The following is a 115343-nucleotide window of genomic DNA, read 5'->3' as shown; positions in this document are numbered from 1 at the left end:
TGCAGAACAGGGCCAACCCTATCCGTGTCCAATACCGGGTTTTCCGGCGGCCCGCCCGCTCGGGGAAGGACGCCGAATGCAGGCCGGGACCGCTTTTCAGCCTGGCGATTCACAGGGGCGGGCGTTTGTCAAGCCATAAGACGCCGCTTTGACCTGCAGTTATGGTGATTTCACTGTTCCGGGAGGCTGTGGATACGTGGTACTCTTGAGTACAGCGGAAGGGGTACTTGTCACATGACTTTCCAGGTCGGCGACACTGTCGTCTACCCCCACCACGGGGCTGCTCGGATCGAAGCAATCACGACCCGGACCATCAAGGGTGAGGAAAGGTCCTACCTGGTTCTCAAGGTCGACAAGGGCGACCTTACCGTCCAGGTGCCGGCAGACAACGCCGAACTCGTCGGTGTTCGCGATGTCGTCGGGCAAGAGGGTCTTGAGCGCGTTTTCGACGTGCTTCGCATGCCTCACACCGAAGAGCCCACGAACTGGTCCCGCCGCTACAAGGCCAACTTGGAGAAGCTGGCGTCCGGTGACGTCAACAAGGTGGCCGAGGTCGTTCGCGACCTGTGGCGACGAGACAAGGAGCGCGGGCTCTCCGCGGGAGAGAAGCGTATGCTGGCCAAGGCCCGGCAGATCCTGGTCAGCGAGCTCGCGCTCGCGGAGAAGACCAATGAGGACAAGGCCGAGGCACTTCTGGACGAGGTTCTCAACTCCTGAACACGATATTTCCACGGGTGGGCGTCGGAGTCGACGTCCACCCGTTCGCATCCGGCCGCGAACTGCACCTCGCGGGGCTCCACTGGCCCGGCGAGACCGGCCTCGCCGGGCACTCCGACGGCGACGCGGCGGCCCACGCCGCCTGTGACGCCCTGTTGTCCGCGGCGGGCCTGGGCGACCTCGGCGGGCTGTTCGGCACCGCCGATCCCCGCTGGGCGGGCGCTTCCGGTGTCACCCTGCTGGGTGAGGCGGCCCGTACGGTGCGCGCGGCCGGCTTCGAGATCGGCAACGTGGCCGTCCAGGTGGTCGGCAACCGGCCCAAGCTCGCGCCGCGCCGGGCCGAGGCGGAGAGGGTGCTCTCCGCCGCCGTGGGCGCGCCGGTGAGCGTCAGCGCCACCACGACCGACGGTCTGGGGCTCACCGGGCGCGGCGAGGGCGTGGCGGCCGTCGCGACCGCGATCGTGATGAACCGGGCTCCCTCGTAGGGAGGATCTCCCCCGGCGGGTGAACCCGAGCGGGGAGACGGACGTCTTCTGTACGAACGCGAAAGCGTTCCGGCGGGCGGCGCGGAATGCCCGCCGAGACATCCGGGGCGGTGGCCCGTCAACTGGCGCGGTGCGGGCCACCACCTTTCCTGAGTGACCGGTGAACGTCCTGGGTAATCCCCTGATGACATGTTCCGTACCGGGGGGAGAGCCGGACATGATCGGATCCATCATCGCCGCGATCATCATCGGTGCCGTCATCGGGGCGCTGGCGCGCCTCATCCTTCCAGGCAGGCAGAACATCTCCGTCGGCTTGACGGTCATCGTCGGCATCGTCGCCGCGCTCATCGGCACCGCCATCGCGGCCGCCCTCGGGCTCGCCCGGACGCCGGGGATCAACTGGTGGGAGCACATCATCCAGCTCGCCCTCGCGGTCATCGGGGTGCTGGCCGTGGCCCAGCTGCGACAGAAGAAAACTCTGTGACCTCGAATTCCCAGCCGTCACGCATAACTCCGGCCCGGAGGGTAGCCAACCTCCCGTGAGGTGAAGATCTCATCCCATTGAGGAGGTTCATATGACCATCGCGTCCATCCTCGGGGCCATCGTCATCGGTGCCGTCGTCGGCGCCCTCGGTCGTCTCGTGCTTCCCGGCCGGCAGCCGATCGGCTGGTTCCTGACCATCGCCGTCGGCATCGTCGCCGCGCTCATCGGCACCGCGATCGCCCAGTCCCTCGGCGTGGCCACCACGGACGGAATCGACTGGATCGAGCTCGTCATGCAGGTCGTCCTCGCCGCCGTCGGTGTCGGCCTGGTCGCCGCTCTGAAGCGGCCGCACTCCAGGGTGTGAGTCACCGGCCCGACGGCCCGCGAAGCGAGCCGCCGCCGGGCCCTGTCCCGCGGATCGTCCCGTCTGCTTCGGGGGGATCCACGGAACAGGACCCGGGGGCGGTCGGAGAACAACCGGTACGGCGGGGCACCCGACCCCGGTGGTCTCGCCGTGACCCGGACGAACGCCCTCCCGCCCGGAGGTGAGGGCAGCGGCCCGCACGATGTCGCCGCCCTCGCGGGTGACCCGCTCGGCATGCCCCAGGAGAGTGGGTCACCACCGTTTCCCCCATTTCTAGACATTTCATGAAATGGCTGGCCCTGGTCCATCCGGGGACGGGCGCGGAGGTGAGCAGGGCGCCGGCCCGCAGCGGGGCGCCGCTCACCGAGTGTGAGCGAATAGCTGCGGGCCGGTCCGGCATCGGAGAAGAGGGCGGCGGCCGCGTCGTTACGCGGCCACCGCCCTCTTCTCATGCGGTGACATCCGGGCCCTACGGCCGCCCCGTTCTCTCCACCCTGTTCTCTCCACCCGGTGCTCCGGCCCCACCGCATGCCCCGGCGTCCCCGGTTCCCGTCACGCGCCGGTACGGGCGCCCACCCGCGTCGGTACGCCCACACGCGGCGGCTCCGGATCCCATCGAGTGGTACGGCTCCCGCGGTGCGGCTCCTATGGTGCGGCTTCCATCGTCCGGCGGCGCGGGGACGGCCGGTCAGGACCTCACTCGTCCGGCGGGGTGGGAGTGCTCCGCATGCGCCCCGAGGGCGGCGGGGCCGCGGCCGTGCCGCCGTCCGCGGGCTCCTCATCGGGGTCGGCGGTCTCGGCGCCGTGTGCCGGATCGGGATCCGGAACGAGGCCCGGCGCGCCGGGCCTCCCCGCCGGGTCCCGCCCCTCGTCCCCGCTCCCGCTCCCGTCCCCGTCCTCGTTCTCGTCGGAGATCGCGAGCATCGGCTGGGTGTCGGCCCCTCGCTCGTCGGCCTCCTGCTCTTCGGCCACGGTCTCCGGTACGGCAGGGCGGAGCGGATGGACCAGCACGTCCCCCTTCGAGGGCCGGAGCAGATCCCCCCAGCGCACCGGCCTGCCGGGCGCGGGGACCGCGGCCGGCCCGGCGGCCGGTGGGACCGCGGAACCGGAGCCGGTACGGTCCTCGGAACCGGAGGGCTCGGAGCCGGCGGAGGGTCCGGAGCCGGTGGGCGCTTCGGGGGCCGTGGGCGGCGCCGGGGCGGGGTCCGGGTCCGCGTCCCCGTCCGGGGCGGGGTCCGGGTCCGGGGCGTCGATGGGCGGCAGCTCGTCGACCTCGGGGGTCACCGGAGCCGGGGTGGGGCCGACCAGCGGAACCGCGGGTGGAAGGTCGTGGTGCGGCGCCGACTCCAGCGGCGGGGCGGCCTGCGGATCCAGCGGGGTCTCCACCGGAGCGTGGTGGACCGGTTCCCCCGGAGGTGTGTGCGGGGCCCGCTCCACGGGGCGGGCGGGCCGCGGACGATCGCCGTCGGCCGCGCCGTCCTTCGTGTCGGTTGCGCCGGTCGCGTTGCCGGTCGGGGCGGCGTATGGGACGGCGCCCGGTGAAGACGTCCTCGCGACGGCGGAGGGAGCATCCGCGACGGAGTCCGGGGCGGAGTCCGGGGAGGGCGTGCCCGCGACGGGGGAGGAGCCGCGCGAGGCGGAACCGGAATCGGTGTCCGCGGAAGGCCTGCCTGCGATCGCGGAGGACCCGCCCGCGCCGGAGTCCGAGGCGGCGTCCGGGAACGGCACGATGTCACCGCGGTCCCGCCGCCCGGCCACGTTCCCGGCGGCCCCGGCGCCTCCCGCGTCCCCGCCGTGGCCGTCCCGGCTCGCCGTACCCGGGCCGGAGGCGGCGGCCCGCCGGCCGGCGCCGTGCTTGATTAGCAGGAACCAGAGCCACAGTGCCAGCAGCACCATCACCCACGGCGAGACGGCCACCCCGACGGCCGCCTGCCGTACGTCCAGCGAGGCCCGCACGGCCGTGGTCACCTCGGCGGCGGCCGCGGCGACGAGCAGCAGCGCCAGAACCAGGCCCGCCTGCAGGCGGGCCGGCCAGCGGCCTTTCCGCAGCAGCAGCACGGTGGTCATCGCGATGACGAGCAGCGCGTCGAAGGCCGCGGGATAGAGGTAGGCCAGCCCGGGATCCGCCTCGCCGGTCACGGCGAGGGCGCGCAGATCCTTGAAGGAGAGCACGCACGCGGCGGCGGTGAGGGCGGCCACGCAGAGGCCGGCGAGGGCGATTCCGACGCGTCGTAACGCGGCCGCCGCCCTGCTCGGCCGGGCGGGTGCGGGCAGGGGCGCAGACGGGCGGGAGACAGGGTCCGCCGCCGCGGGGGGTTTCACGTCCATGGCCCTTCGAGCCTACAGAATCGGGCACGGAATGATCGGTCCGGCAAACCGTGTGATCGACCGGCGCGGACGTCCGGTACGGCGGGCCCGCCGTACCCCGGTCGGCCCGGCGGCGACCATGCCGACCGGCAGGCAGGGTGGCACGGCCGGCAGGGAGACCAGGAGGCAGGCCGGCCGGCCGGGAGACAGGCAGGCCGGGCGGCCGGGACCGGCAGGGAAGCAGGGGAGACTGGGCGCGGTCGTGTCATCGGCGGGGCGCTCATCACGAAGCACGCGTAAATGGGCATTGATGCCATTGGCCGTCAATGGTCGCAAAAGACTCGCCTGAGCGACGTCAACGTCGCGTAACCCGGCCTGTGAGGTGAGGTGAGGCGTTAGCCTTTCCTTCGTGAGCACCCTGCACCTATACGACACCAGCGTACGTACGGTCCGCGAATTCGTTCCGGTCGAACCCGGCCGGGCGTCGATCTACCTGTGTGGCGCCACCGTGCAGGCTCCTCCCCACATCGGGCACATCCGCTCCGGAGTCAACTTCGACGTGCTCCGCCGCTGGATGACCCGGTCGGGCTATGACGTCACCTTCTGCCGGAACGTCACCGACATCGACGACAAGATCATCCGAGTCGCGGCGGCCGAGGGCGTGCCGTGGTTCGTCGTCGCCGAGCGCAACCAGCGCGCCTTCACCTGGGCCTACCAGATCCTCGGCTGCCTGCCGCCGACCGTCGAGCCGCGGGCCACCGGCCACGTGCCCGAGATGGTCGAGCTCATGGAGCGGCTGATCGAGCGCGGCCACGCCTACGCCTCCGGCGGCGACGTCTATTTCGACGTGGTCTCCTACGCCGACCGGTACGGCTCGCTGTCCAACCAGAAACTCGAGAACCTCCGCGCTGCGGCGGACACCGACACCGACACCGCCAAGCGCGACCCCCGCGACTTCGCGCTGTGGAAGGGCGAGAAGCCCGGCGAGCCGAGCTGGCCGGCCCCGTGGGGCCGCGGCCGCCCCGGCTGGCACCTGGAGTGCTCGGCCATGGCCACCAAGTACCTCGGGCCGACCTTCGACATCCACGGCGGCGGCGTCGACCTGGTCTTCCCGCACCACGAGAACGAGCTGACGCAGTCGCAGGCGGCCGGGGACGGCTTCGCCCGCTACTGGATGCACAACGGCATGCTCAAGATCGGCGCGGAGAAGATGAGCAAGTCGCTCGGCAACTCCCTGCTGGTGCCCGAGGTGACCAAGAAGATCCGCCCGGTCGAGCTGCGCTACTACCTCGCCGCCCCGCACTACCGCTCCGCGATCGAGTACTCCGAGGAGGCGCTGTTCGAGGCCGCCGCGGCCTACCAGCGCATCGAGGGCTTCGTCACCCGTGCCGCCGAGGTCATCCACGACGTCGACGCGCACGCGCCGCTGCCCGAGTCGTTCGTGGACGCCCTCAACGACGACCTGAACACCTCCCAGGCGCTCGCGGTCGTCCACGAGGTGGTCCGCGAGGGCAACGTGGCGCTGGCCCAGGGCAACAAGGAGCAGGTCGCCAGGCTTCTCGCCGAGACGCAGAACATGCTCGACGTCTTCGGTCTCGACCCGCGCTCCGAGCAGTGGCGCTCCTCCGGAGGCGACACCGGGCTGCGCGCCGTCGTCGACGCGCTGGTCGGTGTGGCCCTGGAACAGCGCCAGGCGGCCCGTGCCCGCAAGGACTTCTCGGCGGCCGACGGCATTCGCGACCAGCTCTCCCAGGCCGGTATCACCGTGGAGGACACCCCCCAGGGCCCCCGCTGGGAACTGTCCCGGTAAAAGCAGGCCGTACCCTATACAGCATGGCTGGTGGGGGTAGAGGGTCCGGGCGGCCCGCGAAGAAGAAGAGTCCGACCAAGGGCACGGGCGGCAACGTCCGCCGTGGCCTCGAGGGCAAGGGGGCGACCCCGCCGGCGCACATGCGGCACTGGTTCAAGGACAAGGCGCGCACGGAGCGGATCGAGCGCGAGGATCGGACCGGCAGGTCCTCCTCCTCGCGCACCCCGGCCCGTGCCAAGCGCGGCGACGACGCCCCCGAGTACATCGGCGGGCGCAACCCCGTCGTGGAGGCGCTGCGGGCCGGGGTGCCCGCCAGCACCCTCTACGTCGCCACGCGCATCGACAACGACGACCGGGTCAAGGAGTCGATGCGGATCGCCGCCGGCCGCGGCATCGCGATGCTCGAGGTCGGCAGGGAGAAGCTCGACCGCCTCACCGAGGGCGGGATCCACCAGGGCCTGGCCCTGCAGATCCCGCCCTACGACTACGCACACCCCGACGACCTGGTCGCCATCGCCCAGGACGCCGCCGAGGTGCCGCTGATCGTGGCGCTCGACGGCGTCACCGACCCGCGCAACCTCGGCGCCATCGCCCGCTCGGCCACCGCGTTCGGCGCCCACGGCCTTCTCGTCCCCTCCCGCCGCTCGGCCGGGGTGACGGGCGGAGCCTGGAAGACCTCCGCGGGCACGCTGGCCACCCTGAAGGTCGCCCGGGCGGCCAACCTGACCGCCGCGCTGCGCGAGTACCGCGAGGCCGGGCTCTTCGTCGTCGGCCTGGACGGCGAGGGCACCGTCGAGCTCGCCGACGCCAACCTCCTCGACGGCCCGCTGGTCGTGGTCGTCGGCTCGGAGGGCAAGGGCCTGTCCCGCCTGGTCCGCGAGGCGTGCGACCTGGTGGTCCGCATCCCGATGAACGCCGCGGCCGAGTCCCTCAACGCGGGCGTCGCCGCGGGCATCGCCCTCTACGAGGTCTCCCGCCACCGCAAGCGCTGACGCACCGGCCCTCCGCCTCCGCGCCTTCGTGCCTCCGGGTACGGAGGCGGGCCTCCGGATCCGGCGTGCGACCGTGTCCAGGCGCCGGACGCGCGGCCATGCCGTACGGCCGACCGGACGCGGCGCGGCCGGCCGGGCGCGGGGTGGTGCCGCACGGCCGACCGGCCGGGTACGGCGCGGCCGGTCGGCGGCTCCCTGAAGGAGTCTTCCCTGGTCAGGTAGGGATTCGGCGTCCCGGGTAGGTAGGGGGCGGGAAACCCGTCCGACGGCGACCGCCCGCGGAAGCCGTACGGCCCGCCGGGCGGGAGATCTCCCAGAGAGGTGGGAGCGCCGCCTCCGGCGGACCCGCGGGGTCCGGGAGAGGAGACGCTCTCTCGCGGCGCCCGCCCGGCCGGCGGCGGGCCGAGCCCCGGAGGACAGAAGTTGATCTTCTTGATCGCTCTCGTCTCGGCGTGCCTGCTCGGCCTCGGGTTCGTCGCCCAGCAGCACGCCGCGTACCGTGAGCCGCTGGGGGAGATCCTCCACCCGCGTCTGCTGATGCACCTCATCCGCTCCCGCCTCTGGCTGACCGGGATCGGCCTGATGTTCGCCGGCCAGGTCGTCACCGCGGTGGCGCTGTACCAGGCCGACCTGACCAAGGTGGGACCACTCCTGGCGACGAGCCTCCTGTTCGCCCTGGCCGCCGCCCACGTGGTCTACCAGGAGCACCTGAGCCGGATGGAATGGCTGGGCGCGGCGCTGGTCAGCGGAGGGGTGGCGCTCTTCCTGGTCTTCGGGCAGCCACAGGGAGGCAGCTCACCCGGCCCGGACTCCGCGCGCTGGCTCGCACTGCTCCTCGTGGTCGCGATCGCCGCCGTCCTCGTCGCCGTCGGGCTCCGCCGCCCCCTGCAGGTGGAGGCGTCCCTGCTGGCGGGCGCCGCCGGAATGCTGTACGGCGTGCAGGACGTGCTGACCCGCGGTTCTCTGCTCAGGCTGCGGGAGGGCGCGGACGTGTTCGCCGCGAGCTGGCAGCCGTACGTCCTGGTCGGCGTCGCCCTGGTCGGCCTGCTGCTCGGCCAGAGCGCCTTCGACGCCGCGCCGCTCCGGATCTCGCTGCCCGCCGCCACCGCCACCGAGCCGATCGTCGGGATCGTGCTGGGCATCGTGATCTTCTCCGAGCAGGTGCGGGTCACGTCCGGGGCGCTGGCGGGAGAGGTCATCGGTCTGATCGCGATGGTGGCCGGGATCTTCATCCTCGGCCGCTCACCGTTCCTGGCCAAGTCGGAGCAGGCCGCGCCCCCGCGCTCGGAGCCGCATCCGGGAACCCGGTGATGCGCTCATCTCCCTCGTCGCTTCGTTGTTCCTCCGGAGCGGTGATCTCCAGGTTCCCAGGTCCCCGGGCCGGTGACGTCCGGGTGGTCGGCCCGGCGACGTCCGCGCCTTCAGGTCGACGGCGTCCGGGCCGTCAGGTTGGTGACGTCCAGGCCGGGAGCCGACTAAACTCAGGAGGCGACCATGCCGACGTAGCTCAATCGGCAGAGCATCTGTCTTGTAAACAGAAGGTCAGGGGTTCGATTCCCCTCGTCGGCTCGCAAAGAGAAAGGCCCCTGAACAGGCGATATGCCGTCAGGGGCCTTCCTGTATCCGGTGCTCAGCCGGTGTTCTCGGCGTCTTTGGGAGCCACCGGTCTTTGTCCGCCCAGCAGAGCCCCGGAGATCGCCGTCGCCGCGCGCTTCTCGCCTTCCACGAGATGGCCGTAGACGTCCTTGGTGATCGAGATGCTCGCGTGCCCGAGGATCTCGGCGGCGACGTGCAGGGGAGTGCCCTGGGCGAGCATGAGCGAGGCGCCCGGATGCCACAGCTTGTGCGGGTGCCAATGCCCCAGGCCGGCCTTGCGCGTCGGCCTGGCGAACAGGTGCGTGAAGGTGCCCGGGGCCGAGGGGTTGCCGAACGCGGTCCGGAAGATCGGACCGTGCTCGGTCCAGGACTCGTCCGCTTGGAACCGCTAGGCGTTGTGTGCCGTCTGGATGCCGCTCTCAAAGAAGCCGGCCAGCGTCTTTGACAGCGATCAAGAAGATTTCTGAGACTCATTCAGCGGGAATGCCAGTAGACATGTAGCCGCTACGGCGAGACCGGCTGATAGTACGAGTACCGCAGTGCCGGCTGTGGATCCTGGCTCTGTCAGGTCATGGGCGGCGAGAGAAAAGGCGGCGGCCCGAGCCGCAGTCGTACCGCGCGCCCGCCGTACCCGGCTGACCTGCCGGCCACCGGCCCACCGCCGCTACGCGTCATCGCCTTCTCCCGCCTCACGTCGTCGAGCCGCTCGCTCCTCCGCCTCCCGCTTCTGCGCTGCTCTCTCCGCCGCCACACGCTCCCGCGACTCCGCGTCCGCCGCATCGCGCTGACGTGAAAGCTGTCCTCGGCGATCATGCGTGAGCGCCAGCCTTATCGCCACGTAGATCACCAAGAACAGCACCACCATTGAGAACAACCACGAAAGCACTCCCCACAGCCATACGAACAGCTCTCTCAACTCGTTCACCCGGCCCTGGTTTCAGCATCCGATCATTTCGATCAAGCCTGCCCGATCCATCCCATGCCGTCTATTGCCTTCGGTGAGGGTCTCTGGCCTCGGCCTGCTCCCCGGAGGGCAGGGCGACGGCGATGGAAAGATCCGGCAGGCGAGATCTGCGGACGGCGTTTCCGCGCTCTTTCGCTGTGACCTGCCATCATGGGATGATCTTCGCTGTGCACGAGCCGGAGAAGGTCCCTCCGAGCGAGAAAAAGAGCGACTTGGAGACCGTGAGAGCCTATGGGAATGCGGCCTTCGCTCTCGGGGCGGCACTGGCTCTCCTGCCCCTCATCGCCAATGACGGCGAACTGCCGGACCAGGCTCTCATGGGAACGCTGATCTTCGCTGTCGTCGGCGTCGGCCTACGGATCGAGGCGGCGATTCGGGAGCATGGACGCTAGCTTGACGGCAACCACGGGACACTCCGAATGAGCTCGTGGGCGCATGCTCCTCGAAGCGCAGTCCTCCGGAACCCCGCCGACACTCCGATTCTGGGAGCCGGCTTGGGAGCCACCCATTCTTGGTCTTTCTAACGCTCTGCTGACAGCGGGAGGAACGGCGGCCTTGAAGAGGCATCCCGGCATGTGGACCTACGATCCGGAAGCCGAAGGCACCTACGTCTATCTGCACGGCCCGATCTCTCCGGGCGCCGCGGTGAGGACGGTCACGGTGGACGACGCGATGGTGAACTTCGACCTCGACGAGGACGGCAAGGTGATCGGCATCGAGATCCTCGCCGCCTGGCCGGGAGAGCACGACGCTGAAAATGGGAAGGGGCTCTCCGACGGGGAAGAGCCCTTGAGGGAAAACGAGGCCTCAGGTTGAGCCCTCGACCGCCTGAGCGAAGACGCCGGTGACTGCCGGGCGGCCCGAAGCCGCCCAGCGAGGACAAGGGGGCCGAGGACTCATTCGATGTCCGCCTCCGGCCAGGGAAGGTGCGTTCGCCTCTGCCGGCGGAGCAGTGGGCGGCCATCGAGGAGTTCTCCCGCTTCACCGATGATGACGACGGGTACATGCTGTCGCTCACCAAGGATCTCGTCGGTCTGGCACGTCGCGCGAGGGATGACGATCAGCTGCTCTACTGCTGAATGTCCTTGTGACGAGCCTGTCGGCCGTACCCGATGGGTGGGGAACAACAGGGAACTTCGTCGCTCCTGGAATTCGGGCTGTCTCCCCGAAGTGATTCCGACTCCCGGCTCCTTCCGCGAGGGGATGCGCCGGCCGGCGGGCCCGTTCCTTACGGCTACAGGCAGTTGACCGACGCGGCTCGGGAGTTGTTGTACGAGCAGGAGTCGATGAGCTTTCCGGACGGGTTGCGCACGTAGCCCGTGTCCGAGGTCTGGTTCCAGATGTAGGCGAACGTCCCCCCGGACCGGCCCCAGTAGCGGACGGTCGAGGTGTTCCTGCCCTTGCCGGTCCGGACCGTGACCGTCTTCCCGGCGCCGAGGGTGAACGCGTCGAACGTGTAGACGTGGTCCGGCGCGGACGTCTTGTCGCGAAGGGTCCACCCCTTGAGGTTGATCGTCTTCCGGGTGGTGTTCTTGAGTTGCGCCCATTCGCCGTTCAGGCTGGTGTTCGCCCCGTTGTCCGGTGACCCGGGGGAGTTGTAGTAGATCTTCACGAACTGGACCACGGGGAGCGTGGCGGCCTGTGCCGGTGCGACGGACACGAACGGCAAGGTCAGAGCGGCGGCGAACAGGGCGAGAGGGAGGGGGCGCACCGTGAGTCCTTCGGCATGTGAGGTATGAGGCAAATGTGAGACGGTTGCCCCGCGGTGCAGGTTGGCATGTGAATTCGGTTTTCTCCGCATCTCGCAGGATCGACCGGATTTCGTCCGGCGCAGCGGGAGTCGGCGGGCCGCCGGTCGGCGTACGCGGGGGCGCGGTTCTCTTTCATCGGCATCGGTTCAAGCCCGCAGGTCTCTTTCATCGGCATCGATGCAGGCCCGCAGGAGGAAGTCGATGACGGGAGCCGTGCCGTCAGGGACCCGTCGTTTCGAAAGGCCTGAGCCGGGCTGTTCGTCTCTCCCGCCATTTGGAATGCGCAAGAGCCTATGGCACCGAGCTTGAAAGGTCAGCGTCACCAGAAGAGAGTGGTCGTTCACCGGTCGATGCGGGATCGTCCGGCCCGCCGTGCCGTCATGGGGTACGGATGACATGTGCGCCCTTTTCTCTGCTCGGTCGTTCTGGTCCTTCTGATGTCGGGGTGCGGCACCACCGGTGACGCCGCTGAGGAGAATGCCCGGGCACAGGCGGAAAGCCTGGCCGAGGCGCTCGGGAACGTCATGTCCTGGAAGACGGAGGACTTCGGGTTCTTCGTCTCCCGGCGAGAGGGTGTGGACCTTCTGGCCATCGGCGGTGACAAGCGGAACAGGGCCGATCCGCTGAGGCTGGTGGTGCGGGTCGTGGGCACGGCCACGGGTGCGGCGGGCGGAGCCCGTCCTGGGGCGTCCACCCCGCCGCCGGATGCCGTCAGGTGCTTCGAGATCGACGTCTACCGATCCGACGTCGCCGTCGACGACGTCGACTGCCCCCGGCGAACGCCCCTGCGTTTCCCCGGCCCGCCCAGGTTTCCCGCCCGGATCATCGAACGGTTGCGGGACACCCTGCCCCGCCGGGCGGATCCGGCGAAGGTCCGGCAGGCCGTGTCACGACTGGACCTGGACCGGAGGATCACGCAGGAGATCACCGTCAGGGACGGGACGATCGGTGTCGCCCTCAGGGAAGGGGCCGACGGCACCTGCCTGTACGCGCGGGTCGGGGCCGGTCGGGTAGAGGTCTGGCATCCGTACCGCATCGTTCCGGGCGGCGACGACGTCGAGTCCTGCAGGGCGGTCGGCGCGGCCCTCGGGTATTTCGAGCGGGCGAACCACTGAGATCCGCCACGGAGGCCCCGCCGCGGGCGGGCGTCCCCGCAGGACCACCGGAGCGGTCTCGCCCGGCGCCCGGCGCGATCATCCACACCCCGCCGGAGCGGCTGTCGGACCCGGCCGCCTGCTGTTCCGCGAACCGGCCGGTTCCGAGGTCACAGCGGGGTGACCGGCGAGGCGTGAGGTGCGTAGACCAGGGCGTCGTACGCCTTGGCGGGGACCGTTTTCACGGTGTAGGCCGCGAGCACGCCGCTGTAGGCCGACTGGAAGGCGTCGCCGACGCTGCCCATCGGGATCTCCGTGTTGAGCAGCTTCCGGTTGGCGGGCTGCGCCGAGGCCCGCCTGATGTCCACGTAGCCCAGCGGTTCGCGGCCGAACAGCTTGGCCAGGGGGGAGGGGTTGGTCACGCTGAATCGTCTGCGTTCCCCGGAGGCCTCGTCCTTGCTGATGAAGGTGCTCTCGCCGAAGTCCGTGCCGATCGTGAAGTAGTCGCCGCCGTACGCGGCGGCCAGCCGCCGGCCCATCGACTCGTAGGAGAACGCCGCACCGCTCTTGTCGATGTGGCCGTTGTGACCGGCCAGCACGAGCTGCTTCCGCCCCTGGCCGGCCTCGACGTCGGTGATCCACGTGACGTTCTCGGCCATCCAGGCGTCACGTTCGGCGGCGTACCGGTCGCCGGAGGTCTGCAGCCGCGCGCCGCGCAGGATGGTCTCGGCGTGGTGCTCGGCGAGGACGAACGCCTCCGGAGAGGAGGCCTTCACGTACCTCTCCCGGCCGGTTCTCATCTGGGCGACGATCCGCTCGGCGGCCGTGGCGGCGGCGGCCGTCTTCTTCTCGTCCTGCGTGGCCCGGCCGGCGTCGGTGAGGCCGGCCAGTGACGTCTCCGCCTGCCGGCCCAGCGCCGGATCCACCTGGGCGAGGTAGCTCAGCAGCCGCTTCTTGTTGAGGTCGTAGCGCTGCATGTCGAAGCCGTACAGGCGCACCTTGTCCGCGTCGGAGACGGTGGCGTTGTGGTCGTGGATCCAGGTGAGGAGGTCCGCGGTCTCCCTGGTCCGGTAGATGTCGAAGCCGAGCGCGGTGGCGGCCTCCTCCGCGCTGCCCCGGTTCTCCCTGACGTAGTCGTCGGCGGCGGCGGTGCCGCCGAAGTCGGCCTCCAGGGCGATGGCGCGGAAACCGTGCTCGCGCACCAGGGTACGGATGATCGACAGGCGGACCTGGGCGAACTCCCTGTTGCCATGGGTGGCCTCACCGATCCCGACCAGGCGTCTGGCCGCGGCGGCGTCGAGCGGTGCTTCGCCGACGGCGACCACGGCGTCGGACGTCACGTGGGAGGTGTCCACCTTCGTGGCCGCGCAGCCGGTCGCGGCCAGCGCGGCCAGTGCGGCCAGTGCGGCCAGTGCGGCGGTGAGCGGCGTGCGGGTGCGGGCGTCTCCCATCTCAGCCGATCTCCTTGCGGATCACGCGCGCCGTACCGGCCGCCAGCGGGACGACGATCCAGAAGGACACCGAGGCGGCCAGCCGGGCGACGTCGCCGCCGGTCATGTGCCCCTCCACCAGGGGGCCGGCCGTGGTGTTCAGGTCGAGCCAGCCGGCCAGGGTCTCGCCGACGGAGCCGATCCTGGCGACCGCGCTCCACAGCGCGGGAGCGGACAGGCAGATCACGATCGCGGCGGGGGCGTTCAGCAGCAGCATGCCCAGGGCGAGGCCCATCGCGACCACGAGGACGTTCACGGCGGTCCAGCCCAGCAGCGCCACGGGCGCGACGTCCCAGTCGGCCGGGACGTGCCGGACGGCGGAGACGGCGGCCGTCACCGGCACCGCGACCAGGATCGCGAACACGGAGGCCGCCACGGCGGCGATCAGCGGCGGCAGGCACTTGGCCGCCAGCACCCGCCCGCGCCGGGGTTCGAGGGTGAAGGTGGTCAGGGCGGTGCGGTGGCTCCACTCGCCGGTCACCGTGAGGATGCCGAGCACCGGCAGCAGGGTGCCGAGGCTGAGCCCGGCGGTGCCGATCAGGACCTCCAGCCGCGGGCCGGCGTAGAGGCCACGTCCGGCGATGGCGCCCACGGTCAGCACGATCATGACCGCGGTCATGATCTTTCCGCTGCGGGTGTCGAAGAGCTTGCGGGTCTCGACGGCCAGCAGCCGCCGGAACGGGGTCGGTGTCCGGGTCCGGTCGATGCCGGCGGTGTCCGGGCCGACGGTCGTGGTGTCGCTCATGATGCTCCTGGACGCGAGGGTGTCGGGGGTGGTCATGCCGGGTGCCGGCCGGTGCCCGCGGTCAGTTCGAGGAAGGCCTCCTCAAGGCTCCGGCCCCGGCCGAGCTCCTCGACGGGGCCCTGGACGAGGACGCGGCCGTGGCCGATCATCACGATGCGGTCGGCGATCCGCTCCACCTCGTGCAGCAGGTGCGAGCTGAGCAGCACCGCGCACCCCGACTCGGCCAGTCCGCGCAGCAGCCCGCGCATCCAGTGGAGTCCCTGGGGATCGAGGCCGTTGGCGGGCTCGTCCAGGACGAGCGCCCGAGGACGGCCGAGGAGGGCGTGGCCGATGCCGAGCCGCTGCCGCATCCCGAGCGAGTAGCCCCGGACGGTCCGGCCGCCTTCGCGGGCGCTCAGCCCGACCATGTCGAGGACCTCGTCGACCCGCGATCTCGGCAGGCCGAGGGTCATCGCGCCCAGGGTCAGGATCTCCCGGCCGGTGCGGCCGGGGTGCTGGGCGCCGGCGTCGAGCAGCGCGCCGACCTGGTAGGCCGGGCTGTCCAGTTCGGCGTACGGCCGGCCCAGCACGGTGGCCGAGCCGGAGGTGGCGCGGGAGAGGCCGAGGAGGACGCGCAGGGCCGTCGACTTCCCGGCGCCGTTGGGGCCGAGGAACCCGGTGACGCTCCCCGCCTCGACGGTGAAGGACACGTCGTCGAGTGCCCTCACCTCTCCGTAGACCTTGCTGACGTGGCTGAACTCGATCATTGGTCCAGTTCACCGCAGGCGGGGCCGCCGGTCATCGGTCCTGGGGCGAGGGCCGCCGTACCCGGGTCCAGGCTCGTCGCCCGGGATCTCGACCCGGGTCGATCCGGCCCTGGACCCGGGTCGGCAGGGGGCGTCAGGACAGGGCGGCGCGCAGTGCCGGAAGGACCTCGTGGGCGAGGCGTTCGGTCTGCGTGTGCGGTTCGGGACCGGCCGGCATGAAGTTGAACGAGGTGAACCCCAGCTTCGCGAAGCCGGTCAGCCGTTCGACCACCGCCTGCGCGGGGCCGCCGAGGACGGCCGCGTCGTCCTCGGGACCGTCGATCCACACCGGGACGTTGTAGACGCAGGCGATCTCCGCCGGATCCCGGCCGGCCTCGGCGGCGGCGGCCAGGACACGCTCGCGCATGGCCGTCGCCTGCTCGGGCGGGGCGAAGCCGAGCGACGGGATCCAGCCGTCGGCCAGTCGTCCCGTGGCCGCGAGCGCCCGGGGACCGTAGGTGCCGAGCCAGATGGGGATGGGGGTGTCCGGCTTCGGCTCCAGTTCGGCGGCCTGGGTGTGGTAGCGGTCGCCCCGGTAGGTGAACCGCTGCTGCGACCACAGGCCGCGCAGGATGTGGACGGCGTCGGTCATCCCGTCGACCTTCTCGCGGGGTGAGGGCACGTCCAGGCCGAAGGCGCGGAACTCGTCGTCGGAGTGGCCGCCGCCGAGCCCGAGGATCAGGCGGCCGCCGGACAGCCGGTGCAGCGTCTCGGCCATCTTGGCGACCATCGCGGGCGGACGGTAGGGCACGCCCAGCACGCGGGTCGCGATGTGGATCCGGGAGGTGGCTGCGGCGACCCAGGTCAGCATCGTCCAGGTCTCATGGGTCGGCGAGTCGCCGCACGGGTGATCGGACGTGGAGACGAAGTCGAAGCCCAGTTCCTCAGCCGCCACGGCGTCGCGAACCGGGTCCGTTCCCGGGCCGGCCGCGGGGGAGAGACCCACCCCGAACAGTGATCCACCCATGATGTGACCGCCTTTCACCGGGGGAAGCGCCCGGTGTCCCGTACTGCCGGGACCGAAGGCGTCACACCGGATCATTTTTGTTTACATGTAACCGAAAAGCTAGGCCGCTGATCGGTTACATGTCAACCAACGCTCCAGGCCGGGACGTGCGGACGCGCCGCCGCGCTGGCTGAGCGACCGGGAGCAACGAGCGTGGACGGGCTACCGCGGGATGCGCCCGCTGCTGGACGCGCAGATCGTCCGCGACCTCCGGCGCGACTCCGGCTTGTCGGCTCCGGACTACGACGTGCTCTCCGACCTGACCGAGAGCGAGGGGAACCGCCGGCGGCTCAGCGGAGTCTCCCGTGCGATGCGCGACAGCTTCTCCGGGTTGCGTACGGCGTAGAGCCCGGTGACGAGGCCGTCGTCGACGCGGACCGCCATGACGGTGTCGATCCGTCCGTCGAGCCGGACGAGCAACGCCGGGCCACCGTTGACCTGCACCGGTTCGAGCGATATCGCGGCGCCGGCCTTGCCCAGCCCGACGGCCAGCAGACGGGCCACCTTGCCGGCCCCCACGACGGGCCGCGGCACGGCCTGCACGACTCCGCCGCCGTCGCCCAGGAGGACGGCGTCCGGCGCGAGGATGTCGAGCAGGCTCTGCAGGTCACCGGTCTCGACGGCCCGCCGGAACGCCGCCAGGACGTCGCGGGTCTGGGCCGGGGAGGCGGTGCCGCGCGGCCGGCGGGCGGCGACGTGCGTCCGGGCCCGGTGGGCGACCTGCCGTACGGCGGCCGGGCTCTTTCCGACGGCCTCGGCGATCTCGTCGTAGCCGAGGCCGAACACCTCGCGCAGCACGAACACCGCCCGCTCGGTCGGCTGAAGCGTTTCCAGCACCAGCAGCATCGCCATCGAGACGCTCTCGGCCAGCTCGACGTCCTCGGCCACGTCGGGCGTGGTCAGCAGCGGCTCGGGCAGCCAGGGGCCGACATAGGACTCCCTGCGCCGGCCGAGCGCGCGCAGCCGCATGAGCGCCTGACGGGTGGCGACCTTGACCAGGTACGCACGCTGATCCAGCACGGTGTCCAGGTCGACGCCCGACCATCGCAGCCAGGTCTCCTGCAGGACGTCCTCGGCGTCGGCGGCCGAGCCGAGCATCTCGTAGGCGACCGTGAACAGCAGGTTGCGATGCGCGAGGAACACCTCCGTGGCGGGGTCCACGCGGTCGCCACGGGCGGACGGTCCGGCCGTGTCCGCCGCGTGTTCGCCGTACTCGCTCATGACCGGCTCCTGCCTGTTCGCCCTCGGATCACGCCGTACACGAGATGCCGGTCCCCGCCGTTCTGTGACACCCGGGATCGATGGCGTATGTCACATGACCACGCTGTCACAGGGTTCGGGTCGCCGGCATCTTCTGACCGGAGAACGGAAACCGTCGACGACCTCGTATGGAGATCCTCATGAACCTCGCGCTGTGGATCGTCACCGGCGTGCTGGCCGCCGTCCTGCTGGTCAGCACGTCGAAGATGTTCGTGCCCAGGGAGAAGATCGCCTCCGTGGGCCACGCCGGGGAATGGGTCCTGGACTTCAGCCCCGGCGCTCTCCGCGGCATCGGAGCCCTCGAGATCCTGGCCGCGGCGGGTCTGATCCTGCCCGCCGTACTCGGCGTCGCGCCGGTCATGGTGCCCGTGACCGCCGTCTGCGTGGCGTTGCTGTTCGCCGGCGCGGCGACCATGCGTCTCCGCCGTGGGGAGAGGGCGACGATCGTGCCCGACCTGGTCTATCTCGCCATGGCCGTGTTCGTGGCGTGGGGCCGCTTCGGTCCGGAGTCCTTCACCGGCTGACCCGCCCCCGGCCCCGGCCGCCGCTGTACACCGTAGCCACGGAACGGCGCCGCGTGGGGAATCACCGTCCTTGACCCGCCGACGCCTTCCGAAGGCCGGCGGTCATGAGGACGAGGGGCCGTACCGGCGAGGGTGTCGACGGTAGTACTCGGTCATACGGGCCTGTGCCACCCTCACCGTCTGATCACCGAACAGGTGGTGGTACGGCCTGCCCTCGTCGAGCACGAAGCTCTCGAGCATGAGGTCGTCGCGACCGGCCGCCTCAAGGTGCCCGAACCCCTGGGTGCGGCTCTCGACCGTCTGCGCCACGGCATCGATCAGCCGTCCTTCCTCGTGGGCTCGTTTCATCTGCTGCATGAAGCGAACCGCCGCGTACTTCTGCCGGGTTCCGTCGCTGCGGGGGATCGTCACTTCCTGCCGGGCGGTCTCATAGATGTAACGGCAGTCCTCGTACAGGGCTTCGGCAGCCGCCGCCCTGTCAGCCGCCGATACGGATTCATCCATGTCCTTCTCCGCCTCGAATCGCAGGAACTGGAAGACCAGGCCCTCTCCGCCCGAGCCTGTGATCTTGCGGGTCTGCACCTTGCAGGCCAGCTGCTTCGCCTTCATGTGGAGGTTGACCCGCATGTTCTCTGTCGCCACGTCGTAGTCCTCGCCCCGCCGGATCTCCCACGGGCTCCCATCCGCCCATTCCTGCCAGGGGTATTTACGTGCCGAGTCCCCGATTTGGTCCCCGAAAGACGTCACTCTCCGTGCCATGTCCTCACCTTGGGCCACCAGGGACCATCATGTCCATCCCCGATCGGCCACGGTGATCTGCCCCTGCGTGTGAAGGCGGTGGCCTGTCGCGGCCATCCGGAAAAGCCGTTGCCGGTGCTCACGTGCCACGTAGGCTCTGGCCGTTTCACATGACGGTCTTCGCGGAATGATCCTGGGACTCGAAGCGCGGCGGCCGGGTCAGGGGAGGGCGGCGACGATGCGCTCGCGGAGCAGGGGCTTCTTCGCGGGGTCGGTGTGGAGCACCGTGGTGAGCCCGGCCTCGGCGGCGCCGGCCAGTACGGCGAGCAGGACGGCGAACTGCTCCGGCGGCTCGGCGCCCAGCAGTTCCTCCGCGTGCTCCACGATCAGCCGGACCTCTCCCACGTCCCGCAGGCAGTCGGTGAGGGCGTCCCAGTTGCGGCCGAAGTGGTCCGGCAGGCGCAGGGCCCGCGCCGCCTCCTCGAAGAAGGCCGCGCGGGTCCGGCAGGCCCGCCCGTCGACCACCGCCGGGGCCGGGGCGGTGGTCACCGTCAGCCACGGCGGCAGCGGACGTGCGGTGGAGGTCATGAGAGGTCCCAAGGGGTTCTGAGAGGTCCGCGGATCCTCGCCACGGCGAGGATCCGTGAAACGGAGCCTAGAGGCGGTAGAAGTCGGTGTAGTGGTTCGGCGAGAACCAGGTCACGCCGGTGCTGCGGTTGACGACGATCCGGTACGCGTCGCGCGCGGCGCCGTACGCCCGGGAGTACACGTCGTACTCGTAGTACGTGGCGCCGCTGGGCAGCTGGCCCTCCCGGTTGTAGAAGCGCCCGCCGGTGTAGTTGTACCTGCCGTCGGACCAGGAGTACCAGCCGGCGGTGGTGGGATATCCCTTTCCTGCCCAGATCGAGTCGGCCGAGCGCGCGTCGGCGCAGCGGGTCATCGTGCAGGAGGCGTAGACCGACGCGTGGGCGGGGACGGCGGTGGTCACTCCGGTCAGGGACACGACGGCGGCGATCACGACCATGAGTCGCTTCGCCCAGGACGGCCGGAAGCGGTGCGTGGGGGGCACGGGGTCCTCCTTGCTGGGGGGAGAGGGCACCGTCAGCATCTCTTACGGGGTGAGTCAGAACAAAGGGTCAGAGCGCTACGAACCCATGAATTTCACACGACACCTGCCGAGGTGTTCACCCGGGGCCTTCGAATGGGCCTGCGAAATGGCGAGGCGGAGAACGTCACACCTTTTTCAGGACGATCGAATCGGGGACCAGCTTCTCCAGATCTTCCATATCCGAGGTGAAAAGGGTCACCTGTCCCTTCTGCTGTCGCGCGATGACCGCCAGCACCGCGTCGATGGCGTACTTGTGGCCGTGCAGTTCGGCGTCCGCCAGAAGCCGGCGGGCCTGACGAGCCTCGTCCTTCCCGATGTCGGCGACGTTGATCCGGGAAAGGACCCAGTCCCAGCGTTGCTCGGTGATCCTGCCGTCGTACGCCTCGATCACGGTCATCGGAGACGTCACCACCTCCGCCTGTCCCCGGGCCGCGAGATCGAGCCAGGCGATCATTTTTCTGTCACCCCGAACGGCCAGAGACAAGGCTTGGCGGTCGAATACGAAGATCCGTAACGGCTGCTCACGCTCGCCGCTTCGTTTCCTCACGCAGCCTCTCCCGCGTTCCGCTTCCCTCCGGCGCGGCGGCGCTCGTGCTCGGCATCAAGGTCTTCCAGTTCGTGCAGCGCCGTTGCGCGTTCGTCCTCGGTGACCGGCCCGTACTCCTCCTCCAGCCAGTTCACCACCTCCAGAAGCCGATCCCGGTCACGCTTGAAGCGCAACGCCTCGGCGACGTACGCCGACAATCCCCGCTCGGCCGCATCCGTGCGGATCTCATCAAGGAGTTCTTCGGGAATCGTCACCGTTATCTTCTTGGTCGCCATATCAGTGACCATATTCCCGGTATCGATGTCCTTACCAGCGCTTCGGCGTGCTTTCGCCGTGCCTTCCTCTCACCGATGACGGCATGCGGGCGAGCCGAACCGCGGGCGTTCGGCCGAGTCGTCGCGGGAGGTCCGGGCCTCACCGGAGGAACGGCAGGATCCGTTCGGCCACCGCCGGGGCCGGCTTCCGTTCCGACGGGCCCATGTGGTTGAGGCCGTCCAGGGTTTCGAGCACGGCGGTGGGAAGGGTGTCGCGGAGCATGACGAACTCCTCCCGGTGCCTCTGCGGGGTGCGGCCGCCCACCAGCAGCAGAACCGGGGCGGTGACGTCCGCGAATTCGGCGAGCCGGCCGTACTGGGCGGCGATCTGCTCGTGCTCGCGCGCGCAGGACTCCAGAAGAGGACGCATCCGCTGCCAGGCCGGTCCGCGGAACGCCGCGCGGAACACCATCCGCAGGTACCAGTGCGGCAGCTTGGTCATGAAGGCCGGCGCGCCGCCCGACCCCTGGACGAAGTGGATGAACGCCCCGTAGGGGTCTCCGGCGGCCAGCCGCTCCCGGAAGGGGGCCATCCAGGCGGTGGGGACGGGGGCGCACGCCACCCCGGGCTCGTAGACCGCGATGCGGTCGAACAGGGAGCGCGACCGCGCGGTCTCGAGGACGACGAGGCCGCCGTAGCTGTGCCCGAACGCCAGTCGCGCCCCGGTGTCCGCCTGGACGGCGATGAGGTCCTCCACCTCCTTCTCCAGGGAGTAGCCGGGCCCCTGGGGGCCGCTGGCGCCGCGGCCTCGCCGGTCGACGACGTGCACCGTGAAGGACCGGGCCAGCGGGGCGGCCAGCGGCAGGTAGTCCTCCGCGGTCTTCAGTGTTCCGCCGAGCACGATGAGGTCGGGCCCGGAGCCCATGGTCCGGTAGCCGATCGCCGTGCCGTCGGCCGAGACGGCCGTGCGCAGGCTGGAGAGCGGGGTCTGAAGGTTCTCACTCATTTTCCGGTCTCCCTCTCCAATCCCTCGAACGTCGCCAGCAGTCGCGCGGTGTGCTCGGCGTACTCGTCGTACGGCACGCCGCTGCGCGCGACGATCCCGGCCAGCTTGCCCTCCAAGTCCTGCTGGATGGAGGTGACCAGCCGCTTCCCCTCGTCGGTGAGGCTGAGCCGCCGGCGGTTCCCTCCGGCGGGGTCGGGCTGGACGTCGAGGAGCCCGTCGGCGGCGAGGACCGAGGTCATGCGGCTCACCGACGGCTCGGTCACGCCGAGGTACTCGGCGAGGGTCCGCTGCGTCGAGGCTCCCAGTTCCCCCACGAGGGTGAGCGCCACGAAGCGGCTGTAGGAGACGTTGTACTCCGCCCGCAGGATCCGGTCGGCCGCCCGGTCCAGCCGGGCGGTGAGTACGTGGAGGTTCAGGCTCAGGCTGCGTTCCATGCCTTTAAGTTAGCAAGCTAACTTAGTCGAAGCAAGTTACTTTCCGGCGGTCCGCGCGGCGGTATGGTCCGTGGCATGTCACAGCCCCGCGAAACCGCGCCGCCCCGATCCCCCGTCACCGCCGACGACGTCGACGAGGCCGTACGGCTCGCCGTGGAGGTCGTCCGCCGCGTGCCCGCGACCGCGTGGGACGACATGGCGGGCTCGCTGGAGTGGACCCGCTGGGAGACCGTCGAGCACCTGAGCGACGACCTCTTCGCCTACGCCGTACAGCTCGGCCTCCGCACACCGCCCGGCGACCGCGAGGTGCCCTTCCGCCTGGAGCGGCTCAGGCCCGGTGGCCCGCGGAACGCGATCCACGCCGACCGCGCGGCGGGGCCCGAAGGGCTGCCGCAGGTGCTGGAGACGAGCGGTGCGCTGCTGTCGGCCATGGTGCGCACGACGCCGCCCGCGGTCCGCGCCCATCACATCTTCGGGGCCTCCGACCCCGAGGGCTTCGCCGCGATGGGGATGGTGGAGACCCTGGTGCACATCCACGACGTGGCCGGGGGGCTCGGGCTCGGCTGGTCGCCGCCCGCCGGCCTGTGCGAGCGGGTGCTCGCCCGCCTGTTCCCCGACGCCCCGCGGGACGCCGGCCCCTGGGCCACCCTGCTGTGGGCCACCGGGCGCGGGGAACTCCCCGGCCGCCCCCGCCTGACCTCCTGGCGCTGGTACGGCGAGCCGCGGCCGTAGCCGCGGGCGGGTGCTCAGGCGGGAGCGGTGCTGTGCCGTACGACGATGCCGGTGGGCAGCTCCGCCCGGACCGGCGGATCTCCCGACAGCAGGGCGGCCAGCGCGGCGGCTCCCAGCTCGGGCCAGGGCTGGCGGACGGTGGTCAGCGCGGGGGTGACGTGGACCGCCGCCACCGAGTCGTCGAAACCGATCACGCTCACGTCGCCGGGTACGCGCAGACCGAGTTCGGCGAGGGCCTGGAAGACCCCGACGGCCATCGCGTCGGAGCAGGCGAAGACGGCGGTCGGCGGGACCGGCAGGGCGCCGAACATCGCGACGGTGGCCTGCCGGGCGGGCTCGCTCTGGAAGGAACCGCACGTCTCCCAGCCCGGATCGACCGGTAGTCCGGCCGTGGCCATGGCCTCGCGGTAGCCGTCCAGCCGTTCGACGGCGCACGGCACGCCCGGCCGGCCGGTGACGATCGCGATCCGTTCGTGTCCCAGTCCGATGAGGTGCGCGGTGGCGGCCCGGCCCGCGGCCCGGTTGGCCGAGGCGACGACGGGGACGCCGGGCGGGGCGTCGCGCCGCGGATCGATGATCACCGCCGGGATCCCGTGGTCGGCCAGCCACGCCCGCTGCGCGGCGGTCGGCGAGGTGCGTACGAGGAGGACCCCCGCGCTGTCGCGGGCGCCGATCCGGTCCAGCCAGGCGGGTGGCGGCCGGCCGTTCCTGGTGCGGTCCGCCACGGCCGAGACCACCAGGTCCACGCCGAGCCCCCAGGCGGCGTCCTCCACGCCACCGAGGACGGCCATGGCGTACGGCGAGCCCATACCCGGCACGACGACGTCGACCATGGTCCCCCGGCGGGGACGGGGCCGTGGCCGGTGGCCCCGCCGTTCCAGCACCTCGTTGATGAGACGGCGGGTGCGCGAGGAGACGTCGGACCGGCCGTTGAGCGCCTTGGATACGGTGGCGACGGACACGCCGGCCTCTCGGGCGATCACCGTCAGCTTCGGCAACGGGGCGGACCCGTCCTCGGGGGGCATGCCCACCACTTTCCCGCCCCGCACGAGGCGAGGGCCAGCCCGACGAATCGGAAAATTTCGGGATTCCGGCATTCGCGCAGGTGGCGCGGGTGCGGCGGGCGGCGAGCCGTTGACCCCGGAGTCCCGTTGCCGCAGGGTTTCCAGCAGACCGGCCGCGTGGCGCGCGGCCGGCGCCCGTGGAGCCCACGAAGGAGTGTCCGGCCATGCCCACCGCCCCGACGGACAGAAGGACCAGCCCCCGGACCGGAAGGACCGGCCCCCGGACCGCCGACCTCGGAGACGGCACCTACCGCAACCCCGTGCTCGACGCCGACTGGTCGGACCCCGACGCGATCCGCGTCGGTGAGGACTTCTACCTGACGGCCTCCAGCTTCTCCAAGGTGCCCGGCCTGCCCGTCCTGCACTCGCGTGACCTGGTCAGCTGGACCCTCATCGGGCACGCCCTGCCCACGCTCGCCGGGCTGACCAGGCCGGAGCCGGGCCGCCGGGTCTGGGCGCCCTCGCTGCGCCACCACGACGGCCGGTTCTGGATCTTCTACGGTGACCCCGACCGCGGCGTCCACGTGCTCACCGCCGCCGATCCGCGCGGCCCGTGGAGCGAACCCCGCCTGCTCAAGGCCGGGCTCGGCCTCATCGACCCGTGTCCGTTCTGGGACGACGACGGCGGCGCCTACCTCGTGCACGGCTGGGCCCGCAGCCGCGCCGGGGTGAACAACCGGCTGACCCTGCACCGGATGACGCCGGACGCCACGCGGCTGCTGGACGAGGGCCGGATCGTCGTCGACGGCGACCGGCTGCCCGGCTACCGGACGCTGGAGGGGCCCAAGCTCTACCGGCGCGACGGTCACTACTGGATCTTCGCGCCCGCCGGGGGAGTGGCAGACGGCTGGCAGTCGGTCTTCCGCGCCCGCGACATCAACGGGCCGTACGAGGACCGGATCGTGCTGCGGCAGGGGGACACCGACGTCAACGGCCCGCACCAGGGCGCGTGGGTGGACGCCCCCGACGGCTCGCACTGGTTCCTGCACTTCCAGGACCGCGGGCCCTTCGGCCGGATCGTCCACCTGCAGCCGCTGCGCTGGGACGCCGACGGCTGGCCGGTCGTCGGCGACGGCGGGCGTCCCGTGCCGGGCGGGCGCAAGCCCGTCGCCGGATGCGAGCCCGCCGCCCCGCCGGTCAGCGACGACTTCGCAGGCCCGGAACCCGGCCCGCAGTGGCACCGGCCGGTCAACCCGCGCCCGGGACAGTGTTCGTCCGGCGATGGGATGTTAACGATCATCTGTCTTCCCGGTCCCGGTGACCTGCGCGAACACGGTGGGGTCCTGGCGCAGCGGCTGCCCGCCGGGCCGTTCGCCGCCGTCACGCGGCTGACGCTCGACGCCGGGCCGGGCGCCCGTGCCGGGCTGGTGGTCCTCGGCCGGGCCTACGCCTGGCTCGGGGTGGAGCTCACCGCCGCCGGCCCGGTGCTGGCCTGCCGTACGGCGGGCGAGGGGGAGGCGGAGCGGGACCTGGCGCCGCCGGTGCCGCTGGAACGGCCGGAGGCCGAGCTCCGCGTCGAGGTGGACGCCCGCGGCAGATGCGTCTTCCGCGCCGGCGGGGGCGCCGGCGGGGACATCGGCGCGGGTGGGGTCTTCGACGCGGTGGCGGGCGTGTGGGTGGGCGCGGTCCTCGGGCTCTTCGCGGCGGGAGAGGCGGGAGGGGCGGGAGAGGCGGGCCGCGCCTCCTTCCGGCGGTTCGACGTCTCGTTCGAGATCGCGGCCGGCACCTCCTGAGAGCCGGCACTTCGTGGGAGGGGCGCGTCCGAGTCGCCGGATGGTGGACAGCGTCCTGCCCGCCTGGTCTCTTTCGGCCGAGGAGCGCGTCCGAGCCGGCCGGTGGTGGACGGCGCCCTGCCCGTCCGGTCCCTCCCGGCCGTCGCGGGGAGAGACCGGCCGCCCGGGTCGCCGCCCGTGACACCGGCCGCTCATCGTGCGGCCGGTGTCACGTCCTGGGCCCGGTGCCGGGGACGGGCGCGGCTCAGCCGTACTCCGGGGACATGGCGGCGGCCATGTTCAGGTGCGCCGCGGCCTCCTCCGCGAGGCCCTGCCGCCGCAGGGTGCGGCCGAGCAGGAGCCGGGCGTAGGAGTCGTCCGGTGCGGCGGCGACCAGCCGCTCCAGCGTGGCGCGGGCCCGGCCGAGCTGCGCCGAGGCGAAGTAGGCGCGGGCGGCCGGCATCAGCACGTTGCGGTCGTCGCCGTGCGCGCCGAGCAGGGGCCGCAGCAGGACCAGCGCCCCGAGCGGGTCGCGCCGGTCGAGGAGGGCCTCGGCGTGGCGCAGCCGCTCCACCTCCTCGGGCAGCTCACGGCGGTCTCCGCCCCGGGCGGCGAAGTCGCGGATCACCTCGGCCGGCTGAGCGCCGGCCAGCGCGCGGTCGCCGACGACGATCGTCGGCGAGGTCGTCACGCCGCGCGCCCTGCCGATGAGGAGCAGCTCCCGCACCTCGTCCTCACCCGCTCCGGTCTCCAGCAGCGCGCCGCCGTCGGCGAAGCCGGCCTCGGCCGCGACGGCGGCGAGGGTCCGGCGGTCGGCGATGTCGGCGCCGTCGACGAAGTGGGCCCGCATCACCCGCTCGGCCACGGCGTTCTGCAGCTCCGCGCCGCCGTGCTCGTGGGCGAGGAACAGCAGGCGGTGCGCGTCGTGGCTGCTCGCCCGCCAGGCCGCGCCCCAGCGCGGGCCGATCCCCTCCGCGGCGGCGATGTCCGAGACCCGCGTCCGGCTCTCCTCCGGGGACAGGCCGGGCGCGCAGACGCGCAGCGCGGTGTCCACCGCGGGGTCGGCGAGCGCCTCCTCAAGGGGGACGGACCGCGCCGGCGCGGTGGGATCGATCCGGAACGGCCGCCACACGACCTCGACGGGGACGCCGTCGAAGGCCGGGCCGGCCAGTGCCGCCTCCAGTCGCCGCTTGCCGATGTACGCCCATCCGCAGACCACGTCCGCCCAGATCTCGATTCGCATGACGGGCAACTTATACGACATGTGTCGATTATGCAACACCTGTTGTATAGTCCCGGCATGAAGGCGGACGACCCCCGAGTACGGCGCACCCGCGCGCGGCTGCGCACAGCGGTTCTCACCCTGGCCGCGGAGAAGGACGTGGGCGCCATCACGGTGTCGGAGGTCGCCAGGTGCGCCGGGGTGAACCGGGCGACGGTCTACCTGCACTTCCCCGACGTCGACGCGCTCGTGACCGACGCCATGGAGGAGGCGGTGACCCAGGTGGCCCGGGCCGCCGCGCTGTGCCCGCGCGACGCGCCCCGCGACCGGACCCCCGAGCCGCTGACCGTCCTGTTCGGTCACGTGGCCGCCGCGGCCCCGCTGTACCGGCGGATGCTGGGGCCCCAGGGCAGCGCGCTGTTCGTCACGCGCATGCGCGAACGGCTCACCGCCGAGCTGGCCGGACGCCTCGCCGGCGGGTCCCGCGCCGGAGGGCCCGGCGACGTCCCCGCGGAGACGCACGCCGCCTACCTGGCCGGCGCCCTCACCGGTGTGATCGCGCACTGGGTCGCGGGCGACCCCCCGGCGCCCGCCGAGGAGGTCGCACTGGCGTTCTGGCGCCTCTTCCGCGCCTGACGTCCCGCCCGTCGCCCGGGACGGGCCCGGTCAGAAAGACGCGGGGAACCCGGGGAAGCGGTACGCGCCGGAGGGGTGCAACTCGGTCATGACCGGAGGCTCGTCGCACCGCTCGTCGAGCGCCGCGCGGAAGCGTCTGAAGGTCTCCAGCCGGCCCAGTACCTCCGGGCCGTGTTCGACCTCCACGAGGTGCACGAAGCCCACCTCATCGGTGAGCCGGAAGACCGCCTCGCGCACGCCCTCCGGGCGGAGCGCCGCCATCTCCTCCTGTACGGCGCGCAACGATTCGAGGTGCTCCTCCAGCCGGTCCGGCCGGATCCGGTAACGGATCATCACCCACATGGCCGGTTTCCTCCGCGTCGTGGGCCGTCGCAGATCACTGTGCCGAACCGCCCGGTCGCGCCGCGCTGAGGGAGACCGGCGGGAGACCGTCCCCCGTCCCGGCGGGCTCGCGCAGCGGCCGCAGGGCACGGGACCACGCGACCACCTCGTCCAGCATGGCCGTCATGGCCTTCTGCTGGCGCTCCGTCGGGGAGAGCACGCCGGGGTCGGCGGGATCGGTGACGACGATGTCGGTGAACATCGACAGCGCCACCTGGGTGCCCACGACCGCGACCTTCGTCTCGGCCAGGACCAGCCGCAGGTGCTCCGCGGCGCGGATCCCGCCCTCGACGCCGTACCCGACGATCCCGGCCGCCTTGTCGTGCCACTCGGCGTACAGGTAGTCGATCGCGTTCTTCAACGCGGCGGGGACGGAGTGGTTGTACTCCGGGGTGACGAACACGAACGCGTCGAACGAGCGGATCGTCTCGGCCCACCGCACGGTGTGGGGGTTGCGGTAGTCGCCGAAGATCGCCGGAAGGGGCTCGTCCAGCAGGGGCAGGCCGTACTCGGCGATGTCGACCAGCTCGACGGCCGCCTCGCCGGCCTTGGCGGCGGCGTGCCGTCCGGCGGCCTCCTCGACCCAGCGGGCCACGCCCGCGCCCCGGCGTCCGGGACGGGTGCTGCCGACGACGACGGCTATGCGGATCATCTGGGGTGTCTCCTCGTGCTGGCGGTTCCGGGGCGTCGGCGAGGACGCACCGGTGGACGACCACCAACCTGCCGGGCCGTACGCGGCGGAGGGAGACCGGCGTGAGACTGGCCCTCGCGGGGCCACCCTCATCGGCGGCGCGGACGGTACATTCCGGCTGTGAGTGACAACGAACTGGGCATGTTCCTGCGCGCCCGCCGCGAGGCCGTCACGCCCGCCGAGGTCGGGCTCCCCGAAGGGGTACGGCGGCGTACCCCCGGGCTGCGCCGGGCCGAGCTGGCCACGCTCGCCGGGGTCAGCGTCGAGTACCTCACGCGGCTGGAGCAGGGGCGCGACCGGCATCCGTCCCCGCAGGTGCTCACCGCGCTCGCCGACGCGCTGCGCCTCTCCTCCGATGAGCGTTTCCATCTCCTGCGCGCCGCCAAGATGAGCGGTGGTCTCCTGTCCTGCCCGGGGGTCGCGCCGCCGGCCCGGTCGGTCCGCCCCACCGTGCGGGCGCTGCTGGACCGGCTCGACCCCGCGCCCGCCGTGGTGCTCAACCGGCTGGGGGACGTGCTGGCATTCACCCGGGGCTACGAGCGGCTCGCCGGCCCGATCGGGCTCCTCGACGGCCGGTCGCCCAACGTCGTCCGCCACCTGTTCACCGACGCCCGGGCCCGGACCGCCTACCCGGACTGGGATCGGGTCGCCGACGAGCAGATCGCCGTCCTGCGGGCCGCGTGCTTCCCGGCGGACCCGCACTTCGCCGGGTTCGCCGAGGAGCTGACGGTCGTCGCCGGCGCGCCGTTCGCCGCCCGGATGGCGGCGCCGGCCGCCCCTCCCGGGGTCGCCGGGAGCATGGGAGCCGAGCGGCTGGTCCACCCGGAGGCCGGTGAGCTGCGGCTGGTGCGCGAGACCCTCGAACCGTCCGGCGCGGACGGCCAGCGCCTGGTCGTGTACCTCCCCGCCGACGCCGCCACGTCCGCCGCCCTCGACCGCCTCGCCGGCCGCGCGCCCGGCGCGTTGCGCGCGGTGGCCGGCTGACGCGGCCCGGCGACCGTACGGCGCCGCGCCCCCGGCCCGGTCCGGCGGCCGTCCGGCGTCGGGTGGCCACCGGCCGGCTCGTGGTCACCCCGCGCGGGATCCGCCCGGCCGGTCCGGCGACCCGCGTCAGCGGGCGGGCGCGGGGGTGATCTGGAAGAGGGCCGCCCTCCAGGCCCCGTCCGCGCTCCGAGTCAGCGCGGTGGTGGCGAAGACCGTCATGGTCTGCGGGTCGGTGCCGTTCACCAGCATGTCGATCTCGACCCTGCTGGTGTGCACGGCGCTGCCGGGGCCCAGCGTGATCACCCGGTGGTCCGACTGTTCGGTGCGGGTGTAGGGGTTCCGGTTCTCGGCGAACCCCTTCAGGATCGCGTCCCGGTCGGTCACCACGCCCCACGGTGAGACGCTGACCGGCTCGTCGGTGAGGAAGCCGTCGTAGAAGGCGGCGTCGCCGTTCCGGTTGGCCTCCCACGCCCGGTCCATCAGATCGATGATCTCCCGCATGACCCCGCCTCTCGTTCGCACCGGATGGTGACACCGGTTTAACTGGTGTCAGAGGCTAGACTGGCGGGGTGAACAACGCAAGCGGCATCCTCCTGACACCCGGGGACGGTCAGACCTTCCGCTTCGACGCGGGGACGCTGTGCCTGGAGTTCCTGCTCACCGGCTCGCTCCCGCAGTGGGAGCGGTTGCACACGCCGGAGGACCTGGCGGCCTGGATCCCTCGGTCCAGGCTCGGCCTGCCGGACCGGATCGTGGTCGGCGAGGCCGACCTGGCCGGGGCCAAACGGCTGCGCGCCGCGATCCAGGCCCTGGCCGAGCGCGCGACGGGGACGGAGGGTGCGGCGGAGGCGCAGGGCGCGCCCGCCGTCGATCCGCGGGGCGCGCCCGCCGTGCTCAACGAGTTCGCCGCCGCCCCGCCTCCCGCACCCCTGATCACGCCGTCCTTCCGGCTGGGCTGGGCGACGCCGGTGACCGGCGCGCAGTTCCTGTCCGCGGTCGCCAGGGACGCCGTCGAGCTGTTCGGCGGGCCGATGGCCTCCCGGGTGCGCGTGTGCGGCGGGGAGCGCTGCCTCCTCGTCTTCCTGGACACCTCCCGTCCCGGCGCCCGCCGCTGGTGCTCGATGGACCGCTGCGGCAACCGGCACAAGCTCCGCACCCGCCGCGACCGCGCCCCGCGGTCCGCGACGGAGGAGCCGTAGGGCCGAAGAGCCCTGAGGTTCCAGGTCGGCGGGACACGCCGGATATGAGGGACAATCGGCACGTGCGGTTCGGCGTTCTGGGGCCACTGGAGGTGCGGTCCGCCTCCGGTGAGGAGATCCCGGTGGGCGGTCCCCGGCCGCGCGCCCTGCTGGTGATGCTGCTGCTGAACGCCGGCCGGGTGGTCGGCGTGACGGAGCTGATCGACGGCCAGTACGGCGACGACCCCCCGGCCGGCGCCGCGAACGCGCTGCAGGCCCAGGTGTCCCGGCTGCGCCGGAGCCTGCCCGCCGGAACCGTGGAGTTCCACGGGACCGGGTACCGCCTCGCGGCCGATCCCGGCGACGTCGACGTCCACCGCTTCGAACGGCTCGCCCGCGAGGGGCGTCGGCTGCTGGCCGAGGGCCGCCACGAGGCCGCGGCGGGCACGCTGCGCGAGGCGCTCGGCCTGTGGCGGGGGCCCGCCCTGGCCGACCTGCCGCCCGGATCGTTCCGCCGGGCCCGGGAGACGCACCTGGAGGAGCTGCGGCTCGTCGCCGCGGAGGATCTCGCCGAGGCCGAGCTCGCCCTCCCCGAGGGGACCTCGGTGGCCGGGCTGCGGCGGCTGGCGGACGCGCACCCCCTGCGGGAACGGCTCAGGGGCCAGCTCATGCGGGCCCTGCACGCGGCCGGACGGCAGGCCGAGGCGCTTGAGGTCTTCGAGGAGACCCGGCGGACCCTCGCCGAGGAGCTCGGCGCCGACCCCTCCCCGGAACTGGCGGCCGTCCACCTGGCCGTGCTGCGCGCCGCCGAGCCCGCGCCGCCGCCGAGGCGGCGGCTCGCGGCCCAGCTCACCAGCTTCGTGGGACGCGAGCCGGAACTGGAGCGGCTCGGCGCTCTGCGCGGCTCCCGGCTCGTCACGATCACCGGTCCGGGCGGCACCGGCAAGACCCGGCTCGCGATCGAGGCGGCGGGGAGGGACCGGCGCGAGGCGTGCTTCGCCGACCTGACCTCCGCCGCCGGCGACGACCAGGTGTCCCGGGCGGTGCTCGGCGCGCTCGGGCTGCGCGAGGCCGGGTTCCAGTCACCCCGCGCGGCCGATCCCGTCGGCCGCCTGGTGACGGCGCTCGCCGGCCGGGAGACGCTGCTCGTCCTCGACAACTGCGAGCACGTGGTCGCCGGGACCGCCGCGCTGGTCCGCGAGCTGCTGGCCGACTGCCCGGGGCTGAGCGTCCTCACCACCAGCCGCGAGCCCCTCGGCATCACCGGTGAGACACTGGTGCCGCTGGCTCCGCTGGCCGTCCCGCCCCCGGGCCCGCCGCCGCGGGACGCGGCCGCCTACCCCGCCGTCCGCCTGTTCGCCGACCGGGCGGCCGCCGTACGGCCCGGCTTCGAGGTGGAGCCGGGCAACGCGGCCGCGGTCGTCCGGATCTGCGCGGCGCTGGACGGCCTGCCGCTGGCCATCGAGCTGGCGGCGGCGCGGCTGCGGTCGTTCACCGCCGAGGAGATCGCCACGCGGCTGGCCGAGCACGGCCGGTTCCGGCTGCTGTCGCGCGGCGACCGTACGGCGGCGGCCCGGCACCGGACCCTGCGCGCGGTGGTGGAGTGGAGCTGGGACCTCCTCACCCCCGACGAGCGGGCGCTGGCCCGGCGGCTCGCCGTGTTCACCGGCGGCGCGTCCCTGGAGGCGGTCGAGGAGGTCTGTGGCGTGGACGACGCCGCCGGACTGCTGGCCGACCTGGTGGACCGGTCGCTGGTCGAGGCGGACGGCGACCGCTACCGGATGCTCAGCACGATCCTGCTGTTCTGCGCCGGGAAGCTGGCCGAAGCCGGGGAGGAGGAGCGTCTGCGCGCCGCCCACGCCCGCCACTTCCTCGGACTCGCCGAACGCGCCGGCCCCCACCTGCTCCGGGCCGGGCAGCTCGAGTGGCTGGAGCGGTTGTCGGCCGAGCACGGCAACCTGATGGCCTCGCTGCGCTGGGCCGTACACGGGGACCGGGAGACGGCGATGCGGCTGGTCGCCGCGCTGGCGGCCTACTGGTGGCTGAGCGGGCGGCGCAGCCAGGCCGGGGAGGCCGCCGCCGAACTCCTCGACGCGGCCGGCGGTCCGCCCGGGGGGCTGGAGGAGGAGTACGTCGTGTGCGTGGCGCACGCCGTGCCGCGGGCGCCGGCGGAGCACTGGGAGCGGGCCGGGGAGATCATGCGGTCTCTGGACCGGCCGACGCGCCAACCGTTCACCGTGGCGCTGTGGGGCATGCTCGCCGGGCCGTCGGGGTCGTCGGAGCCGATCGGGCCCGAAGCGGAGCGGCTGCTGGGCTCCGACCCGTGGAACCGGGCGCTGGGACGGCTGAGCCGGGCCCTGCTGGCGGTGTTCGGCGGCGAGGTCGCCCGGGGGGAGCGGGAGTTCGCGGAGACGCTGCCGCGGTTCCGCGAACTCGGCGAGCGCTGGGGGACCGCCCAGGCGCTCGACGGGCTGGCCCTGATCGCGGGGCTGCGCGGCGAGTGGGCGCGGGCCCGGGAACTGTGGGACGAGGCGCTGCGGCTCTTGGAGGAGCTCGGAGCCCTGGAGGAGAGCGCCGACCTGCTCGCGCACCGGGCCGAGGCGCTCGTGCGCCAGGGCGACCTCGCCGCCGCCGACGGCGACTACCGGCGGGCCGCGGAGCTCGCCCGCGAGGCGGGCTGGCCGGACGCGCCCGCCGAGGTCCACCTGGGCCTGGGCCGGATCGCGTGGGACCGGGGCGACCTCGCCGAGGCCCGCCGGCTGTCCGGCGCCGCGCTGCGCGTCGCGGAGGGCGGGACCCTGGCGGCGGGGGCGCGGGCGCGGGCGCTCACCGCGCTCGGGCGGCTGGCCGCAGCCGAGGGCGACGTCGCCGGGGCACGGCTCCGGCACCGGCGGGCGCTGGCCGAGGCCCGCAGGTCACCGCTGACGCCGGACCTCGCCGCCGCCGCCGAAGGGTGGGCGGACGCCGTACTGCCGAGGCACGGGGGAGAGCCGGTGACGGCCGCCGGGGGCTCCACGACCGGGGACGCCGCGGCGGGTACGGCGGGCCTCACGCGGACCGGGGAGAGCGCTGGGACCGGGGAGAGCGCACGGGAGGCGGGAGAGCGGGCCGCCCTGCTGCTGGGAGCGGCGGTGGCGGTGCGCGGCCTGGCCGTGGCGGGGGATCGCGACGTCGCGCGGACCGCCGCGGACGCCAGGGACCTCGCCGGGGCGGAGGCGTTCGCGGCGGCGTTCGCCCGCGGGGCCGCCATGGGCCGTGACGAGGCGCGGGCGATGCTCGCCGCCGAGGCGGACGAGGACGGCGGCCCCGTGTAGACGCGGGGCGCGGACGTGCGGGGATCCGGGGCGAGGACACGGAGACGCGGGACTCGAGGACGAACCCGCGGAGACGCGGGGCGCGGACGTGCGGGGCGGCGGCGCTGACAGCGGCTGACAGTGCGCGGCGGCCGGGGAGCGCGGGTGTCAGCCGGTGGTCCGCGGGCTGTCAGCGCCCCCGGCGAAGGTCGGAGGCATGAAGAACACCACGGTCCTCATCTCCGGCGCGAGCATCGCCGGCCCCGCACTCGCCTACTGGCTGAACCGCTACGGCTGCGCCGTCACCGTCGTCGAGCGGGCGCCCTCGCTGCGCCCCGGAGGGCAGGCCGTCGACTTCAAGGGCGAGGCCCAGCTCTCCGTGCTGAGGCGGATGGGCGTCCTGGAGGAGGTGCGGCGCCGTCAGACCGGCGGCACCGACCAGGACATCGTCGACGCCGCCGGACGACGGCTGGCGGTCCTGCCCGGCGAGTTCACCGGCGGCGACGTCGAGATCCTCCGCGGCGACCTGTCGGCCCTGCTGTACGAGAGGACGGCGGGCCGCTGCGAGTACGTCTTCGGAGACTCGATCACCTCGCTCACCGAGACGGCGGACGGCGTGCACGTCACCTTCGAGCGCGGCGCGCCGCGCACCTTCGACCTGGTGGTCGGCGCGGACGGCATCCACTCCAACGTGCGGCGGCTGGCCTTCGGCCCCGAGTCCGAGTACGTGCGCTTCCTCGGGTACCACTACGCGCTGGCCGACCTCGGCGCCGGCCTCGGCACCGGGATGTACAACGAGCCCGGCCGGATGGTCTCGCTCGGCGGCCCCAGCTCGCCCGTCTTCTTCGTCTTCGCCTCCCCGCCGATCGACTACGACCGCTACGACGTCGAGGCGCAGAAGCGGATCCTCGTCGACGCCTACCGGGGCGCGGGCTGGCGGGTGCCCGAGATCCTCGCTCGTCTGCCGCACGCCCGCGAGCTCTATCTCGACTCGATCAGCCGGGTCCACATCGACCGGTACGCCAGTGGGCGGGTGGTGCTGCTCGGCGACGCCGCCTACGGCAACACCCTCGGTGGCTTCGGCACCGGCCTGGCCGTCGTGGGCGCGTACGTGCTGGCCGGGGAGCTGGCGCTGGCCGGCGGCGACCACCGGGCGGGGTTCCGCGGGTACGAGGAGCTGCTCCGCGGCTACGCCAAGGTGACCCGGGAGGGCGACGCCGGCGCTTTCCTCGCCCCGTCGACCCGCGGGAGGATCAGGATGCGGAACTGGATGTTCCGGCGCCGGCTCATGTTCGCGCTCATGGTGAAGCTGACCGACCGGTTCGCCACGGACATTGAGCTGAAGGACTATCCGTCGCTCGTCGCGGCCTCCGCCGCGAGGTGACACCGGGCCTCCGCCCCCGCCGCCGTGAACGGCCCCCGCCGTTGTGAACGGCCCCCGCCGCCGGGAACGGCCCCTCCGCCCCCGCGCCCGCCGTCAGAAGGGGAGGTCGGCGGCGGCCGGGCGCGGCCGCGGGGGAAGGCCGGTGAGGAAACCGGGGACGGCCAGGGTCTGCCGGACGACCAGTTCGGCCACGTCGGTCACCCGCCGGCGGCGGTGGTAGGCGGCGCGCTGGCGGGCCGCGCCGGAGCCGAGGCGCCGGATCCGATCCAGCCCGGTCGCCACCAGGCCGAGGTCGCCGCTCTCCTCCAGGCCGGGGCGGGCGCGGTCCAGCAGCCGGCCGGCCAGCTCCCAGGCAGGCGCCCGGCGGCCGGAGGGGAGCTCCACCCCGTCGCCCTCGATGCCGTCGCGGGCCGCCCGCCAGTACGCGGCGAGCAGCGGCGTCTGGTCGACCGGGGGCGGCGGGACGCCGCGCCGCACGTCGGCGAGGAGGGCGGCGACCAGCCCGCGGACCAGCCCGGCCAGCACCGTGGCCTCCTCCACGGTGGCGCAGGTGTCGGCGGTGCGGAACTCCAGGGTCGGCAGGTGGTGGGAGGGCCTGATCAGCCAGTGGAGCATCCCGCGGTCCAGGATGGTCCCGCTCTCGCACAGGGTCTCGACGAGGGCGTCGTAGTGCGCGGCGGACTCGAAGACGGGCGGCGGCCCGACGCTCGGCCACCGGGACCACAGCGTGGCCCGCCAGCTCGCGTACCCGGTGTCGACGCCGTCGCAGACGGGGGAGTTGGCGGACAGAGCCAGGAGGGTCGGCAGCCAGGGCCGCGCGTGGTTCATGACCTGGACGGCCTCCTCCCGGTCGGGGATGCCGACGTGCACGTGGCAGCCGCACACCACCTGGCCCCGCAGCAGCGCCCGGTAGTGCCCGTGGATGCGGTGGTAGCGGGGGGAGTCCGTCAGCGGCGGCATGCCGCCGTCCCCCGCCAGGCACGTGCCGCACGCGGCCGGAGCGGCTCCGGCCCCCGCGGCGGCCTCGGCCGCGGCGCCGCGCAGCCGCAGCAGGTCGTCCGCGAGGTCGCGCAGCCCGGTGTGGACGCCGCTGTTGACCTCGATCTGCATCCGGGTCAGCTCCGGCACGATCCGGCCGCGGGCCGGGCCGGTCACGCGTCCGAGCACCTCCTCCGCGAGGGGCAGCGCCAGGCCGGTCCGCGGATCGACCAGCAGAAGCTCCTCCTCGATGCCCAGGGTGAGCTCGGAGGCGGCGGCCCTCCCGGGGACGGTGGCCGTCGGCGTGCCCGGCTCCCGCGTGGCCGTGAACGGGGATTCCTGCTGCGGGTCGTGGCGATCGGGCACGGCGGATCGGGGCTCCTTCTTCGGACCTGCCTGGGAGGCCCCGGGCGAGGCACGTCTGCCCGGACATCCATCCCTAAAACAGGATTTATGGGTGCTTTTGGGGTCTTTCTCCTGATTTTGGGGATGCCATTGGGAGACAACTGAAAGGCTGACGTCTCCCGGAACCGGTGTGACAGGACGGTGATCGGGTAGGGAGGCGTGGTTGCCTCCACTCCGGCGTGATCCGGTGTGGAGCGGGACCGGTCGCCGGCGACGGTCGGCCATCGCGTGCGGATGAGGGGGTCCACGAGCGGATAACACCGTTTTTTTCGGCGTTCGTCCAGCGATCCGGCCGGTCACGAGGGTGACATCCCCGTGTTCCGCCGCGTCCGGCGGCGGACGTGCCCGTCACCTGTTGCGGATCACGGAATACGGATATGAGGAAATGATCATGGCGTCCCAGCCGCAAAGCGCCACGGCGCTCACCATCTCGTCCCAGACGCGTGACGGAGTGGTCATCCTCCGCGCCCGCGGGGAGCTCGACCTGGGCTCGGCGCCGGTGCTGCGCGACCGGCTGCGGGAGGCCACGGAGCGGCCCGCCGCCCCGGCGCTGGTCGTGGATCTGGCGGAGGTCTCCTTCTGCGACTCGGTGGGGATGAGCGAGCTGGTCCTGGCGCTGCACCGCAGCGAGGACCAGGGGCTGCGGCTGGCGCTCAGCGGCGTCCACGGAAGCCTGGAGCGGCTGCTGCTGGCCACGGGGCTGCACAACGTCTTCGACATCCATCCGACCTTCGTCGACGCCTTCCGCGCGGTCACCGCTCCCGGGAGGCCCGGGAGGCCCGGGAGGCCCGGGAGGGCGGTCACCGTCCCCGGAGGGTCATCCGAAGGCTGAGGCGCCATCCGCCGGCAGCGGGGACGAGCCGGGTCACGCGGGGGAGACGTCGATGTTCCCCGTGCCGGTGAGGACCCGGACCAGCCGCGGCGAGGCCGGGTCGTCGGCGACGGCGACCCGGGTGAGCCCCGTGGCGGTGCCGGTGACGACCCGGTAGGTCCCGGGCGGCAGCCGTACCACGCCGTCGCCGGTGCCGGTCCGCACGTCCACCGCGTCGGGCGGGCCGGCGAACCCCAGCCGTACGGCGCCGGCCCCGGCCGCGGCGGCCACCTGCCGGCCCGTCAGGCCGTCGGCCACGACGTCACCGGCCCCCGAGCTCGCCTCCACCGGGCCCGACAGGCCGTGCAGCCCGATCCGCCCGGCCCCGCTGTCGGCCTTGACCCGCAGGCCGCGCGGGATCTCCACCCGGTAGTCCACGACGCACGTCCGGCCGATCCCGTCGGACACCGGCGGGCACGTGTAGTCGAGCGTCAGCGTGCCGTCCAGCACGGGATGCCGGGTGACGGGCCTGCGGTCCGTCCACCGCAGGCTCTCGGTGACGTGGGCCCCGGGGCGGGACGTCTCCGTCACCTCGATGGTCCCGGCGGTCGCGACCCTCAGGCCGGTCAGCGGGCCGGCGACGTCGTAGGAGACGGTCTCGTGCCGCTCGGAGCCCCCGGGGCCGCCCGGACCGCCGGGCGGCACGGGCCCGGTGAGTCCTCCCGGCACCACGGCGCCGCCGGCCTCGCAGCCGGAGACCGCCAGGCCGGTCGCGAGCAGCACCGCCGCGACGACTGTCATCGATCACCTCCACGCGGAGCCTCTCCGCCCTGGCGGGAGGGGACGCGGAACGGGGCCGCCTGGCCGTACGGCGCCGGCTTCGGGAAGGCCCGGAGCACCCCGAAGGTACTCCGGGCCGCCCGGCGGAGGACGCCGTTCCGCATCGAACCGCGGAACGTTTTACCCGGCCGGAGCCGTCCCTCGACGTCTCCGGGAGACGCCGGGCGCCGTCGGGACGTCCGTACGGGAGACGCCGGGCGCCGTCGGGACGTCCGTACGGGAGGCCGTCAGAAGATCCGGCACACCTCCCCGGCCATGGCCGCCTGCCAGGGGACGGTCGCCGAGGATCCCTCGCCGCCCTCCATGGCGTCCCGGTCGAACCCGGCCAGCGGGACCTCGACGACCCGCCGGCTCGCGCCCTGCCTGACGCGGACCGGGACGGGCCAGTCCTTCCGCGGCACGGCGTCGCAGTCGGTCACCCGGTAGCGCAGCTCGTAGCTCACCCGCTCCTTCGGCTGGACCGTCTGGGGGGTGTCGTCGGCGGACATCAGCCGCAGCCCCGGGCCGCTGCGGCCGATCCCGACGAGCGTCACGGGTCCCTTGTTGAGGCTCTGCACGTCCACCCCGATGCTGAACTCCCGGGCCCCGCCGTTGACCTGGCTGGAGTTCGCCGTCGACCGCAGCCGGAAGCGCAGGGGCGCGCTCCCGTCGGCGGGCCCCTGCGGCCCGGCGGCCGGGACCGCGACGGCCGGGGCGGAGGCGGCCGCCGGACCGGCGACCGGCGCGGCGGCCGAGGCGGGGAGGGGGAGGCAGAGCGCGGGCGACATCGCGCAGGCCGTCAGGACGAGCGCGCGGGCGGAGACGGCGGGGCGGCCCTCCGGGCGCCGGTCGCCGTCCGGCGCCCCGGTCGCGTCGTGGACGTGTGTTCCGGTCATGCCGTGGGTGTTCGGTGTCACGTTCATGTCGTGGAGATTGGCTGGTGGGGCGGCAAGGCAAACTCATGTCGTGATCATGAATGCATACAGGCCGCCGGCCCCGGGTCCCGGCCCGGAACGGTCCGGCGTCCTTGACACGATCACCACGGTGGTCCCCGCGGACCCGCCCGCCGGACGCCGGTGCGGCGGCGAACCGTACGAACCGGGTGTTCTCCGCCTCCGATGGCGCGGCGGCCCGAAGACCGGCGGACCAACACCGCGGATCCGCCACGGGCGGAGGGTTCCACGACGCATACTGTAACGCCAAGAAAGCGGAAAGTAACCGACGAGGGGCGCGGCGGTGACGGGGACGATCCTTCAGCGAGTCCGGACCGGCCATGGCGGGGAGGCCGGGGAGACGACGGGAGCGGGCCCCGCGGGAAGGGCCGGGCGCCGGGGGGCGGCCCGCGCGGGGGCCCCGCCCCGCGTGGACGTGCTGCGCGACATCGACGTCAGCGTCGTCGTGCCGGTCCACAACTGCCGTCCCTACCTCGACCGGTGCCTGACGTCCATCCTGGTCCAGCGGGTCTCCCGGGAGATCGTCGTGGTGGACGACGGCTCCACCGACGGCGGCGCCGAACTGCTCGACCTCTACGCCGCGTGCCATCCCGGAGTGGTGCGGGTCCTCCGGCAGGGGCACTCCGGCGGCGCGGGCCGTCCCCGCAACGTCGGGCTCTCCCACGCCCGCGGCAGATACGTGTTCTTCTGCGACGCCGACGACCACCTCGGCCCGGAGGCGCTGGAGCGGATGCTCGCCATGGCCGACCGCAACGGCTCCGACATCGTCCTCGGGAAGATCGTCGGGCACGGCCGGCGCGCGCCGGTCTCGATGTTCCACGAGAACGCCGACCGGGTGCCGCTCGGCGACAGCGCGGTCTACAACAGCCTGAGCTGCTTCAAGCTGTTCCGCCGGGAGATGCTGGAACGCCACGCGATCCGCTTCGACGAGAGCCTGCTGGTGGGCGAGGACGTGGTCTTCACCACCCACGCCTACTGCCACGCCGAGGTGATCTCGGTGGTCGCCGACTACGACTGCTACCACCTGGTCGACCGGCCCGACGGCAGCAGCATCATGCAGCGGCCGGGCAGCCGCGACCCGGTCGCCTGGCTGCGGATGATCAGGAAGCCGATCGAGGTGATGACCTCCCACGTCCGGCCGGGGGCGCTCCGCGACCACCTGCTGCGGCGGCACTTCCGGATGGACGCCTTCGGCAGTCTGGGCAGGCCGTTCCTGGAGGCGGGCCCCGCCCAGCGGGAGGAGATCGCCGCCGAGGTGGCCGACCTGTGCGACCGCTGGCTGACCGACGGGGTCCGCGACCGGCTGCGGGCCATCGACCGCAGCCGGCTCGCCGCGCTCCGGGACATCGACCGCCTCGTCCGGCTGGCGCACGTCGAGTCGGCCGCGATCCGGCGTGAGCTCACCGGCCTGCGCTGGGACGCCGAGGGGCGGCTGGCCGTCTCCGGCCGTGTGGCGTTCGGCGCGCCGGTCGGGGGCGACGGCCCGGAGCCGGAGGTGGGCGGCCTCGCGCTGGTCCTGCGGCGGCGTCACGAGGGCCCGGAGCGGCCCCGCGACGTCGTGGTCCCGGTCACCGGCGGGCCCGAGGGTTTCGTCGGGCCGATCGACGTCGCGGCGCTGTCCTCCGGCGTCTGGGACGTCCACGTGCGGATCGAGTGCGAGGGGGTCGCCCGGCTGGCCCGGCTGGGCTCCGACCGCGCCGGGCTGGTCGTCCCGCCCACGCCCCGGGTGACGGGCGGTGTCGTGGCGCTGCCGTACTTCACCCGGCCGCACGGCAACCTCAGCGTCGACGTCGGCGGCCACGTGGTCAGCGTCCCGGGCAACGTGCGCCTGACGCGGACCCGCTGGATGTTCGGCCACCGGCTGGCGATCGACGGGGAGGTCACGGTGGGCGCGGCCCGGCCGGCGGCGCGCGCCGTACGGCACCTGGTCTGGCGGGAGCGGTGCTCGGGCCGGGAGCGCCGCGAGCCGGTCGTCGCCGGGGAGGGCGGCGCGTTCGCGGTACGGCAGGCGGCGAGCCGGCTCGGGCCCGGCACCTGGGACGCCTACCTGGAGCTCGATCTCGGCGGCCCGCCCGCACTCTTCCGGATCGAGGCGTCGGCGGAGGCGATCGCGCCGCCGCGCACCTGGTGGCGCGGCCTGGTCCGGCGGAACGTCCGCCCCTACGCGACGGCGGGCAAGGGGCGGCTGAGCACGGCGGTGCGGACCCTCACCCCCGGGACGTTCGTCCGGAGACTGCTCCGTTAATGCCACTTAATTGCAACTACAAGTCAATGGCCTAAAGTATGGGGGCGATGCCGCACTTGGGAGGTTCGCCGTGCACGTACCCGATGGATTCTTCACCCCGGCCGTATCACTGTCGGCCGGCGTCGTCGCCGCGGCGGGGGTGGCGGTGGCGCTGCGCGGCGCCCGCCGCGAGCTCGACGACCGGACGGCCCCGATGGCGGGCCTGGTCGCCGCCTTCGTCTTCGCCGTCCAGATGCTGAACTTCCCGGTGGCGGCGGGCACCAGCGGCCACCTCCTCGGCGGCGCGCTCGCCGCGATCCTCGTGGGACCGTACACGGCGGTGCTGTGCATAGCCGTCGTGCTCCTGGTGCAGGGCTTCTTCTTCGCGGACGGCGGCCTGACCGCGCTGGGCGTCAACATCACGCTCATGGGCATCGTCTCGGTCCTCGTGGCCTGGGGCGTCTTCCGGCTCGTCACCCGGGTCGCGCGCGGCCGCGGGGCGGTCGTCGCCGCCTCCTTCGCCGCCGCGCTGCTCTCGGTGCCCGTCACGGCGCTGGCGTTCACCCTGCTGTTCTGGCTCGGCGGCACCGCGCCCGTCGCGGTCGGCACGGTCGCCGCGGCCATGGGCGGCGTGCACACGCTCATCGGCATCGGCGAGGGCCTGATCACCGCGGTCACCGTCAGCACCGTCCTGGCCGTCCGCCCCGACCTGGTGTACGGCGCGCGCGGCCTGGCCGCCCCGCTGGTCCTGCGCGGCCCCGGCGGTCAGGAGGTCGAGACCGGGTTCCCGGGGAACCCCGGGAACCCGGGGAACACGACGACCGCCCCGCGCCGGCGTCTCGGCTGGTTCGCCCCGGCCGCCATCGCGCTGACCGCGGTGCTGGCCGGTGGCGTCAGCTTCTACGCCTCCGCCTCGCCCGACGGCCTGGAGCGGGTCGCCGAGGACAAGGGCTTCGCCGGCCGCGCCACCGACCACGCGCTGGGCGACCAGCCGCTGGCCGACTACGGCGAGCGGGGCGGCCTCCCGGTCGGGGTGGCGGGCCTGCTCGGTGCCGGGGTGACGCTGGCGGTCGGCGGCGGGCTGTTCACCGCCGTGCGGCGCCGTACGCGGGAGGGGGCGGCGGCCTGATGGGCGCCGGGCACCACCACCGCCTCCACCTGCCGGGAGACTCACCCGTCCACCGGTTGCCGCCGCAGTGCAAGCTGGCGGCGGTGGTGTGCTTCGCGCTGGTGGTGGTCGCCACCCCGCGCGAGTGGTTCGGCCTGTTCGCCTGTTACGGCGCGCTGCTGGCGGCCGTGGCGGTGATCGCGCGGGTCCCGCCGGGCTTCCTGCTGCGGCGGATGGCGGTCGAGGTGCCGTTCGTGGTGTTCGCCGTGGCCCTGCCGTTCGTCGGGTCCGGCGGGCGGACGCCGTTCCTCGGGCTGTCGCTCAGCGTGGCCGGCCTGTGGGCGGCGTGGAACATCCTGGTCAAGGCCACCCTGGGGGTGCTGGCGAGCGTCCTGCTCGCGGCCACCACCGACCCGCGGATGATCCTGCTGGGCGCGCAGCGGCTCAGGCTGCCGCAGCTGCTGGTGCAGATCGCCATGTTCATGCTCCGCTACCTGGACGTGATCCTCGCCGAGATGCGGCGCATGCGGGTGGCCAGGGAGTCGCGGGGGTTCGCCGCGCGGGACGTCCGGCACATCCCGGTGATCGCCAGGTCGGCGGGCGCGCTGTTCATCCGGTCCTACGAGCGGGGCGAGCGGGTGCACCTGGCGATGCTCAGCCGCGGCTACACCGGGTCGATGCCGGTGCTCGCCGACGCGTCCGCCTCGTCGCGGCAGTGGCTGGCCGCCGGTATGTTGCCTGGCGTGGCGCTCGCGGCGCTGCTGGGAGTCTGGGGGCTGGCGTGAGCGCTGGGACGGGCGCGGGTACGGGCGCCGACGCGGGCGCGGAGACGGGCATGGGCACGGGCGCGGGCGCGGAGACGGGCACGGGCGCCGTGCCGTCGCTGGAGGTGAGCCGGCTGGCGTACGCCTACCCGGACGGCACGCAGGCGCTGTTCGGCGTCGACCTCCGCCTGGAGCGGGGGGAGCGGGCGGCGCTGCTCGGCCCGAACGGCGCGGGCAAGACCACGCTGGTGATGCACCTCAACGGCATCCTGACCGCCGGCCACGGCACGGTGACCGTGGCCGGGCTGCCGGTGGGGGGAGACTCGCTCAAGGAGATCCGCAGGCGGGTCGGGCTGGTCTTCCAGGACCCCGACGACCAGCTCTTCATGCCGACCGTCCGCGAGGACGTCGCCTTCGGCCCGGCCAACATGGGCGTCCGGGGCGACGAGCTGGAGCGCCGGGTCGTCACCGCGCTGGAGCGCGTGGGCATGCTGCACGCCGCCGACCGGCCGCCGCACCACCTGTCCTTCGGCCAGCGACGCCGGGTCGCGGTGGCGACCGTGCTGGCCATGGAGCCGGAGATCCTGGTGCTGGACGAGCCGTCGTCGAACCTCGACCCGGCCTCCCGCCGCGAGCTGGCCGAGATCCTGCGGAGCCTGGACGTGACCGTGCTGATGGTCACGCACGACCTGCCGTACGCGCTGGAGCTGTGCGAGCGCTCGCTCATCCTCTCCGGGGGCGTGATCGTCGCCGACGGGCCGACGCGGGAGCTCCTCGCCGACCCGGATCTGCTCGCCGCCCACCGCCTGGAGCTGCCGTACGGCTTCGCGATCCCGGACGGCGCCGGCATGGAACGTGCGGGCGGCGCCGGTGATATGTGATGGATTGTAGGGAAAACTCCTGAGCCAGCGGGATGATCCGCACGGTCGTGGGACCTCACAGGCGGTGATGCCGAAGTAAAGTGGGGGCTGCCTCACGGGTCCCGAGGAGGAGTGATGAAGCTGCGGTTGGCTCGCCGTCCCGTTGGTGACGCCGTGGTGGTGGCCGTCGAGGGAGAGCTCGACCTGTTCACCGCTCCCTTCCTGAGGGACGAGATCCGCGACGCCATCAAGCTCGACGGCCCACGGCTCGTCCTCGACCTCACCGACCTGTCGTTCATGGACTCCAGCGGCCTGTCCGTGCTGATCGAGGCCTGGCGGCTGACCACGGCCCAGAGCGGCGGGGTCCGCCTGGCCTCGCCGCAGACCCCGGTGGCGCGGATCCTGCGCACCACCGGCCTCGACCGGCGCATCAAGGTCTACCCCGACGTGGACGGCGCCGTGGGGGAGATTTGGCCACCCTGAGTAGAACTTCATTCGGTCCCCGCGTTAAAGTCCGCTCATGGACCTGAACGGAGCAGCAGCAATCATCTCGGGCGGAGCCAGCGGTCTCGGCGAGGCCACGGCCCGCGAGCTCGCCGCGCACGGCGCCACCGTCGTCATCGCCGACCTCAACGAGGAGCGCGGCAAGGCCATCGCCGACGAGCTCGGCGGCCTGTTCGTCAAGACCGACGTGTCCGACGAGGAGCAGGTGCAGGCCGCGGTGGACGCCGCCGTGGCGACGGGCAAGCCGTTGCGCGTCGTGGTGAACAGCGCCGGCATCGGCTGGGCCACCCGTACGGTCAACCGCGACGGCTCCCCGCACGACCTGGCCTCCTACCGCAAGGTCATCGACGTCAACCTGATCGGCACCTTCAACCTCATGCGCATCGGCGCGGCGGCCATCGCCAAGACCGAGCCCGCCGACGAGGACGGCCAGCGCGGCGTGGTGATCAACACCGCCTCGGTGGCGGCGCTGGAGGGCCAGACCGGCCAGGTGGCCTACTCGGCGTCCAAGGGCGGCATCGTCGGCATGACGGTCCCGGCCGCGCGCGACCTGGCCGCCATCGGCGTCCGCGTCAACACGATCTGCCCCGGCATCATCGACACCCCCATCTACGGCTTCTCGGGCAACGCCGAGGAGTTCAAGGCCAAGCTGGTGGCGCCGGTGGTCTTCCCCAAGCGGATGGGCCGGCCCTCGGAGTTCGCCCACCTGGTACGCGCGCTGATCGAGAACGACTACATGAACGCCGAGGTCGTCCGCTTCGACGGCGGCATCCGCTTCCAGCCCAAGTAGTTTCCAGCCCAGGGAGGAGTGACCGGTGTCTGACGAGGTTCTGGTCGACGTCGAGGACGGCGTCGCCGTCATCACGATCAACCGCCCCCAGGCCAGGAACGCCGTCAACGGCGCGGTGGCCCGGGGCGTCGCCGCGGCCCTGGACGAGCTGGAGGAACGCAAGGACGTCGCCGCCTACGTCCTGACCGGCGCCGGCGGCACGTTCTGCGCCGGCATGGACCTCAAGGGCTTCCTGACCGGTGACTTCCCGGTCGTGGAGGGCCGGGGGTTCGGCGGTCTCGTGGAGGCTCCCCCGAAGAAGCCGATCATCGCCGCGGTCGAGGGCTACGCCCTGGCCGGCGGGTTCGAGCTGGCGCTGGCCTGCGACATCGTCATCGCCTCCGAGGAGGCGAAGTTCGGGCTGCCGGAGCCCAGGCGCGGCCTGGTCGCCGGGGCCGGAGGGGTCATGCGGCTGCCGCGGCGCATCCCGTACCACCTCGCGATGGAGATCGCCCTCACCGGTGACCACTTCCCGGCCTCCCGGCTGCGGGAGGCCGGCCTGGTCAACCACGTCACGCCCGCGGGTGAGGCGCTGGCCAGGGCGGTCGAGCTGGCCCGGCGGATCGCGGCGAACGCCCCGCTGGCGCTGGCCGCGACCAAGCGGGTGATCGTCGAGTCGGCCGACTGGAGCACCGAGGAGATGTTCGCGCGGCAGCAGGAGATCATCAACCCGGTGTTCGGCTCCAAGGACGCCATGGAGGGCGCGGCGGCCTTCGCGGAGAAGCGCGCCCCCCGGTGGCGGGGCGAGTAGCGCTCCGCGCCGCACGCCTCCCGGCCGTTCCGGGGCCCGCCGTCTCCCGGTCCCCGGGGCTCTTCCCCGGCCGTCCGGGGCCTCCTGCCAGGGCCGTCCCGGGGCGCGCTCGGGCCGTCCGGGGCCTGCGGCCCGGTCGTCCCGGGCCGTCTCCCGGCGGCGCGCTCTCGGGCCGTCCCGGACCCGTTTCCCGCCGGCGCTTCCGCCGCCGGGAAACGGGTCCCGAAGATGAGCGCATTTCCGCCGTGAAGTGCATACCGTAAAGGTGTGGACAACCCGGGCGGGGGCACGTGATGTCCACGCGAGGCTCCGACGGCCAGGAGAGTGCATGAACGACCACCCGACCGGGGTCCGCCCGACCGGCCCGTCCAACCCGTCCTCCACCGCCCGGTTCCGCCGCCGGGCCGGTGACCTGGCCGCGAGCGCCGCGGGCGCGGCGGTGGTCAACATCCTCCTCGTCGCGGTCATGTGGGCGAGCGAGATCGCCGACTACGTGCTGCCCGCCGACTTCGACGCCTACGGCATCCGCTCCTGGAACCCGGAGGGACTGTCGGGCATCCTCCTGGCCCCGTTCCTGCACGCGGGCTTCGGCCACCTGATGGCCAACTCGCTGCCCCTGCTGATCCTCGGCTTCCTCGCCGCGCTGCGCGGCATCGGCCGCTTCCTGGCCGCCAGCCTGATCATCATCGTGATCAGCGGCCTGGGCGTGTGGTTCACCAGCCCGCCGACGTACGTCACGGTCGGCGCGAGCGGGCTGGTGTTCGGCTACTTCGGCTTCGTCCTGGCCCGGGGCCTGTTCGACCGCCGCGCCCTGGACATCGTGATCGGCATCGGCGTGGCGGTGGCGTACTACTCGATCATCTGGGGCGTGCTGCCCGGCCAGGCGGGCATCTCCTGGCAGGGGCACCTGTTCGGGCTGCTCGGCGGGATCGTGGCGGCGGGGGTCCTGCGCCGCAGGCGCCGCGCCCTGCCCGCCTACTGAGACGCCCCGCGCGCGGCACGGGAGCCGGGACCATACGGCGGGCGCCGGACGGAGGATGCCCGGACGGGGTGTCCGGACGGGAGCGGGGACCGTACGGCGGCCGCCCGGCGGGGCCGGCCGGGGTGTCCGGACGGGGCGCCTGGCTAGAGTGGTCCGGACGAACGCCGGCCCCGGGGGAGCGGAGCATCCGTGGACGACACCACACCCGACGACCGCGCCGCGGACGCCCCCGGAGGACGCCGTACGGCGTCCCGCGGCGTGCTGGTGAGGCGCGCGCTGCCCACCGAGCCCGCGGTGCGCGGCTCGGCGTCGCTCTTCATGACCGAGGCGGGCGCCCAGGGCGTCCGTCCGGGTCGTCAGATGCTCCACGTCGGCCCGGAACCGGCCGCCGGGCACATCGCCGAGGCCCTGCGCGTCGAGCCCGGCACGGAGGTCCTGGCGCGCCGCAAGCTGCTGCTGGCGGACGACGTGCCGGTGCGGATCGCCACGAGCTTCTTCCGCCTCGACGTCTTCGGCGGCACCCCGATCTGCGCGCCCGGCTTCGTCACGCCGACCCTGCAGGCCGGGATCGAGGCGCTCGGGCACCGCTTCGGTCACGCCGAGGAGTATCTCGTCGCCCTGCCGGCCACCGGCGCCGAGACCGCCGCGCTCCGGCTCGACCCGGGGGAGTGGGTGGTGCGGATCGTGCGCGCCGCCTACGGCGACGACGGCACGCCGGTGCACGTCCTGGAGACCGTCTGCGCGGCCTCCCGCCACGTCTTCCCGATCGCCCAGGTCACCGGCGCCGACGAGTTCTGAGCCGGCCGTACGGCACGGCTTCCCGCCCGGTCACGCGGCGCGGCCTCCGGCTCGGTCACGCGGCGCGGCCTCCGGCTCGGTCACGCGGCGCGACCTGACCGGTTCGGTCACGCGGCGCGGTCTCCGGGCCGGTCAGGCGGTGCGGCGGGAGTGGGCCAGGGCCCGCCAGCCGATGATCACGGCGGCCGCCCCCAGCGCCAGGGCCAGGTAACCCCCGACGATCCCGCCGCCGGTGCCGGGACCGCCCTCGGAGTTGACCACGACCAGCCCGCCGACGACCACGCCGGCCGGCCCCGACGCCAGGGCCGCGGCGGCCTTCCGCGCGGCGCCGGTACGGTCGGCGGCGCGCAGGGCCGACACGCCGGCGACCACGCCCGCCAGCGCCGGTGCCATGGCGACCAGGGCCCAGATACGCCCGGCGGTGAAGTAGCCGACGCCGACCGGCTGGGCCAGGACCTGCGCGGACACTGACGCGGCGTGCTCGGAACCTCCGGTCAGGGCGGTTCCGGCGGCGGCGAGCAGGTGACGGACGGACGACATGAAGTGCTCCTCCTGCGATCGGATGCCGCCGATCATGCCCGCCGGACCCGCCGCCGGTCGTCCGCCGGACGCGGACGATCCGCGCTGCCGCCGCCGCGGCAGCCGGCCGCCGAGGCTGACGCGGCCGACGTGGGGATACCGCGGGCGCGGTAGCCGGGCGGTCATCCGCACGGAGGAGTCGCCCGCGCGGGCCTCGGGTTAGGGTGCGCGCATGAGCACAGGACGGTCCGGGGCGCGGGCGGACGCCATGGACTGGGCGATCGCCGTCGGCATGGCGGCGGTGCTGCTGGTCACGGGGCTGTCCGGGCGGCACCCCGCCACGGGTCCGTACCTGCTCGGCTACGCGCTGCTGGTCGCCGGCGGCCTGGCGCTGGCCGCGCGCCGCCGGGCCCCGGTGCCCGTCCTGGCCGTCACCGGGCTGTGCGCGGTGGGCTACCAGGCGGCCGGTTTCGACGTGCCCGCCGTGCCGTACCTGTTCGCGGTGTACGCCGCCGTGCGGGCGGGACACCGGGCCGTCACGGTGGGGGCGAGCGTGGCCATGCTGGGCCTGCTGCCCGTGGCGGCCCTGGTCTCGGGCATGCATGACACGGGTGAGGCGTTCGCGCGGGCCCGGGGAGCCCTGGAGCTCGCCTGGCTGATCGCGGCCGGCGCCGCGGGAGAGGCGCTGCGGCAGGCCGAGCGGCGGGCGGAGGAGGCCGAGCGCACCCGGGAGGAGGCCGCGCGGCGCCGCGCCGACGAGGAGCGGCTGCACATCGCGCGGGAGCTGCACGACTCGCTCACCCACCAGATCTCCGTCATCAAGGTGCAGGCGGAGGCCGCCGTCCACGTGGCCCGCAGGCGGGGCGAAGAGGTGCCGGAGGCCCTGCTGGCGATCCGGGAGGCCGGCCGCGAGGCGGCCCGGGAGCTGCGCGCGACCCTGGAGGTGCTGCGCGACGACGCCAGGACCCCGCCGCACGGGCTGGGCCACGTCCCGGAACTGGTGGAGCGCGCCCGCGCGACCGGCCTGGACGCGAGACTGACGGTCGGGGGACGCCGGCACGACGTGCCGGCCGCGGTGGACCGGACCGCCTACCGGATCGTCCAGGAGTCGCTGACCAACGTCGCCCGGCACGCCGCCGCCGCGACGGCGTCGGTCCGCATCGACTACCGTCCCGGCGCCCTGGTCATCCGGGTCGACGACGACGGCGCGGCCACGCCGGACGACGCCCCGGCGCCCGGCGTCGGGCTGCTCGGGATGCGCGAGCGGGTCACCGCCCTCGGCGGCCGCCTGCGCGCGGAGCCGCGCGCCGGAGGCGGGTTCACCGTACAGGCCGAGCTTCCCGTGGACGGGGTGTCGTGATCCGTGTCCTGCTGGCCGACGACCAGCCGCTCATCCGCAGCGGGTTCCGCGCGCTCCTCGATCTGGAGGACGACATCGAGGTGGTGGCGGAGGCCGGTGACGGGAGCGAGTGCCTGGAGCTGGCCAGGGAGCACCTGCCCGACATCGCGCTCGTCGACGTCCGGATGCCGGTCCTCGACGGCATCGAGGCGACCCGGCGCATCGCCGCGGACCCGGCCCTGGCCGGGGTGCACGTCGTCATCCTGACGAACTACGGCCTGGACGAGCACGTCTTCGAGGCGCTGCGCGCCGGAGCGGCCGGGTTCCTCGTCAAGGACGTCCTGCCGGAGGACTTCCTGCACTCCGTGCGCGTCGCCGCGCGCGGCGACGCGCTGCTCGCCCCGTCGATCACCCGCAGGCTGATCGACCGGTACGTCGCCCAGCCACCCCGCACCGGCGCCGCCGCGGCGCTGGGGGAACTGACCAACCGCGAGCGCGAGGCCGTCGCCCTGGTCGCGCGGGGACTGTCGAACGACGAGATCGCCGGTCACATGGTGATCAGCCCGATGACCGCGAAGACCCACGTCAACCGCGCCATGACCAAGCTCCGCGCCCGCGACCGCGCCCAGCTCGTGGTCCTCGCCTACGAGTCCGGCCTGGTGGTCCCGAACGGCTCCTGAGGTCCTCCCCGGTCGCGGCCCGGCCGGGGGCCGGGCCGCGGGAACGGAACCTAGAGACGCTCGACCACGTGGTCGATGCAGACGGTCAGGGCCTCGACGTCGTCGGGGTCGATGGCCGGGAACATCGCGACGCGCAGCTGGTTGCGGCCGAGCTTGCGGTACGGCTCGGTGTCGACGATGCCGTTGGCGCGCAGCACCTTGGCCACCTGCGCGGCGTCCACCCCGTCGGCGAAGTCGATGGTCCCGACCACGTTGGAGCGGAACTCCGGACCCGCGAACGGGGTGGTGTAGGAGGTCTTCTCCGCCCAGGTGTACAGGCGGCGGGCCGACTCGGCCGAGCGGGCGGTGGTCCAGGCCAGGCCGCCGTTGCCGTTCATCCACTCGATCTGCTCGGCGAGCAGGAACAGCGTGGCGACCGCCGGGGTGTTGTAGGTCTGGTCCTTGGCGGAGTTGTCGATCGCCGTCGGCAGGCTGTAGAAGTCGGGCACGTAACGGCCGCTCGCCGCGATCTCCTCGACCCGCGCGAGCGCGGCCGGGGACATCAGGGCGATCCACAGGCCGCCGTCGGAGGCGAAGCTCTTCTGCGGCGCGAAGTAGTAGACGTCGAACTCGCCGGCCTCGACGGGCAGGCCGCCGGCGCCGGAGGTGGCGTCCACCAGGACCAGCGAGCCGTCCTCGCCGACCCGCCGGATCGGCATGGCGACGCCGGTGGAGGTCTCGTTGTGGGTGAGGGCGTAGACGTCCACGCCCTCCTCGGCGCGGGCCTGCGGATGGCTGCCGGGGTCCGACTTGATCACCGTCGGGTCGCCCAGCCACGGGGCCCTGGCGGTGACCGCGGCGAACTTGGAGGAGAACTCGCCGAAGTGCAGGTGCTGCGACCTGTCCCGGACGAGCCCGAAGGCGGCGATGTCCCAGAACGCGGTGGTGCCGCCGTTGCCGAGGACGACCTGGTACCCCTCGGGCAGGGAGAACAGCTCCGAGAGGCCCGCGCGCACCCGCCCGACGAGCGACTTGACCGGCTTCTGGCGATGGGAGGTGCCCATCAGAGCCGATCCGGAGGCGGCCAGAGCGGACAGCTGCTCGGGGCGCACCTTCGAGGGCCCGCAGCCGAAGCGGCCGTCGGCGGGCTTGATGTCAGTGGGAATCACGATGTCAGCCACCCCGCCAGACTACTGAGCCATGCCGCGTGACTCGTACGAGGTCCGCATGATGAGACATTCGTGTCTGACAAGCGGAACGGCCGCCGCGCGAGGGGATCGCGCGGCGGCCGCGGGGGAGGGTCGGCGGGGCCGGGCGGGGGAGCCCGGTCCGGAAAGCCGGCCGCGACGGCTCAGGCGGAGCCGACGACCTCGGCGGCGCCGGGGACGTCGTTGATCGAACGCTGCGCGGGACCCACGTACTTGGCGCTGGGGCGGACGAGCCTGCCCGTGCGCTTCTGCTCCAGGATGTGGGCGGCCCAGCCCGCGGTGCGGGCGCAGGTGAACATGGAGGTGAACATGTGCGAGGGGACCTCGGCGAAGTCGAGGATGACCGCGGCCCAGTACTCGACGTTGGTGGCGAGCACCCGGTCGGGCTTGCGGGCGTGCAGCTCCTCCAGAGCGGCCTTCTCCAGCGCGGCGGCGACCTCGTAGCGCGGCGCGTTCAGCTCCTTGGCCGTACGGCGCAGCACGCGGGCGCGGGGGTCCTCGGCGCGGTAGACGCGGTGGCCGAAGCCCATGAGGCGCTGGCCCTTGTCGAGCTCGGACTGCACGTACTTCTTGGCGTCGCCGACCTGCTCGACACCCTCGATCATGTGCAGCACGCGCGCCGGGGCGCCGCCGTGCAGCGGACCGGACATGGCGCCGACGGCGCCGCTCAGCGCCGCCGAGACGTCGGCGCCGGTGGAGGCGATGACGCGGGCGGTGAAGGTGGAGGCGTTCATGCCGTGCTCGGCCGCCGACACCCAGTAGGCGTCGATGGCCTTGACGTGGGCGGGGTCGGGCTCGCCCCGCCAGCGGGTCATGAACCGCTCGACGATGCTCTCGCACTCGTCGATCCGCTTCTGCGGGACCATCGGCTGGCCGAGGCCGCGCGACGACTGGGCGACGAAGCTGAGGGCGGTCACGCTGGCGCGCGCGAGGTTGTCGCGCGCCTCGTCGTCGTCGATGTCGAGCAGCGGCTTGAAGCCGTACGCGGGGGCCAGCATGGCCAGCGCGCTCTGCACGTCGACGCGGATGTCACCGGAGTGGACAGGAATGGGGTACGGCTCGGCCGGGGGCAGGCCCGGCTGGAACTCGTTGTCGACCAGCAGGCCCCACACGTGTCCGAAGGAGACGCGGCCGACCAGCTCTTCGATGTCGACGCCCCGGTAGCGAAGGGCGCCCCCTTCTTTGTCCGGTTCCGCGATCTCCGTCTCGAAAGCTACGACGCCTTCGAGCCCGGGTTTGAAGTCGGACATTCTCGGCCGCCTCCCTTTCTTGAAGTCAAAGCCTTGATGTCGAGATACCGGCGGGTCATATTCAACCTTGTGGGGGACAGTGGTGTGGCCCCGGACCCGCCGGAACGCGATCGTCCCAGGTAGGGGGCGCGCGCATGCTCTTGGTTCAACCACGGGAGAATACCGAACCGTGGATGCCACCTCGCGCCCGCCGTCGCTCGCGGGCCTTCGCCGTACCTACGAGGGCGACCCTCTGTCGGAGGGGGATCTCGCGCCCGATCCTGTGACGCAGTTCACCGTCTGGTTCGGTGAGGCCCTGGACGCCGGGCTCCCCGAACCCAACGCCATGATCCTCGCCACCTGCTCGGCGGGCGGGCTGCCGACGGCCCGCACCGTGCTGCTGAAGGGCTACGACGAACGGGGGTTCGTCTTCTACACCAACTACGAGTCCCGCAAGGGCCGCGACCTCCGGGAGAACCCCAGGGCCGGCCTGCTGTTCCCCTGGCACCCCATCCGCCGCCAGGTGCGGGTGGAGGGCACGGTGACGCGGCTGCCGCGCGAGGAGTCGGCCGCCTACTTCCGCTCCCGCCCCTACGGTTCGCGCATCGGCGCCTGGGCGTCGCGGCAGTCGGCCGTGGTGGGCTCGCGGCAGGAGCTCGACGCCCGCTACGCCGAGCTGGCCGCGCGCTGGCCGGAGGATCCGCCGGTGCCCGACTTCTGGGGCGGGTTCCGGGTCGCGCCGGTGGAGGTGGAGTTCTGGCAGGGCCAGGTCTCCCGGATGCACGACCGCCTGCGGTACCGGCGCGCGGGTGACGGATGGGTCGTGGAACGCCTGGCTCCCTGACGCATTACTCTCTCGTTGCTGATATATCCGCATATATCAGCCTTGATGAGGGGGAATCGTGGCGTTCGGGGACATGGTGCGGCGGCTCGCGGTGGACACCCGTCCGCTCGCCGTCCCGGCCTTCCGGCGGCTCTGGGCCGGGCAGGGCGTGTCGTTCATCGGTTTCCAGCTCACCGCGGTGGCGGTCAGCGCCCAGATCTACGACATCACCTCCTCCTCGTTCTGGGTCGGCATGCTCGGCCCGGCCAACCTCATCCCCCTGATCGTCTTCGGGCTGTGGGGCGGCGCCGTCGCCGACGCCGTGGACCGGCGCAGGCTGCTGCTGACCGGATCGGTCATCGCCTGGGCCGCGACGCTCGCCCTGCTGGCCCAGGCCGTCCTCGGCACCGCGAACGTCGGGCTGCTGCTGGCGACCACGGCCGTGCACGCCACCGGCTTCGCCATCACCGGCCCGACCCGCGGCGCGATCATCCCCAGGCTCGTCCCGCCGGAGATGGTCCCGGCCGCCAACACGCTCAACTACCTCGCCGGAGGCGTCGGCAGCGTCGTGGGCCCGCTGGTCGCCGGGGTCGTGCTCGCCCGGGGCGGCCTCGCCGCCGCCTACCTGGCCGACGCCGTGCTGTTCACCGCCGGCTTCTACGCCACGCTGCGGCTGCCGGGCCTGGCGCCGCTCGGCGAGGTGACCCGCCCCGGCCTCCGGTCCGTCCTGGACGGCCTGCGCTACGTCTCCGGCCACCCCATCGTGATGATGTCGTTCGTCGTGGACATCATCGCCATGGCCTTCGCCCTGCCCCGGGCGCTGTTCCCCCAGATCGTGGCCGAGCGGTTCGGCGGCTCGCCGATCGCGTTCGGCTGGCTGTCGGCGAGCATGGCGATCGGCTCGGTCGCCGGCGGGCTGATGTCGGGCTGGGTGGGCCGGGTCCGGCGGCAGGGCCTGGCGCTCACCTTCGTGATCGCCGCCTGGGGGCTCAGCGTCGCCGCGTCCGGGCTGGTGGGCGCGCTGTGGGCGATGGTCGCGCTGCTCGCCTTCGGCGGGGCCGCCGACCTCGTCTCCTCGGTGTGGCGGCAGACGATCCTCCAGACGCACGCGCCCGACGACATGCGCGGGCGGATGCAGGGGGTGTTCATGGTCGTGGTGGCCGGCGGGCCCCGTCTCGGGGACCTGCGCGCCGGGGCCACCGCCACGTGGTTCGGCGCCACCGGGGCCTGGGTGGGCGGCGGGATCGCGTGCGCGCTCGCCGTACTCGCGGTGGGGCTGGCGGTGCCCTCGTTCAGGGGTTACCGTGCGGGCACACGCGAGGTCTGACCGGTCCGGGAGGCGTCCGGGAAGCACCCGGGAGGCATCCGGGAAGCATCGGGCGCGCTCCGGTGTTGCCGTCCTTTGCCACCGCGGACCCGATACTCCCAATAGGGTCGGGGTCTGAGACTTCTTCCGTCCCGCACCGCCCTTCGCGGAACGTCGCGTGATGGACGAGGAGGCATCGAGATAGGACGGAGGAGCCTTGACCGCACACGGCCTGATCGACACCACGGAGATGTACCTCCGCACCATCTTCGAGCTGGAGGAAGAGGGGATCGTCCCGCTGCGGGCCCGGATCGCCGAGCGGCTGCAGCAGAGCGGCCCCACCGTCAGCCAGACGGTCGCCCGCATGGAGCGCGACGGCCTCGTCCGCGTGGAGGGCGACCGCCACCTGGCCATGACCGACCTCGGCCGCACCCTGGCGACGCGCGTCATGCGCAAGCACCGCCTCGCCGAATGCCTGCTCACCCAGGTGATCGGGCTGCCCTGGGAGGAGGTGCACATCGAGGCGTGCCGCTGGGAGCACGTCATGTCGGAGTCGGTGGAGGCCCGCCTGGTCTCCCTGCTCAACAACCCGACCGAGGACCCCCACGGCAACCCCATCCCCGGCCTCGACGAGCTGGGCGTCGAGGGCGCCGGGAGCGACTGGGAGTCGCTGCCGTCGATGGCCGCTCTGGCCGGACCCAGAGATATACCCGTCGTCGTCCGCCGAATTAGCGAACAAGTGCAAAGCGATCCGGCTGTGATGCTTAAACTCAAGCAAGTTGGGATACAACCCGGACGCGAGGTAACGCTCGCGGCGAGCGACGACGGTGTGCGGGTGACAGGTGACGACGAGGCGGAGAACAATCTTGCGGAGCTTCCGCGGGAGATCGCCGCGCACGTCTTCGTCTCCACTCGCTGACCAGGGCCCCTCTGCTTGGTTGGATCCCCCTGGGGAGCCCCTCCGCTTCCACTCCCAGGCCGAGACTGCAGCTGGAGCAACCGTGGTTCGCTTTGCGCACACCCGTCCTCAAGGGGTGGTCACCGGATGAAGCGGTGGGGGGACCTCTCACCGGACACCGCCGACCACCTGACGGCCGGTTCCGTTCTCGACCACGCCGAGATGGCGGTGGTCGTCACCGACAGATTCAGCAACATCCTCTACCGGAACCCGTTCGCCGACAGGCTCTTCGGCCGCCCCGCGGCCGCGGCCTCCCGGGAACAGTCCTTCTCCCTCGGCGTCATGGAGAAGGACCATCCGCTCGCCGGTGAGCTCGCCAAGCACGTCCTCAAGGGCGGGGTCTGGGAGGGCACGTTCGACGTCCGCCGCGGCGACGGGACGATGATCTACGTCCGGGCGCAGGCCGTACCGCTGCGGCACCCGTCCGGATCGGTCAGCGGCATCGTCATCACCGCCCGCGAGGCGATGCGCAGCAACGAGCGGGAGAAGGACCGCTTCGGGCTGCTGGAGCGGATCGGCGAGCGGCTCGCCGGATCCCTCTACGTCGAGGAGACGCTCAAGCGGGTCTCCGAGATGCTCGTCCCGCAGTTCGCCGACCACTGCTTCATCGAGCTGATGGAGGGCGACCGGCTGACCCGCAGGGTCTCCACCCACGTCCAGGGCTGGAGCCCGCCGCCGGACACGTGGGCGCCGCTCGGGGCGGAGATCCGCTACCCCCCGGGCCACTACGCCGACATCGCGCTGCGCCGTCAGGAGACCGTCCTGGTCGAGGACTTCGCGCAGACCAACTACCCGAGCCCCGGCGAGGCCAACACCCGCCTGGCCGCCGAGATCGGCCTGACCTCGGCCATCGTGGCGCCCCTGTGCGTTCGCGGCGAGACCCTCGGGCTGATGTACCTCGGGCTGTCCAACCTCACCGACCGGCGCAGCCCGCACTACGACGCCTTCGACCGCGACTTCGTCGGGGCCATCGCCACCCGCGTCGCCGTGGCCGTGGACAACGCGCTGCTGTTCGAGGAGGAGCGGCACACCGCCGAGTCCTTCCAGAAGTACCTGCTGCCTCCCGCGCCGCTGCCCGAGCTCGACGGGCTGGAGATCGCGGTCCGCTACTACCCGGCGGCCCCGCTCGCCAGCCACGGCCAGGGCATCCAGACCCAGGTGGGCGGCGACTGGTACGACGTCATCCCGCTGTCGGCGGGCCGGGTCGGCATCGTCATCGGCGACGTCGAGGGCCGCGGAGCCAAGGCCGCCGCCGTCATGGGCCAGCTGCGCGCCGCGCTGCGCGCCTTCGCCCAGGACGACAAGCCGCCCGCGGAGATCCTCGCCAAGCTCGACGAGTGGACCCGCATCATCGCCACCCCCGAGCGCGACGACAGCGGCACCGACGTCAGCGTCCCGCCCATCGTCACCTGTCAGTACCTCGTCTACGACGCCTGGTCGCGGCAGCTCTCCTTCGCCAACGCCGGCCACGCCCCGCCGCTGCTGCTGCACGGCGGGGTCTGCCGGGAACTTCAGATCGAGGAGGTGGGCCAGCCCCTCGGCGTCCGCGCCAAGGGCATGCACGCCGACCTGGTCTACAAGGAGGAGACCCGGACGCTGCCGCCGGGCGCCGCGCTCGTCCTCTACACCGACGGCCTCGTGGACCGCCGCCCGGTGCGCGACGCCGACGGCCGGGCACCTACCGAGGAGGAGACCTTCGACATCCTCCGCCGGCGGCTCGCCGAGGAGGCCGGCGCGTCGGTGGAGCACCTCGCCGAGGTGGCGACGTTCGCGGTGCCGGGCGAGATCGACGACGACATGGCGATCCTCGTGGTCAGGTCCGCCCCCGACGACCTCGACGTCGAGGAGCGGACGTTCCCGGCCCAGCCGATCATGGTCGGTGAGGCCCGCCGGATGGCGTCGGACGCGTTCACCGGCTGGAACGTCCCCGAGGAACGCGCCGAACTCGCCTGCCTGCTGGTCTCCGAGGTGGTGACCAACGTCGTGCTGCACGCCGCCACCGCCACCGTCCCCCGGCGGGAGCTGCCGATGGACGGCCCCTCGCTGTCGTCCCTGTCGTTCGACGAGACCTGGGGCGACGGCCCCGACTTCGACGACGAGGTCACCGCCGAGAAGGAGTTCACGCTCCGGCTGCGCCGGGGCCGCGACTCGGTCTGGGTGGAGGTCTTCGACCAGGACCTGCGGCTTCCCCGGATCCGCAGCGCCGGGGAGAACGACGAGGGTGGACGGGGCCTGTACCTCGTCGACCAGCTCGCCAGGCGCTGGGGATCACGCCCCACCAAGGAGGGCAAGGCCGTCTGGTTCGAGATCCCCACCAAGACCCGCTGAGGCTCCGCGGTCCACCGGGGTCCACCGGGGTCCTGCGGTCCGCCGAGGACCCGGTCCGCCGAGGCCCGCGATCCGTCGAGGTCACGGTCCGCTTAGGTCCCGGCCCGCTGCGGCCAGTGGTCCGCCGAGGTCACGGTCCGCTGAGGTCCCGCCGAGGCGCCGTCCCGCCGCCGAACCTCCCGGCGGCGTCCGGCCGCGTCCTTCGCCGGGATCGGGGTACGGCGCGGGCGGCTGGCCGGTCTCCACGCGAGGTGCTTGACTCGTGGGCATGGAACTGGCCTTCGAACGGCGCGGGGTGGGTCCGCCCCTGATCCTCCTGCACGGAATCGGGCACCACTGGCAGGGATGGCTGCCGGTGCTCGACCGTCTCGCCGCCGAGCGGGACGTCGTCGCCGTGGACTTCCCGGGCTTCGGTGTCTCGCCGCCGCTGCCGCCGGGCACGCCGTACACCCCCGAGGCGCTCGCCGACGCGGTCGAGGCGTTCTGCGCGGTGCTCGGCCTGCGTGAGCCGCACGTCGCGGGCAGCTCCCTGGGCGGCTACGTCGCGCTGGAGCTCGCCGCCCGCGGGGTGGTCCGCACCGCCACCGCCCTCTCCCCGGCCGGGTTCTGGAACCGTACCGAGCTGGCCTACGCCCGCGCGGTGCTCCGGGCGATCAGGTCGCTGGCGCGCGAACTGCCGGCCGGACGCGCCCGCCTCCTCGCCGGGCACCGGATCGGCCGGACGCTGACGATGGGCCTGATGACGGCCCACCCGGACCGGCTGTCCGCCGAGGCGGTGACGGCCGCCGCCGAGGCGATCGCCGGCGCCCCGGGGTTCGACGACACCCTCGACGCGTTCCTGTGGACGATGCCGCCCGCCCCGCCGAAGTCGCCGATCACCATCGCCTGGGGCGAGCACGACCGGCTGCTGCCCCGGCGCCAGGCCGTACGGGCGGCCCGGTGGTCGGGACAGCGGGTACGGCTGCTGCGGGGATGCGGGCACCTGCCGATGAGCGACGACCCCGGCCTGGTCGCCCGCGTCCTCCTGGAGGGCTCCTCCCGCTGAACCCGCACCGGGGCGTACGGCACGCGACCGGACTCGCGATGTCCGCCCGGTGTGACGCCTGTCCGGTGTACGGCGCGGCCGGGCGTCACCGCCCGGCCGGTCCGGATGCCGGCGCCTTCCCGCCCGGTTCGGTGCCGGCGCCTTCCCGCGCTACCGGGTGCGGCGGCGGTTGCGCAGCGCCGCCACCCCCGCGACCACGGCGGCCAGCGCGCCCGCCGTCACCGCCGTCGCGGTGTGGCGACGCTGCTGCACGGCGGTGCCGGCCAGGCCCCAGACCAGCGTGGCGGGGTAGGAGATCGAGCGGGGACCGGCGGCGATCACGGCCGTGGCGACGGCCCCGGTCACGGCCAGCGCCGGGACCGCCCAGGGGCGCTGCGGGTCGGCCGCCGCGGGGCCGTCGACGGCGCCGTCGAGCACCGAGATGGCCGACGCCAGGGTGAGCCAGCCCGCGAACCCGGCCAGCGGCTCGCGCACCGCCCAGCGCCACCCGTCCGGCCGCCCGCGGTCCTCGGGGGTCTCGCGGTCCTCGCGGTCTCCGTGGTCCCTGTGGTCGCCGTGGTCCCCGTGGGAACCGTCCTCGGGGGTGTCCCGGCCGGTGAGTGCGTAGGCCGCCACCGCCGACACCCAGGTGACGCCCACCAGGGGCAGGAACGCCCGGGTGCCCTGCGCGCGGCTCTGCAGGCCCGCGCCGAGGTAGCCCAGCGCGGCGGGCAGGGCGAGGCGGCCGAGAACGTGGTCACCACGCCGCCGCGGCATCGCCTGGTAGACGGCGTAGGCCAGCGAACCCGCGTAGATCGGCCCCCAGATGCCGAAGGCCCGGCTGGGCGGGACGATCGCCGACGGCGACCGTTCCGCGTCGCCGTAGTTCCCGGTGGCTCCCAGCGTCAGGCCGGTCACGACCGCCCCCGCCGTCAGCGCCTGCCGTGCCACGCCCTGCCGAATGCCGTCTCCCATGTCCCCGCACCCCACCGCGAGCGGCCCGGTGAGACGCACCGTGTCTCGGCCGGCCGGGTTCCCGCGTGCCGCGATGGCCCTTCCCACGGGCTCACTTCCCCCGACGGGCCCGCCCATTCGGCGCGGAGCCGGCCGCCGGCGTGATCCGCGGCACGTGGCCCGCCCGCCCCGGCGGTACGGCGGGTCACCGGAAACGCCCGATCACCAGGCGCGGAAGGACCCGTCCTGCCGCCCGCCGGGGGCGTCCGGGCGCGGTCGAAGAACCGGGCCGGCCACCGGCCGGGAGCGTCCGGGCGCGGTCAGCGGAACGTCTGCGCCCACAGGGCGAGGGCCACCAGGACGAACACGATCACGATGCCCGCGTAGCCGACGGGACCGAGCCGCAGCGCCCGCCGTACCCGGTTGAGACCCCAGGCGAACAGGAACGCCAGGAAGATCAGCAGAATCAGCCCGCTGTCCATCGCCACCGCCTCAGGGAGTCCACGCAGACCAGTATGCGTCGGCGGAGCCGATCACGCGGCGGGTAACGGCCGGACGCGCTCACATGAGATCGTTGCGCCTCATGAACGCTTCCCCGAAGACATCGCGCGTCCTGACGGCCGTCGTCCTCGCCGCCGGTCTCGCGGCGGGCCTGACCGCCTGCTCCGGCGACGGTGACGGTGACGGTGACTCAGCCGCGCCGGCACCCACCGTCACGGTGACCGAGACGTCCGCCGCGACCGGGACGGCCTCGGAGCCGCCCGTGACCGCCCCGCCCACCTCCTCCGTGCCCACCGTCACGGCCACGCTCACCGCCTCGCCCGCCGCGACGCCGAGCGTCTCCGGCATGCGGGGTCTGGACGAGGACCTGGTGGGGGACGTGCAGCTCGATGGAAGCGGCGCGATCACGGTGGCTCCCGAGGGCGAGGCCGCGCGGCGGGCCAAGCTCATGCCGTTCACCGAGGTGCTCGACGTGCAGGGCGGCATCTGCACGAAGGGACCGCTCCCGCACCGGTGCACCACCGACCAGCTCCGCAAGGCGCTCAAGGCGGGGACGTCCCTCTACGCCAAGGTCACCGTCAAGGACGGCTTCGCCATGCGGATCGAGGAGATCGTCCCGGAGTGACCGGCGGAGCGCCGGGGAGGGCCCGTTCAGCCCGGAGCGGCGCACGCCGGGACGGGCGATCGGGAGCCGGGGGATCGGCGGCCCGGCGGGGCGCCGGCCGCTCAGAAGCCGAAGGACCGGCCGATGATCTCCTTCATGATCTCGGTGGTGCCGCCGTAGATGGTCTGCACGCGGCTGTCGATCCAGGCCCTGGCGACCGGGTACTCCAGCATGTAGCCGTAGCCGCCGTGGAGCTGGAGGCAGCGGTCGATGACCCGGTTCTGCAGCTCGGTGGTCCACCACTTGGCCTTGGCCGCGTCCACGACGCTCAGTTCCCCGGCGTTGAGCGCCCGGACGCACCTGTCCACGTAGTGGCGGGCGATGTCGACCTCGGTGTCCAGCTCGGCCAGCACGAACCGGGTGTTCTGGAAGCCGCCGATGTTGCGGCCGAAGGCCGTGCGGTTCCTGCAGTACTCGATGGTCGTCCGCAGCACGGTCTCGGCGGCGGCCACCGCGGCCACCGCGATCGACAGCCGCTCCTGCGGGAGGTTGGCCATGAGCTGGTAGAAGCCCTGCCCCTCCTGCCCGCCCAGCAGGTTGGCGGCGGGGACCCGCACGTCGTCGAAGGACAGCTCCGCCGTGTCCTGGGCGTGCATGCCGATCTTCTCCAGGTTGCGGCCCCGGGTGAAGCCCTCCATGCCCCGCTCGACGACGAGCAGCGAGATGCCCCGGGCGCCCGCGTCCGGGTCGGTCCTGGCGACCACGACGACGAGGTCGGCGTTGATGCCGTTGGTGATGAAGGTCTTGGAGCCGTTGACGACGTAGTGGTCGTCCTCCCGCACGGCGGTCGTCCGTACGCCCTGCAGGTCGCTGCCCGCGCCGGGCTCGGTCATCGCGATGGCGGTGATCAGCTCGCCGCTGACGAAGCCGGGCAGCCAGCGGGCCTTCTGCCCGTCGTCCGTCAGGTTCAGGAGGTAGGGGGCCATCACGTCGTTGTGCAGGGAGAAACCCAGGCCGGACGCGCCGGCCGCGACGACCTCCTCGACGATCACGGCGTTGTAGCGGAAGTCGGTGATGCCGGCTCCGCCGTACTCCTCGGGCACCGCGAAGCCGAACATGCCGACCTCGCCGGCCTTCTTCCACACCTCGCGGGGGACGATGCCGTCCTTCTCCCACCGGGCGTGGTGCGGGACGACCTCGCGGGCCAGGAACTCGCGTACGGTCTCCCGGAAGAGCAGGTGCTCCTCCTCGAACAGGTCTCGCTGCATCGGCGGATCCTCCCGGGGTGGTTCTACGGTCCCTGCGGTCCCGCGCAACAGAATACGATTCTGTTGCCGCCTCGGTACAGTACGGCCGGCGATGCCCGCGCGGCCCCCGTCCGGCCCCCGACCGGCGGGAACGGGCCGCTCCCGCCGGGTGATCCCCGGGGGACAGCGGGTCACAACTGCGCCACGGTCCCCTGTGGATTCCCTGATCCCGCTGCGCCAAAGAGGGCGAAAACCGTACGATCTACCCTTGGTTTGCTAGAGGTGGCGCCGAGTCGGCGGTCCCGGCGATCGGAGTGTTGTGGTGGTTCGGTGGCGATCCAGGCTGAGTAAGCCTGTCGCGGTCTCGATGCTGGGTCTGCTGGGAGGGGCACTGGTCGTGCTCCCCTCGGGACAGGCGAGCGCCAACGCCGCCGAGCTGGTGGTCGACTACCAGTGCACCGGCGATCCGACGGACAGCATCGCGCAGAGCGGTCCGGTGCGTTTGCGGACCCATGTGTCGGTCCCGACGACGCTGACCGTGGGCGAGCCGCTCAACATCGGCTGGAAGCTCGGCTACCTCGGTATCGCCAGGTTCGGCTCGCCCGGCTACTTCGAGCCCGGCGCCACGGTCACCGCCACCGGCACGGTGGCGCTGTCGGGTGTCTGGAGCGGGAACCTCAAGCCGGTGGGCGCGGTGGAGCAGACCGGCAGGCTCCAGCCGGGCGACATCCTGAAGCTCCCCGAGGCGATCTCCGACTTCGCGCACACCGACCAGGCGGGGACGCTCAAGGTCACGCCGCGGAACATCGTGGTGGACTTCGCGCCCCCGGCGGGCGAGGCCATGGTCAACGACGACGACCCCCGGGTGGAGTACTCCGCGGGCGGCTGGAAGGACCTGAACAACCAGCCGGTCGAGCACAACGACTACCAGCGCGACCTGCACCGCACCGTGGTGAAGGATGCCTCCGCCTCCTTCACGTTCACCGGCACCGGCATCGAGTACGTCGCCCAGCGGGACTATCGGGCCGGGAGGGTCCGCTTCTACATCGACGGTCAGGCCGCCACCCCCGCCTACATCGACGCCTCCAAGAAGGCCGACGGCACCCCGTCCACCGACGCGGGCAAGGGCGGGCTGACCCTGTGGCGCTTCCGCGGGCTGAACTACGGCAAGCACACCATCCAGGTCGTCAACGACGAGCAGGGCAAGTGGGGCCAGCTCGACGCGTTCCGGGTGATCACCAAGGAGCTGTCCGCCCCGCCGAAGGCGCACCGGGCCACCTGCACGCTCGTCAGCAACCCGGTGTCGGTGAACGTCGTCATCTCGGACCCCTCGTCGACCACCCCGCCGCCGAACACCACCCCGCCGGGCTCCCCTGATCCGACGGGCGGCCCGACCACCACCCCGCCGACGACGTGCCTTCCGACGACCCCGCCCCCGGCGCTCGCTCCCACCGGTCCGCCGACGCCCGCCCCCACCGTCACCCCGACGGGCACGCCGACGGCGACTCCGGACCCCACCGCGACTCCGGACCTCACGGAGAACGACCCCGCTGACACGGACGATCCGAACGTGTCCCCGGAGGGCTTCGACAAGGCCGCGAGGACCCCCACCCCGCCGGAGACGCCCGCGCCGACCGACCCGCCGACGGAGCGGATGCCGATCGCCCCGACGACGACGCCGCCGGCGACGCCGACCCCGACATGCTCGCCGAGCACCCCTCCGACCACTCCCTCGCACACCCCCACGAACTCGAACTCGGCGACCCCGTCGCCGTGTGTCACCATCACCCCCACGCCGACGCCCACCTCGACGATCACGCCGACCCCCACCCCCACCGTCTCGTGCTCGCCGACGACGACCCCCCCGCAGACCACGCCGCCCCCCACCCCCACGCCGACCCAGAGCAACAGCGCCAACGGCAACACGTCGACCCCGAAGCCGACGCTGACCGTGACGGCGACCGTCACCCCGACCAGGACCGCCCCCACCACCCCGCAGGTGGTGATCACTCCCACGGGCGGCGCCCAGACCGGTGAGGCGCCCGAGCAGGAGGGCGGCACCTCGGCCCTCATGCTGGTCGGCGCCGGCGGCGCCATGCTCGCCGGCAGCGGGATGGGCGGCGTGGTGCTCGTACGGCGGCGCGCGGCGCACTTCCGCGGCCGGAGCTAGGTAAGGAGGCGCCGGATGTACTCAGGGCCCTCGCACGGCGGCCCCGGACCCTACGGACACGATCCCCGTGATCCGTACGGCGCGGGCCGCCCGCCCAGGAGCGCGCGGAGGCTGCTGCTGCCCGCGCTGCTCGTGGCCGGGTCCCTCGGCGGGGTCGGGGCGATCATGGTAGGGCTGCTCACCTACCTGTCCCCGGGGGGCGAGGAGGAGTACTACCGGGCCGCGGAGTCGCAGTCGGCGACCGGCACGGCGGCGCAGAATCCGCCGCCACCGCCGGTGGGGGAGGAGAACCCCGCGCTGACGCTCTCGGCGGCCGTCGGGCCGGGCGGGCTGGACGGGCCGCTGACGGCGGCGGCCCCGACGGCGCCGCCGCCGTTGCCCGTGGTCCAGCCGCCGGAGCCGCTCAAGACCGCCGCCGGTGTGCGGCCGAACAAGCTCTCCGTCGGGAAGATCGGGCTGCTGGCACCCCTGACGCAGGTCGGGGTGGACGCCAAGAAGGAGGTCCAGACCCCGCCGCTGAGCAAGCCGAAGCTGGCGGGCTGGTACAGGTACGGGCCCGTCCCCGGCCAGCAGGGTCCCTCGGTGATCCTCGGCCACGTGAACACCAAGAGCGGTCCCGCCGTGTTCAGCCGCCTGAAGGAGATCAAGCGCGGCGACACGATCAGGGTGTCGCGGTCGGACAAGGCCGTGGTGGAGTTCACCGTCGACGGTGTGGAGCAGGTCAGCAAGAAGGCGTTCCCGTCCAAGCGGGTCTACGGCAACACGGGCGAGGCCACCCTGCGCCTGATCACCTGCGGCGGCGTCTACAACCCCAGGATCGGTCACTACACCGACAACATCATCGTCTACGCCACCCTCTCCAAGGTCGTCCGCCGCTGACCCGGGTCCTCCGGGTACCGGCGCCCGGGTGCCGTCCGTGTCCTCGCGCCGGTGGTTCCGGGTGCGGACGGTCCGCGCTCGCCGATGGAGTTCACGGGTCCCCCACGCGGGGGCCTGCCATCGCGCGGATCGTCTTCCGGACCCTGGATCTTGGGGTAAACCGGTCTTTAGCCTGATAAAGATGGCGTGAAGCTGATAAAACTCTCTATCCCTAGAGAAAATCATCGGCACGCAGTCGGCGTCACGGATGATTCGCGGGGAAACGCCGTTTTCGGCGTCCGGTAAAACCGATTTGCAGCCAGAAATGCGCTGCCGAGCGCCATATGGCACGCGGGGCCTTCAACGCCGTGTTAGACCGATGTTTCGGCTATCGATGGGTTACTCTTCCAGGGTCACGACCAGGATTCTGGCGCGGCAGAAGGCACGTCCCCCCCGTTCGATGATTCGGCGTCATTCGCCGTCTCGCCTGCGGGAGGTCGGTTCTGTTGTTCTGGGTCCACACGCGCCGGGGATTCCTCGGCAGTGCCCTGTCGGGATTCCTGGCATGCGCGGTCGGCATGGGATCGACGGTGCCCGCCTCCTCCACCGCGTCTCCGGACGGTAGAGGCGTCCGGCCGTTCGTGATCGACTGCGGGCCGGGCCGTACCGGGCCGGCGTTGCGGTTGACGCGGGAGGTGCGAGCCGAGGGCGGCCGCGCGGCCGTCACACTGCGCGTCACCAACGTCGGCCGGGTCGCCGCGAAGGGGGCGGGCTTCGCCGAGGACCTCTCGGGGATCCCCGGCGGCCGGGCCGTGGTCGACGCACGGGCCACCACGGGAAAGCTGGCCTATGCCAAGCCCAGGCTCAGGTGGACGGGCGACCTGGCCGCCGGTGACAGCGCCACGATCAGCTACGCCGTACCGGTTCCGGCGTCCGCCGGGCGGATGACCATCTCCACGGTGGACGGGGACGCGGGGCGGACCTGCCGGGGCACGACGGCTTCTTCCGGGGACACCGCGCAGGCCGGGGAGCAGGCGCGGTCGTCCGGCGCCGCCTCCCCGGCGGCGGAGGACGCGGGCGGTACGGCCGCCGCGCCGGCCGGCGACGGAAAGACGCCGGACACCGCCGTGACCGGCGACGGGACGACATCGGACGCCGCGGCCGGGCCGACGCTGCCGGACGTGAAGGCCGGTACGGCGTGGAACACCGAGACCGGCACCGAGACCGGCACCGAGAGCGGCGCCGAGGCCGGGGCGAGCGGGAGGAACGGCGGCGCCGAGGCGAACGCGGAGAACCGCGCGAGGGCGAAAGCCGGAGGCCGCGCCAAGGCGAAGGCAGGGAAGCGCGCGAAGGCGAAGGCAGGGAAGCGCGCGAAGGCGAAGGCCGGGAAGCGCGCGGGGGCGCGGGCGAAGCCCGGCGCGAAGGGCGACGCCCGAGCGGCGGCGCGCCGGGCGCCGATTCCCTTCTCCCTGCGCTACGGCGACAACTTCCGCGGTGCGATCACCCGGGCGGCCAACGCGGTCGTGACCTGCTACCCGCCCGCGGTGGCGGACTGCGTCACCCGCCGGAACGGCACGGGCAACAACAACGTCGCCGCCACCTTCATCGACGTGGACAGCGACGCCTCGACGTTCAACTCCAGCACCGCGGACCTCACACTGTCACCTGGCGCGCAGGTGGCGTACGCGCGGCTGTACTGGGGCGGGCGGAGCCAGACCACGACCGACACGCCGGGCCTGCCGGCCGGCAACCGCTTCGCGCCCAACATCACCCAGCGCGGCCAGGTGCTGATCAAGGCCCCGGGTGACGCCTCCTACCGGACGGTCACCACCGACAGCACGATCGGTGACACCCCCGACAACGTCACCGCCGCCGGAATCGTCTACGGCGCCTCCGCCGACGTCACCGCCCTGGTGACGGCGGCGGGCGCCGGAACCTACGCGGTGGGGAACATCCAGGCCGCCCGGGGCTCCGACGGCCTCGGCGCGTTCGGCGGCTGGACGCTGGTGGTCGCCTACCGGGACCCGACCCTGCCGCTGCGGAACATCTCGCTGTTCGACGGTTTCCTGTTCCAGCAGAACGGCGCTCCGGACACCACGATCACCCTGTCCGGGTTCCAGCCCCCGACCCTCGGAGCGGTGCACGTCAACCTCGGGCAGGTCGCCCTCGACGGTGACAACGCGATCGTCGGCGACTCCCTGAGCGTCAAGACCACCAACGGGCCGCTGACCGTGCTCAGCGACGCCCTCCATCCGGCGAACAACTTCTTCAACTCCACCATCGCCACGCTCGGCAACCAGGTGACCGACCGGAACCCGACCTACACCAACACGCTCGGGTACGACTCCAACATCGTCGACGCGTCCTCGGCGTTCCGGAACAACGACACCTCGGCCCAGTTCACCTTCAGCACCGTGGGAGACGCCTACTGGCCGCAGGTGTTCTTCACGCAGACCGACCTCCGCCAGGCGAACATCCGGTTGAGCAAGACCGCCACGGTCGTGGGCGGCGGGGAGCCCGCACCCGGCTCCGTCATCGAGTACACCATCACCGCGACCAACACGGGGGACGACAACGCGATCAACGTGGTGCTGACCGACCCGATCCCGGGCAACACCACCTACGATCCGGAGACCATCGTCATCGCCTCGGGCCCGAACGCCGGGCCGAAGACGGACGCCGTGGGCGACGACCAGGGCGAGTTCGTCGGCAACCAGGTCCAGGTCCAGCTGGGAACCGGCGCGACGCCCTTCGCGGGCGGCACGCTGGCCCCCGGGCAGTCCACCTCGGTGACGTTCCGGGTCACGCTCGGTCCCGACTCGCCCGGCACGACGGTCACCGACACCGCGACCGTCACCTACGCCAGCTCCGACACGCCCACCCAGCAGGGGGAGGCCGACGCGAGCGCCTCGGTGGTGGTCCCCGTGCAGATCTCGTCGCTGTCGCTGCTGAAGACGGCCTCGCCGAGCTCGGTGACGGTGGCCGGGCGGACGATCACCTACTCCTTCCTGGTCACCAACACCGGCGACACCACGCTGACGGACGTGAGCGCGCAGGACACGGCGTTCTCGGGCACCGGGACGCCGCCGGTGATCACGTGTCCGGTGACGACGCTGGCCCCGGGTGCGTCCACCACCTGCACGGGGACGTACGTGACGACGCAGGCGGATGTGGACGCCGGGGCGATCGTGAACACGGCGACCGCGTCGGGCACTCCGCCGACGGGCCCGCGGGTCACCTCCGACCCGTCGACGGCGACGGTGACCATCCCGTCGGCGCCGAGCATCGCGCTGCTGAAGACGGCCTCGCCGAGTTCGGTGACGATCGCCGGGCGGACGATCACGTACTCCTACCAGGTGACCAACACCGGCAACCGGACGCTGACGGGCGTGAGCGCGACCGACACGTCGTTCTCGGGGTCGGGTCCGCCGCCGGTGATCACGTGTCCGGTGACGACGCTGGCCCCGGGTGCGTCCACCACCTGCACCGGCACCTACGTGACGACGCAGGCGGATGTGGACGCCGGGGCGATCGTGAACACGGCGACCGCGTCGGGCACTCCGCCGACGGGCCCGCCGATCACCTCTGACCCCTCGACGGCGACGGTGACCATCCCGTCGGCGCCGTCCCTGTCCCTGCTGAAGACCGCTTCCCCGGGCACGGTGTCGGCGGCGGGTCAGACGGTGACGTACTCGTTCGCGGTGACCAACACCGGGAACGTGCAGCTGACGGGCGTGAGCGCCCGGGACACGGCGTTCTCGGGCACGGGGGCGCCGCCGGTGATCACGTGTCCGGTGACGACGCTGGCGCCGGGCGCGTCGACCACCTGCACGGGCACGTACACGGTGACGCAGGCCGACATCGACGCCGGTTCGATCATCAACACGGCGACCGCGTCGGGCACTCCGCCGACGGGCCCGGTGGTCACCTCCAACCCGTCGACCGCGACCGTCAACGTCCAGTCGTTGACCGGCCTGTCGCTGCAGAAGACGGTGTCCCCGAACACGGTCGGCGGAGCGGGCCGTACGGTGACGTACTCGTATGCGATCACCAACACCGGTAACCGGACGCTGACGGGCGTGGGCGCGACCGACACGTCGTTCTCGGGCACCGGGACGCGCCCGGTGATCACCTGCCCGGTGACGACCTTGGCGCCGGGCGCGTCGACCACCTGCACGGGCACCTACGTGACGACGCAGGCGGACGCGGACGCGGGGACGGTGGTGAACACGGCGGTCGCCTCGGGCACCCCGCCGACGGGCCCACCGGTCAACTCCAACCCCTCGACGGCGACCCTGACCTTCCCGTTCGCCCCGTCCCTGTCACTGCAGAAGACCGCGTTCCCGTCGTCGGTGACGATCGCCGGGCGGACGATCACCTACTCGTTCGCGGTGACCAACACCGGTAACCGGACGCTGACGGGCGTGGGCGCGACCGACACGGCGTTCTCGGGTTCGGGTCCGCCGCCGGTGATCACGTGTCCGGTGACGACCTTGGCGCCGGGCGCGTCGACCACCTGCACGGGCACCTACGTGACGACACAGACCGACGTCAACGCCGGGGCGATCGTCAACACGGCGGTGGCGTCGGGCACCCCGCCGACGGGCCCGCCGATCAATTCCAATCCGTCGACGGCGACGGTGACCATCCCGTCGGCGCCGTCCCTGTCCCTGCTGAAGACCGCTTCCCCGGGCACGGTGTCGGCGGCGGGTCAGACGGTGACGTACTCGTTCGCGGTGACCAACACCGGGAACGTGCAGCTGACGGGCGTGAACGCGACCGACACGGCGTTCTCCGGTTCGGGGACGCCGCCGGTGATCACGTGTCCGGTGACGACGCTGGCGCCGGGCGCGTCGACCACCTGCACGGGCACGTACACGGTGACGCAGGCCGATGTGAACGCGGGATCGATCACCGACACCGCGGTGGCGTCGGGCACCCCGCCGACGGGGCCCCCGGTGACGTCCAACCCGTCGACCGCGACGGTGACCGCCCAGTCGCTGCCCGGCCTGTCGCTGGAGAAGACGGTGTCCCCGAGCACGGTCGGTGGAGCGGGCCGTACGGTGACGTACTCGTATGCGATCACCAACACCGGTAACCGGACGCTGACGGGCGTGGGCGCGACCGACACGGCGTTCTCCGGTTCGGGGACGCCGCCGGTGATCACGTGTCCGGTGACGACCTTGGCGCCGGGCGCGTCGACCACCTGCACGGGCACCTACGTGACGACGCAGGCGGACGCGGACGCGGGGACGGTGGTCGACACGGCGGTGGCGTCGGGCACCCCGCCGACGGGCCCGCCGGTCAACTCCAACCCCTCGACGGCGACCCTGACCTTCCCGTTCGCCCCGTCCCTGTCACTGCTGAAGACCGCGTTCCCGTCGTCGGTGACGATCGCCGGGCGGACGATCACCTACTCGTTCGCGGTGACCAACACCGGTAACCGGACGCTGACGGGTGTGACCGCGGCAGACACGGCGTTCTCCGGTTCGGGGACGCCGCCGGTGATCACGTGTCCGGTGACGACCTTGGCGCCGGGCGCGTCCACCACCTGCACGGGCACCTACGTGACGACGCAGGCGGATGTGGACTCGGGAGCGGTGGTGAACACGGCGGTGGCGTCGGGCACCCCGCCGACGGGCCCGCCGATCAATTCCAATCCGTCGACGGCGACGGTGACCATCCCGTCGGCACCGCACCTGGAGCTGCTGAAGACCGCCTCGCCGGGGACGGTGTCGGCGGCGGGTCAGACGGTGACGTACTCCTTCACCATCACCAACACCGGTAACCGGACGCTGACGGGCGTGAATGCGACCGACACGTCGTTCACCGGCACCGGGACGCCACCGGTGATCACCTGTCCGGTGACGACCCTGGCCCCGGGCGCGTCCACCACCTGCACGGGCCCCTACACGGTGACGCAGGCCGACATCGACGCCGGCTCGATCGTGAACACCGGGCTCGCGTCGGGCACCCCGCCGTCGGGTCCGCCGATCACCTCCGACCCGTCGACCGCGACGGTGACCGTCGAGTCGATCGCGCGGCTGGCGCTGCTGAAGACGGTGTCCCCGAGCACGGTCGGCGGAGCGGGCCGTACGGTGACGTACTCCTACTCGATCACCAACACCGGCAACACCACGCTGACGAGCATCGGCGCGCAGGACACGGTGTTCTCGGGCACCGGGACACCACCCGTGATCACGTGTCCGGTGACCACGCTGGCGCCGCAGGCGTCGACCACCTGCACGGGCACGTACACGGTGACGCCGGCGGACGTGGACGCGGGGTCGGTGCTCAACACGGCGACCGCGTCGGGCACCCCGCCGACGGGTCCCCCGGTGACGTCCGACCCGTCGACGGCGACGCTGACCATCCCGTTCGCTCCGGAACTGGCGCTGCTGAAGACCGCCTTCCCGTCGGCCGTGACGGAGGCGGGGTCAACGGTGACGTACTCGTACGCGGTGACCAACACCGGTAACCGGACGCTGACGGGTGTGACCGCCCAGGACATCGCGTTCTCGGGCACGGGGACGCCTCCGGTGATCACCTGCCCGGTGACGACGCTGGCGCCGGGCGCGTCCACGACCTGCACGGGTCCCTACACGGTGACCCAGGCCGACATCGACGCCGGTTCGATCGTGAACACGGCGACCGCGTCGGGCACCCCGCCCGGAGGCGGCACGATCACGTCCGACCCGTCGACCGCGACGGTCACCGGGCAGCCGGGCCCGCACATCGAGCTGCTGAAGACGGCCTTCCCGACCTCGGTGGGACAGGCGGGCCGTACGGTCACCTACTCGTATCAGGTCGTCAACACCGGAAACGTGACGCTGACCGATGTGAACGCGGTCGACACGGCGTTCTCCGGTACGGGGACGCCTCCGGTGATCACGTGTCCGGTGACGACGCTGGCGCCGGGCGCGTCCACGACCTGCACGGGTCCCTACACGGTGACGCAGGCGGACATCGACGCCGGTTCGATCACCGACACGGCGGTGGCGGCGGGTACCCCGCCGACGGGACCGGCGGTCACCTCGGATCCGTCGACGGTGACGGTCGGCGTCGAGTCGGCCCCGGACATCGCGCTGTTGAAGACGGTGGCCCCGTCGATCGTGTCGGCGGCGGGCCAGACGGTGACGTACTCGTATGCGATCACCAACCCCGGCAACACGACGCTGACGAGCGTGGGCGCCCAGGACACGGCGTTCTCCGGGACGGGGACGCCTCCGGTGATCACCTGCCCGGTCACGACGCTCGCTCCAGGCACGTCCACCACCTGCACGGGCACCTATGTGGTGACCCAAGCCGACATCGACGCCGGGACGATCGTGAACACGGCGGTGGCGTCGGGCACTCCGCCGGAGGGTCCGCCGATCGTCTCCGACCCGTCGAGCGCACCGGTCACGGTCGAGTCGCTGGCGCGCCTGTCGTTGCAGAAGACGGCCTTCCCGAGCACGGTGCTGGCCGCCGGGCTGACGGTGACGTACTCGTATGCGATCACCAACACCGGGAACACGACGCTGACGGACGTGACCACGCAGGACACGGCGTTCTCCGGGACGGGGACGCCTCCGGTGATCACCTGTCCGGTGACGACGCTGGCGCCGGGCGCGTCCACGACCTGCACCGGCACCTACGTGACGACGCAGGCGGACGTGGACGCGGGGTCGATCGTGAACACCGCGCTGGCCTCGGGCACCCCGCCGACGGGCGGGCCGGTCACGTCCGACCCGTCGACCGCGACGGTGGACATCCCGCCGGTCCTGAATCTGGAGCTGTCGAAGTCCGCCGTCCCGACCTCGGTGGGGCAGGCGGGCCGGCCGGTCACCTACTCGTACGAGATCGTCAACACCAGCAACCGGACGCTGACAGATGTGAAGGCGGAGGACATCGCGTTCTCGGGCACGGGGACGCCTCCGGTGATCACCTGCCCGGTGACGACGCTGCCGCCGGGCGCGACCACGACGTGCACGGGCACGTACATCGTCACCCAGGCCGACATCGACGCCGGTTCGATCACCGACACGGCGGTCGCCACGGGCACCCCGCCGCAGAGCGAGCCGATCACCTCCGACCCGTCGACGGTGACGGTCGGCGTCCAGTCGGCCCCGGACATCGCGCTGTCGAAGTCGGCCTCCCCGGGAACGGTGTCGGCGGCGGGCCAGACGGTCACGTACCTGTACACCGTGACCAACACCGGCAACCGGACGCTGACGGGCGTGACCGCCGAGGACACGTCGTTCTCGGGCTCGGGGACGCCTCCGGTGATCACGTGTCCGGTGACGACCTTGGCGCCGGGGGCGTCCACGACGTGCACGGGCACGTACGTGGTGACGCAGGCCGACATCGACGCCGGTTCGATCACGAACACCGCGACCGCCACCGGCACCCCGCCGACGGGCGAGCCGGTCACCTCCGGCCCGTCGACCGCGACGGTGACCGCCCAGTCGCGATCCGGACTGTCGCTGCAGAAGACGGCCTTCCCGAGCACGGTGCTGGCGGCCGGGGTGACGGTGAGCTACTCGTATGCGATCACCAACACCGGCAACACGACGCTGACGGACGTGAGCGCACAGGACACGGCGTTCTCGGGCACGGGGACGCCTCCGGTGATCACCTGCCCGGTGACGACCCTGGCTCCGCAGGCGACGACCACCTGTACGGGCACGTACGTCACGACCCAGGCGGACGTGAACGCGGGTTCGATCGTGAACACCGCGGTCGCCTCGGGCACGCCGCCCACCGGTCCGGCGGTGACGTCCGGCCCGTCGACCGCCACGGTGACCATTCCGCCGATCTCGAACCTGAGGCTGCTGAAGACGGTCTTCCCGACCTCGGTAGGGGTGGCGGGCCGTACGGTCACCTACTCGTACGCGATCGTCAACGACGGCAACCGGACGCTGACCGGTGTGAAGGCGGAGGACATCGCGTTCTCGGGCACGGGGACGCCTCCGGTGATCACCTGCCCGGTGACGACGCTGCCGCCGGGTGCGGCCGTGACCTGTACGGGTACGTACACGGTGACGCAGGCGGACATCGACGCCGGTTCGATCGTGAACACGGCGGTGGCCTCGGGCACTCCGCCGGAGGGCCCGCCGGTCGTCTCCGGTCCGTCGACGGCGACGGTCATCGTCCAGTCGGCCCCGGGCATCGTGCTGCTGAAGACGGCGGCGCCGGTCACGGTGTCGGCGGCGGGTCAGACGGTCACGTACTTCTACGGGATCGTCAATCCCGGCAACCGGACGCTGACAGCTGTGAAGGCGGAGGACATCGCGTTCTCGGGCACGGGGACGCCTCCGGTGATCACGTGTCCGGTGACGACGCTGCCGCCGGGCGCGGCCGTGACGTGCACGGGTACGTACACGGTGACGCAGGCGGACATCGACGCCGGTTCGATCGTGAACACGGCGGTGGCCTCGGGCACCCCGCCGGGGGGTGAGCCGATCACCTCCGGCCCGTCGACCGCGGGGGTGACCGTCGCGTCGCTGCCCGGACTGTCGCTGCAGAAGACGGCCTTCCCGAGCACGGTGCTGGCGGCCGGGGTGACGGTGAGCTACTCGTACGCGGTCACCAACACCGGCAACGCGACGCTGACGGACGTGAACGCTGCCGACACGGCGTTCTCGGGGTCGGGGACGCCTCCGGTGATCACGTGTCCGGTGACGACGCTGGCGCCGGGCGCGACCACGACCTGCACCGGCACCTACGTGACCACGCAGGCGGACGTCAACGCGGGGTCGATCGTGAACACGGCGGTCGCCTCGGGCACGCCGCCCACCGGTCCGGCGGTGACGTCCAACCCGTCCACCGCGACGGTGACGATTCCGTCGCGCCCCGGTCTGGCGCTGCGGAAGACGGCCTTCCCCGCCACGGTGCTGGCGGCAGGGGTGACGGTCACCTACTCGTACGACGTCGTCAACACCGGGAACGTGGTGCTGACGGACGTCAGCGCGACCGACACGGCGTTCTCGGGGTCGGGGACGCCTCCGGTGATCACGTGTCCGGTGACGACGCTGGCGCCGGGCGCGTCCACGATCTGCACCGGCACCTACGTGACGACACAGGCGGACGTGGACGCGGGGTCGATCGTGAACACGGCGACCGCCTCGGGCGCCCCGCCGGAGGGCCCGCGGGTGGTGTCGGAGCCGTCGACGGCGACGGTGACCATCCCGCCGGTCCTGGGTCTGTCGCTGCTGAAGTCGGCGTCGCCGAGCACGGTGACGGCGGCCGGTCAGACGGTCACGTACTCCTACGCGCTCGTCAACGACAGCAACCGGACGCTGACGAACGTGAGCGCGCGGGACACGTCGTTCTCGGGCACCGGGACGCCGCCGGTCATCACCTGTCCGGTGACGACGCTGGCTCCGGGCGCGACGACGACCTGCACGGGGACGTACGCGGTGACGCAGGCGGACCTGAACGCGGGGTCGGTCGTGAACACGGCGGTCGCCACGGGCACCCCGCCGGAGGGTGAGCCGATCACCTCCGGCCCGTCGACCGCGACGGTGACCGCCGAGTCGCTGCCCGGCCTGTCGGTGCTGAAGTCGTCCTCGCCGACGTTCGTGCTCTCGGCGAACGAGACGCTGACCTACTCCTACCTGGTCACCAACATCGGCAACCGGACGCTGACGGACGTGAGCGTGGAGGACATCGTGTTCACGGGCACGGGGACGCCGCCGGTCATCACCTGCCCGGTGACGACCCTGGATCCGGGAGCGTCCACGACCTGCACCGGCACGTACGTGACGACGCAGGACGACATCGACGCCGGCTCGATCACCGACACGGCGGTCGCCACGGGCACCCCGCCGACGGGCCCGCCGGTGACGTCGGAGCCGTCGACCCTGGTGGTGCCCGACGACGAGATGCCGGCGGTGTCGCTGCTGAAGTCGGCCTCGCCGACGACGGTGTCGGCGGCGGGTCAGACGGTGACGTACTCCTTCCTGGTCACCAACACCGGCAACCTCACGCTGCGGAACATCAGCGTGGAGGACACCGCGTTCTCGGGTTCGGGGACGCCTCCGGTGATCACCTGCCCGGACGTGAGGCTGGCGCCGACGGTATCGGCGACCTGCACGGGCACCTACGCGGTGACGCAGGCCGACCTCGACGCCGGGACGATCACGAACACGGCGGTGGCCAGGGCCGTTCCGCCGGAGGGCGCGCCGGTCTTCTCCGAACCGTCGAACGCGACGGTCACGGCGGCGGTCGAGTCGTCGCTGGCACTCGTCAAGTCGGCGTCGCCGACGACGGTGACGGCGGCGAACCAGACGGTGACGTACTCCTTCCTGGTGACCAACACCGGCAACGTCGAGCTCCGCAACCTGAGCGCCTCGGACACGGCGTTCTCCGGGACGGGGACGCCGCCGGTGATCACCTGCCCAGACGTGAGGCTGGCGCCGGGGGCGTCGGCGACCTGTACGGGCACGTACGTGACGACGCAGGCCGACATCGACGCCGGGTCGATCACGAACACGGGGACCGCCTCGGGCACCCAGCCGCTGGGCGGGGTCACCGTCTCCAACCCCTCGACGGCGACGGTGACGGCCACGCCCACCGCGTCGCTGACGCTCGCCAAGTCGGCGTCGCCGACGACGGTGTCGGCGGCGGGTCAGACGGTGACGTACTCCTACCTGGTGACCAACACCGGCAACGTCACGTTGCGGAGGCTGAGTGCGACGGACACGGCGTTCTCCGGAACGGGGACGCCGCCGGTGATCACCTGTCCGGCGACGCCGCTGGCGCCGGGGGCGTCGGCGACCTGTACCGGCACGTACGTGACGACGCAGGCCGACATCGACGCCGGGACGATCACCAATACGGCGACCGCCTCGGGCACCCCGCCGGAGGGCCCGGCGGTGACGTCGGAACCGTCGAACGCGACGGTGACGGCCACGGCGAACGCCGCGCTGACGCTCGCCAAGTCGGCGTCGCCGACGACGGTGACGGCGGCGGGTCAGACGGTGACGTACTCCTACCTGGTGACCAACACCGGCAACGTCACCCTGCGGAGGGTGAGCGCGACGGACACGGCGTTCTCCGGTTCCGGGACGCCTCCGGTGATCACCTGTCCGGACACGCCGCTGGCGCCGGGGGCGTCGTTGACCTGCACCGGCACCTACCGGGTGACCACGGCGGACCTCACCGCCGGGTCGATCACCAACACGGCGGTCGCCACCGGCACCCCGCCGTCGGGCCCGGCCGTCACCTCCAACAGCTCCACCGTGACGGTCATCACCGTCCCCCCGAGGCCCCGGCCCCGGGTGCGGTCCGAGTTGGTGCACTCGCGGGCGCACGACAGGTCGTCCTCCGGTGAGGAGGCCGGCTACGAGCGCAACACCCAGGACATCACCTCGGTGAGCCGGAACAAGACCAAGGTCATCGGTGGTATGGACGGCTGCTCCGCACGGAGTCACGCGTCGCGGCGGTGCCGGGACCGCGCCAGGCACCACGGCGGCCACCTCTTCCACCCGGGCTCCGGAGGGCGGATCGCGGATCCGCCGCACCGGCGGCACCACCGCCGCCAGGGTACGATGCCCGCCCGCCGTCTCCACGGGAAGTCGCACCGGCACGGCGGATGACTACAGCGGATGACGACAAAGGATAGATGGCGATAAAGGATAGGGGTGGCTGAAAGGCCACCCCTATCCGTCATACAAGGAATATAGGGAGATGTGTAATCGGTGAGTGATAACATCCCCTCAAATCAGGGTCAGCGGCGGACAATGCGGAATGTCGCCCCCGCAGGGCGGTCATAGAATCGTGAGCGATATGACATCCACCGCCTCATGGAAATCGTGAACCGAATATCCCGGTGGCCCTCCGATGCGTGAGGCTCAAGCGTGAAGTGCGGATACGCCACGGACGCCCGGTGCGTCCGGCGGACACCCCGAATCGCGGCGGCGACGCCGCACCGGCCGGGAAAACGGATATCGGCGGAGACGAACCGACACTGCGGGAGTCGTTCAATGAACACGAGAAATGCGTCGCCCTCGGCGGCGAAAGTCCCTGCGCTGGTGATGCTGGCCGCCGTGCTGGCCGCCGGATGCGCCTCGGGGGAGACCGCCACGGGCGACGCCTCGGCGGCCACGAAGAAGGCGTCGGCCGCGGCGCCCGCCGCGACACCGGTCGCGGGGCCCGTCGAGGCGAACCCGCTTCCGAAGAAGATCCACAACGATCCGAATGTCCGCAGCAACATCGTCCAGACGAAGTGCGCGGCCGTACCGGGCGGCTGGGGCGCCGCGGGAACGGCGGCGAACCCGGGGAAGAAGCCGGTCACCTACCGGATCGTCGTGTACTTCACCACCACCAAGGCGACGACCCTGGACTACGCCCGGACCCAGGTGAAGGTGCCCGCCGGCAAGACGGTCCCCTGGAGCGCCAAGAAGAAGTTCGACGCCGAGGACAAGATGCTCTGCCCCATGCCCGGGATCAGCCTCGTGACCTGACGGGCTCCGTACGAGCCCCGCGGGGGCCCTGTACGGCCCCCGTAAGCGTCCGGGTCGCGGTCCGCGCCGTACGGCGGTGCCGTCGTACGGCGGTGGCGGCGCGGTGCGGCGGCGTCGTACGGCGGTGGTGGCGCGGCGGCGCCGTGCGGTGCCGTACGGCGTCTCCGCTGGTCAGAGGGCCGATCGCTACCCTGGAGGGAACGGGGCGGTATCCGCCCGCGGCGCGTGCCGCGGACGGGGAGCCGGGGCCGAGGGCCGCGGCGGGGCCGAAGGGGGTGTCGCGCATGGACGGGCGGGTGGAACAGGTCCGCGGGATCCTGCACGAGGCGGCCGAGACGCATCACCGGGTCTACCGGATCACCGACGGCGTCGACGACGACTGGCCGTACTGGTACGCCGACTGGCTGGTCAACCTCTCGGAGCTGCCGGAGGCGCTGGGCATCAAGCCGCTCCGCAGCCGGCTCGTCTACGAGCTGGTCAGACTGGACGCGGAGTACGCGACGGCCGACCCATCGGTGCCCTGGGAGACCTTCTACGCGCGGGGCCTGGTCGACCGCCTTCGCCCCGGCCGCGACCCGCTGGTGTAGCGGTGCCGGAGAAGCCTTTCCGGACGCACAGGCACGGACCCGGTGGGAGGCGCGGACCTCGCCGCGTCTCCCACCGGCCGGACCCTGGTCAGTCGATCGCGGCCAGGTCCACGATGCGCATCCTGTCCGAGAGGCGGACGGTCAGCAGGCGGTCGTCACCGCCGTCGGGGATCGCCATGCTCATCTGGGTCTCCTCCTCGACGTACCGCCCCCGGACCTTCCTCGCGGGGATCGTGCGCTCCTCCGGGCGTATGCCGAGGTCGGCGGACCTGCCGGTGTCCGCGTCGTACAGCGCCACCCCCGCCGGTCCCTTCCGGTCGTTGAGGGTGAACATGAAGAACCGTTCCAGGCCCGCCTCCATGAGACCCGACGCGGACCGCGGCGACAGCTCGCGCTCCCCGGAGCCGTCCCGGTCGCGGACGAACCACTTCGGGAGGGCGCCGTCCCGCCTCAGGACGCCGAAGCACCGCTCGACCCCGCACCGGACCTGTTCCTCCCCCGGGCCGACCACGGCGTCGCGCCGCTCGCCGGTCTCGACGTCGAGCAGCTCCCGGAAGACCACCTTCCCGCGATGGACGCCCACCCAGGGCCACCGCAGGACATGGTGCCGCCCGGCGCCCTTCACCGGCCGCGGCCGGCCTCCGTTCAGCGGCACCCGGTGGACGCCGCCCTTCTCGTAGGCGAAGACCACCTCCGAGCCGACGACGGCCAGCCCGTTGATGTGGCCCTCCTTCATGACGTCCCCCAGGGGGACGTCGGTCACCGGCCGGGGCCGGCCGCCGGCCACCGGGACCGTCCAGATCCGGGCGACCCGTGGTCGGCCCGGCTCCTTGTACGACGCCCACCAGACGATGTTCCCGCCCCCGGCGGCGACGCCGTCGGCGTAGATGGCCGAGCCCTTCGTCGGGGGGATCTCGGCGACCCGGGTGGGCCGGCCGCTGTCCAGGTCGTAGCGCCACAGGAACTGGCGCTTCCCGTCCCAGGCCCCCGTCATGACCAGTAGCGTGCGATCGTCGAGCAGCACCTGCGGCTCGTACGCGCGGCCGTCGGGCAGCTTCGCCGGGAGGTCGTGCACGGCCTTCGGCCACACCCTCGTGACGGGCGGCGGTATCTCGTCCACCGGGGGCTCGGCGCGCTTCGTCGCCCCGGGGGAGGGGGACCCGGTCCCGCCCGTCGCGGGCGGCGGCGCGGCCGGTCCGCGGAGGGCGCTCACCGCGGTGCCCGCGCCGACCGCCACGACCACCACCGCCGTGGCCGACAGCAGCGCCGCCGTCCGGGTCCGGCGGCGGCGGTGGCGTGTCTCGACCGCCGTCACCAGTCCGGCCGATGCCCGCGGCGCCTGGTCCGCCGCTCCGGACAGGACACGGCTCAATGCGTCTTCGAGGTGGGTCATCGTGTGCTCCCGTCGGTCATCGGTGCGGAGGAGAGGGCGGCGCGCAGCTTGTCCAGGCCCCGGAACGCCTGGCTGCGCACGGTTCCCGTGGTGATGCCGAGCACCTCGGCGATCTCGGCGTCGGAGAGCTGCTCGTAGTACCGCAGCACCAGGACGGCGCGCTGCCTGCGCGGCAGCTCGGCGAGCCGCCGCCAGAGGCCCTGTTCCTCGTCGGAGGGGAAGGACGCGTGCCGGGCCCGCTCCGGCGGCTCCCCGGTGAGGCGTTCGCGCCTGCGCCGCCGCCACAGGCTGATGTGCAGCCGCGCCATCGTTGTCCGGACGTACCCCTGCGGGTCGTCCTTGCGCCGGACCCTCGGCCAGGCGCCACGCAGCCGTACCAGCGCCTCCTGAACCAGGTCGGCGGCGTCGTGGGGGTTTCCGGTGAGAACGTAGCCGTACCGGAGCAGCGCGTCCGCGTGCTCCGCCACGAAGCCCTCGAACCCGGATGCGTCATCCAATGGTCGTCCCTTCTCGCTTTCATGACCCGGACGACCTCGGGGGCGGATGCGTTGCACGGCGGTAAGCACCGATCTCGGCGCTCGTGGTGTAGGTGTCCGGCCGTTAGCGGTCCGGCCGGAACGGGTAGATCGACATCAGTCTCCCCCCGTGAGAACGAGCGGCGGGAGTGACGCTGTGAGCACTGTCCGGGCCGGAGCGGCGGCCCTTCTCATCGCGATGGCGGCGATCGGAGCACTGAACCACCAGAACGCGGGTGGACGGCACGGCAGGCCGGGTGACGACCGGCACCACGTGAGATCGCTGTTCGACAGGCACGGCAAGTCACCGGGCGGCTGGCGCACGAGGTCGAGGACGGGCTGGCACCCGCGGCAGGGGGCCGTACGGCGGGCGCAGGAGGCCGGCCGCCACACCCGGCCGGGCGTGGGTCGTCCCGCGACGTACCAGGACTCCGACGCCGACGAGTACCGGGACTCGGGCGGCGAGAGCAGCACGAGGTCGACGAGCGAGCACCGGGTGAGTTCAGCCGGGGACCCGCGCCTGGGCCCGCTGGACGGCCGGACCATGAGCCCGGTGGCGTACCGGGCCGAACGCAGGAGCGACGCGGTGCACCGGACCGGACGTGACGGCGGCGCGGCGGTCCTGGCCGGGAGCCACGGCGGCGCGACCGCCCTGGCCGGGCGGCAGGGCGGGGCGACCGCCCAGACCGGGCGTCACGGCACGATGCCGATCGTCATCGCGCACCGCGGAGCCAGCGCGCTGCGGCCCGAGCACACCCTCCCCGCCTACAACCTCGCCGTCCGCTCGGGGGCCGACTACATAGAGCCGGATCTGGTCTCGACCAAGGACCACGTGCTGGTGGCCCGGCACGAGAACGAGCTGTCGCAGACCACCGACGTCGCCCGGCACCCGGAGTTCGCCGCGCGGCGGACCACCAAGGTGATCAACGGTGTCCGCCGTACCGGCTGGTTCACCGAGGACTTCACCCTCGCCGAGCTGCGCACCCTGCGTGCCCGGGACCGGCACCCCGGGCGGCGTGGCGGCGCCGGTTACGGAGACAGGGCGACGATCCCGACCCTGGACGAGATCGTCCGGCTCGCGCAGCGGCGCGGCGTCGGCGTCTACGCCGAGACCAAGTTCCCGAGTTACTTCGCCTCGATCGGGTTGCCGCTGGAGGAGCCGATGCTGGCCACCTTCAGCCGGTACGGCTGGGACGACGCGACCGACCCGGTGTTCGTCGAGTCCTTCGAGACCGGCAACCTGAAGAAGCTCAGCACCATGACGCATCTGCGGCTGATCCAGTTCATCGGCGGCAGAAGGGCGCCGTTCGACCTGGTGGCGGCCGGTGACACGCGCACCTACGACGACATGGTCACCCCGGAGGGCCTGCGGGAGATCGCCCGGTACGCCGACGGCATCGGCGTGAACACCCGGCGGATCGTGCCGCGCGGCCCCGACGGGAGGCTGGGACCGCCGACCTCGCTCGTCGACGACGCCCACGCCGCCGGGCTGCTGGTGCACGTGTCGACGGTCCGCGCGCAGAACGGCAGGCTCCCCGCCGACTACCGCCGGGGAGACCCCGCCGTCAGGGGATACCGGGGCGCCGCCGGTGACGTGGCGGGCTGGCTGGACCGGCTGTACGGCCTCAAGGTGGACGGGGTCTTCGCCGACGATCCGGGCGTCGCCCGTGTCGCACGGGACCGCCTGTTCTCGCGCGTGTAGCCGCCGGGGGAGCGACCTGTCCGTTATTCGCCAGGTCAGTCCGGGTATATAGGGATATATCAATGTCCCCCGCCGTTGAGTGGGGGTGCCGGATGCCGAGCAGGACGCGCGGCGGCCTGCTGGCCGTGCTCGCGGGCGGAACCGCGCTCGCGGCCCTGTACGGCGCGCACCCGGCGGCCGACCGGCCACCCGTCTCCGCCCCGGCGCCAGTGCCGGGACCGGGGCGGAGCGCGTGCCCGGACGGGGAGCCGATCGTCATCGCGCACCGCGGCGCCAGCGCGCTGCGGCCCGAGCACACCCTCCTCGCCTACGACCTCGCCATCGGGACGGGCGCCGACTACATCGAGTGCGACCTGGTCTCGACCAGGGACCACGTGCTGGTGGCCCGGCACGAGAACGAGTTGTCGCAGACCACCGACGTCGCCCGGCACCCGGAGTTCGCCGCGCGGCGGACCACCAAGGTGATCAACGGCCACCCGAGGACCGGCTGGTTCACCGAGGACTTCACCCTCGCCGAGCTGCGCACCCTGCGCGCCCGGGAACGCTGCCCCGGCCTCCGTCCAGGCAGCGCCGCCTACGACGGGCTGGACCGGATCCCGACCCTGGACGAGATCGTCCGGCTCGCGCAGCGGCGCGGCGCCGGGCTGCACATCGAAACCAAGATCCCCTCCTACTTCGCCTCGATCGGGCTGCCGCTGGAGGAGCCCCTGCTGGACACCCTCGCCCGGTACGGCTGGGACGACGCGACCGACCCGGTGTTCGTCCAGTCCTTCGAGACCGGCAACCTCAGGAGACTCCACACCATGACCCGGCTGCGGCTGGTCCAGTTCATCGCCGACGCCGGCGCGCCGTACGACCTGGTGGCCGCCGGGGACCCGCGCACCTACGACGACATGGTCACCCCGGCGGGCCTGCGGGAGATCGCCCGGTACGCCGACGGCGTCGGGGTGGTCACCCGGCGGGTCGTCCCCCGCGGGCCGCACGGCACGTCGCTGCCGCCCACCTCGCTCGTCGCGGACGCCCACGCCGCGGGGCTGCTGGTGCACGTGTCGACGATCCGTGCGCAGAACGGCAGGCTCCCGGCCGAGTACCGCCGGGGCGACCGCCGGGACCCGCGCTACCGGAGTCTGCCGGGCGACGCGGCCGGCTGGCTGGGACGGCTGTGCCGGCTCGGGGTGGACGGGATCTTCGCCGACGACCCGGGGGTCGCCCGCGCCGGGCTGGATCTGGCCAGGACGTCGCGCCCGGCGGCCATCGGGCCGCCCGGCGCCGGCAGCGGCGCGACGCGGGCCGCCGGGACCGCTGTGGCCGCCGCGACCGTCATGACGCGGGACATGGGGATGAGGGTCACCGGGACGGGGACCGCCGGGCCGCGGGTCGCGCGGACCCCGCGGTCCGGGCGGGCCGCCGAGGATCCGGTGGAAAGGGATGGATCGCTCCGAAGACGGGCGGATATCATCCCGGCATGACCTGGCGACATTGATCCACGACCTGAGGCCCGAGCGGGGCACGCTGCCGCGGACCGCCGGGGATGCCGAGCATCCCGTCCGCGAAGCATCCCCGTGAGAAGGACCTCATGAGCATCACTCTGCCGCGTGCCTCGGACGCACGCGTGCGGCGGCTGGCCGCCGCACTTTACGCGTACACGTTCCTCGACGACTTCACCCTGCTCTACCCGCTCTACGCCCTGCTGTTCGCCGACACCGGCCTGTCGACCGCCGAGATCTCCTCGCTGCTGGCCATCTGGTCGCTCACCTCCCTGGTGATGGAGATCCCGTCCGGGGCGTGGGCCGACACGGTCTCCCGGCGGCTGCTCCTCGTCCTGGCGCCGCTGCTCGCCGGGGCCGGCTACGCCCTGTGGTTCCTGCTGCCCTCCTACGGCGCCTTCGCCGTGGGCTTCGTGCTCTGGGGCACCTCGGGGGCGTTGCAGTCGGGATCGCTGGAGGCGCTGGTCTACACCGAGCTGGAACGCGAGGACGCCGCCGGCCGCTACGCCGGGATCATGGGCCGGGCCCGCGCGCTCGGCACCGGCGCCGTGATGGCGGCCACCGCGCTGGCCGTACCGCTGTTCGCCGCGGGCGGCTATTCGCTGGTCGGCGTGGCCAGCGTCCTGGTCTGTTTCGTCTGCGCCGCCGTCGCGGCCGCCTTCCCCGAACACCGCACACGCCGCCCTCGCAGCCCTCGCCGCCCTCGCCGTACGCGCCGAGGGACAGGCGGTCCGGGCGGGGACCTCACGGAGAACCGGGACGGCGATCCCGGGGAGGACACGGAGGCGTCGTCGCCGCGCGCCTACCTCGGCATGCTGCGCGCGGGACTGCGGGAGGCGCGCGGCGACCGGGCCGTACGGCGGGCCCTGCTGCTGGTGCCCGCGGTGGCGGCCCTGTGGGGATCGCTGGAGGAGTACGTCCCGCTCCTCGCGGCCGACGTCGGGGTGGCCACGGAGACCGTGCCGCTCCTGGTGCTCCTGGTCTCCGCGGGGGTCGCGGCCGGCGGCTTCCTCGTGGCGGCCGGGAGCCGTCTGACCCTCCGGGGGCTCGCCGTGCTCCTCGCCGCGGGGGCGGTGGCGCTCGGCGCGGGCGCGGCCGCCGGGAACGCGCTCGGGTTCTTCGCCATAGCCGCGGCCTTCTGCGTCTTCCAGACGTCGACCGTGCTGGTCGACGTGCGGCTGCAGAACACCATCGCGGGTCCGGCGCGGGCCACCGTGACGTCGGTGGCCGGTCTGGCCACGGATGTGGCCTGCCTCGGGGTGTACGGGGTCTACGCCGCCGCCTCGGCGGTGGCCGGGCACGGGATGATCTTCGCCCTCTCCGCCGTGCCGTACCTCCTGCTGGCACTGTTCCTCGCGAGCCGGCGGGACTCCGGAGCGGCCGCCCGCGGCGCCGGGAGCGGCTGACCCGGCGGCCGGCGCTCGGCCGCCCGGCGGCGTCGTCGGGCGGCTGACCCGGGGGCCGGTGTTCAACGGCCCGGCGGCTCGGCGGAGCCGTGGGAGCGGTCCAACGCGGCACCGGGAGGGTGCGCTCTCCTCCCGGTGCCACGGCGGGACCGAGCCCTCCCCGCGGCCAAGGGGAAGGTGGCCGCGACGGGGCTGGAAGGAATTTGTGCCCGTTTTGTGGAGTTGCGTGCATCTCTAGGCCGCCGTTCATAGGATCTATGCCGAACCGTGACCATGGTTTGGAATCGTGGACGACCGCCCCGGGCGGCCGACCGGCCACGTGGAGAGAACGGAGAGCACCGTGCTGGAGTCCAGGACGCGGCGTCGCGTCGCGGCCAAGACGACCGCGATCGCGATGGCGGGCGCGGGCGTCCTCTTCGGCGCCATCCCCGCCGTCGCCTCCCTGCTCGCCACGCCGAAACCGGTCGTCTACACCTGCACACCGGTCGCGGGCGGGACCGGCGGCGCCGCCCACACCTTCCAGGTGGAGCTGGCAGGCCCGGTCACCGCGCCCACGCCCAACTCCGCCGCCGTGATCACCCTGAAGATCGGCTCACCGGCGCCGGCCCTGGCCGCCCCCACGGCGATCGGCGCGGGCGACCGGATCGCCGTCGACGCCGACGTGGTCGTCAGCGGCTCACCGCTGCCGACCCCCGTGGCGACCCCGTCGGCCGAGGCCACGACCACCTCCGGGGCGGTGCCCTCCGGCGGGTCGATCACGTCGTTCCCGACCGTGCTGTTCACGGTGATGCCGACCGCGACCGGTGTCTTCGCGGTCCACCCCGGCGCCTTCACCCTCTACATCCCGGCGGGCGGGACCGGCACGGGCACCGGGACCGGCGCCGAGAACGATCTGTACGACTGCGTCGTCGACCCGGCCGCGGCCGCCGCCGCCGCGGCCCTGGTGACCGTCCAGGCGACGAGCACCGGCACCGGCACGCCCACCGCGACATCCACCCCGACGCCCACCCCCACCCCGACTCCCACTCCCACCGACACGGGCGCCGAGACCGCGGACCCGGTGGTCACCGTCACCAGCACCCGTACCGCCGGGGACGAGGACGAGCAGATCGAGAAGACCCCCGGCGGCGGCGCCTCCACCGGTGGCGGCGGCGAGGCGGGGCCGGACGCCCGGATGGTCATGCTCGGCGGCGTGCTGATGGTGGCGGGCGCCGCCGTGGGCGGCCTGGTGCTGCGCCGCCGCACGGCGACCAGGGGCTGACCCGGTGACCCGGTGACGCTCCCGACGCCGCCAGGCCGCCCGCCGATGCGCCCCCGCGGGCCGGTGCCGCCGCCGTACCCGGGGCGACCGGGCGGCCCGCCGTACCCGCCGCACGACGGGTACGGCCCGCCGTACGGCGGGCCGCCCGACGACGGCGGGAGGATGCTCCGGTCGGTGCTCATCCTGGCGGGGATCGCCGGAGTGGTCACCGTGCTGGTGGGCCTGCTGCTCATGCTGGCCAGACCCGAGGAGTACGGCCTGGCCGACCGGCGCACCGCGCTGCCGCCGCGCAGCCAGGTGAACGCGAGTTCCGGCCCCTACTTCCAGGCGGCCCCGACCGCGCCGCCGCCCACGCCGGCCCTGCCGCCCGCGCCCCCGATGCAGCCCTCGACGCCGGTCCGCCTGGTCATCCCGAAGCTCGGCATCAGCGCGCCGATCAGGTCCGTCGGGCTGGACGGGCAGGGCGCGATCGAGGTGCCGCCGATCGGCAAGCCGAACCTCGTCGGCTGGTACCGCTCCGGGCCCACCGCGGGGGAGGCGGGACCGGCGATCATGCTGGGCCACAAGGACACCCGGTCCGGCAGCGCGGTCTTCAGCCGCCTCGACGAGATCCGCAACGGCGACCTCATCGAGGTGCACCGCAAGGACGGCGTGATCGCGATGTTCACCGTGGGCGGGCTCGAACAGGCGGAGAAATCGGTGTTCCCGACCCAGCGGGTGTACGGGCGGTCACGTGACGCCCAGCTCCACCTGATCACCTGCGGTGGCACCTATGACCGCACCACCGGCCACTACACGGACAACGTCATCGTCTACGCGACGATGACGGGAACGCGGCGGAAATGAGCACCGTCTCCCCGGCCGCCCGGCGGCCCCCGCACCCGCTCGCCCTCACCCGGTCCTCCGGAGCGCCGAGGCCCGGCGCCGTCGCGAAGACCGCGGACGCGAAGGCCGTGGACGGGAAGATCTCAGACGCGAAGACCGCGGACGCGAAGGCCACCGTCAAGGCCGCCGGGGGGTCCCTCGCGGACTTCGCCCGCGGGCGGCGGCACGGGCTGATCCTGACCGCGCTGGTGGCCCTGGCGACGACGGCCTACTCGGTGCTGAGCCTGGTCAAGTTCGCCACCTTCAAGGTGAGCATCTTCGACCTGGTCATCTTCGACCAGGCGGTGCGCGGCTACGCGCACTTCGGGCCGCCCGCCACGCCGTCGGTCGGCATGACCTACGGCCTGGGCATGGACTTCCTCCAGCTCGGCGACCACTTCTCGCCGATCCTCGCGGTCCTGGCGCCGCTGTACTGGCTGTACGACGACCCGCGGACGCTCCTGGTCGCCCAGGCGGTGCTGCTCGCGCTGGCCGCGATCCCGATCCATCGTTACGCCGAGCGCCGTCTGGGGCCGGTCCCGGCGCACCTGGTGGCGGCCGCCTACCTGGTGTCGTGGCCGGTCGCGCAGGCCGCCGGGTTCGACTTCCACGAGGTGGCCTTCGTCCCGCTGCTCAGCGCGCTCATGATCGAGCGGTTCGACGCCGGCCGCCCGGCCTGGGGCGTGGTGGCCGCCCTCGGCCTGCTGCTGGTCAAGGAGGACATGGGGCTGCTCGTCGCGGGGTTCGGGGTGTACCTCTTCCTCACCCGGCGGCGGCTCCAAGGAGCCGCGTTCGTCTTCTTCTCGCTGGGCGCGCTGGTGATGATCCGCGGCGTGCTGATGCCGATGGCCGGGTCGCCCCCGTCGGGGTTCCACTGGGCCTACGGCGCCTGGGGCGCGAGCCTGGGGGAGGTCGTGCTGGCCGTCGCGCGCGACCCGGCGGGGGCGCTGTGGCAGATGGTCAGCCCCGAGGTCAAGGTCGACACCCTGGCCTTCCTGCTGTGGCCGGTGCTGCTGACCGCGCTGGCCTCGCCGCTGACCCTGGTGGCGGTCCCGCTCGTGGTGGAGCGGTTCCTGTCGGACCGGCCGCAGTGGTGGGGGACGGACTTCCAGTACAACGCCTTCGTCGTCGGGATCCTGTTCTGCGCCGGGGCGGACGGCGTCCACCGGCTGCGACGCCGGTTCGCCGACCGTCCGGAGAGGAGGGCCGACCGTCCGGAGAGGCGGGCCGGCCAGGAGGCGGAGTGGGCCGATGAGGAGGCGGCCGAACGGGCGGAAGCCGGGCGGACGGCCGCCGGGCGTCCCGGAAGCGGGCGAAAGGACGCCGGGCGAGCGGATGCCGGGCGAACGAAGACCGATCCGTCCGGGAAGGACACGCCCGTGGAGGACACGCCCACAGAGGAGACGCCCGTGGGGAACGGGTCCGCGGACGGTCCGGCGGGCCGTCCGGGCCGGTGGGATCCGGTCCCGTACTGGGCGGTCGCGATCCTCGTGATCGGCCTCACGCTCGTCCCGAAGTTCGCCATGGGCGACCTCGTCGAGTCGTCCTTCTACGAGGGCGAGCCGCACGTCGCCGCGGCCCGCGAGGCGGTCGCCGCGGTCCCGGACGGCGTGGTCGTCGAGGCGGTCAACAACGTCGGCCCCGCGCTCACCGCGCGGACGACCGTACTGCTGTGGGGCCCGCAGAGCTACGGCGCGCCCTGGGTGGTGGCGGACGTGGCGCGGTGGAGCTACCCGTTCGGCGACTTCGACTCGCAACGGCGCCGGGTGGACGAGGCCCTGGCGAACGGCTACCGCAAGATCTATGACCGCGACGGATACATCGTCCTGAACCGTCCCTCCTGAGCACGACAGCGGGAAGGCTTCTCCTGTAACCTGCTAGTAACCGAACATTGCTCGGTTCCATGAGCAGGAGGCACTGTGGCAGAGGCGTACATCGTCGGAGCCGTCCGCACCCCGGTCGGCAAGAAGAAGGGCGGGCTGTCCACCGTCCACCCCACCGACCTGGCCGCGCACACGCTCAGGGCGCTCATCGACCGCACCGGCGTCGACCCGGCCGCGGTGGAGGACGTCATCATGGGCTGCGTCATGCAGTTCGGCCCGCAGAGCATGGACATCGCGCGCAACGCCTGGCTGTCGGCGGGCCTTCCGGAAAACGTCGCGGGCGTCACCATCGACCGCCAGTGCGGCTCCTCCCAGCAGGCGGTCCACTTCGCCGCCCAGGGAGTGCTCTCCGGCACCCAGGACCTCGTGGTGGCCGCCGGCGTGGAGTCGATGAGCGTCGTGCCGATGGGCTCGTCGATCACCGCCGCCCTGGAGAAGGGCATGCCCTTCCCGTTCGGCGAGGGCTGGGTCGAGCGGTACGGCAAGCAGGAGATCTCCCAGTTCCGCGGCGCCGAGCTGATGTGCGAGAAGTGGGGCCTCGAACGCGAGGAGCTGGAGCGGTACGCCTACGAGAGCCACCAGCGGGCGGCCAAGGCCATCGCCAACGGCCACTTCCGGGACCAGATCGCCCCGATCAACGGCGTCGAGGACGACGAGGGGCCGCGGCCGGACACCACGCTGGAGAAGATGGCGTCGCTCAAGACCCTCCGCGAGGGCGGACGGATCACCGCGGCGACCTCCTCGCAGATCTCCGACGGCTCCGGCGCGCTGCTGATCGCCTCCGAGAAGGCGATCCGCGACCACGGCCTGGTCCCCAGGGCCAGGATCGTCACGCTGGCGCTCACCGGCGACGACCCGGTCTACATGCTGACCGCGCCGATCCCGGCGACCCGCAAGGCCCTGCAGAGGTCCGGGCTCTCCATCGGCGACATCGACGTCACCGAGATCAACGAGGCGTTCGCCCCGGTCCCGCTGGCGTGGATCAGGGAGCTGGACGCCGACCCGGCCAAGGTCAACCCCAACGGCGGCGCCATCGCCCTGGGTCACCCGCTGGGCGGCACCGGCGCGATCCTGATGACCAAGCTGGTCCACGAGCTGGAGCGCACCGGCGGCCGGTACGGCCTGCAGACGATGTGCGAGGGCGGCGGCCAGGCGAACGTCACCGTCATCGAGCGGGTCTGACCCGCGAGAGGCTCCCGAGGGAGCGCGCGAGGCGGAAGGCGGCCCCGGCCCGGTATTCCGGGCCGGGGCCGCCTTCCGGACGTCAGCGGCCGCCCTTGCCGGGGATCCGGCGCGGCTGACGGGTGGGCCTGACCGGCGTACGGGGCATCGACACGCGCCGGGGCGCGTCCGGAAGCCCCCGTCCGGGCAGGGAGGCGCGGGGCGAGCCCTCGGGCGCGCCGTCCTCGGCGGGCCGGTCGGGGTCCTGGGACCGATGGCTGAAACGGATTCGCATGTGCCACTCCTCGAAGATCATGAAGACGCGGCCGAAGGCCGTGCCGGAGACTCAGCCGCCGCGTCGGACGAACGGGCCAGAGAGCTGAGCGCGGGCGGACCGGTCATCGCCGGTCGACGCCGCTTCTAGGAGTTGATCCACATACGGCCACCGTACGGCGGGCCCGCCGTACGGTGCAATCCATTTATCGCGGCGGCCCGGGGTACGACGGCCCGGGACCGGCCCGGGACCGGCCCGGGACCGGTCCGGGGCCGGGACGCCGTCCCCCGGGCCGGTCCGGGGAACGGCATCCGATCTCCTCTGATCTCCTCCGGCCTCCGCGGTCCGACGTCCCCGGGGATCCCGGTGGCCGTCAGCGGATCGGCCGGTGCAGGTTCTCCGCGGACGACGGGCCCGGCTCGGCGGACGCGATCCACGGGCCCTCGATCGAGGGGTCGAGGATCCCCTCCTCCAGGAACGTGTAGCGGTCCTCCAGCACCCGCGCGGCCAGCCGCGCGTCACGGGAGTCGTTGTTGTCCCACAGCCGGTCGAACAGCGCGTCGGCGCGGAGCCGCGCCTGGTGGCAGAAGGCGTCGGCGAGCTCGACGGCCCTGACGCCCAGGTCGGCGGCGTCCTCCCGGGCCCGGACGCACGTCGCGGTGATCGCGAACAGCTCGGCGCCGATGTCCACGATCCGGCCCAGGAAGCCCTGCCGGTGCTCCAGCCTCCCCTGCCAGCGGGACATGCCGTAGAAGGTGGACCGGGCCAGCCGGCGGCTCGTCCGCTCCACGTAGCGCAGGTGCGCGGCCAGCGGCCCGAACTCCGCGTAGGAGCCGGGGACGCTGCCCGGACCCGTGACCAGCGTCGGCAGCCACCGCGCGTAGAACCCGCCCGCCTTCGCCGCGGCGCGGAGCCGCGCCGCCGTGTCCAGGGACGGATCGATCAGCCCGCCGGCGGCCGACAGGTGGGCGTCCACCGCCTCGCGGGCGATCAGCAGGTGCATGATCTCGGTGGAACCCTCGAAGATCCGGTTGATCCGCAGGTCGCGGAGCAGCTGCTCGGCCGGGACGCCGCGCTCGCCTCGCGCGGCCAGCGACTCGGCCGTCTCGTAGCCGCGTCCGCCGCGGATCTGGACCAGCTCGTCGGCCACCCGCCAGGCCATCTCCGAGGCGTACAGCTTGGCCAGCGCCGCCTCGATCCGGATGTCGTTGCGCGCGTCGTCGGCCAGCCGGCACGACAGGTTCGTCACCGCCTCCAGGGCGTAGGCCGTGGCCGCGATGAAGCCGATCTTGGTGGCGACCGCCTCGTGCCCGCCGATCGGCCGGCCCCACTGCACCCGCGCCTCGCTCCACTCCCTGGAGATCTTGACCGCCCACTTGGCGATCCCGGCGCAGACGGCGGGCAGGGAGAGCCGCCCGGTGTTGAGCGTGGTCAGCGCGATCTTCAGGCCCTGGCCCTCCCGGCCGATCAGGTTGGCCGCCGGGACGCGCACCCGGTGGAACCTGGTCACACCGTTCTCGATGCCGCGCAGGCCCATGAAGGCGTTGCGCCGCTCGACCGTGATCCCGGGGGTGTCGGCCTCGACGACGAACGCGGAGATCCCCCGCTCGGTGCGGGCCATCACGACCAGCAGGCTCGCGACGACCCCGTTGGTCGTCCACAGCTTCACGCCGTCCAGCACGTAGTCGTCGCCGTCCCGCTCGGCCGTGGTGGCGAGCCGCGCCGGATCGGAGCCGACGTCGGGCTCGGTCAGCAGGAACGCCGACACCTCGCCCTTCGCGCAGCGGGGCAGGAAGGCCCGCTTCTGCTCCTCGGTGCCGAACTGCTTGAGCGGCTTGGGCACCCCGATCGACTGGTGCGCCGACAGCAGCGTGCCGAGCGCCGGATTGTAGGACCCGGCGAGCATCAGCGCCCGGCCGTAGTCGAGGTGGCTCAGCCCGAGCCCGCCGTACCGTTCCTCGATGGTGATCCCGAACGCGCCGAGCTGCGCGAGATCCTTGATCACCTCGTCGGGTATCCGGGCGGTCCGCTCGATCAGCGCCGGATCCACCCGTGTCTCCAGGAAACGCCGCAGGGCGTGCAGGAACCGCTCGCCCTTCTCGGACTCGGCCTCCGGCGGGACCGGCGCCGGATGGACCAGATCGAGACGGAAGTCGCCCAGGAAGAGCTGCCTGCCGAAGCTGGGCCGGGTCCACTCCTTCTCCCGGGCCTGCTCGGCCACCTCACGTGCCTTGGCGTAATCGGTCATGCTGACCTCCTCGGACGCGGATGCTTCGAGGTTACGCCCCGGTAACAGAGCGGAGAGAGGCCAGGTCACCCCTGGGGAGCAGGAAGGTTCCCGGTGCTGCGGGAAACCCCTGTGTCCCCAGGGGTCCCTACCGCGGCACGCGGGCGACGCAGAAGACCGTCTGCCCGAAGGGCGGGCGGATGAAGCGCTCGATGAAGCGGGTGGTGGGCACCACCGTGCGGTCGTAGATCTTCACCAGCCGGGGGTCGGGGTAGCCCACGCCACCACGGCGGACCGCGGCCCACCAGGCGATGCCGCCGAGGAAGTTGATCGGCTTGAGCACGTCGATGTCCAGGCCCGCCCGGGAGACCGTGCTGCGCAGGGTGGAGGGGGTGTAGCGGGTGACGTGGCCGACCTTGCGGTCGAAGTCTCCGTAGAGCTGCATGTAACCCGGGACCCAGATGACGATCCGCCCGCCGGGGGCGGTCACCGCGGCCAGGGAGCGGAGCGCCTCGACGTCCTCCTCGATGTGCTCCAGGACGTTCATCATCACGACGGTGTCGACCTTCTCGCCGATCGGGATGTCGGTCGGCAGGCCGAACTTCAGCACGTCGATGTCGTCGCGGCCGGCGAAGCGCTTCTTGAGCTGCTCCACGCAGTAGGGGTCGAAGTCGCTGACCACCAGGCGGTCGAGCCGGGGCAGGAACTGCTCGGCGAAGTGCCCGAGGCCGGAACCGATCTCCAGCATGGACCGGCCCACGTGCGGGGCGACCATGTCGAACTCGTACTGCCGGTAGTTCCTGGCCTCGTCCCCACCCAGGTGGTTCTCCAGGGCCTCGTCGCCGGCCGCGGGTTGCACTACGCGGTCATACCCAGACATGAGGTTCCGTCCAGCTCGATCACTCAGGAGCCGCGGCACCGGTCTGGGGCACGCGGCCATGGACAGCCTCAGAGTCTAGTGGCCGTCGCCCGGGGGCGGCCTCGCGAACGGGCCGCGACCTCCCGGACGCGCGCCCCTGCCCGGCTTCCACATCCCCGGGCCCCCGTCTCCGCACGGCTTCCGCATTCCCGGGTGCGGATCCCCGCGCGGCTCCCGCCCCGGGCGCGCGGCTCCGGCCGGGTTCCCGCGCGACCACCCGCCCCCCGGCCCGTCACCCGGCCCGGCCGCGGTTCGCCCGGCGGCGGGACCGTGCTCCTGGTACGGTTCCCTGCGTCCCGCGCGGGCAGGGGCCCTGCCCGCCGTCCACCTCGGCCAGGGAGGCGAAAAGCCCGTTCCCTCCGGTGAGCGGAGGAGTCACGGAAACCACCTTCGTCGGCCGTCACGCCGAGACGGAACAGGTGACCCGCCTGGTACGGCGGGCCCGCCTGGTCACGCTCACCGGGCCGGGCGGCGTGGGGAAGACCCGGCTGGCACGCCGTGTGGCCGGGCTGATCGGGGCGGAGATCCCCGGCGGCTTCCGGATCGCGGACCTGTCCTCGCTGACCGATCCGTACGAGCTACCACGGGCCGTCGCCGCCCTTCTGGGCCTCGTGCCGGGCGACGGGTCCGCCGCGCCGGCCGACGGGTTCGCCGCGCCGGGGCCGGAGGCGCTCGCCGCGCGGCTGGACCCCCGCGGGTCGCTGCTCGTGCTCGACACCTGCGAGCACCTGGCAGAGCCGGTGGCCCGCCTGGCGGTCGCCCTGCTGGAGGCCGCGCCGCGCCTGCGCGTGCTCGCCACCTCCCGCCGGCCGTTGGGCCCGCCGGGCGAGCACGTCTACCCCGTCCCGCCGATGCGGACCGAGGACGCGGTGGCCCTGCTACGCGACCGCGCGGCCATCGGCGGCCCCGCCCCGGCGCCCTTCCCCGTTCCCGGTCCCGGCTCCGGCCAAGGCTCCGGCCCGAACCCGAACCCGAACCCGGACGGGCTGGCCGCGCTCTGCGAGCGGCTCGACCGGATCCCGCTGGCCGTCGAGCTGGCCGCCGTACGGCTGAGCGCCATGTCGTCCGCGTTCTCGCCCGCGCTGCTCGCACGGCCCCTGGACGACCGCCACACCGGGCCGCCCCGCGGCGACGGCCCGGTACGGCACCGGTCGATGCACGCGGCCGTGGGCCGGAGTCACGAGCTGTGCGATCCGATCGAGCGACTCCTGTGGGCTCGGCTGTCCGTCTTCCGAGGCGGATTCGACCTGGAGGCGGCCGAGCGGGTCTGCGCGGGCGGGCCGCTCCCGGCCGGGGCGGTGCTCGACGCGCTGACCGGGCTGGCCGACCAGTCTCTCGTGCGGCGGGAGGAGCACCCGGCCGGGACGCGGCTGAGCATGCTGGACACCGTCCGGGAGTTCGGCGCCGAATGGCTGCTCCGGCTGGGGGAGACCGATGAGGTCGGGGGCCGTCACCGTGACCACTACCTTCACCTGGCCGGACGCTGCGCCGAGGAGTGGCCCGCGGGGCAGGCCGAGTGGGCCGGGCGGATGCGTGCCGAGCGGCACAACCTCCGCGCGGCGCTCGACCTGTGCCTGGCCGATCCCGCGCGGGCGCGGGCCGGTGCGGCGCTGGCCGGCTCCCTGTGGTTCCTGTGGATCTGCTGCGACCTGCCGGACGAGGGCCGCCACTGCCTGGACGCGGCGCTCCGGGCGCACGCCGAGCCCGGCCCGGAGCGGTTCCGCGTCCTGTGGGCCCGGGCGTGGGCGGCCCTGCGCCAGGGGCGGCCGGAGACCGCCGGACGGCTGCTCGACCGGCTGCGCGCGGAGGACCGCGACGGTCGCGCCACAGGCCACGCGCTCCACGCCGAGGGGCTGATCGCCCTGGCGCGTCGCGAGTTCACCCGTGCCGCCGGGCTGTTCCGCCGGGCCGCGGACCGGCAGGCGGCCGGCGGGATGTCCCCGGGGCCGCCGGCCTGCCACGCGCTGGCCGCCCTGAGCCTGCTGGCCGCCGACCGTACGGCGGAGGCCGCGGAGATCCTGGCCCGGGACCGGCGGCCGCGCGACGACCCCGGCGGGGAATGGAGCCGCGTCCACACGGAGTACGCCCTGGCCTGGATCGAGCGGACAGGGAACCGCGGCCGTACGGCGGCACGCCACGCACGGGCGGCGCTGGCCGGCGCGTGGCGGCTGGGGGACCCGCTCCTGACGGTGGCCTGCCTCGAACTGGTCGCCTGGACGGTAACCGCCCCGCCGGGCGTGACGGGAGAAGCGCCGGGGACGGCCGGGAGCGCGACGGGTGCGATGGACGCGGCGGGCGCGACGGACGCCGGTGCCGGGCGGCCGGGGGACGCCGACCCGGGCGTGCCGGCCGGGAACGCGGAGACGGAGGCCGCCGGCGGGCGCGTGGCGGCCGGGCTGCTGGGAGCGGCCCGGTCCGCCCGGTCCGTCCGCGACCCCGGCGGCTCCCGGGAGTCACCGGAGTCGCCGGCGGCCTGCCGGCCGATCGACGCAATGATCCGCCGGTGGGCCGTGTCGGAGGCCGTCCGGGCGCTCGGTGGTGCAGGATTCGACACCCGATTCACCGAGGGAATGGCCTTTGACCTGGGCTTCGCCGTCGAATATGCGCTGGGGGAGAAGAATCCGTAACCGTCGCCGCCGGCTCGGGTCGGCTCCGCCGCCGCTTCCGTGGTTGGCTTGCCACCTCACGCGGGGGGTGCGAAGCGGTGGGGCAGACGCGCACGCGCCGGGGGAACGTCCCGGCGGAGATCAGCAGCCTCGTCGGGCGGCGCGAGGAGCTCGGGGAGATCGCCGCGCTGGTGGCCCGGTCGCCGCTGGTGACCCTCACCGGCGCCGCCGGGGTGGGCAAGACCAGGCTCGCGCTCAGGGCGGCCGGCGTGCTCGGCGGCTCCTTTCCCGGCGGGGCGTGGTTCGCCGAGCTGTCGGCCGAGCAGAACGGCGCACTCGTCGGTCATCGGGTCGCCGCGGTCCTCGGCCTGCCCGAGCAGGCGGCCCGGCCCCAGGCCGAGGTGCTGGCCGACTCCCTCGCCGACCGGCGGATGCTGCTGGTCCTGGACACCTGCGACCACCTGGCCGGCGCCTGCGCGGAGCTGCTGCGCGTGGTCCTGGCCCGGGCCCCGCACGTCCGGGTGATCGCCACCTGCCGCCGCCCGCTCGGTGTGCCCGGCGAGCGGGTCCTGCGGGTCGGACCCCTGGACGTGAGCGGTCCCGGTTCCGACGCGGTGCGGCTGCTCACCGAGCGGGCCCGCGCGGCGGTGCCCGGCATCACCCTCGACGAGGCGGAGGCGACCCGGATCTGCCGGCTGCTGGACGGCGTCCCGCTCGCCATCGAACTCGCCGCCCGGCGGCTGCGGGCGCTGTCGGCCCGGCAGGTCGCCGAACGGCTGGACGACCGCCTCGGGCTGCTCACCGGCGGCGGCCCCGCGCCTTTCGGGCGGCATCGGACGCTGCGCACCGCGGTCGGCTGGAGCCACGAACTGTGCTCCCCCATCGAGCGCCTGCTCTGGGCCCGGTTGTCGGTGTTCCCCGGAGAGTTCGGCGCCGGTGACGCGCGTGCGGTGTGCGGCGACGAGGCGCTCGCCGACCCGCCGCTGGCCCGGCTGGCGGAGGCATCCCTGCTGGAGACCAGGGGAGGCCGTTACCGGATGCTCGGCATGACCCGCGACTACGGCGGGGAATGGCTGCGCCGCCTGGGCGAGGAGGACGTCCTCTTCCGCCGCCACCGCGACCACTACCTCGCCGCCGCGCGTCGTGCCGGAGCCGAGTGGTACGGCCCGCGCCAGCGGGAATGGGCCGTCTGGGCCCACAGGGAACTGCCCAACCTGCGGGCGGCCCTCGAACGCGGCGACGACCCCGACCTGCCCGGCGCGCTCTGGTTCGCCTGGTGCTGCCTCGGCCTGGCCGGTCCGGGCCGCCGTTACCTCGACCGCTCGCTGCTCCGTCACACCCGGCCGGGTCCGGCGCGGACCCTGGCCCTGTGGGCGCGGGCGCAGACGGCCCTCACCGCCGGCGACGCGACGGCCGCCCACGCCGGAGCCGCGGAGGCGTACGAGGCCGCGACGGCCGGGGACGACCCGGACATCGCGGGGCGGGCGCTGCAGTGCGCCGCGGCGGCCGCCCTCGCCCTCGGCGACCCGGGGGAGGCCGGACGCCTCGCGGTCGCGGCGTTCGAACGGCTCGGGCGGGCCGCCCGGGACGTCCGGGACCACCTCGGTCTCGCTCTCGCCGAGGTGACGCTCGCCCGGATCCTGTGCGCGCAGGGGGCGTTCGACCGGGCGGTGGCGATACTCGACCGGCGGGCGCGCCGCGCCGTGCGCGGTGAGCTGTGGACGCGCGCGGAGGGCGAGCAGGTGCGCTCGCTGGCCGAACTGGGCCGGGGGGACGCCGACGCGGCCGAGGCCTGTGCGCGGACGGCGCTCGACGCCAGGTGGCGCCTGGGTGACGGGACCGGCGCCGCCCTGGCGATGGAGCAGCTCGCCGCGGTGGCGGCGCGCCGCGGTGACGGGCGGCGGGCCGCCTGGCTGCTGGGGGCGTCCCGGCGGGCGCGGGAGGACTCGGGCACCTCGGCGAACGGCGGGCCGGTCCACGGCACGCCAGGCTTCGCCGTCGGGTGGGAGCGGACGGAGCGGAAGGCCCGGGCGCTCGCGGGGGACGCCGCGCACGACCGGGCGTTCGCCCGGGGACTGGCCACGGCCCCGGAGACCGCCGTGGCGCTGATCCGGAAGGTCGGAGACGGCGTGCACCCGCCCACCGGACGCGCCTCCTCCCGAGCCTGACCTCCGGTCCCGATCTGCCGGTCCCGATCTGCCGGTCCCGATCTCCCGGTCCCGATCTCCCGGGACTGATCTCCCGGCCCCGATCCTCTCGAACCAGGGGCTTTTCGGTCCTGGCCCGACCTCTCCCGTGTCCGAGCCTCGTCGACCTTCGTCGACCTTCGTCGACCTTCGTCGACCTTCGCCGACCTTGGCCGGCCCTCCCGAACCCGACCTCCCCTGGGTTCCCCGTTCAGGGCCATCGGATCCGGCGGGCCGTCGCCCTGATCCGGCAAAAGGGATGTTTCCGTAATTTCCCTACGCGTGGGGGGAAGTTCGGCCTCGGTGCGGCGGTGAGATTTGCGCCGCAGGAGAAGGAAACCCCCACCGGAAAGGGGCCTGAGACCCGGTCCGTGACCCTGACGGGATGCGATGCCTGAACGACGCACATTCAGCAGGAGGGAGCGCGAACCGGTGGAACCCCATCCATGGTGGCGAGGGAACCTGCCCGCGGAACCGAACGGTTTCGTCGGACGCCAGGCCGAGGTCACGAAAGCGCTGAAACTCCTGGCCGAAACCTCATCGGTCACGCTCACCGGCGCGGCGGGCGTCGGCAAGACGCGGATCGCCCTCAGAGCCGCGGCGGAGTGCCGGGACTTCCACCCGGACGGCGCCTGGCTGGTGGAACTGTCAGGCGAACGCGACGGCGGCCTGCTCCCGCACGCCGTCGCGGCCGTCATGGGCATGCCCGAGCGGTCGGCCCGGCCGCAGGACGACCTGCTCGTCGAGTTCCTGGCGAGCAAACACCTCCTGCTGGTCCTCGACTCCTGCGACCGGCTCGCCACCGCCTGCCGCGGGCTCGCCGCCCGCATCCGGGCCGAGGCGCCGGGCGTGCGCCTCCTGCTCACCTCCCGGCAGCCGCTCGGACTGCCGCACGAGGCGGTGCTTCCCGTGGAACCGTTCCGTCCCCCGATCCCGCGGGCCCCGGCTTCGAGACCCCCCGCCTCGTGGGCCTTCGCCCCGTGGACTCCGGACCCGTGGCCCCCGGCGCGGCGGAACCCGGACCCGTACCCGGCCGAGGCCGCGACCGACGAGGCGCTCCGGGTCTTCCTCGACCGGGCCGAGGCGGTGGCGCCCGGCATGGTGACGGGCGAGGCGGAGATCGGGGCCGCCGAGCGGATCTGCCGGCTGCTCGGAGGCGTCCCGCTCGCCCTGGAACTCGCCGCCGGGCAGCTCCCGGCGGCCCCGCCTCGCATCGGCTCCTTCCCCGCGAACCCACGTCCGACCGGCCCGGCCACTCCGTCCCGCACCGGCTCCCTCTCCGCGAACCCACGTCCGACCGGCCCGGCCATTTCGTCCCGCACCGGCTCCCTCTCCGCGAACCCACGTCCGACCGGCCCGGCCATTTCGTCCCGCACCGGCTCCCTCCCTGCGGCTCCGCGCTCCACCGGCCCGGACGTTCGGCCTCTTCCCGGCCCGGCTCCCACCGGCCCGGCCGCTTCGCCTTCCACCGCGTCTCTTCCGGCGGGACCGGTGGAGTGGCTCGCCGACCGGCTGGAGGAGCGGTTCGATTCCCGAGCGGTCGTCCAGCCGTCCTTCTTCCGGCCCCAGCGGCTGCGCGCCGTGATCGACTGGAGTCACGAGTCTTGCTCCCCGGCCGAACGGCTGCTCTGGGCCCGCCTGTCGGTCTTCGCCGGGCCCATCGACCCGGAGTCCGCCCGGTGGGTGTGCGGCGACGAACGTCTCACCGACGTGCCGGGCCTGCTGACCGGCCTCGCGGCCAAGGGACTGCTCACCCCGGTCCCCGGCGGCTACCGGCAGCCGGAACCGGTCAGGGAGTACGGCGCGGAGCGCCTGGCCCGGCTCGGGGAGGAGGACCGCACGGTCCGGCGGCACCGCCACCACCACCTCGGCCTGGCCCGTCGCGCCGAAGCCGGATGGTACGGCCCGGCGCAGGAGGAGTGGGCCGCCCGCCTGCGGTTCTCGCTGCCCGACCTGCGCCGCGTGCTCGGCTCACCGTCCGATCCGCTGTCCGCCGAGCTCGCCGGGGCCCTGTGGATCGTCTGGCACTGCCTGGGCCGGCTGAACGAGGGCCGCCGCCACCTGGGACGGGCGATCGCCGCCGCGCCGGTGGCCGACCCCGGCCTGCCCCGGCTCCTGTGGGCCGACGCGTGCGTGGCCGCCGCCCAGGGAGATTCGGAGCGCGCCCACCGCAGGGCCGAGGCGGCGCTGTCGGCCGCCCGCGACTGGTCCGACCACGCGGCCGCGGGGCACGCCCGCCTGGCACTGGCCTGCCAGGCGCTGCTCACCGGCGCCCTCGGCGAGGTACGGCCCGCCGTACGGCGGGCCCGCGAGCATTTCCACCGTGCCGGGGTGATGACCGTCGGCGAGCCGCTCGCCCTGGTGGTCGCGGCGATCGCGGACACCTGGCGCGGTGAGTTCGCCCGGGCGGTCACCGTGCTGGAGGAGGCCGGGCGGCTGTGCGAGGCCCGCGGCGAGCTCTGGGCCCGCGCCCAGTGCGATCACGTGCTGTCCATCGCCCGGCTCGGCCTCGGCGAGGCCGACGAGGCGGCGCGGGCGGCCGGACGGTCGCTCGCCGCCCGGTGGCGCCTGCGCGACACGGCGGGCGCGGCGGAGACCCTGGGCCAGCTCGCGGTGATCGCCTCGATCCAGGGCGACGCCCGCCGTACGGCCCGCCTCCAGGGGGCCGAGAAGCGGATGCGCGGCCTGTCCGGGGCGCGCGGATCCGGCCGGGAGAGCGTGTGCGAGCCCGGGACGGTCGCCGAGAGGACGGCCCGGCAACTCCTCGGTGACGACGCCTACGACGCCGCCTTCGCCGAGGGGTACGACGACGACCCCGGCTCCGCGGCGCTCCACGCTCCCGGCTGAGGCTCCGGAACGATCGGCGTGTGCCCATGGACGTCCGCGGGGCGCATGTCCTCGGCCGTCCTCGGCTGAGGGTTCACCACTGAGGATTCACCACGAGCCTGAGGGCCTCCGCGTGCCCGCGGGCTTCTTCCACGTGCCCGGGGGTTCGCACCGCGTCCGTTCCGGGTCATACGCCGGAATCCCGGTTCTCCCGTATTCGAGGCACGGCGTCCGTTCCGAGCGGCTCGCCGGAATCCCGGTTCGCCCGCACCCGGGGTCCTCCCGCACCCGGAGACTCCGCGTGTCCCGGTGATTCTCCGGGTCCGGGGCTTCCCCGGGGACGCCGCGATGCGGTGGAATCTTGGGGCCCGCCCCGATCCCGGGGCGGCGCCCCCCGAAGGAGCCCCCCGACGGACGACGACGAGGCGATCGCCCGTTCCCTGGACGGCGACCTTGCGGCCTACGAGGTCCTGGTCGCCCGCTACAGCGCGCTCGCGCACCGCACGGCGGCGATGCTCGGGGCCGGCGACGAGGCCGAGGACGTCGTCCAGGAGGCGTTCGTCAAGGCGTACCGCCACCTGGGCGGTTTCCGGCGCGACGCGCCGTTCCGCCCCTGGCTGCTGCGGATCGTGGCCAACGAGACCCACGACCTGACCCGTTCCCGGGGCCGTCGCGCGGAGCTGACCGCACGGGTCACCGAGCTCGACCCGCCGGGCGCGGCGCAGAGCTCCGAGGACGCGGCCGTCGCCACCGACCGGCGCACCCGCCTCCTCGGCCTGGTACGCGCGCTTCCGGAACGGGAACGTCAGGCCGTCGTCTGCCGGTACTTCCTGCAGCTGTCCGAGGCCGAGACCGCGCAGGTGCTCGGGCTGCCGGTCGGCACCGTCAAGTCCCGGACCTCCCGGGGCCTGCGCCGGCTGCGCGAGGAGGTGGACCGTGACCTCACCTGACGACGCCCCGCGGGGCGTCCCGCCCGAGGACGCCGGAGCCGGTGGCCGAGTGCCGGCCGATGACGGTTTTTCCCGGGCCGCCAGGCCCGGTGCCCCCGGTGCCCCCGATGGCGTCGGTGGCGTCGGTGGCGTCGAGGCCGCGCTCCTGGCCCTGGGAGAGGTCCTGGAGACATCCGCGCCGCCCCCGGCCGAGGTGGCGGCGGCCGTACGGGCCCGGCTCGAAGCCGCCGGGGAGGGCCGTCCCGCCGGGGCGCCCACCGGCGCGGGGCCGCGCCCGGAGCCGCCCGCCCGCCGTGGGGCGCGACGCGCGCCGGCACGGCGCGGCGACGGCCGGGGGCCGGGGCGCGTCACCCGGCGGCGCGCGGCCGTCGCGGTCGCGGTCGCCGCCGCCCTCCTCCTGGGGGTCACCCCGGCGGGGCAGGCGGCGGTCGCCCGGGTCCTGAGGTTCGCCGGGATCGAGCTGCGCGTCGGCGGCCCCGGGCCGCTGCCCGCCGGGGTGGCCGCGCCGCTGCCGGGGGAGCGACGGGTCACGCTGGAGGAGGCCCGGCGGCAGGCGGCCTTCCCCGTCGCGGTCCCCGCCGGGCTGGAGGACCCCGCCGACGTACGGGTCGCCGACGGCGGGCGGGTGGTGTCGCTGCTCTGGCCGGGTGTCCGGCTGGACGAGTACGACGGGGTGCTCCAGGTGGTCTTCCGCAAGGAACTGGGACCGCCCTGGCCCGAGCAGGTGACGGTCGGCGCCTCGCAGGGGTGGTGGATCCCGGGCCCGCACGGCCTGATCTACCTGCCCCGCACGGCGGTCGGCGAGGCGCCCGCCCGTCCCCGCCGGGCGGACCCGACCCTCATCTGGCAGAAGGGGCGGACGGGCCTGCGCCTGGAGGGGGTCGCGGACCTCCGGCGGGCCCTGGAGATCGCCAGGTCGACCCGCTGAGCCCACTGAACCCATCGAGCCCACCGGGTCAACTGAGCCCGCTGAACCCATCGAGCCCGTCGGGGCCGCCGAGCCCTCCGGCCCGGGGCCTCGCCGACCGGCCGGATCCGCTCGGATCCCGGAGCCCGCCGCGGCCCCCGGGACCTCCGCCCCGCCCCGCCGGGTCCCGCCGTACGGCTCAGGCCGGGGACGCCAGCCAGTCGTCGATCTCCGCGAGGAGGTCCCGGCGCACGTGCTCCGGGGCCGCCGACGCCCTGACGGACTGCCGGGCCAGCTCGGCGAGCTCCGCGTCGGTGAAGCCGTACACCTCCCTGGCCAGCTCGTACTGGCGCAGCAGCCGCGAGCCGAACAGCAGGGGGTCGTCGGCGCCCAGCGCGATCGACACGCCCGCGTCGAACAGCCGCCGCAGCGGCACGTCCTCGGCCCGCTCGGCCACGCCGAGCCCGACGTTGGAGGACGGGCAGACCTCGCAGGTGATCCCCCGCTCCGCCAGGCGCTCCATGAGCCGCTCGGACTCGGCCGCCCGCACACCGTGCCCGACCCGGTCGGCGCCCAGCAGGTCGACGCACTCGGCCACGCTGCCGGAGCCCAGTAGCTCCCCGCCGTGCGGCAGGGACAGCAGCCCGGCCCGCTTGGCGAGCCGGAACGCCCCGTCGAAGTCACGGGCCCGGCCCCGGCGCTCGTCGTTGGACAGGCCGAACCCGACCACGCCCTGGTCCATGTGACGGGAGGCGAGCCTGGCGAGCGTCTTGGCGTCGAGGGGGTGCCGGGTGCGGTTGGCGGCCACCACGACGGCCACGCCGATCCCCGCGTGCCCGGCGGCCTTGCGCGCGGCGTCGAGCATCAGCTCCAGGGTCGGGGTGAGGCCGCCGAACCGGTGGGCGTATCCCGACGGGTCCACCTGGATCTCCAGCCAGCGCGACCCCTCCGCCGCTTCGTCCTCGGCGGCCTCCCGCAGCAGCCGGTAGACGTCGTCCTCCCGCTGGAGGACCGACCGGGCGATGTCGTACAGCCGCTGGAAGCGGAACCAGCCGCGCTCGTCGGTCGCCCGCAGCTTCGGAGGCCAGTCCCTGACCAGCGCGTCCGGCAGGTGCAGGCCCTGCTCGCGGGCCAGCTCCACCAGGGTGGTGTGCCGCATCGAGCCGGTGAAGTGCAGGTGGAGATGGGCCTTGGGCAGTGCGCGCAGGGGACGTGCCATTTCCATATGGTGCCCTACCCGCGGCGCTCCCGCGCACCGTACGTCGGGCCGGCCCGCGACGGGAGACAGCAGGGACGATTGGGGCTCCAGGGGAAGACGGGTTTCACCATGCGGTTACTCTACGACTCTTTATGCTTACTTTACGTTATGGAGGGCCGGGCCGCAGACGGCGGCCCCGCACGCGCAGGAGGCACCCATGAGACGCGTGACCACCACACTCGGCGTCCTCGCCGCGGCCGCGGCGCTCGCGCTGACCGTCTCCCACCCCGCCCAGGCGGCCCAGGGAGCGCTGATCGTCAACGGAGCGGTCTACTACGACCCCAGCGGCTGCTACGGCTCCGACGTCTTCCCGCTCGACGTCAACAACCAGAGCGACGGCTACGCCTACATCTGGAACGGCCCCTACTGCACCGGGGAGGTCGTCCTCGTGCTGAGCCCGGACACCGCCGCCGTCGTGGAGGAGGGGGTCAGCGTCTCCGTCGAGTGAGCCCGGCCCGGCCGCGGGGCGCGCCTCCCCGCGGCCGGACGGCCGGCGCCCCGGGCAGGGCCGCCGGCCGGGCGTCCCGCGGCGGGGCCGGCCACCGTACGGCCGGCGCGCCTGGACGGGCGCCCCCGGGTGAGGGGGCGGCGCGGGCCGGGCCCGGCCCGCCGAGGATCCGTACCGCTAGCGCCCCTGGGTGAGGAACTTGGCGACCCGGCTGACGCCCTCGGCGAGGTCGTCGTCGCCGAGCGCGTAGGACAGCCGGAAGTAGCCCGGGGTGCCGAACGCCTCGCCGGGCACGAGCGCGACCTCGGCCTCCTCCAGGATCAGCTCGGCGAGCTCGGCGGACGTCTGCGGACGCCGGCCGCCGAAGTCCCGGCCCAGCAGCTCCTTGACCGACGGGTACGCGTAGAAGGCGCCCTTGGGCTCCGGGCAGACCACACCGGGGATGTCGTTCAGCATGCGGACCATGGTCCTGCGGCGGCGGTCGAACGCCTCGCGCATCTCCGCCACGGCCGCCAGGTCGCCGGAGACGGCCGCCAGCGCGGCGGCCTGGGCCACGTTGGAGACGTTGGAGGTGGCGTGCGACTGCAGGTTGGTCGCGGCCTTGACGACGTCCTTGGGCCCGATCAGCCAGCCGACCCGCCAGCCGGTCATCGCGTAGGTCTTGGCGACGCCGTTCAGGACGACGACCCTGTCGCCGAGCTCGGGGACGGCGGCGGCGATGCTCACGAAGCTCGCGTCGCCGTACGTCAGGTGCTCGTAGATCTCGTCGGTGACGACCCACAGGTCGTGCTCGGCGGCCCACCGGCCGATCGCCTCGACCTGCTCGGGGCTGTGGACGGCCCCGGTCGGGTTGGACGGCGAGACGAACAGCAGGACCTTGGTCCGGTCGGTGCGGGCCGCCTCCAGCTGCTCGACGCTCGCGAGGTATCCCGTGGTCTCGTCGGTCACGACATCGACCTGGACGCCGCCCGCCAGCTTGATCGCCTCGGGGTAGGTCGTCCAGTACGGCGCGACGACCAGGACCTCGTCGCCCGGGTCGAGCAGCGTGGCGAACGCCTCGTAGACCGCCTGCTTGCCGCCGTTCGTGATCAGCACCTGGGCCGCCTCGACCCGGTAGCCGGAGTCGCGGAGCGTCTTGTCGGCGACGGCCTGCTTCAGCTCGGGAAGGCCGCCGGCCGGGGTGTACTTGTGGAACCGGGGGTTCCGGCACGCCTCGACGGCCGCCTCGACGATGTAACCGGGAGTCGGGAAGTCCGGCTCGCCCGCGCCGAAGCCGATGACCGGGCGGCCCGCCGCCTTCATGGCCTTGGCCTTGGCGTCCACGGCGAGCGTGGCGGACTCGGAGATCGCGGAGATGCGCGCTGAGATGCGAGGACGGGTCATGGCTCCATGGTTACAGAACCGTGGCCCGCCTCCCGACGCCCATCCATGATGTGGACGCGGCCCGCGCCGGACCGGGCGGATTCGTGGGGCCGAAATCGTACGGCTCCGCCCCGGGCGGGGCGGAGAGCGACCCGGCGGGTGGAAAGGAGGCGTGACCAGGACGATCGTCCCCCGGTTCGACGTACGGGCCATTCACCCGTAGACTCCGGCATGGTCTTACCGCCTTCCGCGTGAATCGGCGGTCAAGACCGTGAGCCACGGACAAACTTCGGTCCAACCGATGTATGGTGGTTCATGTCTTAGGGCACTAGCGCAATTGGTAGCGCACCGGTCTCCAAAACCGGCGGTTGGGGGTTCGAGTCCCTCGTGCCCTGCGAGGAGCGGTCCGCGCATCAGGGCGTCTAGCGCGCCGCAGACATGCGTTGGACACGACGGATTTCGGGTGAGGACTGTGGCGATCGACACGCGCGGCGAAACCGCAGACAAGCCGAGCGGTGAGAAGAAGGCCAAGCGTACTTCTCCTGCCCTTTTCTACCGACAGGTCATCGCTGAGCTGCGCAAGGTCATCTGGCCCACGCGCAAGGAGCTCATCTCTTACACCGTCATCGTCCTGGTCTTTGTTCTGATCATGGTCGCGATCGTGGCCGGTTTCGACGCGATCCTCACCGAGGGCGTGCTGCGGATCTTCGGCGGAGCCTGATCCGCCTCCGGGCGCGTTCGTCACCGCGTCGTACCGCGGTAAGTCAATAGCCATCGACGGAAAGAGAATGAGTCACCGTGTCCGAGTCTTCACAGGCGGCCGGCGAGCACCCCGAGGAGCGGGTGAGCGAGCCGGAAGAGGCCGTCGACGTCGAGGCGAGCTCGCCGGTCGAGCCCGCCGAGTCTGACGTCGAGGCCGACGCCGAGGCCGAGGAGGCCCCGGCCGGCGCCGTCGACGAGGACGGAGACGTCCTTCCCGACGTCGACCCGGTCGAGGAGTTCAAGCGCGAGCTGCGGGGCCAGTACGGCGAGTGGTACGTCATCCACTCCTACGCCGGCTACGAGAACCGCGTGAAGTCCAACATCGAGACCCGCACGCAGTCCCTCAACATGGAGGATTACATCTTCCAGGTCGAGGTGCCGACCCATCACGTGACCGAGGTCAAGAGCGGCAAGCGTCAGCTCGTCAAGGAGCGGGTGCTGCCCGGCTACGTCCTCGTCCGGATGGAGCTCACCGACGAGTCATGGTCCGCGGTGCGCAACACCCCCGGCGTGACCGGCTTCGTCGGCCTGTCCAACAAGCCGAGCCCCTTGAGCATCGACGAGGTCGCCAAGCTGCTCGCGCCCGAGCCGTCCGAGGAGACCAAGAAGACGACCGCCAAGGCCGCCGCCGCGACCGTCGACTTCGAGGTCGGCGAGTCCGTCACGGTCATGGACGGCCCCTTCGCGACACTTCCCGCGACGGTCAGCGAGATCAGCGTCGAGTCGCAGAAGCTCAAGGTGCTGGTGTCGATCTTCGGCCGCGAGACCCCGGTTGAGCTGTCGTTCAACCAGGTCTCGAAGATCTGACCGGTTCACATACACTAAGTCGTTCGGTGGCCGTGTCCGCGAAGCACGGCCCGCCGACATGCTCCCGCACGCTCTGCGCGGGAGCCGCGTCAACCTGAAGAGGACCCGGAGAAAACCATGCCTCCTAAGAAGAAGATCGCGGCACTGGTCAAGGTCCAGCTTCCCGCTGGCCAGGCCACGCCCGCCCCGCCGGTCGGTACCGCCCTCGGTCCGCACGGCGTCAACATCATGGACTTCGTGAAGCAGTACAACGCTGCCACCGAGGCCCAGCGCGGCAACATCATCCCCGTTGAGATCACCATCTTCGAGGACCGCAGCTTCACCTTCGTCACGAAGACGCCCCCGGCGCCTGAGCTGATCAAGAAGGCCGCCGGTGTGGCCAAGGGCTCGGCCGTCCCGCAGAAGGACAAGGTCGGCAAGCTGACCCGCGACCAGCTGCGCGAGATCGCCCAGACCAAGATGCAGGACCTCAACGCCAACGACATCGAGGCGGCCGAGAAGATCATCGCCGGCACCGCCCGGTCGATGGGCATCACGATCGCCGACTAGCCACGGCGAGCCGGGCGTGAGCGGGCGCGGACCGAGGAGGTCCGGCGGTCCCGCGGAGGTCCCGGAGGCGGGCGCGGCCGACGTCGCGCCGGCACCACAATCTCGAAGCAAGTGGAGGGGCCAGGCGCTGGCCCGTACCACGGACACTCGGATCCAGGAGTGAGCAAGTGAAGCGCAGCAAGGGTTACCGCAACGCAGCGGCCCAGATCGACCGCGAGAACCTCTACAGCCCCGCCGAGGCGGTCAAGCTGGCCAAGGAGACGAGCGTCTCCAAGTTCGACGCGACCGTCGAGGTCGCGCTGCGGCTGGGCGTCGACCCCCGCAAGGCCGACCAGATGGTCCGCGGCACCGTCAACCTCCCGCACGGCACCGGTAAGACCGCCCGGGTCCTGGTCTTCGCGACCGGTGACCGTGCCGAGGAGGCCCGCGCCGCGGGCGCCGACATCGTGGGCGCCGACGAGCTGATCGACGAGGTCGCCAAGGGCCGCCTCGACTTCGACGCGGTCGTCGCCACGCCCGACCTCATGGGCAAGGTCGGCCGCCTGGGCCGCGTGCTCGGCCCGCGTGGCCTGATGCCGAACCCCAAGACCGGCACCGTCACCCCGGCCGTCGGCAAGGCCGTCACCGACATCAAGGGCGGCAAGATCGAGTTCCGGGTCGACCGGCACTCGAACCTGCACTTCATCATCGGCAAGGTGTCGTTCACCGAGCGTCAGCTCGTCGAGAACTACGCCGCCGCCCTTGAGGAGGTGCTGCGTCTCAAGCCGTCCGCGGCCAAGGGCCGCTACGTCAAGAAGGTCGCCTTCACCACGTCCATGGGCCCCGGCATCCCCGTCGACCCGAACGTGACGCGGGTGGCGGCCGCCGACGCCGACGCCTGACGGCGATCACCTCTCCGAACGCGCGAACCCGCGCGGATCCCCGCTACGGCGGGGATCCGCGCGGACCTGGGGCCTCAGCCGAATCGGCCATTCGGTTGAGGCCCTTCGTGTTTCCTTCGTTCCTCCGGACGACGCGGACGACAGGTTCGCCGCGTAATGTCGAGGGCAGTTGAGGGGGAAACGAAGGGGTGATGATTAATGCGCCGATATGCTCCCGCAGTCGCGCTGGGTGCGGCCGCGCTGGTCACGGTCACGGGATGCGGTGCGCAGAGCGCCGGGTCCGGGGGGACGAGTGCCGCCTCCCTCGGGAACATCAAGCTGGCCGCCGCCGACGCGGTGCTGCAGAGCGCGCGGCAGGCGGAGGAGGCCACCTCCTACACCGCCGATCTGGTCGCCGAGACCACCGGCGGTGACCACGGGACGGGCAAGATCCAGGGCACCGTGCGGTACCAGAGCAAGCCCGCTCTCGCCGCGGACGTCACGCTGAACACGATCACCTTCGGCGGGCAGAACGTCCCCGGCGGGGTGCGCGCGGTCCTCACCGGCGACTCGGTCTACGTGAAGTCGGATGCCCTGCGGCAGTTCGCCGACACGACCAAGCCGTGGGCCAAGGTCTCGCTCACCGATCTCGAATCCGGCGAGCAGGCCAAGATCCGTGACTTCATGACCCAGGCCCAGCAGTTCGACCTGGCCGGGACGGTCAAGATGCTCACGACGTCCGAGGACGTCAAGGCGGTGGGCACCGAGACGGTCGGCGGCGTGGAGACCACCCACTACAGCGGCACCTTCCCGGTGGACAAGGCCGCCCAGGCGGCCGACCCGGCCAGGCGTGAGCAGCTCCAGCGCCAGCTCGCGCAGGTCAAGGACGTGAAGTTCGACCTGTGGGCCGACGCTCAGAGCCTGCCCCGCAAGGTCACGCTGAGCGGCTCGGAGCAGGGCGCCACGTTCAACGCGACGGCGCTCTTCAAGAACTTCAACGAGCCCGTGCAGATCGCGGCTCCCCCCGCCGAGCAGGTGGAGGAGCTGCGCGGGCGCACCGGCGGCAACTGACGCCCCCGCCCGGCTCGACCGGCCTCTCGTACGGCCCGCGCCCCGGCCCCCTGTGGTCCGGGGCGCGGGCCGTACGGCTTCGAGGGCGGCGTCGTCGATCCGCGGGCCTGTGCGCGCCGTACGGGCCCGGCGGTGCCATGCGGATCCGGGCGCGCCGCCGTACGTCCGGCAGGGCCCGGAGAACCGGGGAGAGCGCCGGGGGCGGACACGGTTCGTACGGCGATTTGGCGCACGCCCCGGCAGGGCGTATGCTGTCCGTGCCGAAGACCGCCGGTCGTCGTCATGCCTCATGGTGTGGCGACCCAAGGATCCACGTCGTGGACGGCCCGCGTAGGTGTGTAGTGAGTTTCCATTGGGAAAATGTCTTCCTTATGTGAGCCCCGTGCGCCTGCGCCGGGGCTTGTTCTTTTCTCGGGCCTTTGCCGGCGGCACATCTGGAAGGAGGCCCATGGCGAAGGCGGAGAAGGCGACGGCCGTAGCCGAGCTCAAGAGCAGCTTCGAAGGCTCGAGCGCCGCCGTTCTGACCGAGTACCGCGGTCTCACCGTCGCGCAGCTCAAGGAGCTGCGTGTCTCTCTCGGTGAGAATGCGAAGTTCGCCGTGGTGAAGAACACGCTGACCAAGATCGCGGCCAACGAGGCCGGGATCAACCAGCTCGACGGCCTGCTTGCGGGCCCGTCGGCGATCGCGTTCGTCAAGGGCGACGTGGTCGAGGCTGCCAAGAGTCTGCGTGACTTCGCCAAGGCCAATCCCCTCCTGGTCATCAAGGGCGGTGTCGTCGACGGCAAGTCGATGACGCCGGACGAGATCAGCAAGCTTGCCGACCTTGAGTCGCGTGAGGTTCTCCTCGCGAAGCTGGCCGGTGCTCTGAAGGCCAAGCAGGGCCACGCGGCCGCTGTCTTCAGCGCGCTGCCCACCAACATGGCTCAGCTGGCCGAGGCCCTGCGCGCGAAGCGCGCGGAGGCGGGCGAGTAGGTCCGCGCAGGCGGCCCGGGGGATTAGCGCACACGAACCGCGGTCCCAGTTCTTAAGTTCTTAGATCCATACGGAGGAAACCATGGCGAAGCTCACCACCGACGAGCTGCTCGACGCTTTCAAGGAGATGACCCTCCTTGAGCTGTCCGACTTCGTGAAGCTCTTCGAGGAGACCTTCGACGTCAAGGCTGCCGCCCCGGTCGCCGTCGCGGCCGCCCCGGCCGCCGGTGGCGCCGGCGGTGCCGCCGAGGAGGCCGAGGAGCAGGACGAGTTCGACGTCATCCTCGAGGCCGCCGGCGACAAGAAGATCCAGGTCATCAAGGAGATCCGCGCCCTGACCAGCCTGGGCCTGAAGGAGGCCAAGGACCTCGTGGACGGCGCTCCCAAGCCCGTCTTCGACGGCAAGGTCAACAAGGAGCAGGCTGAGAAGGCCAAGGCCGCCCTTGAGGGCGCCGGCGCCACCGTGACCGTCAAGTAAGACCGTCACGTAAGCAGTATCACCGCGAGAAGAGCGGGTCCACCAGGTGCCGGTGGCCCGCTCTTTTTGTGTCTCCGGGCTCTTTCCCGGCCCCTTCTCCCCGGGTCCGCCCGTCTCTCGGGCCTCGGGACCTTCCCTGGGCTCGCCGCCTCGCGCTCCGCGGCCCTTCCCGGTCCTCTCCGGCGCCTCCCGTCCTCCGCTCCCGCACCCCTCCGCCCCAGACGTCTTCCGCGTGCTCCTCGGGGCCGAAAGGCCGATGGCTCCGGCCGCGGGCGGGTTATGATCCGCCCGACGGGGCTCACCGGCCCGGTGGCCCGCGCCGTACGGCCGCCGGCTCGCGTCACGCGGGCCGGGAGGGGAGGATGCGGTGCCGATGGACGCCTCCCGGCGTCGCGTCCCGGGGCCCGTCGGCCTCGTGCTGGGCGCGCTGGCCTTGGTGCTGCTAGGGGCGGCCCTGTGGGCGGGCATGGGCCTGCGGGAGGCCCGGGCGGCGGCCGGCGACCGCGAGGCGGCGCTCAGGGCGGCGGGGGAGCACGCCGTGGCCCTGATGTCGGTCGGATACCAGAACGTCGACGCCGACATGCGACGCGTCCTCGGCACCTCGACGGGGCAGGCGCGGGCGGAGTACGTCCGCGACGCCGCCGCCCTGCGGGAGACCACGGTCGGGGACAGGCTCCTGCGGACCGGGGCGCTGCGCGCCTCCGGGCTCGTCTCGCTGCGGGGGGACACGGCCGAGGCGCTGGTCGTCGGCGACGCGGTGGTCCGGGGGGAGGGGAGCGAGAGCGCCCCCCGGGAGCAGTTCTACCGGTGGCGGATGCAGCTGACCAGGGCCTCCGGAGGCTGGCTCGTGTCGAAGGTGGAGCAGGTCTCATGAGGGGCGGATCCCGGACGGTCGCCGCGGCGCTGGGCGCCGTCGCGCTCGTGCTCGCGGCGGTGACCTGGGTCATGTACGGCGAGCTGAGCCGGCTGCGCCAGGAGGAGGCCGACGGCCGCGAGGCGCTGGCGGCCGCCCGCCTGGCCGCCCCCGACATGCTCTCGTACGACTACCGCACGATCGAGCAGGACTTCACGCGGGCGGCGGGATACACCACGGGCGGCCTCACCGAGCACTACCGTCAGCTCGCCAAGTCACTGGCTCCGCAGGTCAGGCAGGAACGCACGGTCCAGCAGGTGACGGTCGCGGGCGCGGCGGTGGAGTCGGTGCGGGCCGGCCGGGTGGACGTGCTGCTGTTCACGAACGTCGGCACGGTCAGGACCCCGCCCGGCGAGAGCGAGCCGCGGCGGCAGGTCGTCCAGAACCGTGCCCGGTTCGGCATGGTGAAGCAGGGGTCGCGCTGGCTGGTGGCGGAGCTGTCCACCCTGCTCGGCGCCCCTCCTCCCGCCTGACCGGCGTGGCGCGTCGGTCAATTGTCGGCAAAATTCATGTTTGAGTTCGGTGCCAGGCGGGGTAGATGAGCCACGGTAGTGTCGATCGTCGGCCCGGCATGGGCTAGCGTTCGAGCCGTCGTGTGACTGAGCGTTAGCCTCGGCGGGTCGTCGGGTATCGTCCTGGGGCCGATGGTGACGCGTGGTTCGCGACGGGAAGAACTCCCGGCGTCTTGGCCGTTCCTCGGCTGAAATGTCAGCTCGCGGGCTTGACGTTTCGGCGCTGACGGGCGATGCTGCGACCAACGTGGAGCATGCAGCGAGAGTGGACTGGACAGGTGTGTGCCGTTCGGCTACACTGCCCCTTTGCGCTGCCCTTTGACGACCCGCTTCTTTTGGTGCTCCGATGCATGGTCGTCTGGCGTGCGTGTAGTCAGTCCGCCGCGAGCCCTCGGAAGGACATCTGTTGGCAGCCTCGCGCAACGCCTCCGCCGTACCCGCTGGTCCCCGTCGTGTGTCGTTCGCACGCATCCAGGAACCGCTTGAGGTTCCCGACC

Annotated in this window: 101 protein-coding genes and 2 tRNA genes; 66 read left to right on the top strand and 37 right to left on the bottom strand. The window is 73.0% G+C overall.

Annotated features, from left to right (window positions below):
• Positions 1–234 precede the first annotated feature (234 nt).
• The 4 genes from ACZ6W9_RS31340 (at position 235) to ACZ6W9_RS31325 (ending at position 2050) form a co-directional block, all read left to right on the top strand.
• Positions 235–717 (top strand): CarD family transcriptional regulator, encoded by a 483-nt coding sequence (locus tag ACZ6W9_RS31340; protein ID WP_362940668.1) that lies wholly within the window; start codon positions 235–237, stop codon positions 715–717.
• Positions 718–734: 17 nt separating this feature from the next.
• Entirely contained in the window at positions 735–1202 is a 468-nt protein-coding gene (gene ispF, locus ACZ6W9_RS31335; protein WP_389962038.1) for a 2-C-methyl-D-erythritol 2,4-cyclodiphosphate synthase, read from the top strand.
• Positions 1203–1419: 217 nt separating this feature from the next.
• On the top strand, positions 1420–1686 hold the full coding sequence (locus tag ACZ6W9_RS31330; RefSeq protein ID WP_389962036.1) for a GlsB/YeaQ/YmgE family stress response membrane protein: 267 nt from the start codon (positions 1420–1422) through the stop codon (positions 1684–1686).
• Between the two features lie 91 nt (positions 1687–1777).
• Positions 1778–2050 carry a GlsB/YeaQ/YmgE family stress response membrane protein gene (locus tag ACZ6W9_RS31325; protein ID WP_362940658.1) on the top strand — a complete coding sequence of 91 codons (273 nt, stop codon included), beginning with the start codon at positions 1778–1780 and terminating at the stop codon, positions 2048–2050.
• Positions 2051–2746: 696 nt separating this feature from the next.
• Here the strand turns inward: ACZ6W9_RS31325 and ACZ6W9_RS31320 are convergent.
• Positions 2747–4378 (bottom strand): DUF2637 domain-containing protein, encoded by a 1632-nt coding sequence (locus ACZ6W9_RS31320; protein ID WP_470120952.1) that lies wholly within the window; start codon positions 4376–4378, stop codon positions 2747–2749.
• A 388-nt stretch (positions 4379–4766) separates the two neighbouring features.
• Here ACZ6W9_RS31320 and cysS point away from each other — a divergent pair, with 388 nt between their 5' ends.
• The 4 genes from cysS to ACZ6W9_RS31300 all read left to right on the top strand — a co-directional run bounded on the left by cysS (position 4767) and on the right by ACZ6W9_RS31300 (position 8728).
• Positions 4767–6167, top strand: coding sequence for a cysteine--tRNA ligase (cysS, locus tag ACZ6W9_RS31315; RefSeq protein ID WP_362937109.1), 1401 nt, complete (start codon positions 4767–4769; stop codon positions 6165–6167).
• Between the two features lie 23 nt (positions 6168–6190).
• A complete protein-coding gene (gene rlmB, locus ACZ6W9_RS31310) occupies positions 6191–7159 on the top strand; it encodes a 23S rRNA (guanosine(2251)-2'-O)-methyltransferase RlmB (RefSeq protein ID WP_389962031.1) in 969 nt (322 codons plus the stop codon).
• Between the two features lie 423 nt (positions 7160–7582).
• On the top strand, positions 7583–8470 hold the full coding sequence (locus ACZ6W9_RS31305; protein ID WP_389962029.1) for a DMT family transporter: 888 nt from the start codon (positions 7583–7585) through the stop codon (positions 8468–8470).
• 185 nt (positions 8471–8655) lie between these two features.
• Positions 8656–8728: transfer RNA gene (locus ACZ6W9_RS31300), tRNA-Thr, on the top strand.
• 61 nt (positions 8729–8789) lie between these two features.
• Here ACZ6W9_RS31300 and ACZ6W9_RS31295 read toward each other — a convergent pair.
• Both ACZ6W9_RS31295 and ACZ6W9_RS31290 read right to left on the bottom strand, forming a co-directional pair.
• Complete coding sequence (locus ACZ6W9_RS31295; protein ID WP_389962749.1) at positions 8790–9104, bottom strand: tyrosine-type recombinase/integrase; 315 nt, start codon at positions 9102–9104, stop codon at positions 8790–8792.
• A gap of 315 nt (positions 9105–9419) precedes the next feature.
• On the bottom strand, positions 9420–9680 hold the full coding sequence (locus tag ACZ6W9_RS31290) for a hypothetical protein (RefSeq protein WP_389962027.1): 261 nt from the start codon (positions 9678–9680) through the stop codon (positions 9420–9422).
• Between the two features lie 194 nt (positions 9681–9874).
• Here ACZ6W9_RS31290 and ACZ6W9_RS31285 point away from each other — a divergent pair, with 194 nt between their 5' ends.
• The 3 genes from ACZ6W9_RS31285 (at position 9875) to ACZ6W9_RS31275 (ending at position 10798) form a co-directional block, all read left to right on the top strand.
• A complete protein-coding gene (locus ACZ6W9_RS31285) occupies positions 9875–10111 on the top strand; it encodes a hypothetical protein (RefSeq protein ID WP_470120949.1) in 237 nt (78 codons plus the stop codon).
• 43 nt (positions 10112–10154) lie between these two features.
• The gene (locus ACZ6W9_RS31280) at positions 10155–10535 is read left to right on the top strand and encodes a DUF2283 domain-containing protein (protein ID WP_389962023.1); all 381 of its coding nucleotides are present in this window, start codon (positions 10155–10157) and stop codon (positions 10533–10535) included.
• A 110-nt stretch (positions 10536–10645) separates the two neighbouring features.
• On the top strand, positions 10646–10798 hold the full coding sequence (locus ACZ6W9_RS31275) for a hypothetical protein (RefSeq protein ID WP_389962021.1): 153 nt from the start codon (positions 10646–10648) through the stop codon (positions 10796–10798).
• 155 nt (positions 10799–10953) lie between these two features.
• Here the strand turns inward: ACZ6W9_RS31275 and ACZ6W9_RS31270 are convergent, their stop codons facing one another.
• On the bottom strand, positions 10954–11430 hold the full coding sequence (locus ACZ6W9_RS31270; RefSeq protein ID WP_389962019.1) for a lamin tail domain-containing protein: 477 nt from the start codon (positions 11428–11430) through the stop codon (positions 10954–10956).
• 438 nt (positions 11431–11868) lie between these two features.
• Here ACZ6W9_RS31270 and ACZ6W9_RS31265 point away from each other — a divergent pair, with 438 nt between their 5' ends.
• Positions 11869–12585: a hypothetical protein gene (locus ACZ6W9_RS31265; protein ID WP_470120946.1), complete on the top strand. Its 717-nt coding sequence runs from the start codon at positions 11869–11871 to the stop codon at positions 12583–12585.
• Between the two features lie 149 nt (positions 12586–12734).
• Here ACZ6W9_RS31265 and ACZ6W9_RS31260 read toward each other — a convergent pair whose 3' ends face one another.
• From ACZ6W9_RS31260 to ACZ6W9_RS31240, 5 genes are all read right to left on the bottom strand, one after another.
• The gene (locus ACZ6W9_RS31260) at positions 12735–14015 is read right to left on the bottom strand and encodes an erythromycin esterase family protein (RefSeq protein ID WP_389962015.1); all 1281 of its coding nucleotides are present in this window, start codon (positions 14013–14015) and stop codon (positions 12735–12737) included.
• A 1-nt stretch (position 14016) separates the two neighbouring features.
• Positions 14017–14799 (bottom strand): ABC transporter permease, encoded by a 783-nt coding sequence (locus tag ACZ6W9_RS31255; protein ID WP_389962013.1) that lies wholly within the window; start codon positions 14797–14799, stop codon positions 14017–14019.
• A gap of 32 nt (positions 14800–14831) precedes the next feature.
• Positions 14832–15545, bottom strand: a complete 714-nt coding sequence (locus ACZ6W9_RS31250; RefSeq protein WP_389962011.1) for an ABC transporter ATP-binding protein — start codon at positions 15543–15545, stop codon at positions 14832–14834.
• 133 nt (positions 15546–15678) lie between these two features.
• Entirely contained in the window at positions 15679–16551 is an 873-nt protein-coding gene (locus ACZ6W9_RS31245; RefSeq protein ID WP_389962009.1) for an LLM class flavin-dependent oxidoreductase, read from the bottom strand.
• A gap of 279 nt (positions 16552–16830) precedes the next feature.
• The gene (locus ACZ6W9_RS31240) at positions 16831–17811 is read right to left on the bottom strand and encodes an RNA polymerase sigma-70 factor (RefSeq protein ID WP_389962007.1); all 981 of its coding nucleotides are present in this window, start codon (positions 17809–17811) and stop codon (positions 16831–16833) included.
• 179 nt (positions 17812–17990) lie between these two features.
• Between ACZ6W9_RS31240 and ACZ6W9_RS31235 the strand changes: the two genes are divergently transcribed.
• The gene (locus ACZ6W9_RS31235) at positions 17991–18374 is read left to right on the top strand and encodes a DoxX family protein (RefSeq protein WP_470120943.1); all 384 of its coding nucleotides are present in this window, start codon (positions 17991–17993) and stop codon (positions 18372–18374) included.
• A 102-nt stretch (positions 18375–18476) separates the two neighbouring features.
• Here ACZ6W9_RS31235 and ACZ6W9_RS31230 read toward each other — a convergent pair whose 3' ends face one another.
• The 7 genes from ACZ6W9_RS31230 to ACZ6W9_RS31200 all read right to left on the bottom strand — a co-directional run bounded on the left by ACZ6W9_RS31230 (position 18477) and on the right by ACZ6W9_RS31200 (position 22461).
• Entirely contained in the window at positions 18477–19016 is a 540-nt protein-coding gene (locus tag ACZ6W9_RS31230) for a hypothetical protein (RefSeq protein ID WP_389962003.1), read from the bottom strand.
• 315 nt (positions 19017–19331) lie between these two features.
• Positions 19332–19700, bottom strand: a complete 369-nt coding sequence (locus ACZ6W9_RS31225) for a barstar family protein (RefSeq protein WP_389962001.1) — start codon at positions 19698–19700, stop codon at positions 19332–19334.
• A 67-nt stretch (positions 19701–19767) separates the two neighbouring features.
• Positions 19768–20181, bottom strand: coding sequence for a ribonuclease domain-containing protein (locus tag ACZ6W9_RS31220; protein ID WP_389961999.1), 414 nt, complete (start codon positions 20179–20181; stop codon positions 19768–19770).
• Between the two features lie 163 nt (positions 20182–20344).
• Entirely contained in the window at positions 20345–20767 is a 423-nt protein-coding gene (locus ACZ6W9_RS31215) for a PIN domain-containing protein (protein ID WP_470120940.1), read from the bottom strand.
• Entirely contained in the window at positions 20764–21042 is a 279-nt protein-coding gene (locus ACZ6W9_RS31210) for a CopG family transcriptional regulator (RefSeq protein ID WP_362936977.1), read from the bottom strand. Before ACZ6W9_RS31210 ends, ACZ6W9_RS31215 begins: the two co-directional genes overlap by 4 nt.
• Positions 21043–21181: 139 nt before the next feature.
• The gene (locus tag ACZ6W9_RS31205) at positions 21182–22027 is read right to left on the bottom strand and encodes an alpha/beta fold hydrolase (RefSeq protein WP_470120938.1); all 846 of its coding nucleotides are present in this window, start codon (positions 22025–22027) and stop codon (positions 21182–21184) included.
• Entirely contained in the window at positions 22024–22461 is a 438-nt protein-coding gene (locus ACZ6W9_RS31200) for a MarR family winged helix-turn-helix transcriptional regulator (protein WP_470120936.1), read from the bottom strand. Before ACZ6W9_RS31200 ends, ACZ6W9_RS31205 begins: the two co-directional genes overlap by 4 nt.
• Before the next feature lie 75 nt (positions 22462–22536).
• On the opposite strand from ACZ6W9_RS31200, the gene ACZ6W9_RS31195 reads away from it, so the two are divergent.
• Positions 22537–23193, top strand: coding sequence for a hypothetical protein (locus tag ACZ6W9_RS31195; protein WP_470120934.1), 657 nt, complete (start codon positions 22537–22539; stop codon positions 23191–23193).
• 14 nt (positions 23194–23207) lie between these two features.
• On the opposite strand, the gene ACZ6W9_RS31190 is transcribed toward ACZ6W9_RS31195, so the two are convergent.
• The gene (locus ACZ6W9_RS31190) at positions 23208–24218 is read right to left on the bottom strand and encodes a LacI family DNA-binding transcriptional regulator (RefSeq protein ID WP_470120932.1); all 1011 of its coding nucleotides are present in this window, start codon (positions 24216–24218) and stop codon (positions 23208–23210) included.
• A gap of 203 nt (positions 24219–24421) precedes the next feature.
• Here ACZ6W9_RS31190 and ACZ6W9_RS31185 point away from each other — a divergent pair, with 203 nt between their 5' ends.
• Positions 24422–25990: a glycoside hydrolase family 43 protein gene (locus ACZ6W9_RS31185; RefSeq protein ID WP_470120930.1), complete on the top strand. Its 1569-nt coding sequence runs from the start codon at positions 24422–24424 to the stop codon at positions 25988–25990.
• A gap of 244 nt (positions 25991–26234) precedes the next feature.
• On the opposite strand, the gene ACZ6W9_RS31180 is transcribed toward ACZ6W9_RS31185, so the two are convergent.
• Positions 26235–27212, bottom strand: a complete 978-nt coding sequence (locus ACZ6W9_RS31180; RefSeq protein ID WP_389961985.1) for a DsbA family protein — start codon at positions 27210–27212, stop codon at positions 26235–26237.
• 57 nt (positions 27213–27269) lie between these two features.
• Between ACZ6W9_RS31180 and ACZ6W9_RS31175 the strand changes: the two genes are divergently transcribed.
• The gene (locus tag ACZ6W9_RS31175; protein ID WP_470120928.1) at positions 27270–27827 is read left to right on the top strand and encodes a TetR/AcrR family transcriptional regulator; all 558 of its coding nucleotides are present in this window, start codon (positions 27270–27272) and stop codon (positions 27825–27827) included.
• 30 nt (positions 27828–27857) lie between these two features.
• Here ACZ6W9_RS31175 and ACZ6W9_RS31170 read toward each other — a convergent pair whose 3' ends face one another.
• Positions 27858–28169 (bottom strand): hypothetical protein, encoded by a 312-nt coding sequence (locus tag ACZ6W9_RS31170; protein WP_389961981.1) that lies wholly within the window; start codon positions 28167–28169, stop codon positions 27858–27860.
• Between the two features lie 34 nt (positions 28170–28203).
• The gene (locus ACZ6W9_RS31165) at positions 28204–28860 is read right to left on the bottom strand and encodes an NADPH-dependent FMN reductase (RefSeq protein ID WP_389961979.1); all 657 of its coding nucleotides are present in this window, start codon (positions 28858–28860) and stop codon (positions 28204–28206) included.
• Positions 28861–29019: 159 nt separating this feature from the next.
• Between ACZ6W9_RS31165 and ACZ6W9_RS31160 the strand changes: the two genes are divergently transcribed.
• The gene (locus ACZ6W9_RS31160; protein WP_389961977.1) at positions 29020–29883 is read left to right on the top strand and encodes a helix-turn-helix domain-containing protein; all 864 of its coding nucleotides are present in this window, start codon (positions 29020–29022) and stop codon (positions 29881–29883) included.
• A 126-nt stretch (positions 29884–30009) separates the two neighbouring features.
• On the opposite strand, the gene ACZ6W9_RS31155 is transcribed toward ACZ6W9_RS31160, so the two are convergent.
• Positions 30010–30384: a YybH family protein gene (locus ACZ6W9_RS31155; protein WP_389961975.1), complete on the bottom strand. Its 375-nt coding sequence runs from the start codon at positions 30382–30384 to the stop codon at positions 30010–30012.
• A gap of 68 nt (positions 30385–30452) precedes the next feature.
• Between ACZ6W9_RS31155 and ACZ6W9_RS31150 the strand changes: the two genes are divergently transcribed.
• From ACZ6W9_RS31150 to ACZ6W9_RS31140, 3 genes are all read left to right on the top strand, one after another.
• Positions 30453–31082 carry a CGNR zinc finger domain-containing protein gene (locus ACZ6W9_RS31150; protein WP_470120925.1) on the top strand — a complete coding sequence of 210 codons (630 nt, stop codon included), beginning with the start codon at positions 30453–30455 and terminating at the stop codon, positions 31080–31082.
• A gap of 62 nt (positions 31083–31144) precedes the next feature.
• Complete coding sequence (locus ACZ6W9_RS31145; RefSeq protein WP_470120924.1) at positions 31145–34375, top strand: AfsR/SARP family transcriptional regulator; 3231 nt, start codon at positions 31145–31147, stop codon at positions 34373–34375.
• Between the two features lie 196 nt (positions 34376–34571).
• Positions 34572–35738: an FAD-dependent monooxygenase gene (locus tag ACZ6W9_RS31140; RefSeq protein ID WP_389961969.1), complete on the top strand. Its 1167-nt coding sequence runs from the start codon at positions 34572–34574 to the stop codon at positions 35736–35738.
• A gap of 93 nt (positions 35739–35831) precedes the next feature.
• Here ACZ6W9_RS31140 and ACZ6W9_RS31135 read toward each other — a convergent pair whose 3' ends face one another.
• Positions 35832–37082 (bottom strand): carboxylate-amine ligase, encoded by a 1251-nt coding sequence (locus tag ACZ6W9_RS31135; protein WP_470120922.1) that lies wholly within the window; start codon positions 37080–37082, stop codon positions 35832–35834.
• Positions 37083–37512: 430 nt separating this feature from the next.
• On the opposite strand from ACZ6W9_RS31135, the gene ACZ6W9_RS31130 reads away from it, so the two are divergent.
• The gene (locus tag ACZ6W9_RS31130; protein WP_470120921.1) at positions 37513–37953 is read left to right on the top strand and encodes an anti-sigma factor antagonist; all 441 of its coding nucleotides are present in this window, start codon (positions 37513–37515) and stop codon (positions 37951–37953) included.
• Between the two features lie 33 nt (positions 37954–37986).
• Here the strand turns inward: ACZ6W9_RS31130 and ACZ6W9_RS31125 are convergent, their stop codons facing one another.
• Positions 37987–38733, bottom strand: coding sequence for a DUF4097 family beta strand repeat-containing protein (locus ACZ6W9_RS31125; protein WP_470120919.1), 747 nt, complete (start codon positions 38731–38733; stop codon positions 37987–37989).
• 266 nt (positions 38734–38999) lie between these two features.
• Positions 39000–39674 (bottom strand): hypothetical protein, encoded by a 675-nt coding sequence (locus ACZ6W9_RS31120; RefSeq protein WP_389961961.1) that lies wholly within the window; start codon positions 39672–39674, stop codon positions 39000–39002.
• Between the two features lie 439 nt (positions 39675–40113).
• Here ACZ6W9_RS31120 and ACZ6W9_RS31115 point away from each other — a divergent pair, with 439 nt between their 5' ends.
• From ACZ6W9_RS31115 to ACZ6W9_RS31075, 9 genes are all read left to right on the top strand, one after another.
• On the top strand, positions 40114–41949 hold the full coding sequence (locus tag ACZ6W9_RS31115; RefSeq protein WP_389961959.1) for a glycosyltransferase family 2 protein: 1836 nt from the start codon (positions 40114–40116) through the stop codon (positions 41947–41949).
• A gap of 70 nt (positions 41950–42019) precedes the next feature.
• Entirely contained in the window at positions 42020–43057 is a 1038-nt protein-coding gene (locus tag ACZ6W9_RS31110; RefSeq protein ID WP_470120917.1) for an energy-coupling factor ABC transporter permease, read from the top strand.
• Positions 43057–43821 (top strand): cobalt ECF transporter T component CbiQ, encoded by a 765-nt coding sequence (gene cbiQ, locus ACZ6W9_RS31105; RefSeq protein WP_362936912.1) that lies wholly within the window; start codon positions 43057–43059, stop codon positions 43819–43821. Before ACZ6W9_RS31110 ends, cbiQ begins: the two co-directional genes overlap by 1 nt.
• Positions 43822–43871: 50 nt before the next feature.
• Entirely contained in the window at positions 43872–44681 is an 810-nt protein-coding gene (locus tag ACZ6W9_RS31100) for an energy-coupling factor ABC transporter ATP-binding protein (RefSeq protein ID WP_389962746.1), read from the top strand.
• 114 nt (positions 44682–44795) lie between these two features.
• A complete protein-coding gene (locus ACZ6W9_RS31095; RefSeq protein WP_389961955.1) occupies positions 44796–45143 on the top strand; it encodes an STAS domain-containing protein in 348 nt (115 codons plus the stop codon).
• A 37-nt stretch (positions 45144–45180) separates the two neighbouring features.
• Entirely contained in the window at positions 45181–45954 is a 774-nt protein-coding gene (locus tag ACZ6W9_RS31090; RefSeq protein WP_389961953.1) for an SDR family NAD(P)-dependent oxidoreductase, read from the top strand.
• A gap of 25 nt (positions 45955–45979) precedes the next feature.
• Positions 45980–46744 (top strand): crotonase/enoyl-CoA hydratase family protein, encoded by a 765-nt coding sequence (locus ACZ6W9_RS31085; RefSeq protein ID WP_389961951.1) that lies wholly within the window; start codon positions 45980–45982, stop codon positions 46742–46744.
• A 328-nt stretch (positions 46745–47072) separates the two neighbouring features.
• On the top strand, positions 47073–47726 hold the full coding sequence (locus ACZ6W9_RS31080) for a rhomboid family intramembrane serine protease (protein WP_362936900.1): 654 nt from the start codon (positions 47073–47075) through the stop codon (positions 47724–47726).
• A 189-nt stretch (positions 47727–47915) separates the two neighbouring features.
• A complete protein-coding gene (locus ACZ6W9_RS31075) occupies positions 47916–48524 on the top strand; it encodes a GntR family transcriptional regulator (RefSeq protein ID WP_389961948.1) in 609 nt (202 codons plus the stop codon).
• A gap of 132 nt (positions 48525–48656) precedes the next feature.
• On the opposite strand, the gene ACZ6W9_RS31070 is transcribed toward ACZ6W9_RS31075, so the two are convergent.
• Positions 48657–49064: a DUF6223 family protein gene (locus tag ACZ6W9_RS31070; protein ID WP_470120913.1), complete on the bottom strand. Its 408-nt coding sequence runs from the start codon at positions 49062–49064 to the stop codon at positions 48657–48659.
• A 211-nt stretch (positions 49065–49275) separates the two neighbouring features.
• On the opposite strand from ACZ6W9_RS31070, the gene ACZ6W9_RS31065 reads away from it, so the two are divergent.
• Complete coding sequence (locus ACZ6W9_RS31065; RefSeq protein ID WP_362936891.1) at positions 49276–50403, top strand: sensor histidine kinase; 1128 nt, start codon at positions 49276–49278, stop codon at positions 50401–50403.
• Positions 50400–51062 carry a response regulator gene (locus ACZ6W9_RS31060; protein WP_389961942.1) on the top strand — a complete coding sequence of 221 codons (663 nt, stop codon included), beginning with the start codon at positions 50400–50402 and terminating at the stop codon, positions 51060–51062. The genes ACZ6W9_RS31065 and ACZ6W9_RS31060 overlap by 4 nt, the downstream gene beginning before the upstream one ends.
• 50 nt (positions 51063–51112) lie before the next feature.
• On the opposite strand, the gene serC is transcribed toward ACZ6W9_RS31060, so the two are convergent.
• Positions 51113–52222, bottom strand: coding sequence for a phosphoserine transaminase (gene serC / locus ACZ6W9_RS31055; protein WP_389961940.1), 1110 nt, complete (start codon positions 52220–52222; stop codon positions 51113–51115).
• Between the two features lie 170 nt (positions 52223–52392).
• A complete protein-coding gene (locus tag ACZ6W9_RS31050) occupies positions 52393–53499 on the bottom strand; it encodes a citrate synthase 2 (protein ID WP_470120911.1) in 1107 nt (368 codons plus the stop codon).
• Positions 53500–53668: 169 nt separating this feature from the next.
• Here ACZ6W9_RS31050 and pdxH point away from each other — a divergent pair, with 169 nt between their 5' ends.
• The 5 genes from pdxH (at position 53669) to ACZ6W9_RS31025 (ending at position 59938) form a co-directional block, all read left to right on the top strand.
• Positions 53669–54322 (top strand): pyridoxamine 5'-phosphate oxidase, encoded by a 654-nt coding sequence (pdxH, locus tag ACZ6W9_RS31045; RefSeq protein WP_362936879.1) that lies wholly within the window; start codon positions 53669–53671, stop codon positions 54320–54322.
• Between the two features lie 58 nt (positions 54323–54380).
• A complete protein-coding gene (locus ACZ6W9_RS31040; RefSeq protein WP_362936876.1) occupies positions 54381–55628 on the top strand; it encodes an MFS transporter in 1248 nt (415 codons plus the stop codon).
• A gap of 196 nt (positions 55629–55824) precedes the next feature.
• Positions 55825–56526 (top strand): metal-dependent transcriptional regulator, encoded by a 702-nt coding sequence (locus ACZ6W9_RS31035; protein ID WP_362936873.1) that lies wholly within the window; start codon positions 55825–55827, stop codon positions 56524–56526.
• 126 nt (positions 56527–56652) lie between these two features.
• A complete protein-coding gene (locus ACZ6W9_RS31030; RefSeq protein ID WP_470120908.1) occupies positions 56653–58893 on the top strand; it encodes an ATP-binding SpoIIE family protein phosphatase in 2241 nt (746 codons plus the stop codon).
• 268 nt (positions 58894–59161) lie between these two features.
• A complete protein-coding gene (locus tag ACZ6W9_RS31025) occupies positions 59162–59938 on the top strand; it encodes an alpha/beta fold hydrolase (protein ID WP_389962743.1) in 777 nt (258 codons plus the stop codon).
• Positions 59939–60088: 150 nt separating this feature from the next.
• Here the strand turns inward: ACZ6W9_RS31025 and ACZ6W9_RS31020 are convergent, their stop codons facing one another.
• Both ACZ6W9_RS31020 and ACZ6W9_RS31015 read right to left on the bottom strand, forming a co-directional pair.
• Positions 60089–60892 (bottom strand): hypothetical protein, encoded by an 804-nt coding sequence (locus ACZ6W9_RS31020; protein ID WP_470120907.1) that lies wholly within the window; start codon positions 60890–60892, stop codon positions 60089–60091.
• A gap of 299 nt (positions 60893–61191) precedes the next feature.
• Positions 61192–61353, bottom strand: coding sequence for a hypothetical protein (locus ACZ6W9_RS31015; RefSeq protein ID WP_362936864.1), 162 nt, complete (start codon positions 61351–61353; stop codon positions 61192–61194).
• Between the two features lie 101 nt (positions 61354–61454).
• Between ACZ6W9_RS31015 and ACZ6W9_RS31010 the strand changes: the two genes are divergently transcribed.
• Positions 61455–61997 (top strand): hypothetical protein, encoded by a 543-nt coding sequence (locus ACZ6W9_RS31010; protein WP_389961929.1) that lies wholly within the window; start codon positions 61455–61457, stop codon positions 61995–61997.
• A gap of 101 nt (positions 61998–62098) precedes the next feature.
• On the opposite strand, the gene ACZ6W9_RS31005 is transcribed toward ACZ6W9_RS31010, so the two are convergent.
• Positions 62099–63244, bottom strand: coding sequence for an acyl-CoA dehydrogenase family protein (locus tag ACZ6W9_RS31005; protein WP_389961927.1), 1146 nt, complete (start codon positions 63242–63244; stop codon positions 62099–62101).
• 346 nt (positions 63245–63590) lie between these two features.
• Between ACZ6W9_RS31005 and ACZ6W9_RS31000 the strand changes: the two genes are divergently transcribed.
• The 5 genes from ACZ6W9_RS31000 to ACZ6W9_RS30980 all read left to right on the top strand — a co-directional run bounded on the left by ACZ6W9_RS31000 (position 63591) and on the right by ACZ6W9_RS30980 (position 80286).
• Positions 63591–65393: a hypothetical protein gene (locus tag ACZ6W9_RS31000; protein ID WP_470120904.1), complete on the top strand. Its 1803-nt coding sequence runs from the start codon at positions 63591–63593 to the stop codon at positions 65391–65393.
• 15 nt (positions 65394–65408) lie between these two features.
• The gene (locus ACZ6W9_RS30995; protein WP_389961923.1) at positions 65409–66272 is read left to right on the top strand and encodes a class F sortase; all 864 of its coding nucleotides are present in this window, start codon (positions 65409–65411) and stop codon (positions 66270–66272) included.
• Positions 66273–66928: 656 nt separating this feature from the next.
• Entirely contained in the window at positions 66929–78832 is an 11904-nt protein-coding gene (locus tag ACZ6W9_RS30990) for a DUF7507 domain-containing protein (protein ID WP_470120903.1), read from the top strand.
• 387 nt (positions 78833–79219) lie between these two features.
• On the top strand, positions 79220–79699 hold the full coding sequence (locus ACZ6W9_RS30985) for a hypothetical protein (protein ID WP_470120901.1): 480 nt from the start codon (positions 79220–79222) through the stop codon (positions 79697–79699).
• Between the two features lie 284 nt (positions 79700–79983).
• Entirely contained in the window at positions 79984–80286 is a 303-nt protein-coding gene (locus ACZ6W9_RS30980) for a hypothetical protein (protein ID WP_389961919.1), read from the top strand.
• 88 nt (positions 80287–80374) lie between these two features.
• On the opposite strand, the gene ACZ6W9_RS30975 is transcribed toward ACZ6W9_RS30980, so the two are convergent.
• Both ACZ6W9_RS30975 and ACZ6W9_RS30970 read right to left on the bottom strand, forming a co-directional pair.
• The gene (locus tag ACZ6W9_RS30975; protein ID WP_470120898.1) at positions 80375–81679 is read right to left on the bottom strand and encodes a TolB family protein; all 1305 of its coding nucleotides are present in this window, start codon (positions 81677–81679) and stop codon (positions 80375–80377) included.
• Positions 81676–82176 (bottom strand): SigE family RNA polymerase sigma factor, encoded by a 501-nt coding sequence (locus tag ACZ6W9_RS30970; RefSeq protein ID WP_389961915.1) that lies wholly within the window; start codon positions 82174–82176, stop codon positions 81676–81678. The genes ACZ6W9_RS30975 and ACZ6W9_RS30970 overlap by 4 nt, the downstream gene beginning before the upstream one ends.
• Positions 82177–82351: 175 nt before the next feature.
• On the opposite strand from ACZ6W9_RS30970, the gene ACZ6W9_RS30965 reads away from it, so the two are divergent.
• The 7 genes from ACZ6W9_RS30965 (at position 82352) to ACZ6W9_RS30935 (ending at position 91979) form a co-directional block, all read left to right on the top strand.
• Entirely contained in the window at positions 82352–83896 is a 1545-nt protein-coding gene (locus tag ACZ6W9_RS30965; RefSeq protein ID WP_470120896.1) for a glycerophosphodiester phosphodiesterase, read from the top strand.
• Between the two features lie 62 nt (positions 83897–83958).
• Positions 83959–85365 carry a glycerophosphodiester phosphodiesterase family protein gene (locus tag ACZ6W9_RS30960; protein ID WP_470120894.1) on the top strand — a complete coding sequence of 469 codons (1407 nt, stop codon included), beginning with the start codon at positions 83959–83961 and terminating at the stop codon, positions 85363–85365.
• Positions 85366–85472: 107 nt separating this feature from the next.
• Positions 85473–86789: an MFS transporter gene (locus ACZ6W9_RS30955; protein WP_470120893.1), complete on the top strand. Its 1317-nt coding sequence runs from the start codon at positions 85473–85475 to the stop codon at positions 86787–86789.
• 286 nt (positions 86790–87075) lie between these two features.
• A complete protein-coding gene (locus ACZ6W9_RS30950; RefSeq protein ID WP_470120891.1) occupies positions 87076–88050 on the top strand; it encodes a hypothetical protein in 975 nt (324 codons plus the stop codon).
• Positions 88051–88062: 12 nt separating this feature from the next.
• Entirely contained in the window at positions 88063–88896 is an 834-nt protein-coding gene (locus ACZ6W9_RS30945; RefSeq protein ID WP_470120889.1) for a class F sortase, read from the top strand.
• Positions 88893–90758 (top strand): DUF2079 domain-containing protein, encoded by a 1866-nt coding sequence (locus tag ACZ6W9_RS30940; RefSeq protein WP_470120887.1) that lies wholly within the window; start codon positions 88893–88895, stop codon positions 90756–90758. Before ACZ6W9_RS30945 ends, ACZ6W9_RS30940 begins: the two co-directional genes overlap by 4 nt.
• A gap of 75 nt (positions 90759–90833) precedes the next feature.
• Positions 90834–91979, top strand: coding sequence for an acetyl-CoA C-acetyltransferase (locus ACZ6W9_RS30935; protein WP_389961901.1), 1146 nt, complete (start codon positions 90834–90836; stop codon positions 91977–91979).
• An 82-nt stretch (positions 91980–92061) separates the two neighbouring features.
• Here the strand turns inward: ACZ6W9_RS30935 and ACZ6W9_RS30930 are convergent, their stop codons facing one another.
• The 3 genes from ACZ6W9_RS30930 to ACZ6W9_RS30920 form a co-directional block, all read right to left on the bottom strand.
• Positions 92062–92253 carry a hypothetical protein gene (locus ACZ6W9_RS30930; protein ID WP_389961899.1) on the bottom strand — a complete coding sequence of 64 codons (192 nt, stop codon included), beginning with the start codon at positions 92251–92253 and terminating at the stop codon, positions 92062–92064.
• A 352-nt stretch (positions 92254–92605) separates the two neighbouring features.
• A complete protein-coding gene (locus ACZ6W9_RS30925) occupies positions 92606–94480 on the bottom strand; it encodes an acyl-CoA dehydrogenase family protein (RefSeq protein ID WP_470120884.1) in 1875 nt (624 codons plus the stop codon).
• Between the two features lie 127 nt (positions 94481–94607).
• Positions 94608–95339 carry a class I SAM-dependent methyltransferase gene (locus tag ACZ6W9_RS30920; protein WP_389961895.1) on the bottom strand — a complete coding sequence of 244 codons (732 nt, stop codon included), beginning with the start codon at positions 95337–95339 and terminating at the stop codon, positions 94608–94610.
• A 401-nt stretch (positions 95340–95740) separates the two neighbouring features.
• On the opposite strand from ACZ6W9_RS30920, the gene ACZ6W9_RS30915 reads away from it, so the two are divergent.
• The 5 genes from ACZ6W9_RS30915 to ACZ6W9_RS30895 all read left to right on the top strand — a co-directional run bounded on the left by ACZ6W9_RS30915 (position 95741) and on the right by ACZ6W9_RS30895 (position 104874).
• Positions 95741–98005, top strand: a complete 2265-nt coding sequence (locus ACZ6W9_RS30915) for an ATP-binding protein (protein ID WP_470120882.1) — start codon at positions 95741–95743, stop codon at positions 98003–98005.
• A 77-nt stretch (positions 98006–98082) separates the two neighbouring features.
• Positions 98083–100152: an ATP-binding protein gene (locus ACZ6W9_RS30910; RefSeq protein ID WP_470120880.1), complete on the top strand. Its 2070-nt coding sequence runs from the start codon at positions 98083–98085 to the stop codon at positions 100150–100152.
• 450 nt (positions 100153–100602) lie between these two features.
• Positions 100603–103017, top strand: coding sequence for an ATP-binding protein (locus tag ACZ6W9_RS30905; protein ID WP_470120878.1), 2415 nt, complete (start codon positions 100603–100605; stop codon positions 103015–103017).
• Between the two features lie 332 nt (positions 103018–103349).
• Entirely contained in the window at positions 103350–103946 is a 597-nt protein-coding gene (locus ACZ6W9_RS30900) for an RNA polymerase sigma factor (RefSeq protein WP_470120876.1), read from the top strand.
• Positions 103933–104874 (top strand): hypothetical protein, encoded by a 942-nt coding sequence (locus tag ACZ6W9_RS30895; RefSeq protein ID WP_470120875.1) that lies wholly within the window; start codon positions 103933–103935, stop codon positions 104872–104874. Before ACZ6W9_RS30900 ends, ACZ6W9_RS30895 begins: the two co-directional genes overlap by 14 nt.
• 178 nt (positions 104875–105052) lie before the next feature.
• Here ACZ6W9_RS30895 and ACZ6W9_RS30890 read toward each other — a convergent pair whose 3' ends face one another.
• Entirely contained in the window at positions 105053–106072 is a 1020-nt protein-coding gene (locus tag ACZ6W9_RS30890) for an adenosine deaminase (protein WP_362936794.1), read from the bottom strand.
• 196 nt (positions 106073–106268) lie between these two features.
• Between ACZ6W9_RS30890 and ACZ6W9_RS30885 the strand changes: the two genes are divergently transcribed.
• Positions 106269–106559 (top strand): hypothetical protein, encoded by a 291-nt coding sequence (locus ACZ6W9_RS30885; RefSeq protein ID WP_389961883.1) that lies wholly within the window; start codon positions 106269–106271, stop codon positions 106557–106559.
• A gap of 177 nt (positions 106560–106736) precedes the next feature.
• On the opposite strand, the gene ACZ6W9_RS30880 is transcribed toward ACZ6W9_RS30885, so the two are convergent.
• Positions 106737–107942: a pyridoxal phosphate-dependent aminotransferase gene (locus tag ACZ6W9_RS30880; protein ID WP_389961881.1), complete on the bottom strand. Its 1206-nt coding sequence runs from the start codon at positions 107940–107942 to the stop codon at positions 106737–106739.
• 301 nt (positions 107943–108243) lie between these two features.
• Between ACZ6W9_RS30880 and ACZ6W9_RS30875 the strand changes: the two genes are divergently transcribed.
• The 10 genes from ACZ6W9_RS30875 (at position 108244) to ACZ6W9_RS30830 (ending at position 114807) form a co-directional block, all read left to right on the top strand.
• A tRNA-Trp gene (locus ACZ6W9_RS30875) sits at positions 108244–108316 on the top strand.
• A 77-nt stretch (positions 108317–108393) separates the two neighbouring features.
• Positions 108394–108642, top strand: a complete 249-nt coding sequence (secE, locus tag ACZ6W9_RS30870) for a preprotein translocase subunit SecE (RefSeq protein WP_362936785.1) — start codon at positions 108394–108396, stop codon at positions 108640–108642.
• Between the two features lie 77 nt (positions 108643–108719).
• Positions 108720–109490, top strand: coding sequence for a transcription termination/antitermination protein NusG (gene nusG / locus ACZ6W9_RS30865; protein WP_389961878.1), 771 nt, complete (start codon positions 108720–108722; stop codon positions 109488–109490).
• A gap of 117 nt (positions 109491–109607) precedes the next feature.
• Positions 109608–110039: a 50S ribosomal protein L11 gene (gene rplK, locus ACZ6W9_RS30860; protein ID WP_362936779.1), complete on the top strand. Its 432-nt coding sequence runs from the start codon at positions 109608–109610 to the stop codon at positions 110037–110039.
• Between the two features lie 167 nt (positions 110040–110206).
• Positions 110207–110920 (top strand): 50S ribosomal protein L1, encoded by a 714-nt coding sequence (gene rplA / locus ACZ6W9_RS30855; protein ID WP_389961875.1) that lies wholly within the window; start codon positions 110207–110209, stop codon positions 110918–110920.
• 198 nt (positions 110921–111118) lie between these two features.
• Positions 111119–111970, top strand: coding sequence for an SCO4651 family lipoprotein (locus ACZ6W9_RS30850; protein WP_470120871.1), 852 nt, complete (start codon positions 111119–111121; stop codon positions 111968–111970).
• A 448-nt stretch (positions 111971–112418) separates the two neighbouring features.
• The gene (gene rplJ / locus ACZ6W9_RS30845) at positions 112419–112943 is read left to right on the top strand and encodes a 50S ribosomal protein L10 (protein ID WP_362936770.1); all 525 of its coding nucleotides are present in this window, start codon (positions 112419–112421) and stop codon (positions 112941–112943) included.
• A gap of 82 nt (positions 112944–113025) precedes the next feature.
• Positions 113026–113421 carry a 50S ribosomal protein L7/L12 gene (rplL, locus tag ACZ6W9_RS30840; RefSeq protein WP_362936767.1) on the top strand — a complete coding sequence of 132 codons (396 nt, stop codon included), beginning with the start codon at positions 113026–113028 and terminating at the stop codon, positions 113419–113421.
• A gap of 373 nt (positions 113422–113794) precedes the next feature.
• On the top strand, positions 113795–114295 hold the full coding sequence (locus ACZ6W9_RS30835) for a hypothetical protein (RefSeq protein WP_389961870.1): 501 nt from the start codon (positions 113795–113797) through the stop codon (positions 114293–114295).
• Positions 114292–114807, top strand: a complete 516-nt coding sequence (locus ACZ6W9_RS30830) for a hypothetical protein (RefSeq protein ID WP_389961868.1) — start codon at positions 114292–114294, stop codon at positions 114805–114807. The genes ACZ6W9_RS30835 and ACZ6W9_RS30830 overlap by 4 nt, the downstream gene beginning before the upstream one ends.
• The last annotated feature ends 536 nt before the right edge of the window (positions 114808–115343 follow it).

This window comes from Streptosporangium sp. NPDC053982 (assembly GCF_055585205.1).
Note: the sequence above shows the minus strand (reverse complement) of the source record. Positions and strands in the feature narration are given on the sequence as shown.

Coding starts and splice junctions, on each gene's coding strand:
- ACZ6W9_RS31210 (WP_362936977.1), bottom strand. CDS start 21,042: ATGGCGACCAAGAAGATAACGGTGACGATTCCCGAAGAACTCCTTGAT.
- ACZ6W9_RS31235 (WP_470120943.1), top strand. CDS start 17,991: ATGAACCTCGCGCTGTGGATCGTCACCGGCGTGCTGGCCGCCGTCCTG.
- ACZ6W9_RS30920 (WP_389961895.1), bottom strand. CDS start 95,339: ATGTCTGGGTATGACCGCGTAGTGCAACCCGCGGCCGGCGACGAGGCC.
- ACZ6W9_RS30955 (WP_470120893.1), top strand. CDS start 85,473: ATGAGCATCACTCTGCCGCGTGCCTCGGACGCACGCGTGCGGCGGCTG.
- ACZ6W9_RS31285 (WP_470120949.1), top strand. CDS start 9,875: ATGATCTTCGCTGTGCACGAGCCGGAGAAGGTCCCTCCGAGCGAGAAA.
- ACZ6W9_RS31120 (WP_389961961.1), bottom strand. CDS start 39,674: ATGAACGTGACACCGAACACCCACGGCATGACCGGAACACACGTCCAC.
- ACZ6W9_RS31155 (WP_389961975.1), bottom strand. CDS start 30,384: ATGCGGGAGATCATCGATCTGATGGACCGGGCGTGGGAGGCCAACCGG.
- ACZ6W9_RS31065 (WP_362936891.1), top strand. CDS start 49,276: ATGAGCACAGGACGGTCCGGGGCGCGGGCGGACGCCATGGACTGGGCG.
- ACZ6W9_RS31260 (WP_389962015.1), bottom strand. CDS start 14,015: ATGGGAGACGCCCGCACCCGCACGCCGCTCACCGCCGCACTGGCCGCA.
- ACZ6W9_RS31140 (WP_389961969.1), top strand. CDS start 34,572: ATGAAGAACACCACGGTCCTCATCTCCGGCGCGAGCATCGCCGGCCCC.
- ACZ6W9_RS31245 (WP_389962009.1), bottom strand. CDS start 16,551: ATGGGTGGATCACTGTTCGGGGTGGGTCTCTCCCCCGCGGCCGGCCCG.
- ACZ6W9_RS30835 (WP_389961870.1), top strand. CDS start 113,795: ATGGACGCCTCCCGGCGTCGCGTCCCGGGGCCCGTCGGCCTCGTGCTG.
- ACZ6W9_RS31250 (WP_389962011.1), bottom strand. CDS start 15,545: ATGATCGAGTTCAGCCACGTCAGCAAGGTCTACGGAGAGGTGAGGGCA.
- ACZ6W9_RS31225 (WP_389962001.1), bottom strand. CDS start 19,700: ATGACCTCCACCGCACGTCCGCTGCCGCCGTGGCTGACGGTGACCACC.
- ACZ6W9_RS30980 (WP_389961919.1), top strand. CDS start 79,984: ATGGACGGGCGGGTGGAACAGGTCCGCGGGATCCTGCACGAGGCGGCC.
- ACZ6W9_RS30995 (WP_389961923.1), top strand. CDS start 65,409: ATGTACTCAGGGCCCTCGCACGGCGGCCCCGGACCCTACGGACACGAT.
- ACZ6W9_RS30975 (WP_470120898.1), bottom strand. CDS start 81,679: ATGACCCACCTCGAAGACGCATTGAGCCGTGTCCTGTCCGGAGCGGCG.
- ACZ6W9_RS30890 (WP_362936794.1), bottom strand. CDS start 106,072: ATGGCACGTCCCCTGCGCGCACTGCCCAAGGCCCATCTCCACCTGCAC.
- ACZ6W9_RS31200 (WP_470120936.1), bottom strand. CDS start 22,461: ATGGAACGCAGCCTGAGCCTGAACCTCCACGTACTCACCGCCCGGCTG.
- ACZ6W9_RS31170 (WP_389961981.1), bottom strand. CDS start 28,169: ATGTGGGTGATGATCCGTTACCGGATCCGGCCGGACCGGCTGGAGGAG.
- ACZ6W9_RS31070 (WP_470120913.1), bottom strand. CDS start 49,064: ATGTCGTCCGTCCGTCACCTGCTCGCCGCCGCCGGAACCGCCCTGACC.
- ACZ6W9_RS31340 (WP_362940668.1), top strand. CDS start 235: ATGACTTTCCAGGTCGGCGACACTGTCGTCTACCCCCACCACGGGGCT.
- ACZ6W9_RS31100 (WP_389962746.1), top strand. CDS start 43,872: ATGGGCACGGGCGCGGGCGCGGAGACGGGCACGGGCGCCGTGCCGTCG.
- ACZ6W9_RS31050 (WP_470120911.1), bottom strand. CDS start 53,499: ATGTCCGACTTCAAACCCGGGCTCGAAGGCGTCGTAGCTTTCGAGACG.
- ACZ6W9_RS31255 (WP_389962013.1), bottom strand. CDS start 14,799: ATGAGCGACACCACGACCGTCGGCCCGGACACCGCCGGCATCGACCGG.
- ACZ6W9_RS31010 (WP_389961929.1), top strand. CDS start 61,455: ATGAACGCTTCCCCGAAGACATCGCGCGTCCTGACGGCCGTCGTCCTC.
- ACZ6W9_RS30960 (WP_470120894.1), top strand. CDS start 83,959: ATGTCCCCCGCCGTTGAGTGGGGGTGCCGGATGCCGAGCAGGACGCGC.
- ACZ6W9_RS31005 (WP_389961927.1), bottom strand. CDS start 63,244: ATGCAGCGAGACCTGTTCGAGGAGGAGCACCTGCTCTTCCGGGAGACC.
- ACZ6W9_RS31080 (WP_362936900.1), top strand. CDS start 47,073: ATGAACGACCACCCGACCGGGGTCCGCCCGACCGGCCCGTCCAACCCG.
- ACZ6W9_RS31095 (WP_389961955.1), top strand. CDS start 44,796: ATGAAGCTGCGGTTGGCTCGCCGTCCCGTTGGTGACGCCGTGGTGGTG.
- ACZ6W9_RS31090 (WP_389961953.1), top strand. CDS start 45,181: ATGGACCTGAACGGAGCAGCAGCAATCATCTCGGGCGGAGCCAGCGGT.
- ACZ6W9_RS30850 (WP_470120871.1), top strand. CDS start 111,119: ATGCGCCGATATGCTCCCGCAGTCGCGCTGGGTGCGGCCGCGCTGGTC.
- ACZ6W9_RS31325 (WP_362940658.1), top strand. CDS start 1,778: ATGACCATCGCGTCCATCCTCGGGGCCATCGTCATCGGTGCCGTCGTC.
- ACZ6W9_RS31130 (WP_470120921.1), top strand. CDS start 37,513: ATGGCGTCCCAGCCGCAAAGCGCCACGGCGCTCACCATCTCGTCCCAG.
- rplL (WP_362936767.1), top strand. CDS start 113,026: ATGGCGAAGCTCACCACCGACGAGCTGCTCGACGCTTTCAAGGAGATG.
- rplK (WP_362936779.1), top strand. CDS start 109,608: ATGCCTCCTAAGAAGAAGATCGCGGCACTGGTCAAGGTCCAGCTTCCC.
- ACZ6W9_RS31180 (WP_389961985.1), bottom strand. CDS start 27,212: ATGCGAATCGAGATCTGGGCGGACGTGGTCTGCGGATGGGCGTACATC.
- ACZ6W9_RS31240 (WP_389962007.1), bottom strand. CDS start 17,811: ATGAGCGAGTACGGCGAACACGCGGCGGACACGGCCGGACCGTCCGCC.
- ACZ6W9_RS30885 (WP_389961883.1), top strand. CDS start 106,269: ATGAGACGCGTGACCACCACACTCGGCGTCCTCGCCGCGGCCGCGGCG.
- cbiQ (WP_362936912.1), top strand. CDS start 43,057: ATGGGCGCCGGGCACCACCACCGCCTCCACCTGCCGGGAGACTCACCC.
- ACZ6W9_RS30925 (WP_470120884.1), bottom strand. CDS start 94,480: ATGACCGATTACGCCAAGGCACGTGAGGTGGCCGAGCAGGCCCGGGAG.
- ACZ6W9_RS31175 (WP_470120928.1), top strand. CDS start 27,270: ATGAAGGCGGACGACCCCCGAGTACGGCGCACCCGCGCGCGGCTGCGC.
- ACZ6W9_RS31165 (WP_389961979.1), bottom strand. CDS start 28,860: ATGATCCGCATAGCCGTCGTCGTCGGCAGCACCCGTCCCGGACGCCGG.
- ACZ6W9_RS31185 (WP_470120930.1), top strand. CDS start 24,422: ATGCCCACCGCCCCGACGGACAGAAGGACCAGCCCCCGGACCGGAAGG.
- ACZ6W9_RS31015 (WP_362936864.1), bottom strand. CDS start 61,353: ATGGACAGCGGGCTGATTCTGCTGATCTTCCTGGCGTTCCTGTTCGCC.
- ACZ6W9_RS31190 (WP_470120932.1), bottom strand. CDS start 24,218: ATGCCCCCCGAGGACGGGTCCGCCCCGTTGCCGAAGCTGACGGTGATC.
- ACZ6W9_RS31020 (WP_470120907.1), bottom strand. CDS start 60,892: ATGGGAGACGGCATTCGGCAGGGCGTGGCACGGCAGGCGCTGACGGCG.
- ACZ6W9_RS30985 (WP_470120901.1), top strand. CDS start 79,220: ATGAACACGAGAAATGCGTCGCCCTCGGCGGCGAAAGTCCCTGCGCTG.
- rplJ (WP_362936770.1), top strand. CDS start 112,419: ATGGCGAAGGCGGAGAAGGCGACGGCCGTAGCCGAGCTCAAGAGCAGC.
- ACZ6W9_RS31000 (WP_470120904.1), top strand. CDS start 63,591: ATGCTGGGTCTGCTGGGAGGGGCACTGGTCGTGCTCCCCTCGGGACAG.
- ACZ6W9_RS31025 (WP_389962743.1), top strand. CDS start 59,162: ATGGAACTGGCCTTCGAACGGCGCGGGGTGGGTCCGCCCCTGATCCTC.
- rlmB (WP_389962031.1), top strand. CDS start 6,191: ATGGCTGGTGGGGGTAGAGGGTCCGGGCGGCCCGCGAAGAAGAAGAGT.
- ACZ6W9_RS31330 (WP_389962036.1), top strand. CDS start 1,420: ATGATCGGATCCATCATCGCCGCGATCATCATCGGTGCCGTCATCGGG.
- ACZ6W9_RS30940 (WP_470120887.1), top strand. CDS start 88,893: ATGAGCACCGTCTCCCCGGCCGCCCGGCGGCCCCCGCACCCGCTCGCC.
- ACZ6W9_RS30830 (WP_389961868.1), top strand. CDS start 114,292: ATGAGGGGCGGATCCCGGACGGTCGCCGCGGCGCTGGGCGCCGTCGCG.
- ACZ6W9_RS30880 (WP_389961881.1), bottom strand. CDS start 107,942: ATGACCCGTCCTCGCATCTCAGCGCGCATCTCCGCGATCTCCGAGTCC.
- ACZ6W9_RS31320 (WP_470120952.1), bottom strand. CDS start 4,378: ATGGACGTGAAACCCCCCGCGGCGGCGGACCCTGTCTCCCGCCCGTCT.
- ACZ6W9_RS31280 (WP_389962023.1), top strand. CDS start 10,155: ATGCTCCTCGAAGCGCAGTCCTCCGGAACCCCGCCGACACTCCGATTC.
- ACZ6W9_RS31205 (WP_470120938.1), bottom strand. CDS start 22,027: ATGAGTGAGAACCTTCAGACCCCGCTCTCCAGCCTGCGCACGGCCGTC.
- ACZ6W9_RS31030 (WP_470120908.1), top strand. CDS start 56,653: ATGAAGCGGTGGGGGGACCTCTCACCGGACACCGCCGACCACCTGACG.
- ACZ6W9_RS30930 (WP_389961899.1), bottom strand. CDS start 92,253: ATGCGAATCCGTTTCAGCCATCGGTCCCAGGACCCCGACCGGCCCGCC.
- ACZ6W9_RS31195 (WP_470120934.1), top strand. CDS start 22,537: ATGTCACAGCCCCGCGAAACCGCGCCGCCCCGATCCCCCGTCACCGCC.
- ACZ6W9_RS31125 (WP_470120919.1), bottom strand. CDS start 38,733: ATGACAGTCGTCGCGGCGGTGCTGCTCGCGACCGGCCTGGCGGTCTCC.